This window comes from Pseudoalteromonas sp. GB56, assembly GCF_054923835.1.
Genome location: NZ_JBPCHK010000001.1, coordinates 1276735 through 1392077 on the forward strand (window position 1 = coordinate 1276735; position 115343 = coordinate 1392077).

At 45.6% G+C, this 115343-nt stretch carries 111 protein-coding genes and 5 pseudogenes (2 of these 116 only partly in view); 85 read left to right on the plus strand and 31 right to left on the minus strand.

Translation table 11 applies throughout. The features are described 5' to 3' along the window. The 21 genes from ACH19P_RS05980 to ACH19P_RS06080 form a co-directional block, all read left to right on the plus strand. Positions 1-268, plus strand: the end of a protein-coding gene (locus ACH19P_RS05980) for a CheR family methyltransferase (protein WP_462157609.1). 566 nt of this gene lie to the left of the window's left edge; the window shows 268 of its 834 coding nt (coding positions 567-834); the start codon falls outside the window, past its left edge; it ends in the stop codon at positions 266-268. Positions 269-341: 73 nt separating this feature from the next. Beyond that, positions 342-752 carry a flagellar basal body rod protein FlgB gene (gene flgB / locus ACH19P_RS05985; RefSeq protein ID WP_462157610.1) on the plus strand — a complete coding sequence of 137 codons (411 nt, stop codon included), beginning with the start codon at positions 342-344 and terminating at the stop codon, positions 750-752. 2 nt (positions 753-754) lie between these two features. Continuing rightward, on the plus strand, positions 755-1177 hold the full coding sequence (gene flgC, locus ACH19P_RS05990; RefSeq protein WP_462157611.1) for a flagellar basal body rod protein FlgC: 423 nt from the start codon (positions 755-757) through the stop codon (positions 1175-1177). 15 nt (positions 1178-1192) lie between these two features. Then, positions 1193-1870 (plus strand): flagellar hook assembly protein FlgD, encoded by a 678-nt coding sequence (locus ACH19P_RS05995; RefSeq protein WP_462157613.1) that lies wholly within the window; start codon positions 1193-1195, stop codon positions 1868-1870. A 37-nt stretch (positions 1871-1907) separates the two neighbouring features. Beyond that, positions 1908-3269: a flagellar hook protein FlgE gene (flgE, locus tag ACH19P_RS06000; protein ID WP_462157615.1), complete on the plus strand. Its 1362-nt coding sequence runs from the start codon at positions 1908-1910 to the stop codon at positions 3267-3269. Positions 3270-3505: 236 nt separating this feature from the next. Beyond that, positions 3506-4249: a flagellar basal body rod protein FlgF gene (locus tag ACH19P_RS06005; RefSeq protein WP_462157617.1), complete on the plus strand. Its 744-nt coding sequence runs from the start codon at positions 3506-3508 to the stop codon at positions 4247-4249. Positions 4250-4271: 22 nt separating this feature from the next. Next, positions 4272-5060: a flagellar basal-body rod protein FlgG gene (gene flgG / locus ACH19P_RS06010; RefSeq protein WP_462157619.1), complete on the plus strand. Its 789-nt coding sequence runs from the start codon at positions 4272-4274 to the stop codon at positions 5058-5060. A gap of 12 nt (positions 5061-5072) precedes the next feature. Next, positions 5073-5804 carry a flagellar basal body L-ring protein FlgH gene (flgH, locus tag ACH19P_RS06015; protein ID WP_462157620.1) on the plus strand — a complete coding sequence of 244 codons (732 nt, stop codon included), beginning with the start codon at positions 5073-5075 and terminating at the stop codon, positions 5802-5804. A gap of 11 nt (positions 5805-5815) precedes the next feature. Further along, positions 5816-6910 carry a flagellar basal body P-ring protein FlgI gene (locus ACH19P_RS06020; RefSeq protein ID WP_462157621.1) on the plus strand — a complete coding sequence of 365 codons (1095 nt, stop codon included), beginning with the start codon at positions 5816-5818 and terminating at the stop codon, positions 6908-6910. Positions 6911-7011: 101 nt separating this feature from the next. Beyond that, complete coding sequence (flgJ, locus tag ACH19P_RS06025; RefSeq protein WP_462159317.1) at positions 7012-7962, plus strand: flagellar assembly peptidoglycan hydrolase FlgJ; 951 nt, start codon at positions 7012-7014, stop codon at positions 7960-7962. Between the two features lie 3 nt (positions 7963-7965). After that, positions 7966-9975, plus strand: coding sequence for a flagellar hook-associated protein FlgK (gene flgK, locus ACH19P_RS06030; protein WP_462157623.1), 2010 nt, complete (start codon positions 7966-7968; stop codon positions 9973-9975). Positions 9976-9980: 5 nt separating this feature from the next. After that, positions 9981-11228, plus strand: a complete 1248-nt coding sequence (gene flgL / locus ACH19P_RS06035; protein ID WP_462157624.1) for a flagellar hook-associated protein FlgL — start codon at positions 9981-9983, stop codon at positions 11226-11228. Positions 11229-11465: 237 nt separating this feature from the next. Then, positions 11466-12428, plus strand: a complete 963-nt coding sequence (locus tag ACH19P_RS06040) for a flagellin N-terminal helical domain-containing protein (RefSeq protein ID WP_462157625.1) — start codon at positions 11466-11468, stop codon at positions 12426-12428. Between the two features lie 414 nt (positions 12429-12842). Next, complete coding sequence (locus ACH19P_RS06045; RefSeq protein ID WP_462157626.1) at positions 12843-13808, plus strand: flagellin N-terminal helical domain-containing protein; 966 nt, start codon at positions 12843-12845, stop codon at positions 13806-13808. Positions 13809-13975: 167 nt separating this feature from the next. Further along, on the plus strand, positions 13976-14938 hold the full coding sequence (locus tag ACH19P_RS06050) for a flagellin N-terminal helical domain-containing protein (RefSeq protein ID WP_462157627.1): 963 nt from the start codon (positions 13976-13978) through the stop codon (positions 14936-14938). 90 nt (positions 14939-15028) lie between these two features. After that, positions 15029-15493 (plus strand): flagellar protein FlaG, encoded by a 465-nt coding sequence (locus ACH19P_RS06055; protein ID WP_462157629.1) that lies wholly within the window; start codon positions 15029-15031, stop codon positions 15491-15493. Between the two features lie 28 nt (positions 15494-15521). After that, the gene (fliD, locus tag ACH19P_RS06060) at positions 15522-16922 is read left to right on the plus strand and encodes a flagellar filament capping protein FliD (protein WP_462157630.1); all 1401 of its coding nucleotides are present in this window, start codon (positions 15522-15524) and stop codon (positions 16920-16922) included. Between the two features lie 12 nt (positions 16923-16934). After that, on the plus strand, positions 16935-17360 hold the full coding sequence (gene fliS, locus ACH19P_RS06065) for a flagellar export chaperone FliS (protein WP_462157631.1): 426 nt from the start codon (positions 16935-16937) through the stop codon (positions 17358-17360). Beyond that, positions 17350-17637 (plus strand): hypothetical protein, encoded by a 288-nt coding sequence (locus tag ACH19P_RS06070; RefSeq protein WP_462157632.1) that lies wholly within the window; start codon positions 17350-17352, stop codon positions 17635-17637. The genes fliS and ACH19P_RS06070 overlap by 11 nt, the downstream gene beginning before the upstream one ends. Positions 17638-17737: 100 nt before the next feature. Continuing rightward, the gene (locus ACH19P_RS06075) at positions 17738-18463 is read left to right on the plus strand and encodes a hypothetical protein (protein ID WP_462157633.1); all 726 of its coding nucleotides are present in this window, start codon (positions 17738-17740) and stop codon (positions 18461-18463) included. Continuing rightward, positions 18391-19833, plus strand: a complete 1443-nt coding sequence (locus tag ACH19P_RS06080; protein ID WP_462157635.1) for a motility associated factor glycosyltransferase family protein — start codon at positions 18391-18393, stop codon at positions 19831-19833. The genes ACH19P_RS06075 and ACH19P_RS06080 overlap by 73 nt, the downstream gene beginning before the upstream one ends. 72 nt (positions 19834-19905) lie before the next feature. On the opposite strand, the gene ACH19P_RS06085 is transcribed toward ACH19P_RS06080, so the two are convergent. The 6 genes from ACH19P_RS06085 to ACH19P_RS06110 are packed head-to-tail and all read right to left on the minus strand — an operon-like array spanning position 19906 to position 25541. Further along, positions 19906-21186, minus strand: coding sequence for a DUF4910 domain-containing protein (locus ACH19P_RS06085; RefSeq protein WP_462157636.1), 1281 nt, complete (start codon positions 21184-21186; stop codon positions 19906-19908). Further along, a complete protein-coding gene (pseI, locus tag ACH19P_RS06090; RefSeq protein WP_462157638.1) occupies positions 21183-22235 on the minus strand; it encodes a pseudaminic acid synthase in 1053 nt (350 codons plus the stop codon). Before pseI ends, ACH19P_RS06085 begins: the two co-directional genes overlap by 4 nt. A 3-nt stretch (positions 22236-22238) precedes the next feature. Beyond that, positions 22239-23138, minus strand: a complete 900-nt coding sequence (locus tag ACH19P_RS06095) for a DapH/DapD/GlmU-related protein (RefSeq protein WP_462157639.1) — start codon at positions 23136-23138, stop codon at positions 22239-22241. Beyond that, complete coding sequence (locus ACH19P_RS06100; RefSeq protein WP_462157640.1) at positions 23129-24097, minus strand: hypothetical protein; 969 nt, start codon at positions 24095-24097, stop codon at positions 23129-23131. Before ACH19P_RS06100 ends, ACH19P_RS06095 begins: the two co-directional genes overlap by 10 nt. Then, complete coding sequence (gene pseF / locus ACH19P_RS06105) at positions 24081-24788, minus strand: pseudaminic acid cytidylyltransferase (protein WP_462157642.1); 708 nt, start codon at positions 24786-24788, stop codon at positions 24081-24083. The genes ACH19P_RS06100 and pseF overlap by 17 nt, the downstream gene beginning before the upstream one ends. 3 nt (positions 24789-24791) lie before the next feature. Then, a complete protein-coding gene (locus tag ACH19P_RS06110; protein WP_462157643.1) occupies positions 24792-25541 on the minus strand; it encodes a phosphosulfolactate synthase in 750 nt (249 codons plus the stop codon). Between the two features lie 180 nt (positions 25542-25721). Here ACH19P_RS06110 and ACH19P_RS06115 point away from each other — a divergent pair, with 180 nt between their 5' ends. The 6 genes from ACH19P_RS06115 to ACH19P_RS06140 are packed head-to-tail and all read left to right on the plus strand — an operon-like array spanning position 25722 to position 30857. After that, complete coding sequence (locus tag ACH19P_RS06115) at positions 25722-27356, plus strand: L-aspartate oxidase (RefSeq protein ID WP_462157644.1); 1635 nt, start codon at positions 25722-25724, stop codon at positions 27354-27356. Continuing rightward, entirely contained in the window at positions 27353-27724 is a 372-nt protein-coding gene (locus ACH19P_RS06120; RefSeq protein ID WP_462157645.1) for a 2Fe-2S iron-sulfur cluster-binding protein, read from the plus strand. Before ACH19P_RS06115 ends, ACH19P_RS06120 begins: the two co-directional genes overlap by 4 nt. Beyond that, positions 27717-29225: a lyase family protein gene (locus tag ACH19P_RS06125; protein WP_462157646.1), complete on the plus strand. Its 1509-nt coding sequence runs from the start codon at positions 27717-27719 to the stop codon at positions 29223-29225. Before ACH19P_RS06120 ends, ACH19P_RS06125 begins: the two co-directional genes overlap by 8 nt. Continuing rightward, positions 29215-29874, plus strand: coding sequence for an AMP-binding protein (locus tag ACH19P_RS06130; protein WP_462157647.1), 660 nt, complete (start codon positions 29215-29217; stop codon positions 29872-29874). The genes ACH19P_RS06125 and ACH19P_RS06130 overlap by 11 nt, the downstream gene beginning before the upstream one ends. Beyond that, positions 29787-30617: a class I adenylate-forming enzyme family protein gene (locus ACH19P_RS06135; RefSeq protein WP_462157648.1), complete on the plus strand. Its 831-nt coding sequence runs from the start codon at positions 29787-29789 to the stop codon at positions 30615-30617. Before ACH19P_RS06130 ends, ACH19P_RS06135 begins: the two co-directional genes overlap by 88 nt. A 9-nt stretch (positions 30618-30626) precedes the next feature. Next, positions 30627-30857, plus strand: a complete 231-nt coding sequence (locus ACH19P_RS06140; protein WP_462157649.1) for an acyl carrier protein — start codon at positions 30627-30629, stop codon at positions 30855-30857. Here the strand turns inward: ACH19P_RS06140 and ACH19P_RS06145 are convergent. From ACH19P_RS06145 to pseB, 3 genes are read right to left on the minus strand one after another with little or no spacing between them, the layout of a single operon-like run. Beyond that, complete coding sequence (locus ACH19P_RS06145; protein WP_462157650.1) at positions 30854-31654, minus strand: AAC(3) family N-acetyltransferase; 801 nt, start codon at positions 31652-31654, stop codon at positions 30854-30856. The two genes, ACH19P_RS06140 and ACH19P_RS06145, sit on opposite strands and share 4 nt — an antisense overlap. A 2-nt stretch (positions 31655-31656) precedes the next feature. Next, positions 31657-32793 (minus strand): UDP-4-amino-4,6-dideoxy-N-acetyl-beta-L-altrosamine transaminase, encoded by a 1137-nt coding sequence (gene pseC, locus ACH19P_RS06150; RefSeq protein ID WP_462157652.1) that lies wholly within the window; start codon positions 32791-32793, stop codon positions 31657-31659. Next, a complete protein-coding gene (gene pseB, locus ACH19P_RS06155; protein ID WP_462157653.1) occupies positions 32790-33791 on the minus strand; it encodes a UDP-N-acetylglucosamine 4,6-dehydratase (inverting) in 1002 nt (333 codons plus the stop codon). The genes pseC and pseB overlap by 4 nt, the downstream gene beginning before the upstream one ends. Before the next feature lie 306 nt (positions 33792-34097). Between pseB and ACH19P_RS06160 the strand changes: the two genes are divergently transcribed. Both ACH19P_RS06160 and ACH19P_RS06165 read left to right on the plus strand, forming a co-directional pair. Continuing rightward, the gene (locus ACH19P_RS06160; protein WP_462157654.1) at positions 34098-34889 is read left to right on the plus strand and encodes a flagellin N-terminal helical domain-containing protein; all 792 of its coding nucleotides are present in this window, start codon (positions 34098-34100) and stop codon (positions 34887-34889) included. A gap of 143 nt (positions 34890-35032) precedes the next feature. Further along, positions 35033-36466 (plus strand): sigma-54 dependent transcriptional regulator, encoded by a 1434-nt coding sequence (locus ACH19P_RS06165; protein WP_462157655.1) that lies wholly within the window; start codon positions 35033-35035, stop codon positions 36464-36466. A gap of 60 nt (positions 36467-36526) precedes the next feature. Here the strand turns inward: ACH19P_RS06165 and ACH19P_RS06170 are convergent, their stop codons facing one another. From ACH19P_RS06170 to ACH19P_RS06180, 3 genes are all read right to left on the minus strand, one after another. Then, positions 36527-36772 carry a Rho-binding antiterminator gene (locus ACH19P_RS06170; protein WP_462157656.1) on the minus strand — a complete coding sequence of 82 codons (246 nt, stop codon included), beginning with the start codon at positions 36770-36772 and terminating at the stop codon, positions 36527-36529. Between the two features lie 91 nt (positions 36773-36863). Beyond that, a complete protein-coding gene (locus tag ACH19P_RS06175; RefSeq protein WP_462157657.1) occupies positions 36864-37832 on the minus strand; it encodes a serine hydrolase domain-containing protein in 969 nt (322 codons plus the stop codon). Positions 37833-38146: 314 nt separating this feature from the next. Then, positions 38147-38725: a DNA-3-methyladenine glycosylase I gene (locus ACH19P_RS06180; RefSeq protein WP_462157658.1), complete on the minus strand. Its 579-nt coding sequence runs from the start codon at positions 38723-38725 to the stop codon at positions 38147-38149. A 186-nt stretch (positions 38726-38911) separates the two neighbouring features. Between ACH19P_RS06180 and ACH19P_RS06185 the strand changes: the two genes are divergently transcribed. From ACH19P_RS06185 to ACH19P_RS06335, 31 genes and pseudogenes are all read left to right on the plus strand, one after another. Then, a complete protein-coding gene (locus tag ACH19P_RS06185) occupies positions 38912-40027 on the plus strand; it encodes a sensor histidine kinase (protein ID WP_462157659.1) in 1116 nt (371 codons plus the stop codon). Next, positions 40020-41420 carry a sigma-54-dependent transcriptional regulator gene (locus ACH19P_RS06190; protein WP_462157660.1) on the plus strand — a complete coding sequence of 467 codons (1401 nt, stop codon included), beginning with the start codon at positions 40020-40022 and terminating at the stop codon, positions 41418-41420. Before ACH19P_RS06185 ends, ACH19P_RS06190 begins: the two co-directional genes overlap by 8 nt. Positions 41421-41601: 181 nt before the next feature. Continuing rightward, on the plus strand, positions 41602-41928 hold the full coding sequence (gene fliE, locus ACH19P_RS06195; RefSeq protein WP_347391085.1) for a flagellar hook-basal body complex protein FliE: 327 nt from the start codon (positions 41602-41604) through the stop codon (positions 41926-41928). A 19-nt stretch (positions 41929-41947) separates the two neighbouring features. Further along, complete coding sequence (gene fliF / locus ACH19P_RS06200) at positions 41948-43663, plus strand: flagellar basal-body MS-ring/collar protein FliF (protein WP_462157661.1); 1716 nt, start codon at positions 41948-41950, stop codon at positions 43661-43663. Continuing rightward, the gene (fliG, locus tag ACH19P_RS06205; RefSeq protein WP_462157662.1) at positions 43656-44693 is read left to right on the plus strand and encodes a flagellar motor switch protein FliG; all 1038 of its coding nucleotides are present in this window, start codon (positions 43656-43658) and stop codon (positions 44691-44693) included. Before fliF ends, fliG begins: the two co-directional genes overlap by 8 nt. Before the next feature lie 3 nt (positions 44694-44696). Continuing rightward, positions 44697-45554, plus strand: coding sequence for a flagellar assembly protein FliH (gene fliH, locus ACH19P_RS06210; protein ID WP_462157663.1), 858 nt, complete (start codon positions 44697-44699; stop codon positions 45552-45554). 3 nt (positions 45555-45557) lie between these two features. Further along, positions 45558-46895: a flagellar protein export ATPase FliI gene (gene fliI, locus ACH19P_RS06215; protein ID WP_462157664.1), complete on the plus strand. Its 1338-nt coding sequence runs from the start codon at positions 45558-45560 to the stop codon at positions 46893-46895. Continuing rightward, positions 46888-47340 carry a flagellar export protein FliJ gene (gene fliJ, locus ACH19P_RS06220; protein ID WP_462157665.1) on the plus strand — a complete coding sequence of 151 codons (453 nt, stop codon included), beginning with the start codon at positions 46888-46890 and terminating at the stop codon, positions 47338-47340. Before fliI ends, fliJ begins: the two co-directional genes overlap by 8 nt. Before the next feature lie 74 nt (positions 47341-47414). Then, positions 47415-49613: a flagellar hook-length control protein FliK gene (locus tag ACH19P_RS06225; RefSeq protein ID WP_462157666.1), complete on the plus strand. Its 2199-nt coding sequence runs from the start codon at positions 47415-47417 to the stop codon at positions 49611-49613. A 111-nt stretch (positions 49614-49724) separates the two neighbouring features. Further along, a complete protein-coding gene (fliL, locus tag ACH19P_RS06230) occupies positions 49725-50255 on the plus strand; it encodes a flagellar basal body-associated protein FliL (protein WP_462157667.1) in 531 nt (176 codons plus the stop codon). Positions 50256-50266: 11 nt separating this feature from the next. Next, on the plus strand, positions 50267-51361 hold the full coding sequence (gene fliM / locus ACH19P_RS06235) for a flagellar motor switch protein FliM (RefSeq protein WP_462157669.1): 1095 nt from the start codon (positions 50267-50269) through the stop codon (positions 51359-51361). A 42-nt stretch (positions 51362-51403) separates the two neighbouring features. After that, on the plus strand, positions 51404-51811 hold the full coding sequence (gene fliN, locus ACH19P_RS06240; protein WP_462157671.1) for a flagellar motor switch protein FliN: 408 nt from the start codon (positions 51404-51406) through the stop codon (positions 51809-51811). A gap of 8 nt (positions 51812-51819) precedes the next feature. After that, positions 51820-52209, plus strand: a complete 390-nt coding sequence (fliO, locus tag ACH19P_RS06245; protein ID WP_462159318.1) for a flagellar biosynthetic protein FliO — start codon at positions 51820-51822, stop codon at positions 52207-52209. A gap of 4 nt (positions 52210-52213) precedes the next feature. Further along, positions 52214-52957 (plus strand): flagellar type III secretion system pore protein FliP, encoded by a 744-nt coding sequence (fliP, locus tag ACH19P_RS06250; protein ID WP_462157672.1) that lies wholly within the window; start codon positions 52214-52216, stop codon positions 52955-52957. A 2-nt stretch (positions 52958-52959) separates the two neighbouring features. Further along, a complete protein-coding gene (gene fliQ, locus ACH19P_RS06255; protein WP_462157673.1) occupies positions 52960-53229 on the plus strand; it encodes a flagellar biosynthesis protein FliQ in 270 nt (89 codons plus the stop codon). Positions 53230-53231: 2 nt separating this feature from the next. After that, the gene (gene fliR, locus ACH19P_RS06260) at positions 53232-54011 is read left to right on the plus strand and encodes a flagellar biosynthetic protein FliR (RefSeq protein ID WP_462157674.1); all 780 of its coding nucleotides are present in this window, start codon (positions 53232-53234) and stop codon (positions 54009-54011) included. Positions 54012-54020: 9 nt separating this feature from the next. Then, a pseudogene (gene flhB / locus ACH19P_RS06265) lies at positions 54021-55150 on the plus strand (flagellar biosynthesis protein FlhB). Positions 55151-55242: 92 nt separating this feature from the next. Continuing rightward, positions 55243-57347, plus strand: a pseudogene (gene flhA / locus ACH19P_RS06270) (flagellar biosynthesis protein FlhA). A gap of 86 nt (positions 57348-57433) precedes the next feature. Beyond that, positions 57434-59000, plus strand: a pseudogene (flhF, locus tag ACH19P_RS06275) (flagellar biosynthesis protein FlhF). Further along, a pseudogene (locus ACH19P_RS06280) lies at positions 58993-59854 on the plus strand (MinD/ParA family protein). Before flhF ends, ACH19P_RS06280 begins: the two co-directional pseudogenes overlap by 8 nt. Before the next feature lie 14 nt (positions 59855-59868). Further along, complete coding sequence (locus tag ACH19P_RS06285; RefSeq protein WP_462157676.1) at positions 59869-60591, plus strand: RNA polymerase sigma factor FliA; 723 nt, start codon at positions 59869-59871, stop codon at positions 60589-60591. Between the two features lie 40 nt (positions 60592-60631). After that, entirely contained in the window at positions 60632-61015 is a 384-nt protein-coding gene (cheY, locus tag ACH19P_RS06290; protein ID WP_347391066.1) for a chemotaxis response regulator CheY, read from the plus strand. Positions 61016-61033: 18 nt separating this feature from the next. After that, entirely contained in the window at positions 61034-61789 is a 756-nt protein-coding gene (locus tag ACH19P_RS06295) for a protein phosphatase CheZ (protein ID WP_462157678.1), read from the plus strand. A 15-nt stretch (positions 61790-61804) separates the two neighbouring features. Beyond that, positions 61805-64021, plus strand: coding sequence for a chemotaxis protein CheA (locus ACH19P_RS06300; RefSeq protein ID WP_462157679.1), 2217 nt, complete (start codon positions 61805-61807; stop codon positions 64019-64021). Between the two features lie 12 nt (positions 64022-64033). After that, positions 64034-65161 (plus strand): protein-glutamate methylesterase/protein-glutamine glutaminase, encoded by a 1128-nt coding sequence (locus ACH19P_RS06305; RefSeq protein ID WP_462157680.1) that lies wholly within the window; start codon positions 64034-64036, stop codon positions 65159-65161. Continuing rightward, a complete protein-coding gene (locus ACH19P_RS06310; RefSeq protein WP_462157681.1) occupies positions 65154-65918 on the plus strand; it encodes a flagellar motor protein in 765 nt (254 codons plus the stop codon). Before ACH19P_RS06305 ends, ACH19P_RS06310 begins: the two co-directional genes overlap by 8 nt. 4 nt (positions 65919-65922) lie before the next feature. Further along, positions 65923-66894 carry an OmpA family protein gene (locus ACH19P_RS06315; RefSeq protein WP_462157682.1) on the plus strand — a complete coding sequence of 324 codons (972 nt, stop codon included), beginning with the start codon at positions 65923-65925 and terminating at the stop codon, positions 66892-66894. Next, positions 66894-67679 carry a ParA family protein gene (locus ACH19P_RS06320; protein ID WP_462157683.1) on the plus strand — a complete coding sequence of 262 codons (786 nt, stop codon included), beginning with the start codon at positions 66894-66896 and terminating at the stop codon, positions 67677-67679. The genes ACH19P_RS06315 and ACH19P_RS06320 overlap by 1 nt, the downstream gene beginning before the upstream one ends. Further along, positions 67676-68474, plus strand: a pseudogene (locus tag ACH19P_RS06325) (chemotaxis protein CheW). The gene ACH19P_RS06320 and the pseudogene ACH19P_RS06325 overlap by 4 nt, the downstream one beginning before the upstream one ends. Before the next feature lie 58 nt (positions 68475-68532). Further along, positions 68533-69027 (plus strand): chemotaxis protein CheW, encoded by a 495-nt coding sequence (locus ACH19P_RS06330; RefSeq protein ID WP_347391058.1) that lies wholly within the window; start codon positions 68533-68535, stop codon positions 69025-69027. Between the two features lie 3 nt (positions 69028-69030). Continuing rightward, a complete protein-coding gene (locus ACH19P_RS06335; protein ID WP_462157684.1) occupies positions 69031-69453 on the plus strand; it encodes a DUF2802 domain-containing protein in 423 nt (140 codons plus the stop codon). Positions 69454-69469: 16 nt separating this feature from the next. On the opposite strand, the gene ACH19P_RS06340 is transcribed toward ACH19P_RS06335, so the two are convergent. Together ACH19P_RS06340 and fliK are read right to left on the minus strand one after the other, a co-directional pair. Further along, positions 69470-69775 carry an EscU/YscU/HrcU family type III secretion system export apparatus switch protein gene (locus ACH19P_RS06340; RefSeq protein ID WP_462157685.1) on the minus strand — a complete coding sequence of 102 codons (306 nt, stop codon included), beginning with the start codon at positions 69773-69775 and terminating at the stop codon, positions 69470-69472. A 5-nt stretch (positions 69776-69780) separates the two neighbouring features. Further along, positions 69781-72378, minus strand: coding sequence for a flagellar hook-length control protein FliK (gene fliK, locus ACH19P_RS06345; protein ID WP_462157686.1), 2598 nt, complete (start codon positions 72376-72378; stop codon positions 69781-69783). 101 nt (positions 72379-72479) lie between these two features. Between fliK and ccmA the strand changes: the two genes are divergently transcribed. The 10 genes from ccmA to ACH19P_RS06395 are packed head-to-tail and all read left to right on the plus strand — an operon-like array spanning position 72480 to position 80165. Further along, the gene (gene ccmA, locus ACH19P_RS06350) at positions 72480-73100 is read left to right on the plus strand and encodes a cytochrome c biogenesis heme-transporting ATPase CcmA (RefSeq protein WP_462157687.1); all 621 of its coding nucleotides are present in this window, start codon (positions 72480-72482) and stop codon (positions 73098-73100) included. Then, positions 73100-73786: a heme exporter protein CcmB gene (gene ccmB, locus ACH19P_RS06355; protein ID WP_462159320.1), complete on the plus strand. Its 687-nt coding sequence runs from the start codon at positions 73100-73102 to the stop codon at positions 73784-73786. Before ccmA ends, ccmB begins: the two co-directional genes overlap by 1 nt. Beyond that, positions 73786-74523, plus strand: a complete 738-nt coding sequence (locus ACH19P_RS06360) for a heme ABC transporter permease (RefSeq protein WP_462157688.1) — start codon at positions 73786-73788, stop codon at positions 74521-74523. The genes ccmB and ACH19P_RS06360 overlap by 1 nt, the downstream gene beginning before the upstream one ends. A 1-nt stretch (position 74524) precedes the next feature. Then, the gene (ccmD, locus tag ACH19P_RS06365) at positions 74525-74737 is read left to right on the plus strand and encodes a heme exporter protein CcmD (protein ID WP_462157690.1); all 213 of its coding nucleotides are present in this window, start codon (positions 74525-74527) and stop codon (positions 74735-74737) included. Next, positions 74737-75216: a cytochrome c maturation protein CcmE gene (gene ccmE / locus ACH19P_RS06370; RefSeq protein WP_462157692.1), complete on the plus strand. Its 480-nt coding sequence runs from the start codon at positions 74737-74739 to the stop codon at positions 75214-75216. The genes ccmD and ccmE overlap by 1 nt, the downstream gene beginning before the upstream one ends. Positions 75217-75218: 2 nt before the next feature. After that, a complete protein-coding gene (locus tag ACH19P_RS06375; protein WP_462157693.1) occupies positions 75219-77159 on the plus strand; it encodes a heme lyase CcmF/NrfE family subunit in 1941 nt (646 codons plus the stop codon). Continuing rightward, positions 77156-77719, plus strand: coding sequence for a redoxin family protein (locus ACH19P_RS06380; protein ID WP_462157694.1), 564 nt, complete (start codon positions 77156-77158; stop codon positions 77717-77719). The genes ACH19P_RS06375 and ACH19P_RS06380 overlap by 4 nt, the downstream gene beginning before the upstream one ends. Next, positions 77720-78181, plus strand: a complete 462-nt coding sequence (locus tag ACH19P_RS06385; protein WP_462157695.1) for a cytochrome c-type biogenesis protein — start codon at positions 77720-77722, stop codon at positions 78179-78181. After that, positions 78181-79419 (plus strand): c-type cytochrome biogenesis protein CcmI, encoded by a 1239-nt coding sequence (gene ccmI, locus ACH19P_RS06390; RefSeq protein WP_462159321.1) that lies wholly within the window; start codon positions 78181-78183, stop codon positions 79417-79419. Before ACH19P_RS06385 ends, ccmI begins: the two co-directional genes overlap by 1 nt. 8 nt (positions 79420-79427) lie before the next feature. After that, positions 79428-80165, plus strand: coding sequence for an MlaA family lipoprotein (locus ACH19P_RS06395; RefSeq protein ID WP_462157696.1), 738 nt, complete (start codon positions 79428-79430; stop codon positions 80163-80165). Between the two features lie 57 nt (positions 80166-80222). Here the strand turns inward: ACH19P_RS06395 and ACH19P_RS06400 are convergent, their stop codons facing one another. Beyond that, the gene (locus ACH19P_RS06400) at positions 80223-81443 is read right to left on the minus strand and encodes an EAL and HDOD domain-containing protein (RefSeq protein WP_462157698.1); all 1221 of its coding nucleotides are present in this window, start codon (positions 81441-81443) and stop codon (positions 80223-80225) included. Positions 81444-81795: 352 nt separating this feature from the next. Between ACH19P_RS06400 and putP the strand changes: the two genes are divergently transcribed. Continuing rightward, positions 81796-83280, plus strand: coding sequence for a sodium/proline symporter PutP (gene putP / locus ACH19P_RS06405; RefSeq protein ID WP_462157699.1), 1485 nt, complete (start codon positions 81796-81798; stop codon positions 83278-83280). Positions 83281-83329: 49 nt separating this feature from the next. Here putP and ACH19P_RS06410 read toward each other — a convergent pair whose 3' ends face one another. From ACH19P_RS06410 to ACH19P_RS06445, 8 genes are all read right to left on the minus strand, one after another. Next, the gene (locus ACH19P_RS06410) at positions 83330-84049 is read right to left on the minus strand and encodes a DUF3379 family protein (protein WP_462157700.1); all 720 of its coding nucleotides are present in this window, start codon (positions 84047-84049) and stop codon (positions 83330-83332) included. Then, a complete protein-coding gene (locus ACH19P_RS06415; RefSeq protein WP_462157701.1) occupies positions 84042-84566 on the minus strand; it encodes a sigma-70 family RNA polymerase sigma factor in 525 nt (174 codons plus the stop codon). The genes ACH19P_RS06410 and ACH19P_RS06415 overlap by 8 nt, the downstream gene beginning before the upstream one ends. A gap of 87 nt (positions 84567-84653) precedes the next feature. Beyond that, entirely contained in the window at positions 84654-86270 is a 1617-nt protein-coding gene (locus ACH19P_RS06420; RefSeq protein WP_462157702.1) for a BatD family protein, read from the minus strand. Further along, positions 86264-88213, minus strand: a complete 1950-nt coding sequence (locus ACH19P_RS06425) for a vWA domain-containing protein (protein ID WP_462157703.1) — start codon at positions 88211-88213, stop codon at positions 86264-86266. Before ACH19P_RS06425 ends, ACH19P_RS06420 begins: the two co-directional genes overlap by 7 nt. Further along, positions 88210-89208, minus strand: coding sequence for a vWA domain-containing protein (locus tag ACH19P_RS06430; protein ID WP_462157705.1), 999 nt, complete (start codon positions 89206-89208; stop codon positions 88210-88212). The genes ACH19P_RS06425 and ACH19P_RS06430 overlap by 4 nt, the downstream gene beginning before the upstream one ends. Beyond that, on the minus strand, positions 89201-89635 hold the full coding sequence (locus ACH19P_RS06435; protein ID WP_462157706.1) for a DUF4381 domain-containing protein: 435 nt from the start codon (positions 89633-89635) through the stop codon (positions 89201-89203). Before ACH19P_RS06435 ends, ACH19P_RS06430 begins: the two co-directional genes overlap by 8 nt. Beyond that, the gene (locus tag ACH19P_RS06440; RefSeq protein ID WP_462157707.1) at positions 89636-90604 is read right to left on the minus strand and encodes a DUF58 domain-containing protein; all 969 of its coding nucleotides are present in this window, start codon (positions 90602-90604) and stop codon (positions 89636-89638) included. It abuts the gene before it with no gap. A gap of 8 nt (positions 90605-90612) precedes the next feature. Then, a complete protein-coding gene (locus ACH19P_RS06445; RefSeq protein ID WP_462157708.1) occupies positions 90613-91569 on the minus strand; it encodes an AAA family ATPase in 957 nt (318 codons plus the stop codon). Positions 91570-91933: 364 nt separating this feature from the next. On the opposite strand from ACH19P_RS06445, the gene fadI reads away from it, so the two are divergent. Together fadI and fadJ are read left to right on the plus strand one after the other, a co-directional pair. After that, entirely contained in the window at positions 91934-93244 is a 1311-nt protein-coding gene (gene fadI / locus ACH19P_RS06450; protein WP_462157709.1) for an acetyl-CoA C-acyltransferase FadI, read from the plus strand. Further along, positions 93244-95397 (plus strand): fatty acid oxidation complex subunit alpha FadJ, encoded by a 2154-nt coding sequence (gene fadJ / locus ACH19P_RS06455; protein WP_462157710.1) that lies wholly within the window; start codon positions 93244-93246, stop codon positions 95395-95397. Before fadI ends, fadJ begins: the two co-directional genes overlap by 1 nt. A gap of 435 nt (positions 95398-95832) precedes the next feature. On the opposite strand, the gene ACH19P_RS06460 is transcribed toward fadJ, so the two are convergent. Both ACH19P_RS06460 and ACH19P_RS06465 read right to left on the minus strand, forming a co-directional pair. After that, entirely contained in the window at positions 95833-97932 is a 2100-nt protein-coding gene (locus ACH19P_RS06460; protein ID WP_462159322.1) for a putative bifunctional diguanylate cyclase/phosphodiesterase, read from the minus strand. A gap of 176 nt (positions 97933-98108) precedes the next feature. Next, positions 98109-100838, minus strand: a complete 2730-nt coding sequence (locus ACH19P_RS06465) for an insulinase family protein (RefSeq protein WP_462157711.1) — start codon at positions 100836-100838, stop codon at positions 98109-98111. A gap of 164 nt (positions 100839-101002) precedes the next feature. On the opposite strand from ACH19P_RS06465, the gene sixA reads away from it, so the two are divergent. After that, entirely contained in the window at positions 101003-101479 is a 477-nt protein-coding gene (gene sixA, locus ACH19P_RS06470) for a phosphohistidine phosphatase SixA (RefSeq protein ID WP_462157712.1), read from the plus strand. On the opposite strand, the gene ACH19P_RS06475 is transcribed toward sixA, so the two are convergent. Next, positions 101476-101805 carry an SUI1 family translation initiation factor gene (locus ACH19P_RS06475; RefSeq protein ID WP_462157713.1) on the minus strand — a complete coding sequence of 110 codons (330 nt, stop codon included), beginning with the start codon at positions 101803-101805 and terminating at the stop codon, positions 101476-101478. The genes sixA and ACH19P_RS06475 overlap by 4 nt on opposite strands. A 121-nt stretch (positions 101806-101926) precedes the next feature. Between ACH19P_RS06475 and ACH19P_RS06480 the strand changes: the two genes are divergently transcribed. The 4 genes from ACH19P_RS06480 to ACH19P_RS06495 all read left to right on the plus strand — a co-directional run bounded on the left by ACH19P_RS06480 (position 101927) and on the right by ACH19P_RS06495 (position 105906). Beyond that, positions 101927-102232: an STAS domain-containing protein gene (locus tag ACH19P_RS06480; RefSeq protein WP_462157714.1), complete on the plus strand. Its 306-nt coding sequence runs from the start codon at positions 101927-101929 to the stop codon at positions 102230-102232. Then, positions 102225-103922, plus strand: coding sequence for an ATP-binding SpoIIE family protein phosphatase (locus tag ACH19P_RS06485; RefSeq protein WP_462157715.1), 1698 nt, complete (start codon positions 102225-102227; stop codon positions 103920-103922). Before ACH19P_RS06480 ends, ACH19P_RS06485 begins: the two co-directional genes overlap by 8 nt. Before the next feature lie 87 nt (positions 103923-104009). Continuing rightward, complete coding sequence (locus ACH19P_RS06490; protein WP_462157716.1) at positions 104010-104663, plus strand: GAF domain-containing protein; 654 nt, start codon at positions 104010-104012, stop codon at positions 104661-104663. 49 nt (positions 104664-104712) lie between these two features. Next, on the plus strand, positions 104713-105906 hold the full coding sequence (locus ACH19P_RS06495) for an amino acid aminotransferase (RefSeq protein ID WP_462157717.1): 1194 nt from the start codon (positions 104713-104715) through the stop codon (positions 105904-105906). A gap of 66 nt (positions 105907-105972) precedes the next feature. Here the strand turns inward: ACH19P_RS06495 and ACH19P_RS06500 are convergent, their stop codons facing one another. Further along, a complete protein-coding gene (locus tag ACH19P_RS06500; protein WP_462157719.1) occupies positions 105973-106284 on the minus strand; it encodes a YebG family protein in 312 nt (103 codons plus the stop codon). 173 nt (positions 106285-106457) lie between these two features. Between ACH19P_RS06500 and ACH19P_RS06505 the strand changes: the two genes are divergently transcribed. Then, entirely contained in the window at positions 106458-106751 is a 294-nt protein-coding gene (locus ACH19P_RS06505; protein ID WP_462157720.1) for a ComEA family DNA-binding protein, read from the plus strand. Between the two features lie 332 nt (positions 106752-107083). Here the strand turns inward: ACH19P_RS06505 and dsbB are convergent, their stop codons facing one another. Then, a complete protein-coding gene (dsbB, locus tag ACH19P_RS06510) occupies positions 107084-107605 on the minus strand; it encodes a disulfide bond formation protein DsbB (RefSeq protein WP_462157722.1) in 522 nt (173 codons plus the stop codon). Between the two features lie 327 nt (positions 107606-107932). On the opposite strand from dsbB, the gene ACH19P_RS06515 reads away from it, so the two are divergent. Together ACH19P_RS06515 and ACH19P_RS06520 are read left to right on the plus strand one after the other, a co-directional pair. After that, a complete protein-coding gene (locus ACH19P_RS06515; RefSeq protein ID WP_462157723.1) occupies positions 107933-108856 on the plus strand; it encodes a hypothetical protein in 924 nt (307 codons plus the stop codon). A gap of 231 nt (positions 108857-109087) precedes the next feature. Next, positions 109088-109306, plus strand: coding sequence for a DUF7661 family protein (locus tag ACH19P_RS06520; RefSeq protein WP_462157724.1), 219 nt, complete (start codon positions 109088-109090; stop codon positions 109304-109306). A 231-nt stretch (positions 109307-109537) separates the two neighbouring features. Here ACH19P_RS06520 and ACH19P_RS06525 read toward each other — a convergent pair whose 3' ends face one another. After that, positions 109538-110530 carry an AraC family transcriptional regulator gene (locus tag ACH19P_RS06525; RefSeq protein WP_462157726.1) on the minus strand — a complete coding sequence of 331 codons (993 nt, stop codon included), beginning with the start codon at positions 110528-110530 and terminating at the stop codon, positions 109538-109540. Between the two features lie 59 nt (positions 110531-110589). Continuing rightward, positions 110590-111372, minus strand: a complete 783-nt coding sequence (locus ACH19P_RS06530) for an SDR family NAD(P)-dependent oxidoreductase (RefSeq protein WP_462157727.1) — start codon at positions 111370-111372, stop codon at positions 110590-110592. A gap of 603 nt (positions 111373-111975) precedes the next feature. On the opposite strand from ACH19P_RS06530, the gene ACH19P_RS06535 reads away from it, so the two are divergent. The 4 genes from ACH19P_RS06535 to ACH19P_RS06550 all read left to right on the plus strand — a co-directional run bounded on the left by ACH19P_RS06535 (position 111976) and on the right by ACH19P_RS06550 (position 115080). Next, positions 111976-112566 (plus strand): hypothetical protein, encoded by a 591-nt coding sequence (locus ACH19P_RS06535; RefSeq protein WP_462157728.1) that lies wholly within the window; start codon positions 111976-111978, stop codon positions 112564-112566. A 457-nt stretch (positions 112567-113023) separates the two neighbouring features. Then, positions 113024-113737 carry a fatty acid metabolism transcriptional regulator FadR gene (gene fadR, locus ACH19P_RS06540; RefSeq protein WP_462157729.1) on the plus strand — a complete coding sequence of 238 codons (714 nt, stop codon included), beginning with the start codon at positions 113024-113026 and terminating at the stop codon, positions 113735-113737. Between the two features lie 271 nt (positions 113738-114008). Then, the gene (locus ACH19P_RS06545) at positions 114009-114614 is read left to right on the plus strand and encodes a peroxiredoxin (protein WP_105200693.1); all 606 of its coding nucleotides are present in this window, start codon (positions 114009-114011) and stop codon (positions 114612-114614) included. Positions 114615-114732: 118 nt separating this feature from the next. Continuing rightward, positions 114733-115080 carry a 2OG-Fe(II) oxygenase gene (locus ACH19P_RS06550; RefSeq protein WP_462157730.1) on the plus strand — a complete coding sequence of 116 codons (348 nt, stop codon included), beginning with the start codon at positions 114733-114735 and terminating at the stop codon, positions 115078-115080. Positions 115081-115113: 33 nt separating this feature from the next. On the opposite strand, the gene ACH19P_RS06555 is transcribed toward ACH19P_RS06550, so the two are convergent. After that, positions 115114-115343, minus strand: the end of a protein-coding gene (locus ACH19P_RS06555) for a DEAD/DEAH box helicase (protein WP_462157731.1). Its footprint extends 1597 nt past the window's final position; the window shows 230 of its 1827 coding nt (coding positions 1598-1827); its start codon lies off the right edge, out of view; it ends in the stop codon at positions 115114-115116.

The following is a 115343-nucleotide window of genomic DNA, read 5'->3' on the forward strand; positions in this document are numbered from 1 at the left end:
TGACAACGTCAAGCGTATGGTGAGTTTCCGTCATCTCAATCTGCTCGATTCATACGCCCTGTTAGGCAAGTTCGATATTATCTTTTGTCGCAACGTTTTGATTTATTTTTCACCTGAGTTAAAAGCAAAAATTATCAATCAATTTGCACAAGCACTAAATCCTCGCGGCTACCTCTTTCTTGGAGCCAGTGAATCTATGACAGGGTTGAGCGATCAATTTGAAATGATCCGTTGTAACCCTGGAATTATCTACCAAAAAAAATCATAAAATCATAGTGTTAACACCTATGGTATAAGAATTGCTGTAGCCCTCTTCACAGAGTCAAAAAATTGGAGAGGCTATGGCTATCAGTTTCGATAAAGCATTTGGTGTGCATCCGCACGCTATGCTCATACGTTCTCAGCGTGCCGAATTATTAGCATCAAATATCGCTAATGCAGATACTCCTGGGTATAAAGCAAAAGACATCGATTTTGCCTCCGCTTTAAAAGCGGCAAAAAGTGGGCAGATGCATGGCAACAGCATGGTCCGTACACACCCAGAACACCTCAGCGCAAGCACTCAGGTTTCATCCGGAGAAACAAAATTTCGCGTTCCAAATCAACCAGATACAGGCGATGGTAATTCGGTAGATATACAAGTGGAACGGAATTTGTATACACAGAATGCAATAGAGTATCAGGCCAGCCTAAGCTTTATGACCTCGAAGATTATGGGTCTTAAGAAAGCGCTAGGCGGTCAAGGAGCATAACCATGAGTTTATTTAACGTATTTGATGTATCAGGGTCTGCGATGAGTGCACAAAATGTGCGTCTCAACACGACAGCAAGTAACCTTGCAAATGCCAACTCGGTTAGCTCTTCGGTGGAGCAAACATACCGCTCTCGCCAACCTGTTTTTGCCGCTGAACTTCAGCAAGCAGTGGGTAAGCAGCACGGTGAGTCAGTTGGTGTGAAAGTGTTGGGTGTAGTGGAAAGTAACAAGCCACTGCAAATTGAATACAACCCTGGTCACCCAATGGCAGACGAAAATGGTTACATCTATAAACCAAACGTCAATGTTGTTGAGGAAATGGCAAACATGATTTCTGCTTCACGCTCTTATCAGACCAACGTGCAAATAGCTGATTCAGCCAAGCAAATGTTGACAAAGACATTACAGCTTGGTCGTGGATAAAGTGAGGGATAGAGCATGACTACCAATGTGCAATCTACCGCCGGTGTAGGCTCGTTGTATTGGGACAATACAACGCCTAAAACCGAGGAAAAAAACGATGAGTTAACACAAGAGGATTTCTTTAGCTTGTTAACTCAGCAATTGTCTTATCAAGACCCCAGTAAACCGGCGGACAATGACCAGATGATTGCGCAAATGACCAACTTCACTATGGCTGAAGGTATATCAAAGTTAAATGAAAACTTTGCTTCTTTAGCTGCTTCAATGACGTCTAATTCTGCATTGCAAGCCTCTACTTTAGTAGGAAAAAAAGCATTGCTTGAGTCCGATACTATTGAGCTAAACAGTGGTGAAGTGAGCAAAGGTACTGTGCTTGCTCCTGAGGCAGTCGATAACTTGACTCTCACTATCAAAGATAAATCAGGACAAATTGTCGATACGATTGATCTGGGTACTCAGGCAGCAGGAGCGATTCGATTTGAGTGGAACGGGGTAGACAAAGACGGTCAGCCATTCCCTCCAGGTGAGTACCAAATTGTTGCAGAGGGCAGTGTTAACGGCGAGTTTAACTCATTGCCTCTGGCTACGTTTAAGAATATCGAAAGCGTTAATATCAATGGCGCGAATGGGATTATCGTCAACACCAAAGAGGGCGCGGTAAGGCTGTCTGAGGTTGCTGAGATTTCTGTATAAAGACTTTGCCGATAGGCACTAATCGAAGAGGTGAAACATGAGTTTCAATATAGCATTAACAGGGCTTGCGGCAGCCCAAAAAGACCTTGACGTTACTGCGAACAACATCGCCAACGTTAATACCACCGGTTTTAAAGAGTCTCGCGCCGAATTCGCAGATGTATACGCAGCTTCGGTATTCAGTGCAGGCAGAACAAAAAGTGGTGACGGTGTACAAACAACCATGGTGGCGCAGCAATTCCACCAAGGTTCATTGAAGTTCACCAACAACGCATTAGATTTGGCAATCACTGGTGATGGTTATTTCGCGATGACTGAGAGCATTGCATCTGCTGATTTAACGTATACGCGAGCGGGTGCGTTCAAACTGAATGACAACAACTTTATGGTTGATGCTAAGGGGAACTTCTTACAAAGCTTCCCAGTAGACCCATCGACAGGTGACACTTCTTCTGTCAGTTTGAGTACAGCAAATCCAATTCAGATCCCAGACTCATCAGGTTCACCTCGTGCAACACAAAACTTGTACTTGTCATTCAACCTAGACGCAACAGCTGACTCTCCTGGCTTGCAGTTTGATCCAAACGAGAGTGCGACGTATAACTCATCGACTTCAACGACTGTGTATGATTCGTTGGGTGAACCGCATATCTTGCAGTATTTCTTTGTAAAAATGGACCCCGCTACAAACCCAAACGAATGGGAAGTATACGGCACCCTTGATGGTAAAGTAATTGATCCTACTACTGGTACAGAGCAGGCGGCAGCGCCTTTTACGCCATTAATTGAAATGGGCTTTGATGCCAGTGGTTTGCCAGCAACATCAAACGGTGCACCAAATATTAACGCTACAACGTTTGATGAAGTGCTGTTACCCGCAGGTCCAGCGACAGGTTTATCAACCTTGTTAGATAATGGCGCAACGTTCCCAGCAACAGGTGTTGAGTTGAACTGGCGCGACGAAGGTAATACAGCGAATAAAGTACCTACTCAGTATGCAAGCCGCTTTGAAGTGAAAGCGCTAGACCAAGATGGTTCAACGGTAGGTCGTTTGGCAGGTATTGATATCGGTAGTGATGGTAAGGTGGTGGCATCATACAGTAATGGTGATTCGACATTCCTAGGCCAAATCGCGATGGTTCGTTTCCCGAATTCACAAGGCTTGAATCAAGTGGGTAACACCAGTTGGAAAGAGAGTATCGAGTCAGGCGAGCCAATCGCCGGTGAGCCAGGTACGGGTACGTTAGGTACAATTAATTCATCCGCACTTGAGCAATCGAATACCAACCTCACAAATGAGCTGGTTGATTTGATCACCGCACAGAGGAACTTCCAGGCCAACTCGCGTGCGTTGGAAGTGAACTCAACACTGCAACAGAATATTCTGCAGATACGATAATTTGCAACCTATCAGAAGGGCCACTTATACAGTGGCCTTTTTTATGTGTCAGTTATTTGTTGTACTGCCCACATCAAAATTTGAAATACATTTAAAAAGAAACTTAGAAAGTTTATTTATTTCAATTACCTAAGCAAATTAAGAGGCATCGTTAGTGTGTGCGTGCTCCGTTATTAACTAGCATTGGTATCAATCTTGCTTTTACATACTCAGTAAAGAATGATTGGAGCAATCTAATGGACAAAATGCTGTACATAGCAACCTCCGGAGCGAAGCAAAGCTTGATTGGTATGGGGGTTAAAAGTAACAACCTCGCCAATGCCAACACGACGGGTTTTAAAGCGGATATTGCCCAAGCGCGTTCTATGCAAGCATTTGGTGAAGGGCTGCCTACGCGGGTGTTTGCGCTGCAAGAGCGTGCGGGTACCAATACCACAGCCGGTGGCATATCTGAAACGGGGCGCGATCTCGATATAGCGATGAGCGAGTACGCCTGGCTTGCCGTCATGGACGCCAACGGACAAGAGGCTTACACCAAAGCTGGCTCATTAGTCATGACTCAAGAAGGGATACTGCAAGACAGAGATGGCCGCCAAGTGATTGGCGAAGGTGGCCCTGTCATTCTCCCAGTACCCATTGAAAAAATCAGTTTTAGTGCGGACGGCACGATTCAAGTTCGCCCTCAAGGTGCGCCAGCTAACTTCCTTGAAGAAGTTGATAGATTACGCGTTGTTGAAGCAACTGGCCACCAAGTTGAGAAAGGCAACGATGGCCTGTTTCGCCCTATAGAAGGTCAAAACATTGACGTTTCTGAAAATGTTTCCATTGTGCCCGGTGCACTTGAAATGTCTAACGTCAATCCAGTTCACGAGATGGTCGACATGATTAACCATCAGCGTCAGTTTGAATTACAAGTCAAGCTAATGAAGACCGCAGAAGAAAATGATCAGCGCGCTGAATCATTACTGCGCATCATTTAATCATTAGCGAGGAGTCACTACTATGAACCCAGCATTATGGATCAGTAAAACAGGGCTCGATGCCCAACAGACCGACATATCGGTTATCTCTAACAACCTCGCTAACGCGAGTACGGTAGGCTACAAAAAGAGCCGCGCTATTTTTGAAGACTTACTTTATCAAAATATTAATCAACCGGGTGGACGCACGTCTGCAGATACTGAAAGCCCATCGGGATTGATGTTGGGTGCCGGCGCTAAAGTGGTTGCTAACCAAAAGAATTTCTCGCAGGGCAACATGCTCAGTACAGAGAATTCATTGGACTGGATGATTCAGGGTCAAGGCTTCTTTGAAGTGTTACTTCCTGATGGCAACATCGCGTACAGCCGCAACGGGCAATTCACCACAGATGAGGACGGCCGCATTGTGACCAGTGGTGCTGGTTTTCCTGTTCAGCCAGAGATGAATGTGCCAGATGATGCACAGTCTATTACCGTGTCTCAAGATGGTGAAGTGTCGGTGCGCATTGCAGGTCAGCCAGACAATGTGGTGATTGGTCAGCTAGTGATCAGTGACTTTATTAACCCAACAGGTTTAGAGCCTATGGGTCAAAACTTGTACACGGAAACAGCCGTGAGCGGGGCGCCTGTTCAAGGGAACCCTGGCCTTGATGGTCTTGGCATTATTGTCCAAGGTGCGTTGGAAACTTCTAACGTAAACGTGACGGAAGAATTGGTAAACCTGATAGAAACACAACGAATTTACGAAATGAATTCGAAAGTGATTTCTTCAGTTGATCAGATGTTGAATTACATCAATCAGCAACTATAGGGGCAGTTTATTATGACTAGGTCTGTGACAAAACGAGTGACAAAGTCGTTGACGAAATCCGTAACCGGGTCAATCGCGGTGTTTGCGACCTTAGTGCTGACGAGCGGGTGTGTATCAACGCAGAATGAGAGTGTTGTTGAAAATGACCCTTACTATGCACCTTTGTATCCGCAAGAAGCACCTCATAATATGACTAGCTCAGGTGGCTTGTTCAATCCAATGCTTACCAATGATCTGTATGCGGATCAAAAAGCATTGCGCACTGGTGATATTATCACCGTGGTGCTGCGTGAATCGACGCAAGCGTCTAAAACAGCAAAAACCGAGACCGATAGGCAAACAGACGTAGGTCTTGACCCTGTAATCGGTTTAGGTGGCAACCCCGTGAACATTGGTGGTGACAGTATTGAATTTGGAGTGGGTTCTAATAACTCCTTCACCGGAGATGCAAAATCAAATCAATCCAATAGTTTGTCGGGCAACATTTCTGTCAATGTGATGCGCGTGTTACCAAACGGCAATTTGATGATCCGTGGTGAAAAGTGGCTGACGTTGAATACCGGACAAGAGTTTATCCGATTAGAGGGTATCGTTCGTCCAGCAGATGTGACTGCTGATAACACCGTAGAAAGTAGCCGAATCGCCAATGCTCGAATTCAGTATTCAGGCAAAGGCGATATTCAAGAAAGCCAAAGTGCTGGGTGGTTATCTCGATTCTTCATGAGTACCTTGTTCCCGTTTTAAGGAGTGTCGTTATGCGATGGCTAAAAATATTGTGTCTTTTAACGCTTAGCGTTGCTTCTTCTGCAAGCTTGGCTGAGCGAGTGAAAGACGTTGCCATGGTCGAAGGCGTCCGTAGCAACCAATTAGTGGGTTATGGTCTTGTCGTTGGCCTACCTGGAACCGGTGAAAAAAGTCGTTATACACAGCAAAGCTTTAAAGCCATGTTGAGTAATTTCGGCATTACTTTGCCAGCCAATTTGCAACCCAAAATAAAGAATGTGGCAGCGGTTGCCGTGCATGCAGATATGCCTGCGTTTATTAAACCTGGGCAAACAATGGATGTGACTGTCTCATCCATTGGTAGTGCGCAGAGTTTACGTGGCGGTACCTTATTGCAAACTTTCCTCAAAGGTGTTGACGGTAATGTCTATGCAATGGCTCAGGGAAGTTTAGTGGTTGGCGGCTTGGGTGCTCAGGGTCTTGATGGTAGCCAAGTTGTTGTAAATACACCGACAGTGGGTCGAATTGCCAATGGTGCGACCGTGGAGCGAGCGATTCCGAGCCCATTCACTCAGGGTGATTTTATTACCTTTAACTTGAACCGTCCTGATTTTACAACGGCCAAACGCTTATCTGACACGATCAACTCTTTAGTTGGCCCGGAAACAGCGATGGCGATGGATGCGGCGTCGGTGCGTGTAATGGCTCCTCGCGATGTATCACAACGTGTAGCGTATTTATCAACGTTGGAAAATTTAGAGTTTAAGCCAGCAGATAACTCAGCGAAGATCATCGTAAACTCGCGTACGGGAACTATCGTGATAGGCAAGAACGTCAAGTTACAGCCAGCGGCAATTACACATGGCGGCTTGACTGTGACCATCGCTGAGAACCAAGAAGTGTCGCAACCCAATGCCCTAGCCGGTGGTGATACCGTGGTAACGAATCAAAGTATTATCGATGTTCGTCAAGATGATTCGCGTGCCTTTGTATTTGACCCAGGAGTGAGTTTGGATGACCTTGTTCGAGCAATTAACGAAGTGGGTGCGGCACCCGGTGACTTGATGGCGATTTTAGAAGCGCTAAAAGAAGCGGGTGCTATCAATGGGCAGTTGGTTGTAATCTAACCCAGAGTTCCTATTTAATTACACTAAGCCCACTAGTTAGCGGGCTTTTTGGTATATAACTTGCAGAAGTTAATTCATGTCGTCACAAGATTGTCAGCATGATGGATGCAAATCAACTACAACAGCAAAGTGTTTTTGACCTAACGAGCTTAGATAAGTTGCGTCAAGATGCCTTAAAACAGCAAAAAGGCAGTGATGGCGAGCGCGCGGCATTAAGACAAGCAGCAGAGCAATTCGAGTCTATTTTCACGCAGATGCTTCTTAAGAGTATGCGCAAAGCAAACGAAGCGTTTGAAGATGAAAATAACCCGTTCAATGCCAGCAGTGTCAAATACTTTCAAGATATGCATGACCAGCAATTATCGAGTGAACTGTCAAAAAATGGTTCCCTAGGCTTAGCTGATCTTATTGTGCAACAGCTCTCGCCCGCACAAAACAACTACATGCCTGCGAATGTACTAAGAAGTGATTTCAAACCGGGTTCAATCAATAAAACAAAGGCAGACATTCAGCCACAAGACGTTGTCTCTGCGCAAAAAAATCAGCCGCAACCTAGGTTTGAAAGCACTAAAGACTTCATTTATGGTGTGTGGGAGTTTGCCAAACAAGCAGCCGATAAAATTGGCGTTCACCCGGGTGTTATGGTGGCGCAAGCGGCACTTGAAACAGGCTGGGGTAAGCACATCATTAAAACCAGTCAGGGTGAAAGCTCTAACAATCTCTTTAATATTAAAGCACATCGCGATTGGCAAGGTGATAGCACGTCCAAAACGACCTTGGAGTACGAGCAAGGTATCGCGGTGAAAAGAAATGAACCTTTCCGTGTGTATGAATCGTTGCAACAAAGTTTTGACGACTTTGTGTCATTTCTTAAGTCAAACCCACGCTATCAGCAGGCCTTAGAGGTTGCGCATAAACCTGCTGAATTTATCGATGCAATTAGCGAAGCAGGGTATGCCACGGATCCGAATTATGCGAACAAAGTAAAAAATGTTCTCGCACAACCTGAATTAAAAGCACTGGTAGGTGACCTACTGGGTCTTGGAGACTAAATCATGTCATTTAGCTTACTGAATATTGCAAGCTCGGGCATACGCGCCAACAGCGAATTACTGAACACGACCAGTAAAAATATCGCCAATGTGAACACGGTTGGCTATGTTCGCGAACGCACAGAGCACAGCACTATATTTGATAACCAAGTTGGTCGTGGTGAAACGTATCGACTGTTGAATGAATTTGCACAGCAGCAACTAAACCGTGATGTGTCGAACCGCTCATTCTTCGAGCGCTTTATGGAAGAAGCGCAGCGTGTTGACAGTCAATTTTCAGAAGAATCAAACAGCTTATCGACGCAACTAAATGGCATGTTCAACAACCTGCAAGAAGCGCTGAATCAACCTTCAAGCAGTGTGACACGCTCGTTATTTTTCACCAACGCACAAAATTACGTGGATCAATTAAATCGCTTAGGTGGCATGGTCTCGGAACAACAAAATGTCGTTAATGATCAACTGTCTATCCTTGCAGGTGAGGCGAATCAACTGATCGAAAAAATCAGTGAGTTGAACACGCAAATAGCGGGTATTCATGGCACCGACAACCAAGACCAAGCCAATACGGTGTATAACGAGCGCGATAAAGCGATTAAAGATCTTGCTGAGTTAATGAACATCGAAACCCTTGACGGTCAAAATGGTGAAAAGCAAGTATTCATGGGGACAGGTGAAGCCCTAGTCATGGAAAACGGCACCTTTAATTTGTTTTCTTTACGAGGCGACCCTGATCCCAATCTCAAAGAGTTACGCCTGGATGTTACCCGAGGTGATGCAATCAGTCTCGAGGTGGATGCAAGCCTATTAAAAGGTGAAATCGGTGGCTTATTGGCATATCGTGATGAAGTGTTAGTTCCTGCACAAAACCAATTAGGGCAAATGGCTTTGTCGTTGGCGGATGCGTTTAATCAGCAAAATCGACTGGGTATGGATGGCAACGGTGAGATAGGCGAAGATCTTTTTGAATTGCCAGCAGTGAACGGTTTAAGGCATAGCACAAACACTGGTACATCAAATCTTGTTGCTACGCTTGAACCGGGTATGGGGGCTAACATACCTGCGACCGACTTTCGGATCACTTATATTTCACCTGTCATTGTTGAAATTGTGCCCTTAGATAACTTAGGAGAGCCCATTGGAAACCCATCTACAGCACAAGTACTTGGGGGGGTTATTAATTCAACAACGGTACTAAGCGGAGAGTCCTTCGGGTTAGATATCAGAGCAACCAACGGTGGTGCTGCGGGAGATCAGTTTGACATTAAACTCAATGCTGCCGCAGCAACGCAAATGGAATTGGCAACCATGCGCCCAGAAAAGCTGGCATTGGCGTCACCAATTCGTACTGAAACGTCTCTTAATAACATCAGTGAAGCATCTATTTCTGTTGGCTCAGTGACCGATATTGAAAACTCCACTGGGATTACAGTAGGACCACCACCGAGTTTAACGAATGGCCCAATCACGCTCGTGAAAACAGCCAACCCAGATGAATACACCATCACTGATGGCAGCGGTACAACCACATTTACCATTACTCCCCCGGCTGAAAATATGCTAGCCCAAGCGGGTGCGCCTTACGATACGTATGGATTCGACTTTAATATAGAAGGCTCACCTCAAGCGGGCGATGAATTTACGTTAGAGTTCAATACTGGTGGGTTTGATGATAACCGAAATGGCCAACTGTTAGCTGGGCTGCAGTCTAAAGAGTTGGTTAGAGAAAATGTGCAAACATCTGCTACCGCGGACAATCTGAAAACATTTAACCAAGCCTTTGCGGGAATCGTTACGGATATAGGTATTGTGACCAATCAAGCGCAAACGAGTTTTGCTGCTTTTTCGGCACTAGAACAGCAGTCCAATGCTTGGTATGAGTCTATGGCTGGCGTAAACCTTGATGAAGAGGCTGCTAATTTACTGCGCTTTCAACAAAGTTATGCCGCTTCGGCTAGAGTACTTTCAACAGCACAAGCTGTGTTTGATACTCTGTTAAGTTCAGCGAGGTAAGAGCGATGCGTCTGTCGAATAATCAAATTTTTCAAAATGGGCTCAGCAGTATTTTAGAGAATCAGGTCAAGGTTTCTCGTGCACAAGAACAAATTAATACGCAAAAGAAAGTCCTCACAGCTTCAGATGATCCGTCTGCAATCACTCGTGCAATTTTGTACGGGGATGCCATTGAGATTAATGAACAATTGACAAAAAATCTGAATTTGCTGACCAGCCGATTAGAAACTGAAGAAAGTGTGTTGTCGAACATAAAAGATTCAATTCAGCGAGCGCATACGCTGACTATTCAAGCGGGTGACGGAGCGTACTCAGAACGAGACAGAGAAGGTCTGGCAGAAGAGTTGTCTGCGTTGCAAGAAAATCTGCTCGATTTAATGAACGCCAAGTCAGAAGATGGAAAGTTTATCTTTTCCGGCTATCAAGACAATAAACAAAGCTACCAATTCGATAGCTCTACCGGAACTTATGTCTATGGTGGTGACCAAGGTCAACATAAGGTCACGGTTGCCGAGGGAGTCAGTATTCGCTCATCAGATAATGGTTTTGATGTTTTCGAGAAAGTTCCTGCGCGTCTGAATGTCACGAATAATACCGCGACAACCGCAGGGGCCGTTACTGCTGCGACTGTGTATGTTAAAGAACAAAATGCGTTTAACCAATTCCATCAAAATCTTTATAACTCTGATCCAACAGCACCAGCTACTGCGAACACGATAACTGTAGATATTGCTGCAGGTGCACCTGCGACCTATCAAGTGCTGCAAGATGGTGTCGCGTTAACTCCGCCTGTCACAGGCACCTACAACCCAGGTCAGCCTATTAAATTTGGTGGTATCGAAGTGGATATTAATGGGGCTGCGCCCGGTCAGGTTGACTTTGATTTGGCGAGACCTGAGCGCAAAAACATCCTCAATACCCTAGAAGATTTGATCAACGGTATTACCACACCAGATATAAGCGTCGATGATTACGAACAAATTTTGGCTGATGGCTTAGTTCAGCTGAGCAATGGGTTAAACCAAGTGTCGTTAACGCAAGCTGGTTTAGGTGGGCGTTTAAATACTGTTCAGCGTATTGAGTTGTCCAATGCAGACGTAGATATTAACAACAAATCAGCGCGCGCTAACTTGGTTGAAGTTGACATGGCTGAAGCTGTGACAGAGTTGACTCGCCATGAAACTGCGCTACAAGCGTCACAAGCGACGTTTAATAGATTATCTAATTTGTCGTTATTCGACTACTTGCGTTAAATTTGTTTAAACGTACCAAATTACGCAGTTTTGTAAAAAAGAGGACTTCACGATGAGGTCCTTTTTTCATTGAAATATGTTTAAAATTCAATTGATTAAAAAAAATTTAAAATTTTAACTAAAGGATTTTCTTCCCAGCCCGATAACTTAATTAACCAAGCAATGAAGCACCACACGCTTCTGCTTAATTTGAGTAAGTTTGATAGTAAATGAAAAATTTACTGTGGGAGAAAGATCATGGCACTTTATGTAAATACTAACGTTAGCTCAATCAACGCTCAACGTCAGCTAATGAACTCTGGTAACGCTTTAGATACTTCATTTAAGCGTTTATCTTCAGGCTTCCGTATCAACAGCGCGGCTGATGATGCAGCAGGTCTACAAATTTCAAACCGTTTGACTTCGCAAATCAACGGTCTAAACCAAGGTAACCGTAACGCGAACGACGGTATCTCTCTAGCGCAAACTGCTGAAGGTGCGATGGATGAAGTTACAAGCATGTTCCAACGTATGCGTACCCTTGCTTCTCAAGCAGCTAACGGCTCAAACACTGACGAAGACCGTTTAGCGCTTCAAGAAGAAATTCGCTCACTTGCTGCAGAAGTAAACCGCGTAGCTGGCGACACTACATTTGGTGGTCAAAACCTACTAGACGGTTCGTATGAAGCTAGCTTCCAAGTAGGCGCTGATGCTGTACAGACTATCGGTTTCTCAATGAAGAACGTGGGTGGTACTGCGAACTCTTTGACAGCGAACGGTGGTTTCACCATGTCAGGTATTGCGAGCATTGCAACTGGTGTAACTGGTAAGGGCATGTCTGTTTACGCTGAAGGTATCAGTACGGTAGGTACAGGTCTAACCGCAGCAACTGCAGGCTTTTCAAACTTCGGTGCGACAACAATCAGTGTATCTTCTCAAGTAAATGCACAGCAAGTACTTGCAGGTATGGACGCAATGATTGCGGTAGTTGATAAAAAACGTGCAGAGTTAGGTGCGGTTCAAAACCGATTCCAGTCAACTATTCGTAACCAAGCGAACATTGCTGAAAACTTAAGTGCTGCGAAATCTCGAATCAAAGATGCTGACTTCGCTGCAGAAACAGCAACGCTGACTAAGAACCAAATCTTACAGCAAGCTAGCCAAACAATCTTGAGTCAAGCTAACCAGCGTCCTCAAGCGGCTCTAAGTCTTCTAGGCTAAGGTCGATAGAAATAAAAAAGCGTCCTTATCGATGGGGTATTGATAAGGACGCCGTATAGGATTTAAAGCGGAAGCTAATTGCTAAAATCCAGTGTTCAGTGTTTTACAACCGAACTAGTACATTAAAGCACAACACGTGCCAAAGTTAATCCAGAAATTTGGCACTTGCTAATCAAACTCTCAAATTCACTAAAAAGGGGCCTGCCAGGGCCCCTTTTTTTCGTCTACGCATAATTGGTCTGGTAATTGCTACCTAATAAATAGTCTACGCGGCAAGTCAATCTAAGGGCACTTAATTGCCTGTATTTGGCTGGAAGCGGCGTAACTTTACCGCTTTTCAAAACGAAAGCGGCGACGTGACGCCGCACCAAGCGGCATACCGTACAGTGTGAGAGTGAATTAAGAGAGGCAATTATGGCTTTATATGTAAATACCAACGTCAGTGCATTGAATGCACAACGCAACCTAGAGCGTTCAGGTAATGATCTGGATACATCATTTAAACGCTTGTCATCAGGTTTACGTATCAACAGTGCCGCAGATGATGCTGCGGGTCTACAAATCACCGACCGTTTGCAATCGCAAATCATGGGTTTGAACCAAGGCAATCGTAACGCCAATGATGGTATCTCGCTTGCGCAAACAGCTGAAGGTGCAATGGACGAAATTACCAACATGTTCTTGCGAATCCGTGTGCTAGCGGCACAGGCAGCCAACGGTTCAAACACCGATGAAGACCGCCTTGCACTGCAACAGGAAATTCGTCAGCTGTCAGCTGAAGTAAACCGTGTCGCAAGCGATACAACGTTTGGTGGTCAGAACCTACTTGATGGTTCATACGAAGCAAGTTTCCAAGTGGGCGCCGATGCGATTCAAACAATTGGCTTCAGTATGAAAAATGTGGGTGGCACGGTTAACTCCATGACTGCCAATGGTGGTTTTACTATTTCAGGTATTGCCAGTGTTGCCTCGGGTGTGTCGGGTAAAGCTATGTCAATTTTAGCAGAAGGTATCAGCACAGTGGGCACCGGTCTGACTGCGGCCACTGCGAGTTTTACCAACTTTGGCGCTACAACGATCAGTGTGTCTAGCCAGGTAAATGCGCAGCAGGTGCTTGCAGGTATGGATGCGATGATTGCAGTTGTTGATAAGAAGCGTGCGGAATTAGGTGCTGTTCAAAACCGATTCCAATCGACAATTCGTAACCAAGCGAATATCTCAGAAAACTTGAGTGCAGCTAAATCGCGAATCAAAGACGCAGATTTCGCACTAGAAACGGCAAAACTGACCCGTAATCAGATTTTACAACAGGCGAGTCAGACAATTCTTGGTCAGGCGAACCAAAGACCTCAAGCGGCTTTGAGCCTACTTCAGGGTTAATAAAAAATTAATTTAAAATTTTTTTAAAAAAGAAGCTAAAGCTTTCGCTTTATTTGTCGATAAGGACTTAGAGAACTGTAAATCTAGGGCTCTAAACCTATAAGAATAGGCAACTGGGTAGGGGTATCCCGTTGTTTATCCTTTTCGTTAATAAAGCGGAGGCTAATATGGCTTTATATGTAAACACCAATGTAATGTCGTTGAATGCTCAACGACAACTGATGACTTCCGGGAGTCAACTTGATAGCGCCTATAAAAGGTTGTCTTCAGGTTTCCGTATCAACAGTGCTGCAGATGATGCGGCAGGTCTACAAATCTCAAACCGTCTAACTGGTCAAGTTAATGGTTTGAACCAAGGTAACCGTAACGCGAACGATGGTATCTCTTTGGCACAAACAGCTGAAGGTGCGATGGACGAAGTAACAAACATGTTCCAACGTATGCGTACCCTTGCTTCACAAGCAGCTAACGGTTCAAACACTGACGAAGACCGTTTGGCTCTTCAAGAAGAAATCCGTTCACTCGCATCTGAAGTAAACCGTGTAGCAAAAGACACGACCTTTGGTGGTCAGAACCTGTTAGATGGTACATACAAAGCTAGCTTCCAAGTGGGTGCTGATGCAGTACAAACAATTGGCTTCTCAATGAAGAACGTGGGTGGTACTGCAAACTCATTGACGGCTAACGGCGGCTTCACCATGTCAGGTATCGCGAGCATCGCAACTGGTGTTACTGGAAAGGGCATGTCTGTTTACGCTGAAGGTATCAGTACGGTAGGTACAGGTCTAACCGCTGCAACAGCTGGTTTCTCAAACTTTGGCGCAACCACTATCAGTGTGTCTTCACAAGTAAATGCCCAGCAAGTACTTGCAGGTATGGATGCGATGATTGCTGTGGTTGACAAGAAGCGTGCGGAACTAGGTGCGGTTCAAAACCGTTTCCAATCTGCTATTCGTAACCAAGCGAACATTTCTGAAAACCTAAGTTCAGCGCGTTCACGTATCAAAGATACAGATTTCGCGTCTGAAACGGCTCGTCTTACTAAGTTCCAAATCTTGCAACAAGCAAGTACGTCGATCTTAAGTCAGGCTAACCAACGTCCTCAGGTAGCCCTATCTCTATTGGGTTAAGCTGATACGTAGCTTGTTGGGAGGCGGCAAGTATATGCCGCTTCTCTGATGAGCTATAGTAAGGGTAGATACTGATTATGTGAGGTAACTATGGCTGATCTGAATAATGTTTTGGAGCTCAACCTCCGAACGAAGCCCAGTGAGGCGGTATCGAATGCGCAGCAAGCCGTGAGTGATCAAGAAGTAACTGGCTTGAATATTGCAAATGATAAACTTGGCGCATTGGCCGATGAAGCAAAAGCAAAAGCGCAAGGTAACAATGCCGAAAAAGACGTTCTGTCTGAAGGCGATGAGCAATCGAGAGAGCAATTCTTTGAAGAAATTCGTGAGAATTTAAAAAAACTCAACGAATATATTCCGCTTAAAGCGACCAATCTGATCTTTGAATTTGATGAAATAGGCGATCCGCCTGTGGTCAAAGTCATTGATAGAGAAAGCGAAGAAACCATTCGAGAGATTCCACCAAGGGAATTTCGTGATGTTGCTAAAGCTTTGGAAGAATTTGCCGATAAATTAACATCGAAGACGGGCGTTTTATTTAATAAGACGATTTAAGTAGTAATTTGCATTTGGGAGTTTTTTTATGCCACTAATCACCTCAGCCGGTATTGGTTCTGGCCTTGACTTGGAAAGTATTATCCAAGCATCGGTCGAAGCTGAAACCTACCCTAAATTGCAATTATTCGCCGAGAAAGAGAAAAAGCTGCAAGTCGAACTCTCTGGTATTGGTGCCGTCAAATCGGCGCTGTCTCAGCTGCAAGAAACAATCAAAAAGCTCGCGGATATGAGCACGTTCCAAAAACGCGAAGCTTCAATCACACAACCCGCTTCTGGTGAAGCTATTTCAGTGACGACCACCAGTGATTCAACGCCAGGTAATTTTGATATTGAAGTGAATCAACTGGCTCAGGGCAGTCGTGCTGTGTCAAATTCAAGCTTGTTTAGCGCAGGCTCTGATGTGGTTACTGCATCAGGTGGGACACTGACTTTCACTGCTGGCAGCAAAACATTTGACGTAACCTTAGACGCGGGAGCGACGTTAGACGATCTGCGCGCGGCAATTAATGACTCCGATTCAAACTTCGGTGTGTCGGCGAATATCGTCAACACTGGCTCTGAAGCGAAGTTAGTGCTGACGTCGAGTGTGACAGGTAGCGGCAATGACTTAGTTGTAACCAACGATACCGCTGAATTAGACAATGTATCAACCGTAGCCAACGCCGGTGGTGCTGGTGGAATGGCTATTGCGACGGCTGATCAAGCGACTGACGCAATGATCACCGTGGACGGTTTAACAATCACGAATGACACCAATACGTTCAAAGATGCAGTGCAAGATTTAACTATCAAGGCATTACAAGAAACGGAAACCGGTGAGAGTGCGCGTTTGCGTGTTAATGTTGATACTGAAGCTGCGACAACACTGATTGACAAGTTTATTGCCGACTATAATAACCTTATTGGCACCATTGGTTATCAAACTCGCCCAACAAGCGGTTTAGCGGGTGATGCAACCATGCGCTCATTGGAGTCGCAAATTTTTAATACCTTATCAACGACTATGTCTGGTGTAGAACCATTCGGTACGCTTTTTGATATCGGTCTGACAGTTGATAAAGACGGTTATTTAGAAAAATCGTCGACGGTACGAAGCCTAAGTGAGTCATTAAGCGATTATTTTCCACAAGTTGGAGAGCTTTTTGCAGGAGTTGGCGGTATTGGTGAAAAGTTCGAAGAGACACTGGGCAACTATCTTGATTCAGGTGGTTTGATCAAAGTCCGAGAGCAAAGTCTGAATTCGGAGCTCGACGATTTAGATGATGATGTTGCAAACCATACTTATCGTATGGAACAGCTCGAAGCCAGATTAAGAAAGAAATACTCGGGATTGGATGTGCTGTTGGCGCAAATGCAATCTTCTCAGCAGTATTTAACTGCTCAGTTAGCTAGCCTGCCAGGCTTTACTTCGAACAAGAAATCTTAAAGGGTAGATGTTATGTATAACGCGAAAGTTAGAAATTACCAAAAAGAAGCACTTAAGACGCAAGTAGCAGGTGCAGATCGCTATGAAGTAATCCAAATGTTGATGGCCGGTGCAGTAGAAAAAATGGTGCATGCCAAAGTTGCTATCGAAAAGCGCAGCTTCGAAGCCAAAGCTGAACATATTTCACGTGCTTCTGCTATTTTAGAGGCGCTACGTTCTTGTCTTGATTTTGAAGTAGGCGGTGAAGTGTCAGAGAATTTATATGCGCTTTATAGTTACATGATTGATAGGCTGCTCGACGCTAATCTTCAAAATGATACCAGTATCGTTGATGAAGTGGTTGTGCTACTCAAAGAAATTAAATCGGCGTGGGATGCTATTCCAGCTGATGTGCGCGTGAAAACACTCAGTGGTGCCGAGGCTGCCCGTGCCGGATAATATCCTGCAAAAAATTGAAGACACGTTTTCACAATTTTCCTTGGCTTTAGAGAGTAACGATGAAGCCAAGGCGAATGAGCTTGCCGCTGATTTCGATGCGTTAATCAAAGCATTGTCAGCGGAGCAAATTCAGCAATGGCAAGAGCGTTTAAGTGAACTAAATGAAACGCTTATCGGCCAAATCTCTCAAATCCAGTCACAGCAAGACGAAGTTAAGAAAGACCTTGCGCAATTCTCTAAAAATAGAAAGAACCTTCAAGCGTATAATCAACCATAATACATTCAATAAGCCTGTGACCTTAGTAGGCAAAACCTTGGTTTTCTGAGGTTTTCTTTGCTAGCTTAATAACATCTAAAAAGAAAAGGGTAGGTAAAGCATGAGCAATTCTGACAACTTGAACGATGAGTTGAGTCAATTGCTGGAGTCAGCACAATCATCTTTAAGTGACATAGAGCAACAGCAAAAGCGAGAAGATGAATTTGCACCATTAGCCAATGAACGTTTTCAAAATAACCTGCTAGCTTTTCAAAAATACTATCCCGATATATACAACGCGATTGAGAATTTCGTTCCTCGTGAAGATTTTTGCCTACATGTTACTAAAGAGATGTCTGCTAATTTCGTTAAACAAGGGGAAACTATCCCCATGTATAGCGATTCGCCATTAGAGCAGTGTAAAGAGCAAGTAGAGAAGAACCTTGCTAGCCCTGCGATTAGTGCCGTTAAATATGATTATCGAAATCGCGGTGACAAAAAGGATGACCGTATTCATACCAAGCATATGAATATTGTAAGTGAATTATTGGCGCAAACGCGAGAGAGCAAGCCCAAAGCGCTAAAAGCTATTCCAGAACGCTTTCCTTCGGCCATGGTGTTTGGTGTGGGTTTAGGGTATCACTTACCAATACTTTTTGAACACACCACGTTTGATTACATCTTTATTGTTGAACCCGACTTTGAACTCTTTTACGCCAGCTTGTTCTGTATCGAGTGGGATAAGTTGATTGAAAAAGTTGATAAAGAACTAGGATGTATGTTCATTCACTTGGGATCACGTATGAAGAATTCTTTGATGATTTATTTAAAGTTGTCAAAGATATAGGTGCTTTTTCAATTACTCGTACTTTCTGTTACCAGCATTACCCAAACACAGATTTAAACAAACTAATTCAAGATTTCTTTGCTCAGTACTTTAAATTGCAAAACGGTTTTGGATTTTACAATGATGCCATCACCAGCATCTCACACACTATCGCTCATATGGAAAGTGGTGCAAACTTTTGGGAAAGTGACAAACACGTCCCAGAGGCAATGCAAGATGTGCCGGTGTTCGTTATCGGTAATGGCCCGTCATTGGATGACGCTGAAGAACTACTTAAGCATTATCAAAACGATGCGATTATCCTCGCTGCAGGAACGGCTTTGGGTTCATTGTTGAAGATGGGGATTCAACCTGACTTTCATGTGTTAATAGAACGTCCACGCCGTAATTACGATATTCTCGTAGATACGTTGCCCAAAGAAGAGTATGCAAAGCTTAACCTACTCTCCACCAACGTAATTTATGAGGATACGCCGAAACTGTACAAATGGTCCGGTTTGGCTTTGAAAGGGGCGGAAGCTGGTTCTGACTACTACGCTTTGCTGCGTATAGGTAACTTTAAATCACGCCAAGATATTATCCCGTACTCTAACCCTCTAGTAGCTAACACCGCGATGTCATTTGCGAGTTCATTCGGCTTCAAGAATATCTATTTATTTGGCGTCGACAATGGCACACCAGAGAGCGGCGAACACCATTCTAAATATTCAATTTATAACGACAAAAGCCTAAAAGGTAAATACAAAGCGAAAGGCGGGTACAAGCACAAAGTTAAAGGCAACTTGGGCGGCACTGTATTGGCCAATTCGATGTACATGATTTCTCGTTTCCAAATGGAACAGCTGGTAGCGTATCGTCCTGAGGCTAATTTCTACAACGTTGGCCAAGGTGCGTACATCAAGGGAGCCTATCCTCTCAAAGAGGAAGATGTCGTGTTGGAGTCACTTGGCAGAGAAAAACAGCAATTGGTTGAGGAAATTAAGGCAACCCAGTTTAGTCCCAACACGGTGATAGATGAGGACTATAAGGTGCTTGATCTAGATGCGTTTGAAGAAATAGGTAATAACATCTTGAGTATTACCGAAGAAGAGTTCAGCACCCGTGAAGAGTGTGCGGATATTCTGAGACGCCAAGCCCGATATGTCTATTCACTTCGAGGCGGTCGCTATACACATTATTATCATTTGTTTAAGGGGTCACTGCTTTATTATCACTGTCCGCTTATCACCTTGCTATATAGCTATGAAGATGACGATTTCACCATTGCGAAGACCAAAGAAGCAATGAAGATGTGGAATGATTACATTAAGGATATTTTGCAAGACTTCCCGAAAAACTACAAAACTAAGTGTGATTGGGGGTTAGAATAAACGCTTAAGTTTGTTCTGAATGCATAATAAGCACTGACGACCGGGTTATGACAAATCATGACCCGGTTTTTTTTATGCTATTTTTATCAAGCCATTAGCAAGTGCCGTGTCTACTAACTCCATGACGTCATGAGTATTCAAATCGATGATTTTGGCAATATCAATAAGATCGTTAGTGCCATCACAATATGCGAGAAAATTGAGTAGATTTCTCGCCACGCCGGATGATCCTTTTTGGCTCAGTGTTGGGTAGAGGTTATATTTACTTAGCTTAGGTTCACCGAGCTTGGTCGCTGTATATTTATGATTCTTCTCTAAAAGATTTATACAGCGTTTCACCAAGGTTAAACCGCCATCAAGGCCTGCAGCTGAAATAAAATCTAAATTATCCAAAGAAGTATGATATTCAGGGTATTGGCCATACTTGGTGCGCATCAAAGACGAGATGGGTAAATCAACTCCCGGTGCACAATATTGGCGCTCGTCACTGCCTCTGGTGAGGAATGAGTAGACTTTATGGTTGTCTGGATAATGCTCAGACAAGACTTGCAGAGCGATACGGTCGCTCAGGTTATCTGCGTAGCGTGATTGTACTGTTGAATAATCGCCTTCATCACCGATGCAGGTTAATACAAATCCAGCGACTACCTTTTCTTTGAGCTCAGTTAACGAGCGGCTAAGAAATGTAATAGTGCCAATGGTTTCTGTGGTAAAAACAAAACGGTAACTGTAGTGATTCTTCTGCTTACTCAACCAATCAATTAAGCCCAGCGCGACCAACGGCCCGGATAGTTCATTGTTCGCCATTGATGGGTGGCAAACATAAGTGGAAATTAACACTTCCTGTTCAACGTCACCGGGCAGGAGTAATTCAGCGTAGGTAAGCGAGCCATCTTTTAGTTCACTGTCGATAAATACTTCGTATTGACCCTCTTTAAGTGAGTCTCTTTGCTCTTGGCTTAAACAAAACCCCCAACGCGGTTGGTAGTAAGAAGTGACGTAAGGAATCGCATCAGGCTGCTTAGGCAAAGAGTATAAGTGCGATTGTAACTCTTCTAGCGAAAGCGTCTTATGGATAGGTAATGAATACCCAAGCACATGCAAATTTGAGTTTTTAAAATCAATGATTATTTTGCCATCTGGGTCTTTGACCCAGGCATCTTTGATATTCCATTCACTGGGTACTTGCCAATCAAAAACATCTGTTTTGCTAGGCACTTCATGAATACACAGGTCGTGCAATTCAATTTGACTATTAATTTTATCAAGGGTCTTCCTGACACCATCACCGGTGATGCTGCGGCAAATGGGGAATAATTCAGTTGCTAATTGATAAAGGCGTTCACCATTCATTTCTCTACCATCTCCCATGTAAGCGCACTACCGCGACTGATGTCTTGAGTTGCAACGGTGTTCAATATGTCATTTAGGTGTTTTGGTTCAATACCATGGCCAGGTCGAATACTGCGCACGTTTTGAGGGGTAAATTTTTCTCCTTGGGCAACGTCTTTGACTACATATAAGGAGCGATAGTTTTTGCGTGGTGATGAGCAGCTGTAATCGACATTCCCAATGGCTTGATGAGCATGTCGGATATCGCATACAAATTGTGCCATTTCTTCTATAGGGAGTGAAAAAGGGGAATCAATGGCACCATCATCACGGGCAATTGTGATGTGCTTTTCCACCATACAACTGCCTTTTGCTGTAGCAACAACAGCGGCGAGGCTATCGAGACTGTGATCAGATAAGCCAATAGGCACATTAAAAGAGCGCATCATGTCTTCGATGGTCGATAGGTTAAAGCTACTCGGAGGCGCAGGATAATTGCTGATGCAATGCATTATGCCAACACTCTGGTTGCCATGTTTGTAGCACGCATCCAGCGCCTCAGTAATTTGTTGTTTATTGATAATACCGGTGGAGATAATCAATGGCTTGTTTGTTTTTGCCACTGCCTCAATCAGAGGAATATCCATGGCTTCAAATGAAGCAATCTTGTAAGCAGGACAACCAATGGACTCCAATATATCGAGCCCTCGTTTGGAGAACACGGAAGAAAATAACGCAATACCGCATTGTTTGGCGTAGTCGAATAGCGGGGCGAGCCACTCTTTTGGTGTAGCCCCTTCTTGGTATAGGTCGAACAAAGTGCGCCCTTGCCATAATCCGCTTTGAACTACAAAGTCCGGCAATTGTAACTCTAATGTCATGTCATCAGGAGTGAAATATTGAATCTTCACCGCATCAAACCCTGCCAACTGCGCTTCTTTGATAAGGCGTTTTGCGCGCTCTATGTCATTTTTATGATTCCCCGATACCTCAGCAATCACATATGGATTGCCGCCATTGGTAATGGTTGTCCCATCAAGGATTAGGGTGTTATTTGCTTTACTATTCATAACTTATTTCAATTTAGCACTTAAGTAATGGCGAAGATTTTGCTGATGCGACAAGGCAAAATTACCTGACACATCGTCATTCGGTGCAACGCTCTCAACAACCGTACTACCGAGACGAATTTTAGCGTTGTCGCCAATATGAAGATGATTTGAGATTGTACTATTCGCACCTACCCAGACATTTTCTCCGAGTGTCGTGCGCCCTGCGATATTTGTATGACCACTAATTTCAGTTCGCGCACCAATGACCACGTCATGAGCTATGTTGACGCCAATGCCAACATGGCACTGCGCACCAATACGCGTAACACTGCCATGATGAAGTGCGCGAGACACGTTGGTATTGGCATGTATGTAGCAGTCTTCGTTAATTTCTACACCACCAAAGTGTTTTATATGTACTTTGCGACCTTTGATCATTTTTGGCAGCATGCCCTCGGTGCCAATAGTGCAATTAGGGCCTATATATACCCCTTGGTGCAGGTAAGTATTTGGGCCAATATAAGCCCCAGCTTCAACGGTTACACCTTTGTCTATATGGACCGGCTCACAAATTGTCGCACTAGGTGCAATGTTGACTTGCGCAGAAATAAAGTGACCTAAAGGTTGTTCTTTGTATGAAAACTCGTTGTGGAATTGATGGAAAATCTCATTTGCATCGGCACTGATAATAACGGGCTTGTCGGTGTCACAAAATAAATCCGTGGACAAAATACAAGCAACATTTGGATTTTTATTAGCTTGTAGAAAATACTTTCTTGCCGTTGCAAGCACCACAGACTGTGGTAACAAACCCCAACTGAAGTCAGTGCCGCGCACTTCTATAGGGGTGTCGAAATTGTGAAAAGTGCACAGCTCGAATGGCGCGAACAATGGCAAACCTTTTTCAATTTTCATAGACATAATATCGCCTCTGCAATTCTATTTGCGCCATTCGCGTCGAGGCGCTCTCCTTGCTTTGATGGTGTTGCGCTGTTCATAAAGTGTAGTAGTTTCTCTAAATTCACTTCAGTAAGAGGGTTTTCAAGTGGCCCAAGATTCAGACCTATATCAAGTTGTTGCCAAGCCTGAGCAATATTCACCTGATTATCTGCAATAGTGCCGTAGGCAAAAGGCAGTCCCAAATAACACATTTCATAGCTTAATGTACCTGCCGTGATGAGTGCTACATCACAAAAGCGGAGCATGGCAAGTAAATCTTGCTGATTCAGATGTAATTGAATGTTCTTCGGTTGTTCTTGGGTATAGAGCGTCGCGCTTCGTGATGTATCACTGCATGCAAGATGAATGGGATACACATACTGTTCACTGAGCTGTTTGGCTATGTGATAGCTCGCGCCACCATCATCTCCGCCACCGAAGCAAATAAACAATCCCCGTTGCGATGGCGTATAACTGTGCTCGGCTACACTGGGATTTAAGACAGCGAATTGAATACCCAGTAATAATGTCGGTGATGTTGTAAATGAGCAATGTTGATACCATTGTTTACATGCTGCAGGATTGATATTGATTAATAGTTCACTCTCATAATGTCCATCACAACGATTGTCATATTGGGCAAGTTTCAGCCCTTCACTTTTTAGTACTCGTTGATAAACACTATCGCAGTGATAGTGATCAACCAAAATAGTCTTAATGCCTAGCTGGTTGCACAAACGAGCAGTTTGTAATGCGTCATCCGCAGGTGAAACTGTATATACGTCATTAAAGTGATGTACTGTAGCAAGGGTGCTATCGAGCGAAATAATCGCGACGCATTGAGCCCCCTGACGTGTTAACGCTTTTGCTATCTCATTGCAGCGCGCAAAGTGGCCTTTGCCTACTTTGGCAGACACATTGAACCTAAGCGCTATCTTCATGATGCGTTTTCATTGCTTTAAAAAATAGCTCAGCCCTTATCCAGTCATCTGGCGTATCAATATCGTGCACAAGGTAATTTGGCAGAGCATGAATCATCGCGTTGGAGGAGTTGATAACAGGGTTAATCGTTTTATCTACCTCGGTTTTGTACCAGTAAAATTGGCCTGCATCATGATAAACGGGCTTTAAATCTTGCGAGCGGCTCTTCTGATGTTCAGGAAAGACTAATTCAGGTCCATTATTCTCGTACAAGAATCCACGGAATGGGCTGTAATGAAATTCAGTCGCAGAAAAGCACGCATTTTTAGTCTCTGTAGCGCTTAAATTATTAAACGATTCTTTTAGAATGTCCGCACTTAAAAATGGGCTAGTAGGGTAAATACAACATACATAGTCTACTTGTACCCCCTGATTTTCATAAAAGTCTAGCCCATGCTGAATCACTGCTCGGGTAGGGGTATGATCGCCAGAAAGGTCATCTGGGCGAAAGAATGGTACTTCAGCTCCGCATGTTCTGGCTTGCTCAGCTATTGCTGGGTCATCGGTTGAAACGATGACCTTATCAAATAAGCCGCTGTGCAGCGCTGTTTTAATGGCGTAGCAAATAATCGGTGTACCACAAAACGGCTTGATGTTTTTGTGCAAAATACGTTTACTGCCGCCACGCGCAGGAATTATTGCTAATTTCATGTGTTAACCGTGAAAGTGCATCAGGGTATCAGCACGTAAGCCCAAGCGCAGAGTTTCCAATGAAACAACCTCTTCATAGGCAATGTTGCCCATGTTCACATCCGCACCATATTGCTTGAGCATCCACACTTGTTGAGCCTTTTTGGGAGTCTCGAATATTAAGTCATTGAATTCAATTCCTGAGTGAATAACCTCATCAACAAGCCCCATACGTATTTCACCGTCAGCGCGATATAAACCCGCGGTGCCACTTTCACGACCCTCAAGGATTACTTTTTGTGCGCCAGCAGCTAGCTCATTTTTGATTTGCTCTACCCACTTAGAAGGAGAAACAATGACTTTGTCATCCTTCGAACCGACCTCTGAATACACAGTAAAATCTTTGGCAAAACGACTGATGATGTCGTTCTTTTCCTTTTGCGCCAGCGTGATGCTGCCATCAGAGATTTCGACGAGATCGAGCTCTAACTCCTTAAGCATGGCGATATAGTCTTCAACTTTTCCAGTGATGTACGCATATTCAAACAACGTACCGCCCAGACAAGGCTCGATATCAAATGACTTTATTAAATCTATTTTGTCTTTTAGGTTAGGGGTTACTAATGCCGTGCCCCATCCCAGTTTAATGACATCGATGAAGTCACCGCAGGTTTGTAAGGTGTCTTTAAGTTGCATCAGTCCCATGCCCTTATCCAGGACATTTGTACGACCTGCCATTCTCGGCTTAGCTGGGCGTTGTTGAATTAAAGTCATTGTCGATTCCTAATCACGTCAATAATTTATTGCACAAATAGATGCAGAAACTATGCCTAAGTTTACACAAATTTGTTACGCTTTCTCATTCTAGGGTAGAAGATTTGATTAATACACTAGGTAGATCGTCTTCCTATAGATTAAGTTAGATAGTGTTTGTTTTAAATCAAGGATTTATCAATGACGCAGCGTGACACTGAGATTGTAATTGTCGGCGCGGGACTGGCTGGTTGTACTGCGGCGCTAGAAGCGGCTAATGCGGGTCGCAGCGTCATTTTACTGTCAAAGATTCAGCCAATCCATTCTCACTCAGTCAGTGCTCGAGGTGGTATTAACGTCTCTGTAAATGAGCAATCAGCTCAAGAGCATATCGCCGATACGCTCAAGGCTGGCGCTGGCGCACAAAATTCAGATGCGGTTGAATACATGTGTAACCAAGCCGTTGATACGTTGCACTGGTTTGAATCATTGGGTGTGCACTTTGATAAAAGTGAAGATGGTCGCTATCAAACAAAAAAGTTTGGTGGTTGCCAGACGCCCAGAGCTTGTTTTGTCAAAGGTCGAACTGGCTTAGCGTTAATGAATACCTTACTCAAGCACATCCGCAAACACCCCAACATCCAAGTGCTCGATCAAGTACACGTGAGTGAGCTTATCAAAGTTGATGGCCGTATTATCGGTGTCACAGGTTGGCATAAGCGGGACGGTAGAGCATTGAGGGTGCGAGCAAACGCGGTGGTCATTGCCACGGGCGGCGGCTTGAATGTGTATCAAGAAACCACTAATGCGGTTGCAACAACAGGCGATGGTTTGGCTATGGCCTTGAGAGCCGGTGCTGCGCTAACAGATATGGAGTTTGTGCAATTTCACCCGCTTGGTTTGGGACACACGGGCATTCAAGTGCCTGAACCTGTGTTAGGTGCCGGAGGACATCTAATTAATAGTCAGGGTGAGCGGTTTATGAGCCGTTATGAGCCTCAGAAAATGGAGTTGGCAGGACGCGATAAAGTGTCTATAGCGATTGAGCGAGAATTACAAAGCCAAGGAGAAGACTTGGTTTATCTTGATTTGCGTCATATAGACCAACAACACCAGTTTGCTTTGCATGAAGCGGCTTCGTTAACTCAGACTTTCCTTGGTCTCGATATCCAAACAGATGTCATTCCCGTTAGACCATCAGCCCACTACTTAATGGGCGGGGTCGCGTGCGATCTTGATGGCCGAGTAGAGGATGCGCAGGGAGCGCAAATTGTAGGGTTATTTGCCGTTGGTGAAGCTGCTTGCAGTGGGGTACATGGTGCAAACCGTATCGGTGGCAACTCGTTGTTGGAGGTCGTAGTATTTGGTCGCCGAGTTGGTCAAATTGTGGCGCAGGAACCAGAACATCACTTGGCCTTGCCTGCCATTAAACCGGGCCTTAAAAACGATAAAACTCTGCAAGCGGATGCCAAATCACCCGCCGATATTTTGAATCTGCTAAGACGCAGCATGAGCGAGAATGCAGGTGTGCTGCGAGCAGCAACTAATTTAAAGGCTCACATAGGCACGTTGAAAGCACTCCAAGAGCAGGCAACTAATCTGAAAATTTCAGACCAATCAACAATCTATAACCAAGAGTTAGTGTTGCGCCAAGAACTTATGAATATGCTGGATGTTGCGATGGCTATTTCGTTGGCGGCATTATCGCGAGGGCAATCATTGGGTGCGCATTATCGTCAAGATGAAGAGCCAAATGTTCACGTTCATCCTTTCAATACCCGAGTGTTTTTAGATGATCATCAACTTCAAGTAATGCAGCGGGTTGCCGATATATGAATACAGTCACTTTATCAATTTATCGTTATGACATCGCTGATTCGAAGAGCGCCTATCATCAGGACTTTCACGTAAGCTACGAAGCCCATGATGTGCTGCTGAATTTGTTGTTTAAGATACAACAACAGCAAGATAGCAGTGTGTGTTTTGATAAAAACTGTCGCATTGGTCTGTGCGCTAGCTGCCGAGTAAATGTTAATGGTGACCAAGTGTTGGCATGCAGCGAGAATGTGGCGAAGTTGGTGGCAAAACATGGCGATACATTAATTATTAAACCTTATAACAGCAATAAAGCGGTGCGGGATCTTATTGTTGATCCGTATTACGACCGCAATGAGTTAACTAATTCGGAAGAGAATAATGAATAACGGATTTCTAGGCGCAGAAACACGCTTTAAGAAACCACCAAGTGACACCTTGGTAAACAGTGCATTCGCTTATGAGCTGGAGTGTAGTCGCTACGTAATGACAGGGCTGAGCATAGCGGATTTAGCACATGTGATGAATTTATCTATGGATGGGGTCGTTAAACCCGATGTAGCGTCGGCGCTTTTACAAGGACTGCGAGACGTTCACTTAGAGGGTGAAGAGCAAATCACGCTGGATCCAGCCGTGGGGGATAGCTACAACAATCGCGATAAATACCTGCAAAGTAAACTCCCTTCCCTTAGTGGCTACATACATATTGGTCGGGCGCGAAGAGAGGCCAGTACACTGGCGTGGCAACTTGCGTGTCGAGAAAAAATGCTCGAGGTATACCAAGCCCTCACGAAACTTGTGGCTACGTTTAACGACGTTATTGCCGAGCATCATGCAACCTACATGGCTGACTTTACGTATTTGCAGCATGCTCAACCAACGACCTTGGCACATTATTTACAAGGCTTCCAAATGCCACTCAGTCGAGACTTAGACCGAGTGGAAAATGCCATAAATATGGTCAATCAAAGCCCGGCATGCTCGGGCAGTGTGAATGGTTCACAGATCCCAATGGATCGTTATCGTATAGCGGAACTCTTGGAGTTCCCAAAGGTCATTGAGCACACCCGAGATGCGATGTGGGCACCTGATATGTGCTTAGACTTAATGCTACCTTTGAATTCAATTATGACCACGCTCGATAGAATCAGTGAAGAATTTATCGTGTGGAACAGTGCTGAGTTTTCATATTTACAGCTTGATGATGCGCACACGCGCACCAGTGTTATTATGCCGCAAAAGAAAAACCCCTATGGGTTGGCTTACATCCGCGGTCAAGCTCGTGCCCTCAATGGCAGTATGATGTCTTTACTGTCATGTAATCAAACTATCAGCGGTCAGCCTGATAATCGCTTGTATGCGTATGGTGAGTTACCGAGAGCAATGGACTATGTGGTGCAATGCTTGGCATTGTTTGAAGAGACGCTCAGCGCAGCAACTTTCAATAAAGACCAGTTAGCAAAAGCCGCAGCTGATAATTTTATTATCTCAACGGATTTGTGTGACATGCTTGTTAAGCACGCAGAATTAGATAATCGCAGTGCCCATAAAATCATCGGTCGCGCAGTTCGAAATGCGATTGATGAAAACACAGCCGTACTCACATTAGACGGCGTATCAAAGGCAGCAAGTGAGCTAAGTATTACCCTACCGAACATCAGTCAAAGTGCATTCGACGAAGTCAGTAATATTGCGTCATTAATAATGCTACGAAAAGGCGTTGGCAGTGCTCATCCTGAATCGGTGTCTGCGCTTGCGAGCAAAATCACTGAGCGCCTAAATGCGGCTAACACCTATGCCATGAGTCTCGATTTTTCGGGATTCGAACAACGTTTTATGGCACGCGTTTCTGATTATATTAATGTTCTTGAGGGTGAATGTGAGCGCTAATTTATATCGAGATATCCAAGGCCATCGAAGCGATAAAGTATGTGTTTTCCAAGGTGAGCGTGCACTGACCTATGGGCAATTCTACAAGGCTATAAATGACTTTGCCGCGGCAATTCAAGCCTGCGGTGTTGAGCAAGGGCAGCGCGTTGCAGTGGAGCGCTTCAGCGGAATCGATTTGCTGGTGGCGTACTATGGTTGTGCACTCATCGGTGTCTCTGTGGTGCCTTTACCATTTGTTGACCAAGAGCGTATTGAAGGTGCAATGCAAGCGAGTCAGGCAGTGTTGAAGCTAACGCAAATGCCGAGCACGAAAGAGACGCCAAGCTTACCTGTGACGCAGGGCGACAATGAGGAAGCCATGGTCATCTTTACCTCCGGCACGACTTCGTCAAAGCTCAAAGGAGTGAGGCTATCCAATCAAGGCATTAGTGATATTTGCCATTTTATGAATACGCAAATGCACATGGATGCGCAGTGCACCGAGCTGGTCTTTGCATCCTTGGATCATGCTTTTGGCTTTGGCCGTTGCCACAGCATCCTGCAAATGGGGGAACGTTGGTATTGCCGCAAAGTCTCAACAATCCATTTAGTGTTTTTAATCTTGTCGAACAGCACCAATGCAATGCGCTATCTTCTGCGCCTTCAATGATCGCAGCCTTGTTGCGCTTGGGCAGTGATCAATTGAGTGGCTTAGTTGAGCGTGTTAAATGGATTCAAACCGGTGCGATGCGCTTTGATCCGTTATTTAGAGAGCAATTGTGTGAAGCACTGCCGCATACACGCATTTTTTTGCACTATGGCCTGAGCGAAGCCATGCGCGTGACCTTCTTTGAATTAAATACCCATTTACACAAGGCGAACACTGAAGGACCTGCATCCGCTTGTTCGAAAATTCGTATTATTGACGACCAAGGTCGAGAAGTTGCGCAAGGTCACTCTGGTCGCATTGCTATCCAAGGAAGTAATTTGTGTCTTGGTTATCTGGACAACGAATATTGGCAGAGCCAACTTATAGGTGGGTGGTTTGCTACCTCTGATCTAGGCTATTTAGATGAAGATGGATACCTTGTTTTTCTAGGCCGATATGATGATGTGATCAATTATAATGGCGTGCTCGTGCACCCTGATGAAATTGAATCAAAACTGTTATCCTTGTTCCCTAAAAATGCTTTTTGTGTTGTTGGTATGCCAGATCCAGGTAAAGTGAAAGATGCAATTGTTACCTTGTGCATTGAAGGGGATAGCGATATTACTATGCGTGATGTGGCAAATCACATGCAAGGTAAAGATGCTAACTTGATGCCAAATAAATTGGTCAAGGTGGCAACACTACCAAAAACTCGCTCTGGTAAAGTCAGTCGAGCAGAATTAATAAAACAATTAGTGAGTTGATTTAATACAATGAATTATAAAGAAAAAATATGCGAGATTGTGGCTGGGCAACACAGCGATATCGAACTGAATGATGACTCTTTGGCTGCTGGTTTTGCTGAAATAGGCCTAGATTCTATTGATGTGATGACGCTTATTCTCCTCATTAAAAAAGAGCTAGGCGTAGAAATTGATGACGATGCATTGTTAGACATCGCCTCAATAGACGACTTGATCGGTTACGTACAAAGCCAAAATTAATTTTGATAGGGCCTGCGTTTAGGTGGGCCATTTACCCATGCATATATGTCATCACGCATTAGCTCTGTGGTGGCATCATAAAATTCCCGCATCGAAAAGCTCCAAATATCACCACCGCCGACGCAGATTTTCTGCAGTGCATGTTGCTGCTCGAAATGGGCAAATATTTTCTGATTTTTATCCCTATTGATATCGCAATCGCGATAGGTGACACCATGATAATATGGCTCAACTCGAACGCCATCAGGATATTCGATTGGGTGTAAAAACTCTTTGGTGTAGCGATATGGGACATTCATATCTGCTTCGCATTGATGTACCAAACTCACAATTTGAGCTGGATGAATACCGATGGAAACGAAGCGAGCATCAAGCTCTAGCATGCGAGCAAAAGGGGTATGCTGCCCATAACTATGACGAGACGTGTTATCACATATATAGCGAGCCTTCGAACCAATCGCGGCGCGAGAAGAGAAAGGGTGAAGCTGCCTAATCGCTTCAGGTTTCTGCCTTACAAACTCACAAAAAGGCCCTGTTTCAGCGGGCGTCTTGGTGATAGAAAACGGTGTGTCGGTATTACACAGCGAAAAGCTATGGGTAGGAACAACTAGGGTTCCTGATTCGCTCAATAGCTCTTGTATGACTTGAAAATGCAAGTCAAATAACTGTGCTTTTGATAACTCCAAAGAGATCCCCAGCTTGCCGACATGGCCTGTAACGTAAACTACGCTACCTGGTCGCACACCTGATTGTGCATAGGCTTGAATTAATTCCTGCGTGGAAAATGGCAGTGACACAATTACACCTCACTAAGCGCACTGGTAATCAGTCGTACAACGGTATCTTGCTCTTCGTTCGACAAAGTAGGATACAGCGGTAAAGAGATGCAACGTGCATAGTAGTGCTCGGTGTTCGCTAAAGTTTGGCATCCCAACGCTTGATAATAAGGCTGCTTATACACAGGAATGTAATGCACTTGCACACCAACACCTTGCTCTCGCAGCCGATTAAATACCGCTAATCGTTTTTGTGCATCCACTTGTACAACATATAAGTGATAGCTACTTACACCGTCGATGACGTGCTTAAGAGGCTCAACTTCTGTGTGTGCAAAAGCTTTATCGTAATATTGCGCAAGTGCATTTCGTTTAATTACCCACGTTGATAAATTCTTTAGCTGACTCACACCTAATGCGGCATTCAAATCCGGCATGCGGTAGTTATAACCCAGAAGGTGTTGTTCATAATACCAAGGCGGAGAGTCGTCGCTGTTGTTTGCTTTAGTGATACCGTGCGAGCTATACAATCGCATGGTATCAGCGAGTTCCGCATTATTCGTCAGTGCCATACCGCCTTCAGCTGTGGTAATCATTTTTACCGGATGGAAGCTAAACACACTAATATCGGAGTACTCACAACAACCTACAGGTTTGCCTTGGTATTCACCGCCTAGCGCATGGGATGCATCTTCTATAATTTTTATATCATAAGGGGCAACCAGTTTTGCGATAGCCTGCATGTCACAGGATTGTCCCGCAAAATGAACCGGTATCAGCACTTTAGGTAAGCGATTGTTTGCTTGCGCTTGCGAAAGTTTTTGTTCTAGGGCATCAAGAGATAAGTTACCAGTGCTGGAGTCGATATCAACGAATTCGACCTCAGCACCACACATGCGAGCGCAATTGGCAGACGCCACAAACGTATTGGCAGAAGTCCATACGGTATCTCCTGGGCCGACGTCGAGAGCAAGGCAGGCAATGTGCAACGCGGATGTGGCACTGTTTACGGCAACCGCATGAGCGACAGAGCAAAATTCAGCGACGCTGTTTTCCAATTCCGTGACCTTGGGTCCTTGAGTCAAGAAGTCTGAGCGCAAGCACTCAATTATCGCGCGCTCATCTTCAGCGTTGATAGTTTGACGACCATAAGACTTCATAGCATCGCCTTGGCGTTAAACGCCACGATCTCTTCTTGGCTTAAATAGTGCTCATTATTCAATGAATTATACTCGTATCCTGGTTCAACAGGGTGGCCACGTTCCCCAAGTGCATTGACCGTAAAATCATTGTTGCGACTGTGGAATTTAATACCGGGTGCGATAACGAAGTGGTCGTCGTACTCGTAGGTGTCGAAGCTCAATTCGGCAGGGCACATAACTTCATGCACTTTTTCACCAGGGCGAATACCGATAATTTTTTGTTCTAACTGCGGTGCCATAGCTGACGCAAGATCAGTGATTTTGATCGAGGGGATCTTCGGCACAAAAATTTCACCGCCTTGCATACGCGCAAAATTCTTAAGTACAAAATCTACACCTTCTTGGAGACTGATCCAAAAGCGGGTCATATCGGGGTGAGTAATAGGAATGTGGTCGCGACCTTCATCAATAAATTTTTGAAATACTGGGACGACAGATCCACGTGAGCACACAACATTTCCGTAACGGACAACAGAAAACGTGGTTTTGTGTCCGCCAGAGATATTATTCGCAGCGACAAAGAGTTTGTCAGATGCCAATTTTGTGGCGCCGTAGAGGTTGATTGGGCTGGCCGCTTTATCGGTTGATAGCGCGATGACCTTTTCAACGTCGTTATCCAGAGCAGCATCAATCACGTTCTCAGCGCCATTGATGTTAGTCTTTATGCATTCCATTGGGTTGTATTCTGCAGCAGGAACTTGTTTTAGGGCAGCGGCATGAATGACGTAGTCAACGCCTCGCATTGCTTTGCGTAAGCGCTCTTTGTCACGAACATCACCAATGAAGTAACGCATACACGGTTCGTTATAGTCTTGCTGCATTTCGAACTGCTTAAGTTCGTCACGAGAATAGATGATGATTTTCTTTGGTTTGTAGCGTGCTAAAAGCGTGCCTACATACTTTTTACCAAAGGAGCCAGTGCCCCCAGTGATCAAAATTGACTTGTTGTCGAACATAACCAAAACCTGCTTTGGATTAGATACTCACCAAGGACTTAAACATTTCTTAATGACACCAAACCCAATAAGAAATTTAAAGCGCTTAATAAATAACGTTTATTTGGCGATTTTTATATTACTTTAGCGTACTAAGCACTATCTATGCCAATAAAGTTGCGGTAAATAACCTACTGACATACCGAAATTTTTACTTCAACCTTCACCGCATCAATAGACACGCTATTTTATAGGTTATTTTTGCGTGTTTTTTGAACTATACTTTACTATTCGCTTTGCTCACAGCAGGTATTATTGGAGAGTGGTATGAAAGTAGGTCAACCTTCGAGTGCGTTGAACACCCAAGCAATCAATAACCTCAACAAATTAGATCAACAGCTTGCCTCAGGTAAGCGTGTAAATTCTGCGGCCGATGATGCTGCAGCATTGCAAATTATTGACCGCCTAACTTCTCAGCAAAACGGGTATTCTCAAGCCAGTCGCAATGCTTATGACGGTATATCTTACGCTCAGGTGAGCGAATCTGCGTTGAGTAACGTTAACGATGCCGTGTCTCGCATACGTGAATTATCAATTCAATCTGGAAACGGGGCATTAAATGACAGTGACCGTCAGGCTTTGCAAGAGGAAGTTGCGCAGTTACAAGAAGAAATTGGCAGCACATTAGAACAAGCGAACTTCGCAGGGAAACCTTTGTTTGATGGGCAAAGCGTGTCATTCCAAATTGGTGCTGACGCCAACCAAACGAATACGCTCAACGCGCCGAATAGCGACTTTCTAAACGCGATAAATTCAATTGATATTTCTACACAGGCGGGAGTTGAGTCGGCATTGCAGATATCCGATGATGCATCACAACTTGTGAATGAACAGCGCTCACAGTTAGGTGCGTTTGAGAACGCGCTTTCGAGTAGCATCCGCAGTTTGTCACAACAGAACGAGAATATCGCAGCGAGCCAAAGTCGAATTCAAGATGCTGACTACGCTCGGATAGTCAGTGAGCGCACTGCGAACGACATCCTAAGCCAAGCATCCATCGCTTTGCGAGGCCAAGCAAACCAAAATGCAGCGTCAATATTGGGCCTGATATCCAATTAGAGTTTAATTTAAATCAATAAAGCATAGGAAAAGTGACTGATTTTTGGCATATACGTCAAAAAAGTGCCACTTTTCCTTGAATCCTCCCCTCACTGCAATACAATCTATTGTTATTACAATCGCTTAGTTTTTGTGGCGCCGGGATGATCCTGATTCTTGATGATAATAATAATAGAGCTTTAGGCTTAAGTTACGCGTTAACGTTTGTTGGCGAAGCGAATAAAATCATATCTTCTACAGACTTAGCGCAAGCAGCTAAATCCACTGAAGAAGCTATTGTGGTGTTAGGGGCGCTCAGTCATGCCCAACATCAACAGTTCATCAAATCACACCCTGAGTTGCCTTTTTTGCTCATCGGTGAAACCCTGAAACCATTATTGGAAATTGCTAACGTAATAGGCCTAATCAGCGAGCCGTTCAATCAAGATATCACCACACAGTTATTGCATGATTGTCAGCAATATCTGCGCATGAAACCGAGTTCAGGTAGTACAAAAAAACCTAAAGCATTTAATGGGTTAGTGGGTGACACTGACGCGGTTAACCATGTACGCTTTCTCATATCACAGGTTGCCAAAACGGATGCTAATGTACTTATTCTTGGCGAATCGGGTACGGGTAAAGAAGTGGTTGCCCGTAATGTGCATTTATTATCTGGGCGACACAAAGGGCCGTTTGTCCCGGTGAACTGTGGTGCGATACCCGGTGAATTGCTAGAAAGCGAACTATTTGGTCATGAGAAGGGGGCGTTTACTGGCGCTATTTCTGCGCGAAAGGGGCGCTTCGAACTCGCTCAAGGCGGTACACTGTTCCTAGATGAAATTGGCGATATGCCTTTGCAGATGCAGGTGAAATTACTGCGCGTCCTGCAAGAGCGCAGTTATGAACGTGTGGGTGGCACCAAACCTATTCAAGCAGATGTGCGTGTTATCGCGGCAACACACCGTGACTTAGAGGAAATGATTGAAGCGGGTGATTTCCGCGAAGATTTGTATTATCGCCTCAATGTTTTCCCTATCGAAAATCCGGCGCTGCGTGAACGCGCTAATGATATTGGCTTATTACTCAAAGAACTGACGAAGCGCGTACAACAGCAAAGTGGTCAGGGCGTTAAATTCACTGACCGAGCAATCGAGAGCTTGCAAGCCCATACTTGGCCCGGCAACATCCGCGAACTGGGTAACCTCGTTGAACGTATGGTGATTATGTTCCCTGATCAAGTGGTCGATGTGCCTGACTTGCCAAGTAAGTATCAGCACGTTGATGTTGAGGCATTTGTACCAGAATACCCAGAAGAGCTGCTCGAGCGCCAAGCGTTGAACGATATATTCGGGGCTGGTTTCGTTGAAGAAGATGATGACCAAGATACCCCTGAGCATGGCCAAAGTGCTGATATGGGCATGTTGCCTGATGAAGGCATCGTTCTTAAAGATTACTTGGGTGAACTAGAAATCAGCCTTATTACTCAAGCGCTTGAACGCTATGACTATGTGGTGGCTCGTGCTGCGGAAATTCTTGGCGTGCGTCGCACCACCTTGGTGGAAAAAATGAAGAAGTATGACCTTAATCGGGATTAAATTTTTTACCCTCGATAAGGCCGCATATTGCGGCCTTTTTTGTGCTTGCTCAGCTAGGTTTTAGTCGAAAGACACATGACAAAAGTGCGGGTTCTCAACAAGGACTTTGAGTTGTGCGATGTTATCCAGCACCACACGTTGTTCGCTTTTCCCAACCAACACTTTGATGCATTCTTCGTGCTGAGTATTCGTTGCAGTATCGAGTGCCGTGCCTTCGACGATACCGCCCGATTTCAATGTAAGTTCAATCGGGTAGTTAAACATGCACACTATTTCTATGTAGTCATACTGACTGCAACTAATCATACGTGAACCATTACTAAAGAATTTACTGTGTGGCTTGCTTGCGGAAGCAGCCTCGTTTTGGCAAATCCGTTGCCAAGTAAACATAACACCGCTAACTCTGCTTTCTGCCCTTTAATTCCTTTCGCACAGCATCGCGAATGTGTGTATGTAATTCAAGCACTCGTTCTATGTCATCAAGACTCAGGGCGAGGTTTTCTAGCATCACAACACTCACGTTAAACTCAGGGTAGTGCAAAGACATTGACATGTAACCTTCTACATAGCCCGTGTGGCTTAACTCAGTGAGGCCATCGTCGAGGTTAATGCGAAGACCATAGCCATAATGCATATTGGGCCAGAAAAACTGCATTTGCGTGTGTGCACGTGTCATGAGTGTATAACTCTTTGGCGCTAATAATGCACCCGAGTGCAGTAGCTGTTGAAATCTAGCGAAAGTTCGTGCTGACGCTATCAGCCCGCCAGCAGGAAGCAAAGCGCGGTCAATTACAAGATTAGAAGGCGAAGGCGGTTGTGCTTCGTTCCAGCCAGTAGCAAGGGAAGGCAGATTTTGCCCAATTGTATTGATTGAACCGGTTTTTGCGTAGAGTGCATCTAGGGCATTGTCTTTAGCAAATTGGGTTATTTGTTCACTAAAGGGCTGCTTATTCACCTTTTCTAACACTTGACCGAGTAATGTATACCCTAAATTTGAATACTGAAACTGGCTTCCTGGCGCAAAGCGCACTGGTGTTCCTAGGGCGACTACTCCTGAGGTATGGCTTAATAAATGATGCAGCGTGATACGCTCATCATAGCGTTGAGCGTTATCTGCGTGAGAAGCATCAGAAAATAGATAGCTGTTTAAAGAATGCGATAAGTCGAGTTTCCCTGCATCCAGTGCTTGCAAAATTAAGGTCGCGGTCACTTGCTTTGACAGCGATGCCACCACAAAGCTCGAATCTACATTGAGATTATCGCCAACGCTTAGTTCCAATACAGTTTTACCATCTTCTAGCATGATCAAGTTGCCGCTAAATGGCAAAGAGGATGTGTCCATTACTTCTTGGACTACAGAGCGCATTTTGTGCGTGTGCGTATCAGAATTTGTCTGCTGCGTAGGTAACTCCTGCGCGGTGTAAGCTGAAATAGGGGGGAGAAGCCCACAGCAAGCTAGCAGTATAGAAATAACGTGAGTACGCATAGGTCGTCCTTTACTCGGTTGCAGCAGCGAATCGTGAAGCTTTCTTATTGAAATGTAAAGAAATAGGTCTTTATTTTTTTGGTTGGTATAGCCATTGACGCAAAGAACAGTTCAAAGTCCACAAGTAAGGTTTACTTTGAACTGTTCTTCACATTACGACAAATAATATTGCGGTGTGTGATAGTACGAGTACCTTATTTATACATGGATAAGACTTCTTCTTTGCGATAGCAGTCGTCATGATGGTCGTTGACCATGCCGCAGGCTTGCATGTGTGCATACACGGTTGTTGAGCCAAGAAATTTAAAACCACGTTTTTTTAGGTCTTTAGCAAACGCATCGGATTGTTCACTGGTGGCAACATAATCCGCTTTAGAGCGAATGGAATTTACACGTGGCTTATGGTCCACAAACTGCCATTGATAATCGCTGAAACTGCCAAATTCGTGCTTAATTTCTAAAAAGCGTTGGGCGTTGTTGATGGTGGCGAGGATTTTGAGCTTATTGCGGACAATGCCTTCATCCGCAAGTAGTCGCTCTATGTCTTTATCATCAAAGGCAGCAACTTTGCGGGCGTCAAAGTTGGAAAACGCTTTGCGGTAGTTGTCGCGCTTTTTCAAAATGGTGTACCAGCTCAAGCCTGCTTGTGCTGATTCCAAGGTTAAAAATTCAAACAAGGTGTCGTCATCATAGATAGGTACGCCCCATTCCTCGTCGTGATAGGCGACGTAATCTGCTTTTGTTAAATCAACCCAATGGCATCGTTCGCACATATTCGCTTCCTTGAAATTACACTTAATATTGCAGTTCCTACACCATAGCAGTTAACTGTTTTTATATACAGTGTCATTTTTTTGTTTTTTCACAATCATCTTCTAACGTATTGTAAATTATGAAAATAAAAGTTGGTACGCTTTGTGCTTTTGTTAAGGGAACCCTGTGTTTAAGAGTAAATAACAATGGCTTTAGCGAGTGTAATAACCCCGCAAATCTTTCAACATGGACAGTTTGTCTCGCCACTGGCGCATGAAGCGTACGTGGGTGAGCTCAGTGATCTTCGACTCCAGGCGAGTTGGTTGAGTCACCTTGTCGATACCATGCCCGCGGGTGTGGTGGTGCTTGATGGGCAGGGGATGATTGCTAAAGCGAATCAAATTGCTATCGACATGTTGGGTGAGCCACTCGAAGGTGAGAAGTGGTTTAGTATTATTCAGCGCTCATTTCGCCCACAACAGGACGATGGCCATGAGGTCTCGTTACGAGATGGTCGCCGTATAAAGCTCGAGATACGCGCATTGGCGCCAGAGCCTGGGCAACTCATTCTCATGACAGATTTAACTGAAACCCGTCAGCTACAAGCTCGTCTGGCACACATGCAACGTTTGAGTGCGCTGGGAAAAATGGTGGCAACACTTGCGCACCAAGTGCGCACTCCTCTGTCTGCAGCTATGTTATATGGTGCAAATCTTGGTTCTCAGCGCCTTAACAGTGAGTCTCGTACACACTTCCACGGCAAGTTGATGTCGCGTTTAAAAGACTTAGAAAGCCAAGTAAACGACATGCTGCTGTTTGCCAAAAGCGGCGAACAACAGGTAGTTGAACCTATGTCTCTTGGTCAGCTATTAAGCGAAGTAAAGCACGGTGCGGATGCCATGCTCTGTGAAAATGGTGCTCAACTACATGTGCAATTACCTGAACCTGATGTACAAGTGATGGGCAATCGCACAGCCCTTGCCAGTGCGATTAACAATTTGATTCACAACAGCCTACAGGTCATTGAACAAGACGCACACATTCATTTGAGCGCGGCGCGTTGCCCTGAGGATGACAGCAAGGTTGATATTATCCTGCGCGACAATGGTCCGGGGATCGGTGATGAATTAAAGCACAAAATCTTTGAGCCCTTCTTCACCACCAAACGACAAGGTACGGGTTTAGGGCTTGCCGTGGTTGCATCAGTAATGAGTTCCCACAAAGGGCAGGTGAGAGTAGTCGATGCGCCACAAGGGGGAGCGCAGTTCATTCTTAGCTTGCCAGTTTTCGACGCCCATCCACAGGAGGACAATCATGAGTAATTATGTCTTAGTGGTCGAGGACGATCCCGGTTTACGTGAGGCGTTAACCGACACATTGTCATTAGCCGGAGTGCAATGCATCGCCGCAAAAAGCGGTGAAGATGCGATTATGATGCTCAAAGAGCATGACGTTTCTTTGGTTGTTAGTGATGTACAAATGCCAGGGATCAATGGCATAGAATTATTAAAGAGTATCAAACTCAATTACCCTGAGTTGCCTGTGTTGATGATGACCGCCTATGCCACCATTGACGATGCAGTTGAGGCGATGCGTCTTGGGGCGATTGATTATATGGCAAAGCCATTTGCGCCAGAGGTGTTACTCAATCTTGTGAGCCGCTATTTACCTGCTGAAACACCTGCGCACAAAGGCCCGATTGTGGCGGACGCCAAAAGTTTGGCGCTTATCGAGTTGGCCAATAAAGTGGCTGACAGCGAAGCCAGCGTTATGGTGATGGGGCCAAGTGGTAGTGGTAAAGAAGTGCTCGCGCGCTACATTCACGACCAGTCTGGACGGGCCAAAGAACCTTTTATCGCCATTAATTGCGCAGCTATTCCCGAGAATATGTTGGAGTCTACATTATTCGGTTATGAAAAAGGCGCATTTACCGGTGCTATCAATGCCTGTCCTGGTAAGTTTGAACAAGCGCAAAACGGCACTATTTTGCTCGATGAAATCACTGAAATGGACTTGAGTTTGCAAGCCAAATTGCTGCGGGTACTACAAGAGCGCGAAGTCGAACGTTTAGGCAGTCGTAAAACTATTGCACTTAACGTGCGCGTGTTGGCCACTTCAAACCGTGATTTAAAAGAGGCGGTGAAAGAGGGCGTGTTCCGTGAGGACTTGTTCTACCGACTGAATGTATTCCCGCTAAAGTGGTTACCACTTTGCCAGCGCCCAGGCGACATTGTGCCATTAGCTGAGCACTTGCTTGAACGTCATTGTCAAACCGCGAAAATGCCGTTAGCAAGTTTAAGTGATGCAGCTAAGCAACGGCTTCTTGCCCATGCATGGCCGGGGAATGTGCGCGAATTGGAGAATGTGATTCAACGGGCATTAATCCTCAAATCGGGCAATGTGGTGGATGAGTCTGCAATTTACATTGAAGAACTTGTTAATGCGCCTAGCTCAATCACACATGCATCTGAACCAGACATTCACGCTGTGGTGCCCACAGTCGAGCATCGCTGCGAACCGGATGAATTCGCGGTGGATGAACAATATACCTTTAAAGACGAGTTAAAGAGCAAAGAGCATAAAATTATTTTAGATACGCTCGCGCGCTTTAACGGCAAACGTAAAGACGTTGCCGACGCGTTAGGTATCAGCCCACGTACTTTGCGCTATAAGATTGCACAAATGCGTGAGCAGGGTATTCAACTGCCTGCTTAATCTCACCTTGAAAGCCCAAATCTGCTTTGGGCTTTTTTATTCTTCGTCAATTTAATGCCAGCTTAAAAAGTCATCACCGTCAAAAAATAAAACAGATAACCTATTGTTTTTATTGGGTAAATTTATTGGCACGCTTAATGCTTTGTTAATCCTAAGATTTATTTATCCAGTGATGTGCAAAATGAAAGTTGAAGCCAACTCATTGTTCCAAGAAATGCAAATGATTGCGCAAGAAGCGCAAGCGCGAAACCCACTTAAACCTGTGATGCCACAGACAACGTCATCCGCGCAATTTGGTGAACTACTAACCAACGCAATTGATACTGTTAACGGCCTACAGCAAGATGCTAAGTCAAAAGTGACGGCAGTTGAAATGGGTGACCGCCGTGTGTCGTTAGCAGAAGCGATGATCGCATCACAAAAATCGTCCGTGGCGTTTGAGGCAACCGTGCAAGTACGTAACAAGCTGGTTGAAGCCTACAAAGACATCATGAACATGCCTGTTTAACGGATAGCGGAGAAGAGTCGTGGCGCAAGCAAACCAATCTACAGATCTCGCCCTAGCCAGTGGTGGTGTCGATTTGGGCACCGGTGGTGATGATCATCATCAAGAACAAAAATCTGGAGTTCTCGGCGCATTGAGCGGTGTCGATATGCTGCGTCAAGTCACGCTTATTGTTGCTCTGGCTATCTGTTTAGCGATTGCGATTTTCATCATTATCTGGGCACGCCAGCCGGACATGCGTCCACTGGGTAAAATGCCGACAGAAGAATTGATTCAGACGCTTGATTTTCTCGACGCGCAAAAAATTGATTACCAGCTTGATGGCAACGTCATCATGGTGCCAGAAGATGCCTATCAAGACATCAAACTTAACATGACTCGCGAAGGTTTAACCCAAGGCCCAGACTCAGGTACCGACATCCTGATGCAAGACATGGGTTTTGGGGTTTCTCAACGCTTAGAGCGTGAGCGTCTCAAACATTCTCGCGAGCAACAACTAGCACGCACTATTGAAGAGTTAAACAAGGTAACCCGTGCCAAAGTGTTGCTGGCTATTCCAAAAGAAAACGTATTTGCGCGGATTGAAAAACAGCCTTCTGCAACGGTCGTGTTAACGGTTAAACGTGGTCGTAATCTTAACAGTGAAGAAATTGACTCTGTGGTTGATATTGTGGCTTCTGCAGTGCAGGGCCTATCGCCAGAGCGTGTGACCGTAACTGACCAAAATGGCCGTTTACTCAACTCTGGCTCGCAAAACTCATTATCTGCACGTTCACGTAAAGAATATGAAATTGAGCGTCAGCGCGAGCAAGAGTATATTGAAAAAATCGACAGCATAATGATCCCTGTGGTCGGCTTGGGCAACTACACAGCGCAAGTAGACTTAATCATGGACTTCAGCGCAGTTGAAGAAACGCAAAAACGTTTCAACCCAGATTTACCGGCAGTGCGCAGTGAAACCACGCTTGAAGAAAACAACATTGGTGGTCTAGCTGTGGGGATTCCAGGTGCGTTGACGAATCAACCACCCGTAAATTCAAATATTCCCGAGAACGCGATGAATGAGCAAAACGCACAATCAACGTCACCTTCTCGTAACCATAAAGAAGCAACCCGTAACTATGAATTGGACACAACCATTTCGCATAAACGTCAACAAACGGGTGTGATTCGTCGAATCAGTGTATCCGTGGCGGTAGATTATCTGCCAGGCGCAGGTGCCGATGGTCAGCCAGCACCGCGTACTGAACAACAACTCAATAATATCCGCCGCTTACTGCAAGGTGGAGTGGGCTTTGACCTACAACGTGGCGATGCGTTAGAAGTGGTCAGCGTGCCTTTCGTACGTGAAGACGCGAGCGTTATTGAAGAGTTACCTTTGTGGGAGCAAAATTGGTTCATTAAATTGGTGCGCTTGGGCTTAGGTGCCTTGGTCATTATCGTACTGATTGTCGCGGTGGTTCGCCCGATGTTGAAACGCCTAATTTACCCGGATGATACACTTGAAGCGTATGATGAGGAATCACTCACTTCAGGCGTGGATATCGGTGATAATACGTTGGATATGCTCAACACTGAATTTGATTCAGCATCAGTTGGCTTCTCACCCGATGGCACACTGCAGTTACCAGATTTACACGGCGACGAAGACCTACTTAAAGCAGTTCGCGCTCTGGTCGCAAATGAGCCAGAATTATCATCACAAGTAGTTAAAGCATGGTTGAACGAAGATGACTGAACAACAAGAAATAGTTAAAGCCAAATTCGATGTCGATAAGCTCGAAGGGGTTGAAAAAGCAGCCATCCTACTTTTGAGCTTGTCCGAAGAAGATGCAGCGCAAATATTAAAGCATTTAGAACCTAAACAAGTTCAGCGCGTGGGCATGACCATGGCGTCACTGGATGATCTAAGTCAAGACAAAATTAGTGCCGTACACAATCTATTTATTGAGCAAATACAACAGTTTAGTACTATTGGTTTCCAATCTGAAGATTTCATTAAGAAAGCGCTCACTGCAGCGCTAGGCGAAGATAAAGCAGCCAGTTTGATTGACCAAATTGTGATGGGTTCAGGTGCTAAAGGTCTAGATTCATTGAAGTGGATGGACTCCAAGCAAGTGGCGAACATTATTCGCAACGAGCACCCGCAGATTCAAACCATTGTGCTGTCTTACTTAGAACCAGAGCAAAGTGCTGAAATCTTGGCGCAGTTTCCTGAGAAAGTGCGACTTGATCTCACCATGCGTATCGCCAATTTAGAAGAAGTTCAGCCAGCGGCATTGCAAGAATTGAACGAAATCATGGAGAAACAGTTTGCTGGTCAAGCGGGTGCCCAAGCCGCGAAGATGGGCGGCTTAAAAGCTGCGGCAGATATCATGAACTATCTCGATACCAATATCGAAGGCCAGTTGATGGATTCAATCCGCGAGCACGACGAAGAAATGTCGCAACAAATCCAAGACTTAATGTTCGTATTCGAGAACTTAATGGATGTGGATGACCGAGGTATTCAAGCTATCTTGCGTGAAGTACAGCAAGACGTGCTGATGAAAGCAATTAAAGGCGCGGACGATGGTCTTAAAGATAAGATCCTTAACAACATGTCCAAACGCGCTGCTGACATGTTGCGAGATGACCTTGAAGCGATGGGACCTGTGCGTGTTAGTGAAGTTGAAGCCGCGCAAAAAGAAATTCTATCGACTGCGCGTCGTCTTGCTGATTCCGGTGAGATCATGCTTGGCAGTGGTGGTGGCGAGGAGTTCCTATAAGCCATGAGCGACACTAAATTGCACCGTGGAAGACCACTTGATGCCAGTGAAGCAGCCGATGAACTGTTGCAAAATTGGCCCATTCCTAATGTCTCAGCGAAACCTGAGTCATTGCAAGGTCGCTCCACGGCATTTGGTACTCCATTAGAAGAGCTTTACCGTACCCATGTGGAAAATGAGGTTGTTGAAGAAGGCGATGACTCCCATGTGCACGCCCCTCAAGAACAGGACTTCCCAAAACTCACGATGGAAGAGTTGGAGCAAATTCGTCAGGATGCGTATGAAGAGGGATTAAAGCAAGGCCATGAACAAGGTTATATAGACGGGTTTGAAAAAGGTGTTAGCGAAGGTAAAGAAGCGGGCTTCAAAGAAGGTGTAAAACAAGGCAATGAACAAGGCCTTGAAGATGCCAAACCACTGATTGATGAGCAATTGACTGTGCTTAAAGCGATGCTTGAGTCACTCGATGAGCCAGTTAAGCACCTTGACCAACAAGTGGAAAATGAAGTGCTATTTTTAGCCAGTGAACTGGCCAAAGCTATTACCTTGCATGAGATAAAAACGCACCCTGAGGTGATTCTCAATGCCCTTAAAGCGGCAACGGATGCTCTGCCGAGCAATGAAGCACAATGTCAGATTTACCTGCACCCTGAAGATTTAGAAATCGTCAGTGTGCATTTTGATGAGCAAGCCCTTGCAAATCGCCACTGGCAATTACTCGCAGAGCCAACGCTAGAGCGTGGCGGCTGCCATATTAAGCAGCAACGGTCCTCAATCGATATGGGGTTGTCCCAGCGAATGACTCAAGTTATTGAGAGTTTCTTACAAGATGCGGGTGTGCATGTTGAAGGGAAGGATTAAATAATGTCCTTACCCCTACTTGAGCGTTTGCAAGAAAAGCGTAAATACATCCACCAACCTTCAGTGTCTGTTGCTGGCAGTTTGACTCGCGTTGTTGGTCTTACCCTTGAGGCAAAAGGGCTACATGCGCCTGTGGGTAGCCAATGTTTAGTGGAAACTAATCAAGGCATGGTTGAAGCAGAAGTGGTGGGCTTTAACGACGATATTTTATACCTCATGCCCAACGACCGTATTTCGGGTGTGCTACCAGGGGCTCGCGTTATTCCTCAAGCGAAACAACCAGGTTTACCAGTGGGGATGAGCTTATTGGGACGCGTGGTTGATGGATTGGGACGCCCTCTAGATGGACTCGGTCCTGTGCGCGCTGAAAATCATGTGCGTTTTGCACAGCACAATATCAACCCTCTTGCGAGACGACCCATTAGCCAGCCGATGGATGTGGGTGTAAGGGCAATCAATTCCGTCATCACAGTCGGCCAAGGTCAGCGTATGGGCTTGTTTGCTGGTAGTGGTGTCGGTAAGTCTGTGCTGTTGGGAATGATGACTCGAGGAAGCGCAGCCGATGTTATCGTTGTAGGTCTTGTTGGCGAGCGTGGCCGCGAAGTAAAAGAGTTTATCGAAGAGATCTTAGGCGACGAAGGGCGTGCACGATCAGTGGTTGTAGCAGCTCCCGCTGATGCCTCGCCATTAATGCGCCTCAAAGGGTGCGAAAGCGCCGTGACCATCGCTGAGTATTTTCGAGATCAAGGCCTCAATGTATTGCTGTTGCTCGATTCGGTCACGCGTTATGCGATGGCGCAGCGTGAAATTGCACTAGCAGTTGGTGAGCCACCTGCTACTAAAGGTTACCCACCTTCGGTATTTGCAAAATTGCCCGCACTGATTGAACGCGCTGGTAATGGTGGTGAGGGGCAAGGTGCAATTACCGCCTTTTTCACTGTGTTATCAGAAGGTGATGACTTACAAGACCCAATAGCAGATGCCGCTCGGGCAATCTTAGACGGTCACATTGTTCTATCCCGAGAGCTTGCAGACAGTGGTCATTACCCAGCAATTGATGTAGAAAAGTCGATAAGTCGTGTAATGCCACAAGTGGTATCCGATATGCATATGCAGCAAGCACGATTGATGAAACAAGTAATGGCTTTGTATTCTGAAAACAAAGACATGATTACGCTAGGTGCATACCAAAAAGGCACCGATCAGATACTCGACCAAGCGATCGATATGATGCCAATGATCAATAACTTCTTGCGACAAGGCATGAAGGAAGTGGTGCCATACGATGAATGTTTGAACTCTCTGGCAAGGCTATTTGGTCAAGGAGGTAAACGTGGCTAAGTTAACCGTCTTACTGAAATTAGAAAGCGACAAAGAAGAAAAGCTCAGAGGTGACTTTTTGACTGCTCAACAGCATCAAAGATTGCACCAGCAAAAACTGGATGGTCTCAGCCAATTCAGAGGTGAGTATATGGCTCAACTCATGACTAAGGCGCAGGGCGGACTTTCCAGTGCTGGTTTTAGCCATTATCAAAATTTTATCAGCAAGATAGACCAAGCAATTGTTCAGCAAACCCAGGTTGTGGATACGGCCCGCAAAGTGGCTGAACAACGCCAGGCTCTTTGGCAAACACAGCGTATTCGCAAAGAAGCCGTGGCTAAATTGATTGATAAGCAAGAACAAAAGAAACAAGCGATGTTGGCAAAAGCAGAGCAGAAGATGCTCGATGAGTTTGCTACGAATCAATTCTTTGCGCGCCGCGCGCTTCAAAACACTGGTACATAAATTGCAGCCAAGGTAACAGATAGTTATTTCGGTGGTGAAGCGGCAGGGCTTTGCCACGTATAAGGGGTCTTTTGATGTCATACATTGAACCAGTGATTATGCTTAGTGGCCGTTCTGTTGAGGCAGATACTCGTGCACCACGTCATCAAGAATCTGAATCGAGTTTTGCCGATGCATTTGTGCAAGCTAAGTCTGACTCTAATGCCAGCACTCAGGAACACTCAGAGGTCAGTCAGCATGATGTTGGTCGTGAGTTAGAAGGCGCTTCTGCCAAGGTCAAAACGAATGAGCAAGGCGAGCAACACGGCAATTCAGATACAGCAAATGAACACCCAATTTCGCCACTGGTCTCACCAAAAGATGAACAAACGTCCTTGACCAATGATTATGATGATCAGGGCGCGAAAGATGCAGTTCTGACCGATGAGTTTGATGCTGAGTCAACAATGCACAATACGGTGAGTGACACACAAGCCCCCAGTGCTGTTTTACGTGAAGAACCTAATCTAGAAGACTTCAGCGATTCTGACTTTTTTTCCCAATTGTTTAATCAAGTAAATTTCCATACTGAATTGAAGCCTGTAGCGAAAGAAGTCAGCCAACTTTTAATGACGAACGATGAGTCTGATTTGAGGGTGTCGACAAACATGCGTGCTGCTTTAGCTGAATTGACACCAGCGCAACTTAAGCAGCTTAATGCACTCGTACAACAGTTAGGGAAAGAGCAGGGAATTGCGCCAAATGTATTGCAACAGCTAGACACCGAACTCACAGAGCTTGCACAGCAAGTGATTGGGTCAACCCAAGATGGTGATGTGTTTATAGCCACTCGGGACAAAACAGCTCCGCAATGGCTTGCGCAAGCTGGTCAGGTTAAATCAAACTCCGCAGCATTGGGAACAATTCAAGACACACCCGATGACCTGATGGCCGACCAAAAAGCTGAGTTAGCCAATAGTAAGCAACATACCAAACTTGGTGACTGGGTCAGTGCGCAAGCGCAAGATAAAAATGCGCTAAAAGCACCACAGATAGCGCGCTCAAATAACTTGGCAGCCATAACTGATAGCGGCAGAGTAACAGAAAGTGGCAGAGTAACCGAAGGTGGTAGAGTAACCGAAGGTGGCAGAGTAACAGAAAGCGGCAGAGTAACAGAAGGTGTGGCGCCAAATGACAGCAGAGCTCCTACACAAAGTAACAGTCAGAAGTTACCTCCTCTAGACATCGAGTTAGTGATTCAACAAGGGCAAAAGGACAGTAGCAAAGTAGTGCATACTTCAGCTTCAAGTGTTGCTGCGGACAATGTCATTTCACAAAGCAAAGAGCAAACCATTGCTGGTGATAAAGTCCTCGAGCGAGTCAGTCGCACCCAGCCCGCCAGTGAAGTGAAGGAAATGACTGTGGCAGGGGAGTTACCTAAAGCAAGTGCAGCTTTAACAGGTGCTGTTGATATGCTGTCATCTGCAGCTCAGGGCACAGCATCTTCAGCTCCTCAGGCAGCGAAAACACACTCTCCTGTGAATACTGGAGGTGCGGTCACAAACGCCGAAGTTGCGATGACCGACTTGCTTGAACCGTCTGCACAAGTGGATGAGAACATCACAGAGAAGGCATTAAACACAGAGAGCGTGCGAGCTGAGTCAAATCAGACTGTGGGCGCAAGAATACAACAACTCGCTCAGGCTTTACTAAGCCAAACACACGTGGGCGCAAATACTGATTTAAGCAACGCAATAGAAGCTGACTTAGCTCATTGGCAACACACTCAAAGTATCACTCAGGTGGCTGCTCACAATACTTTGAATGCACAGAAGCAATCACTGCCATTGGACCCCGCACTGATGCAGGCAATTAATATCACTAAGAGTGATGCAGCCCTGCAATTGCATCAGCGTGTAAATATGCTGCTCAATTTAAGCAATCAGGAAGCTGAAATTCGTCTCGACCCTCCCGAACTAGGCAGCATGCAGGTACGAGTGCGTAGCGAAGGCGAGCAGGCACATGTGAATTTCGTTGTGCAAAACCAGCAAGCTAAAGAAGCACTTGAACAAGCGATGCCAAGATTAAGGGAGTTGCTTGCTCAGCAAGGTTTGGCATTGGGTGATACCAATGTTGAACAGCAGGGACAACAACAAGAATTTGACCAAAATGAATCACAATTTGCAGGGCAGCAGCACAATGCTAACGAAGATGAGACAGATCACGACGAACAGCTGATTGCTGCACAACAGAAAAACGCGCAGTCTAAGCAAGGAATTGATTTCTATGCTTAATAACAATTGCTATCATAATCCGAACCTAGGCTAATTTAGTGCTACATAAAGCAACTTGTTACCCTAAGATTAGGTTATTATAAATTTAAATACGTTTACTTGAGGCAACCGATGGCCGATGACAACCAAGCCGACCTGCAGATAGAAGAAGGCGGCTCCAAGAAAAAACTAATCATAATTATCGCCGTTGTTGTGTTACTTGCTGCGGGTGGTGGCGGTTATTTCATGTTTGCCGGTGGCGATGAGCCTGCGCCCGCTACGCTCGATCAAGAAGCTGGCGCAACGGGTGAAGCCCAGCCCGCAGGACCAAGCGCTCAACTAGGCAGCGCGTTGTACGTGGCGATGCCGCGACCATTTGTATTTAATGTCCCTGGTGCAGCACGAGACCGTATCGTCCAAATCAAAGTGCAGTTACTCGTGCGTGGCGAAGGTAACGAAGAAGCAGCAAAAAAACACATTCCTCTGATTGAAGGAACCTTATTGAGTGTTTTTGCCGGTACCAATGCTGATGAGCTCAGCACGGCCGCTGGCAAAGAATCGCTTCGAGATGAAGCGTTAGTAAAAGTTCAAGAAGCATTGCAAGGCGTAGAAAGCTCAAAAGTGGTTGAGCGAGTTCTTTTTACCGGCTTTGTAATGCAGTAACGAGGTGAAGCGTGAGTGATTTATTATCTCAAGACGAAATTGACGCGCTCTTACACGGCGTTGATGAAGTCGAGGAAGAAGATGTAGCTGACGGTGCCGGCGGTGGCAGCGACACTGCGCTTCAATACGACTTCTCATCGCAAGACCGTATTGTGCGTGGTCGTATGCCGACCCTTGAGATCGTTAATGAACGTTTTGCTCGTCATATGCGCATCAGTCTATTTAACATGATGCGTCGCACCGCTGAGGTGTCTATCAACGGTGTACAAATGATTAAATTTGGTGAATATATTCACACCTTATTTGTACCAACCAGTTTGAACATGGTGCGTTTTCGTCCGCTCAAAGGCACCGGTCTGATCACCATGGAAGCACGCTTGGTTTTTATTCTCGTCGATAACTTCTTTGGCGGTGACGGTCGTTACCATGCCAAAATTGAAGGCCGAGAGTTCACACCGACAGAACGCCGTATTGTGCAAATGCTACTTAAAATCATTTTTGAAGATTACAAAGAAGCATGGGCACCGGTTATGGATGTGTCGTTCGAATACCTCGACTCTGAAGTAAATCCGGCAATGGCGAACATTGTCAGCCCAACCGAAGTGGTAGTGATAAGTTCTTTCCACATTGAACTAGACGGTGGCGGCGGCGACTTCCATATTGCTTTGCCTTACTCCATGCTCGAACCTATTCGTGAGCTTCTGGACGCGGGTGTGCAATCTGACACCGAAGACACTGACTTACGTTGGTCAAAAGCGCTTCGTGATGAAATCATGGATGTCCAAGTTGAATTATCGACACGTTTGTTAGAAGTGGACTTATCACTTGAACAAGTGATGGAACTCAAAGCCGGTGACATCATCCCTGTGGAGATGCCTGAACACATCACTGTGTTTGTTGAAGACTTACCGACTTACCGAGCAAAAATGGGCCGTTCTCGCGACATGGTGGCGTTGCAAATTAGTGAGAAAATCAAACGCCCTGAATCGGTAAAATCTGAATTGCACGTTTTCACCAAAGGCGGCAAGAAGCTGGACTCAGATGCGGAATTAGCAGAATTAGAAGAAGACCTTCACCTAAGTGAAGGGGTAGACTTAGATTGGTAAAAAGCGCACAGTGAAAGTGCGTAGCAACAGAGGTTGTATGTAATGAGTGATGATCAAGATACCATGGACGAATGGGCAGCAGCCCTCGCCGAAGCTGAAGAAAGCGATACTGGCGGTGACCAAGGCGATGAAGCACATGTCGCTGAACTTGACGAGTTGTCAGCTAGTTCAGAGGTAACACCGGAAGACAAGCGCAAGCTTGATACGATCTTGGATATTCCTGTGACCATCTCTATGGAAGTTGGGCGCTCGAAGATTAATATTCGTAACCTATTGCAGTTGAACCAGGGCTCTGTCGTTGAGTTGGACCGCGTCGCAGGTGAACCACTTGATGTGTTGGTGAACGGTACCTTGATTGCGCACGGCGAAGTGGTCGTGGTCAATGACAAGTTCGGTATTCGTTTGACCGATGTCATCAGCCAAGTTGAGCGTATCAAGAAGTTACGATGATCCGATTTATTTCTCTAACATTGGCAATCTGCTTCCCTATTTGGGCGCAAGCTAATGTGAGTGCGGGGGCCACAGGTGACGCGCTGAACCTGAATGTGGTCTCCATGTTGCTTTCTTTGGTGTTGGTTGTGGTGACCATCATTGCCTTAGCATTTTTGGTTAAACGCTTTAATCCACACTTAGCCACCAGTGAAGATTTCAAAGTTGTTCGCTCGCTGACATTAGGCACAAAAGAACGGCTGCTGGTCGTGGAAATCGACAACAAGCAGCACCTTCTGGGGGTGACTCCCAATGCCATTAATTACTTATACGAATTACAAAAGCCGTTGCCAGAGCGTGAAATGACGCCCTTGGCGAAACAATTCAGCCAATTACTCAATACTAAAAATAAGACATAACACTATGAAATACTGGCTAATACTTCTTATTGCCGTGCTTGTGAGTCCAACAGCTTTTGCTGAGCAAGGATTGCCCGCAATTACCGTGACCACCAATGCCGATGGCACACAAGATTACTCCGTAACCTTACAAGTATTAGCCATTATGACAGCGCTGAGTTTTATCCCAGCAGCGGTGATCATGATGACTTCTTTTACCCGTATCATCGTCGTGTTGGCGATTTTGCGACAAGCAATTGGTTTGCAACAAACACCATCGAATCAGGTGTTGTTAGGGATGTCATTGTTCTTGAGTATCTTCATCATGGCGCCGATATACAATCAGGTGCACGACCAAGCAATCGCGCCTTACCTTGATGAAAAAATGACGTCAATGCAAGCGCTGGAAGCGGCAAAAGAGCCGATGAAAGCGTTTATGCTCTCGCAAACACGAATCAAGGATTTGGAAACGTTTGCGCAAATCGCAGGTTATGAGAAGCTGGATTCACCTGCGGATACGCCAATGATAGTCATTATTCCCGCATTCGTAACTAGCGAACTGCAAACTGCGTTTATCATTGGCTTTATGTTCTTTATTCCCTTTCTCATAGTAGACTTGGTGGTTGCCAGTGTCTTGATGGCGATGGGTATGATGATGCTCTCGCCGATGATCGTATCCTTACCGTTCAAAATCATGTTGTTTGTCTTGGTAGATGGCTGGTCATTGGTGATGGGCACGCTGGCGCGTAGCTTTGGATTGGGGACTTAATTATGGAACCGGGTGTTTTTGTCGATATTCTTAGTGATGCATTGTTCCTTGTGATCAAGCTTGTTTCGGCAATCATCGTTCCGAGTCTTCTGGTGGGCTTAGTCGTCGCCGTGTTCCAAGCCGCAACGTCAATTAACGAGCAGACACTGAGTTTTCTACCCCGTTTATTAGTGACTTTAACAGCGTTAATCATTGGTGGACACTGGTTTACTCAGCAGTTGATCGACTTCTTTACGCGTTTAGTGATGTCGATTCCAGAAATAGCGGGCTAGCAATGGAGTTCCCCTTTGCCGTTATTATTCAATGGCTCAGTGACTACTTACTTCCTCTGATCCGTGTACTCGCCATGTTGATGGTAATGGCGGGGATCGGCGCGAGAAATGTACCGTCGCGTATCAAACTCGGGTTGGCCTTAGTCATCGTAATCGTCGCCGTCCCAGTGTTACCACCGGTGCAGTTTACTAACCTCTTTTCCTTCGAAATGGTCCTTGTCGTGTTGCAACAGGTGCTGATTGGCGTTGCCATGGGATTTGCCTCGCAATTGCTGCTCAACACCTTCATTCTTGCAGGCCAAATTCTGGCGATGCAAACAGGTTTAGGCTTCGCGTCTGTAGTCGACCCGAGTAATGGTTTAAACGTGCCTGCGGTAGGCCAGTTTTACTTAATCCTGACGACGCTTTTGTTCTTTGTGCTTAATGGTCATTTGATGATGATACAAATGATAGTGCACAGTTTTATCGCCTTACCGATAGATGGAACGTGGTGGGCGGTTGACCACTACTGGGATATCGTCACCTGGGGCGGCTGGATGTTCACTAGCGCATTAGTGCTGGCACTGGCGCCGCTCACAGCCATGTTGGTGATTAATTTGTCTTTTGGGGTCATGACGAGAGCATCACCACAGCTTAATATTTTCTCGATAGGCTTCCCATTTACTTTGGTGGCCGGTCTTACAATCATTTGGGCAACCTTGAGTAACTTTATGGCGCAGTTTGAAGCGCAGTGGTTACGCATGGTGGAGCTGCTATGCTCCATGGCCGGTTGTGCCCCTTAGGAGTAGTTGATGGCTGAAGATTCAGGTCAAGAACGCACCGAGGAGCCCACGCCCAAGAAAATTCAAGAGGCGAGAAAAAGGGCCAGATAGCACGTTCAAAAGAACTTGGGACCACTTTCGTACTTATCATGTCGGCAGTGTCACTGCTGATCTTTGGTCCAGGGATCGGTTACGGCTTACATACTGTTATGGAGCGTATGCTCAGTCTTAGCCGCAATGAAACCTACGATACGACAAAAATGTTTGCGGCGTGGGGCGCAGTGGCAGAATCACTGGCCTATCCTTTGGCCATGTTTGTACTGGTTATCATTATCGCTGCCTTTATCGGGAACACCTTGCTGGGTGGTTTTAACTTTTCTTGGCAGGCAATGGCACCCAAAGCCAGTAAAATGTCACCGCTAAAAGGGATAAAACGCATGCTTGGGCCGCAAGCTGCGGTGGAACTTATCAAAGCAGTACTAAAGTTCTCTTTGGTCGCAGCGTGTGCATTTATGCTGATCAAAATGTACTTTTTCGAAATTCTCCATCTGAGTTTAGAGACTATACCGGGTAACATTGCACACGCACTCGAAATTTTGTCTTGGATGTTTCTTGCGCTTAGTTGCACCATGATTATTGTGTCGTTGATTGACGTACCTTACCAAAGTTATAACCACCACAAGCAGCTAAAAATGACGTTGCAAGAAGTCAAAGACGAGTACAAAAACTCTGAAGGTGACCCGCAAATAAAGGCGCGTATTCGTCGTACTCAGCGAGAAATGTCGCAACGTCGCATGATGCAAGCTGTGCCTGATGCTGATGTGGTAGTCACCAACCCGACACACTATTCTGTGGCATTGAAGTACGACACTGAACGCGCAGGTGCACCCATCATGGTCGCAAAAGGCGGGGATGAATTAGCGCTGCAAATTCGGAAAATCGCGATTGGCAATGATGTACCTATCGTCGAATCACCCGTACTTACCCGTGCGCTTTACCACACCACAGAGGTGGGTGAGCAAATCCCAGAGCAATTGTTTACAGCAGTGGCGCAAGTACTCGCCTATGTGTACCAGCTCAAACGGTTCCAAAAAGGCCGAGGCCGCAGACCGACTAAACTTGGGAACTCGTTGCCTATTCCTGACGACTATCAGTACTAACTAGCTAAATTATAAGTAAAATAACACTCATCAAAGCTGGCCTGGTCTTTGCACTAACCCCTGCAGTGTCAATTTTTTGCTGACTGCATTGTATGGATTTTAAGGCCGTTTAACCCAGCTAAATCGAGATAAAAAAGAGTATGCCAAAGGTGCAGGTACACCGCTTTTAGTACTTGCTGCTTTGGCGATGGTAGTACTCCCCATGCCGCCGTTTCTACTCGATATCTTATTCTCTTTTAACATCGCGCTCTCACTCGTGGTGCTATTGGTGACTGTTTACACCATGAAACCCCTTGAGTTTGGTATGTTCCCAGCCGTGTTATTGGTCGCCACCATCATGCGTTTAGCTCTGAACGTTGCCAGTACTCGTGTGGTGTTACTTGAGGGCCATCAGGGCGGCGATGCAGCGGGTAAGGTAATTGAAGCATTCGGCTCGGTTGTAATTGGCGGTAATTACGCTGTTGGTTTAGTGGTGTTCTTAATTCTCATCATTATCAACTTTGTTGTAATCACCAAAGGTGCAGGGCGAATTTCTGAAGTATCCGCACGTTTTACGCTTGATGCGATGCCGGGTAAGCAAATGGCGATTGATGCCGACTTAAACGCCGGTTTTATCAGTGCAGAACAGGCTCGAGAACGTCGTGAAGAAGTCACGCGCGAGGCGGACTTCTATGGTTCGATGGACGGTGCCAGTAAATTCGTTAAGGGCGATGCGATTGCTGGTATTGTGATTCTCGTTATCAACATAGTTGGTGGCTTGTTCGTTGGTATGATTCAACACGACTTAAGCTTTGGCAACGCGATGGAAGTGTATACCTTGTTGACCATAGGTGATGGTTTGGTGGCGCAGTTGCCGTCGTTACTTCTTTCTATCGGTACTGCGATTGTCGTTACACGTCAAAACGAATCACACAACATGGGTGAGCAAGTCAAAGCCCAGCTCGGCAATGAAAAAGCGTTATGGATCGCTTGTGGTATCTTGATCACCATGGGTCTTGTTCCAGGAATGCCTCATATCGCTTTCCTCGGTTTAGGCAGTCTTATTGGCTTCGTAGCCTACTATTCACAAAAGCAGGCGCGTATTGCTCAGCAAGAAGAACAAGAAAAAAATACCAGCGGTGGAAACACCAATGTTGCGACTCGTGACGAGCCCAAAGAGTTGGGTTGGGATGACGTACAACAAGTTGACGTGATTGGTCTAGAAGTAGGCTATCGACTGATCCCACTTGTGGATCAGGCGCAAGGCGGTGAGCTATTAAGCCGTATTAAAGGCGTGCGTAAGAAATTATCGCAAGAGTTTGGCTTCTTAGTACCGCCGGTACACATTCGCGATAACCTTGAGTTAGACCCGAATGCTTACCGCATCACATTAATGGGGGTGGGCAGCGGTGACGGTGAACTTAGCCATGGTGACGAACTGGCAATCAACCCAGGACAAGTATTTGGCCCTGTGAATGGTGTTGCCACTAAAGACCCCGCATTTGGCTTGGACGCTGTGTGGATTAAACCCGATCAAAAAGACGAGGCGCAGTCGCTCGGTTACACCGTGGTAGATGCTGCAACAGTGGTTGCCACCCATATTAGCCAGCTATTAACTAACAATGCATCGCTACTTCTTGGCCACGAAGAAGTACAGAGCTTGCTGGATATGTTAGCCAAAAGCCATCCACGCCTTGTTGAAGGTTTAGTGCCGGATGTTCTACCACTCACAACCGTGGTTAAAGTGTTACAAAACCTACTCAATGAAGGCGTCGCTATTCGTGATATGCGCACGATAGTGCAGACCTTAGTTGAGTATGGTCCACGTAGCCAAGATCCAGATGTATTAACGGCTGCGGTACGAATTTCATTGCGCCGACTCATCGTCCAAGATGCGGTCGGTGCCAGCCCAGAAATCCCTGTCATAACATTGGCGCCTGAGTTGGAACAGATGTTGCATAAGTCACTTCAGAATGCGGGAGATGAAGGTGCAGGCATTGAGCCTGGACTCGCGGAGCGACTACAAATGTCACTGAGCGAAGCCCACCAAAGCCAAGAAATGGCGGGTGAACCTTCCATCTTATTGACCTCAGGAATGCTGCGAACTGTGTTGTCACGATTTGTGAAATACACCATTCCGGGACTCAAGGTGATGTCTTACCAAGAGGTTCCTGATGAGCGTCAAATTAAGATTGTAAGCTCCGTAGGACAGCAATAAACAAACGGCGATGCCAATGGCTTAGCCAACAGAAATAGCCGTTACGCTAAGCCATTTGGTGGCACCGATTGTGAGAGGGTGAACTTATGAAAATCAAACGTTTTTTTGCAAAAGACATGCGCACTGCGCTTAAAGAAGTAAAAGATGAGCTCGGTGCCGATGCAGTTATTATGTCGAATAAGAAACTTGCAGATGGTGTTGAAATCGTCGCGGCGATTGACCATGAGCGTCCAGCCCCAGCGAGCACTTCAGCGCCGCAAATGAAGGCCGCGTCAAATCAGCAGAGTTCTCAGCAAATCACGCAATCGCAGTCAGGTGTTCAACCGAGTCGTCAATCGAACCGTATTGTTCAGCCGCAAACTCGCTTTAATCGTCCGCAACCGCAAGAATCAAATAACGGCGTTGCAGATTCATTGCAAGCGCTGTTAGAGCGCCAAAACCCGCAACCAAAGAATGCCGTTTTGGCTGACATGTTCTCGCAATCTGGGATTGACTTAAGTGCCCGTGGTCACTCACGTGTACAGCAAACAACGCCCGCATACGAAGAAACAAGAGTCCCGTGCATTTACACAATCAGACACGCCTCGCAATCAGCAGATGGCTGCGCCTGCACACCTTGATGATGATTTAGATGGGGATGATTTTGCTGACTTTGCAGCGTCATCGCCTGCGCGTGACAGTCGTTCACAAGCCTCGGCTGTGAATAATGATGAAGTCACTGCGATGCGTGATGAAATGAACGCGATACGTCAATTGTTGGAACATCAAGTCTCTGGCTTGTTATATCAAGACCGAGCTCGTCGCGATCCAACGAGAGCGTGCTTTATTGAACGTCTTCAGGGCATGGGCATTGAAACCCAAGTGGCAGAACAACTTGTGCGTTATGTGCCTGATGACTTGTCGCGTAAAGAGGCATGGCAGGTTGTGCTCGAAATGATGCATAAACAAATGCACACCACGGGCAACGAAATTTTGCGTCATGGTGGCGTGTATGCGTTAGTGGGGCCAACTGGGGTCGGTAAAACAACGACAGTCGCTAAGCTTGCAGCATTGGGTGCGCAGAAATATGGCGCTGACAATGTTGCATTGATTACCACTGATACCTACCGTATTGGTGCGTTCGAACAGCTTGCGACCTATGGGCGCATCATTGGTTGTTCTGTGAAACAAGTAAAAGATGCCAATGAACTGGCCGATGTGCTTTATCAACTTCGCAATAAGCGTCTAGTATTAATTGACACAGCGGGTATGAGCCAGCGCGATTTACGTTTAAGTGAACAATTAAATACGCTTATGCGTAATGCGTCAGTGGATATCCGAAGCTATTTAGTTTTAAGTGCAACGGCACAGCGAGAAGTGTTGCAAGAGTCAATCAAACACTTCCAAAAAATTGACTTAAGTGGCTGTATTTTCACCAAACTTGATGAAAGTCTAAGTTTAGGCGAGATTATGAGTGTAGCGATTCAAAATCGCCTCCCAATAGGGTATCTTACTAACGGTCAGCGTGTTCCAGAAGATATTCGAGTAGCAAACTCAGAAAAAATGGTTAGAAAGGCTGAACAATTGTTTATTAAACGTCAAAAAGCAAAACAAACAGCAGCTCCAGGGGGGCGTCAGGCAGTGGCGTCTCAAGCAGTAGGAATGTATGATTAACACAGTGCACGATCAAGCAAGCGGCCTTCGTAGAATGAATCAGAATAATAATCAAGGCGTTAAAGTCATCGCCGTTACAGGCGGCAAAGGTGGCGTAGGTAAAACTAATGTATCGCTTAACCTGGCTATCGCTTTGGGACAGCAGGGCAAACGTGTCCTCGTCCTCGATGCCGATTTAGGGTTAGCCAACTGTGACGTTATGCTTGGTCTGCGTGTTGAAAAAAACCTTTCTCATGTACTCAGTGGCGAGTGTGATTTACGCGATATTCTTGTCACGGGTCCGGCGGGCATTCGTATTGCCCCAGCAACCTCGGGTTCTCAGTCTATGGTTGAATTAAGTCCAGCGGAGCACGCCGGGCTTATTCGTGCGTTTAGTGAACTCGATAATGAATTTGACGTTCTCATTGTTGATACCGCTGCGGGTATCTCTGATATGGTGTTGAGCTTTTCGCGCGCGTCACAAGATGTCGTTGTTGTCGTCTGTGATGAGCCCACATCCATTACTGATGCCTACGCACTCATTAAAATATTAAGTCGTGAGCACGGCGTATATAAATTCAAAATTGTTGCCAACATGGTGCGTAGTTTACGTGAAGGCCAAGACCTCTTTGCTAAGCTTTCTAAAGTGACAGATCGATTCTTAGATGTGGCTTTGGAATTGGTGGCAACCATCCCTTACGATGAAAACATGCGTAAATCGACACGTCGTCAAAAAGCCGTCGTTGATTCTGTTTCCTAATTCACCTGCGTCTGTGTCACTTAAAAGTTTGGCCAGCAAGGCAGTGAAATGGCCTGTTCCGAATCAGCCTTCAGGCCACCTAGAGTTTTTTATTGAGAAGTTAGTCAATAACTAGCGGTTAGAGCAACTATGAATAGAGTCGCCGGGTATCAGCATCAACAGCAACTAAACTCTCTCGTAGAGCGACATGCAGCACTGGTAAAACGTGTCGCGTGCCACCTATTGGCACGTTTACCCGCTAGCGTTCAACTCGATGATTTAATTCAGTCCGGCATGATAGGTCTTATTGAAGCCTCTAAAACCTTCGATGCATCGAAAGGCGCGAGCTTTGAAACTTTCGCCGGTATTCGCATTCGTGGCGCGATGCTTGATGAGATACGCCGTGGTGATTGGGCGCCTCGTTCTGTGCACAGAAACAGTCGCTCGGTTGCGCAAGCGATAAATGAGCTAGAAGGCTTGTTAGGTCGCGAGCCGAAGGATGTTGAAGTAGCTGAAAAACTTGATATTTCCCTTGATGAATACCATCATATTTTAAATGATGTAAATTGTTCTAAGGTGCTAGGCATTGAGGACTTGGGTGTGGATGAAGATGTCATCGTCACTCACAGTGATCAATCAGACACGGGCAAACCCTATGCGAGTGTCCAAAGCGAACGCTTTAACAGCGCATTAGTGGAGGCGATTAAGTCGCTACCTGAACGCGATGCGTTGGTGCTATCGTTGTACTACAACGATGAAATGAATTTAAAAGAAATAGGGCAAATACTAGACGTTAGCGAGTCTCGTGTGAGCCAAATCCATGGTCAGGCAATGATTAAGCTTAAAGCGAAAGTCAGTGACTGGGTCAATTAGTAGTAAGTAGAAACAGGTTCATACCTCACTGGAGGATACTTTGGATAAGAACATGAAAATTCTTGTGGTTGATGACTTTTCAACGATGAGAAGAATCATTAAAAACCTTTTGCGTGATTTAGGCTTTACCAACGTGCAAGAAGCGGATGACGGTAGCACAGCATTACCAATGTTACAGAATCAAGAGTTTGATTTTGTGGTAACAGATTGGAATATGCCAGGTATGCAGGGCATCGACCTTCTTCGTGCTATTCGCGCAGACGATAACCTAAAACACATTCCAGTATTGATGGTGACTGCGGAAGCCAAGAAAGAGCAAATTATTGCAGCAGCACAAGCAGGCGTGAATGGCTATATTGTTAAACCATTTACTGCAGCGACGCTGAAAACAAAATTGGATAAAGTGTTCGAGCGTTTAGGTTAACAGATTAAGGAGAGGCATATGTCAGCTCCCGCTGCACCTCATATTACCCTAGAACAGGCTAAGCAGCTTGTTTCCTTTCTTGAACAAGGTGAGCAGGAAAAAGCTGACCAGCTGATCCTCGATGCTGCTTCCAAAGAGCAATCTGAACTATTTGCCGAAGTGGGTAAACTCACTCGGCAGCTTCATGAGTCACTAAAGAATTTTCAATTAGATACCCGCCTGACAAATCTGACTCATGAAGCCATACCTGACGCCAAGCAACGGCTAAACTATGTCATGGAAATGACTGAACAGGCCGCAAATAAAACCATGGATGCGGTCGAAGCTAGCCTTCCAATTGCTGAGCGATTGTCGACGGATTTACACCAAATCAAACCCTCTTGGGATAAATTGATGCGCCGAGATTTAGAAATCGGTGAATTCAAGCAATTATGCCACCAACTCGATGGGTTTATGGGACGCTCTCAAGAAAGCACGTTGGAGCTGCATGATTTACTCAACAATGTGTTGATGGCACAAGACTATCAAGACCTCACGGGTCAGGTCATTCGTCGCGTTATTGAGTTAGTACGTGAAGTTGAAGACAGTTTGATTAATTTACTGACGGTCTTTGCCGGTGAAGAAGTGGATGCAAATGCTCTCGAGCGTGAAAAAGCAACCTCTTCGGTCGGTGGTGAAGGTGCAGAAGGCCCTATCATAGATTCAGAGTCGAGAGACGACGTAGTATCAGGCCAAGATGAAGTAGATGACTTGTTGTCGAGTCTAGGGTTCTAAGAGGAGAGCGGTTGCATGAGCTTTGAAGTAGATGAAGATATTTTACAAGACTTCTTGGTGGAAGCGGGTGAAATCTTAGAACTGCTCTCTGAGCAATTGGTTGAGCTTGAAAACAATCCTGATGATAAGGATTTACTCAACGCTATTTTTCGCGGTTTCCACACCGTGAAAGGGGGTGCCGGATTTCTGGGTATGAACGAGCTTGTGGATGCGTGTCACGGTGCGGAGAATGTGTTTGATATTCTTCGTCAAGGTAAGCGCAGCGTTACAGCTGAGCTAATGGACGTGATTTTGCAAGCGCTGGATACCATCAACGAGATGTTTGCGCATATTCAAGCACGAGAAGAGCCTGAACCTGCAGATCCTCACCTACTTGAAATACTACACCAACTCAGTGAACCTGAAGTGGCGGGTGAGCAAATAGCAACGGTTGCACCTGTCGAGGTTGCAGCTCCTGCGCCCGTTGAACCAGAGCCTGAAGCGGATATTGATATGGGCTTTGGTGATGACATCCTGTTCGATATGGATGGCGGTGATGTGACCGACGAAAGTATCGATGAGATTACTGAAGAAGAGTTTGAACATTTACTCGACGAGTTACACGGTGCTGGAAAAGGCCCCTCAGCAGAGACTCAGGGCGATGACACACCGAGTCATGGAGGTGATGATGATATCACTGATGACGAGTTCGACTCGCTACTAGACGAACTCCATGGCGCGGGCAGCTTTGGTGTTATTAGTGATAATTCAGCGCCGGCCGCGCCGAGTACACCGACGCCAGAACCTGTGAGTGAAGACGTGTCAGCCGCTGGCGACGACGAAGAAATTACCGAAGACGAATTTGACGCTTTACTCGATGAATTGCATGGAAAAGGGAACGCACCTTCTGCTGCAGATAAACAAGCTGCAGCCGAGCCTGTTAAGACGCCCGCAGCGAAAGCTGTAACATCTGCGCCTGCGGCCACCCCTCCTGCAGCAGCTAAACCTGCCGCAAGTTCCGTCGCTGCCGCAGAAGCGAAAAAGCCTGCAGCGAAAGCGCCACCCCCAGCACAAGCAGAAACGACTGTGCGTGTTGATACCAAACGCTTAGATCAGATCATGAATATGGTGGGTGAGCTCGTGTTGGTGCGTAACCGCCTAGTCACCTTGGCGAACAACACCAACAGTGAAGACATGGGCAAGGCAATCTCTAATCTTGATGTCGTTACCGCTGATCTACAAGGGGCAGTGATGGCAACACGGATGCAACCAATCAAAAAGGTGTTTGGTCGCTTCCCTCGCGTGGTGCGAGACTTAGCCCGTAGCTTACAAAAAGATATCTCTCTGGTGCTCGAGGGCGAAGAAACGGACTTGGATAAAAACTTGGTTGAAGCGCTGGCAGATCCGTTGGTGCATTTAGTACGAAACTCGGTCGACCATGGTATCGAAATGCCAGATGTGCGTGAACAAGCAGGTAAGTCGCGCACTGGCCTTGTGACTTTGTCAGCATCGCAGCAAGGTGATCATATTCTCCTCAGCATCCAAGATGATGGCGCGGGTATGGACCCTGAAAAACTTAAAAAAATTGCAATTGGTAAAGGTGTCATTGATCACGACCAAGCAGCAAGACTGAGTGATACTGAGGCCTATAATCTTATTTTTGCGCCTGGGTTCTCGACCAAAGAAGAAATTTCCGACATCTCTGGACGCGGTGTGGGTATGGACGTGGTTAAGACTAAGATTAGTCAGCTCAACGGTACTATAAACATTGAGTCGCAACTCGGTATTGGCACACGTCTAGATATTAAAGTGCCGCTAACACTCGCTATTTTGCCGACGCTAATGGTCATTGTTGGTTCTCAGACTTTCGCGCTACCTTTGGCTGCAGTGAGCGAAATATTCCACTTAGACTTAACCAAAACAAATGTGGTTGACGGTCAATTGACTATTATTGTGCGCGAAAAAGCAGTACCACTATTTTACCTTGAGCATTGGCTCGTCAAAGGCGCAGATCGCTCCTTACGCAAAGCTCAGGGTCATGTTGTAATCGTACAATTAGGCACACAGCAAATTGGTTTTGTGGTTGATTCACTGATCGGCCAAGAAGAAGTTGTAATTAAGCCGCTTGATGCCTTGTTGCAAGGTACTCCCGGTATGGCGGGCGCAACCATCACCTCTGACGGTGGTATCGCGCTTATTCTGGATGTGCCTAGCATGCTTAAACACTATGCTGGTCGCTCAAGTGTTAACTAATTAGAGTACCCCATGGCTGTAAAAGTATTAATTGTTGATGACTCCAGCTTCTTTCGCCGTCGTGTCACTGAGATTCTTGAAGGTGATAGCCAAATTGAAGTCATTGATACTGCGGTGAACGGTGCTGATGCCGTAGAGAAAGCCGCTGCTTTGCGCCCTGACGTTATTACCATGGACGTCGAAATGCCAGTTTTAGATGGTATTTCTGCAGTTAAACAAATCATGGCTAAGACGCCAACGCCAATTTTAATGTTTTCCTCTTTGACTCGCGAGGGTGCCAGTGCGACCCTGGATGCACTTGACGCTGGCGCATTGGATTTTCTGCCGAAGAAATTCGAAGACATAGCGCGAAATAATCAAGATGCGGTGGAAATACTGCGCCAAAAAGTCAAAGAGCTTGGCCGAAGACGTTTAGCTCGTTTCAGCCGACCTGTTTCTACGGCGTACACGCCTGCAAAACCATTGGCGGGTTCAAGAACAACGACCCAGCCAGATAAAACTTTCCAACGCACGGCACCTGAGGCGGTAACACCGGCCAGTCAATACCGTGCGTCGGGTAAAAAGTATCGCTTGGTCGTGATTGGGACTTCCACTGGAGGACCTGTAGCGCTGCAAAAAATTCTTACTCAGTTGCCTGCTGATTTTCCTTTGCCTATTTTATTGGTGCAGCATATGCCTGCAGCGTTTACGCCTGCTTTTGCACAGCGTCTCAATAACTTATGCAAAATTGAAGTCAAAGAAGCGCAACAGGGTGACAGATTAAAACCAGGTGCTGCCTATTTGGCACCGGGTGGTCAGCAAATGATGTTTGATGGGCGCTCGTCTCAGGCGTCGTTGAAAGTATTCGTTGATGATAACCCAAGAACAACCTATAAACCGAGCGTAGACATCACCTTTGCTAGTAGTGCAAAGCAATTTGGTGGTGATGTGCTGGCCATTGTTTTAACTGGCATGGGTGCTGATGGTCGAGAAGGCGCGCGTATGCTCAAACAAAGTGGTTCTAAAGTATGGGCACAGGATGAGCAGTCGTGCGTTGTCTATGGTATGCCTCAGGCGATCGCAAATGCAGGTTTGCATGATCATCAAGCCGCATTAGACGACATTGCCAACCACCTAATAAAGGAAGTGGGCCGTGGATAAACTCTCGGTAATTGGGTTAGTTGTTGCGCTGGGCGCAATCCTCCTCGGCTTCGGGATGGAAGGTGGGGTTATTTCAGGGCTGTTTCATGGACCCGCTTTTATCATCGTTTTCGGTGGTACTGTCGGTGCTGTCATGTTGCAATCGCAATTGCCGACCTTTAAGAAGTCATTAGAAATCTTTAAATGGGTGTTCACCCCTCCACATTACGACGCCCCAGCGGGTATAGAACAAATTAAAAACTGGACCAGTACGGCTCGTCAGAAAGGGTATTTGGCGCTTGAAGAAGAGGCGTTAACGAGTGAAGACCCCTACGCAGCTAAGGGGTTGAGTCTATTGATTGATGGTTCACAAGAAGAGCGTCTGCGCGACACCTTGGACATAGAGCTGACGCTCGAGCGCGAACGGTTATTGGACGCAGCACGCGTGTATGAAGCCATGGGCGGCTATGCGCCAACGATTGGTATCTTAGGCGCGGTGTTAGGGTTAATTCAAGCAATGGCGTATATCACAGAGCCAGAGAAGTTAGGTGTAGGCGTTGCTACCGCATTTTTGGCGACGATTTATGGTGTTGGTTTAGCCAACCTCGTGTTCTTACCTGTGGCCAATAAACTTAAGCAAGTTATTGAAGACAAAATGCTTTATCACGAGCTCATTGCAGAAGGGATCATCGCCATGCAAGTCGGAGAGAGTCCGGCAAATATTGAGCTGAAACTTGAGGCCTACATTGCTGAGCGCCATGTAAGTTCAGGGTATTAGTTCTATGCGCTTTCGCCATCGTCGTGGTCATGCTAAAGAGTCACAACATACACATCGTTGGTTGGTTTCTTATGCTGATTACATGACCATTATGTTTGCTTTTTTTGTGGTGATGTACGCCATCGCTATCAATAACAAAGATGAGCAGTTCGCCGTGTTTTCACAAACCCTTGAGCAAATTTTTGATAAAGCGACGAATATTACCGCCGCCGATGGTAACAATGTGTCCACGAACGGTTTATTGACAGAGCCCTTGCCACCCACAGATGACGTACTCCATGGCGAAAGTGTGCAACCTGAATCCCCCGCTAGCAGTAAAATATTACCCGAGCACACAGATGTTAGTTTAGTGGCGCAGCAGGAAATGGGCGAGCCGCTGGAAAGCCTTCTTGATAAATTCACCGGCGCGTTATTAAACGAAATCCGCCATGGTGATGCGCAGATTGAACTGAATGATGACTGGCTGACTATAGAAATGAGCTCAGGCATGCTGTTTCCAAGTGCGAGCGCTACAGTGACAAACCAAGCCAAAGAAGTGATTGCGCGAGTATCGGACATAATTCGTCCTATGCGTAATTACCTGCGTATTCGTGGGTATACTGATGATTTACCTATTCGCAATGAGTTGTTTAACTCGAATTGGCAATTAAGTGCAGCCCGCGCTGCGGAAGTCGTTAAACAACTCCAGGAGCAAAATATCAATCCATCACGAATGGCATTGGAAGGGTACGGTCAATACACGCCTTTTGGTGACAATGATACCCTCGAAGGGCGGGCGCAAAACCGTAAGGTAGTTATCGCAATCTCTAAATATGCGCTCCCTGAAGAGGCCGTCACTGACCAGCCTGTCGATGTGACTGAACCAATGGTGCAACCGCAAGAAGTTGAAATACCAAGCGAAGACAATACGATAAAAATAATACAGTTACCACACGGTGGTATCCGAATTACGACGCGCAATGAGGATAATAGGTAATGAAGGTTTGGACTGTTGCCAACCAAAAAGGCGGTGTGGGTAAGACGACGACGACGGTAACATTAGGTGGATTACTTGCCGCTCAGGGTAAACGTGTTCTGCTTATTGATACCGACCCACATGCTTCACTCACCTATTACTTTGGCATTGATTCTGAGCAAGTTGAAATCAGCGCATACGACGTTTTTGCTCGCGGTAAAAGTATGCAAGCAGAAGAAATATTACAGGCGTTGTGTCCAAGTGGTGTAGAAAATATCGATATTCTCCCGGCTACCATGTCTATCGCTACACTTGATAGAAGTATGGGAAACAAAAATGGCATGGGGTTGATTTTAAAGAAGGTGCTAGCGAAAATCAGTGATTTTTATGATTACGCCTTACTAGACTGCCCACCTGTTTTGGGGGTGCTGATGGTCAATGCCTTAGCGGCAAGTGAGCGCGTGCTTATTCCAGTGCAAACTGAGTTTCTAGCACTTAAAGGGTTAGACCGAATGATGCGTACAATGGAGCTGATGCAACAAAGTACAAAAGGAAGTGCATACCAATATACGGTTGTAGCGACAATGTACGATAAGCGTACGAAAGCATCTTTAGAGGCTTATAAGAAATTACGAGCGACCTACAACGACAGTGTGTGGCCTGGCGTGATCCCCGTTGATACCAAGTTCCGCGATGCCAGTTTAGCGCAACAGGTTCCCAGTGAACATTGCGCCAAAGCACGGGGTGTACAGGCGTATCGTGCGTTACTCGACTACCTCCAAAATAAACACTTGGGTGGCTCATGAGTGGTATTAACGACAGAGTAATGCGTCAGTACCTCGATGCACTTCTCAACGAAGACGCACCGAGCCCTCACGTTGCTCGAAAGAAGACTGCGCAGGCTAAACCAGTTGCCCTTAAAGAGCAGACGCCAGCAATTAATGTGCAGCCCATAGAACAATTGCTCGCGCAAGTTCCAGACGAAGATGTAACACACACATCAGATGTGAATCATCAGGCCAATGAAGTGCCGCAAGATTTGATTGCACAGCAAACCGCAAAATTGATGGCTGATGAGCAAACACAGCAACAAACAACGACAAAGCAAAGTGTGCCATTGCGAGCGCCCCAAGCTGCGCGTGAACAGTACATGGAGGGGGAATTCCAAGCGCTGTTCTTTGATGTTGCAGGGTTAACCTTGGCGGTGCCGTTAAAATCACTCGGTGGCATACATCAGAATCAGCGAGGTTAACCAATTATTTGGTAAGCCTGCTTGGTTTAAGGGCGTGATGCTCAATCGAGAAGAAAAAATTAACTTAGTCGACACTGCTCGCTGGGTAATGCCAGAAAAATATGACAAAAATTTAGAACAGGCATTAAACTATAAGTATGTGATTATGCTCGGAGAATCCCAATGGGGGTTGAGTGCCGAGAACTTAATAAACAATGTCACCTTAAAAGCAGAGGATGTGAAGTGGCGTCAAAGTCACGGGAAGCGTCCTTGGTTAGCGGGTGTCATCAAAGACAAAATGTGTGCCTTGATAGATGTTGAAAACCTGCAATTGTTGTTAGAACAAGGGTTTGACAGTCAAGCACAGTAAGATATTAATAATATTGCAACCCAAACCGCAGTAGTACAGCGGTAATACGGAGCTAAGTATGAGCGAAGAGAGAAAAGTGTCAGCACATGATGTCGATAGCAGCGATGAAGTTTTGCAATGGGTCACATTTCGCCTAGAGCAAGAAACCTATGGTATCAATGTAATGCAGGTACAAGAGGTACTTCGTTATACTGAAATCGCTCCGGTTCCAGGCGCACCAAGTTATGTGCTAGGTATTATTAATTTGCGCGGTAATGTCGTAACTGTGATTGATACCCGTGCGCGTTTCGGTTTGATCGATGCAGAGGTGACCGATAATTCGCGTATCGTCATTATCGAAGCTGAAAAACAAGTCATTGGTATCTTGGTTGATTCAGTCGCGGAGGTGGTTTACTTACGTAGCTCTGAAATCGATAGCGCACCAAATATCGGCACGGAAGAGAGCGCTAAGTTTATCCAAGGTGTCTCAAACCGTGACGGCGAATTACTTATCTTGGTTGACCTTAACAAGCTGCTCAACGACGACGAGTGGGATGAGTTGAGTAACCTGTAAGTAATGAAAAATCCGAACACATTATTATTGATTGCCGCGAGCGTAGTACTATTGCTCGCGGTTTTCGTCATTATTGCCTTGGCTCGTTTAAGTCGACTTAGTGACGCTCACCATGAGTTACAAAAGCAAATTTCAGACGCAGAGCATACTCAAAATCAAAGCCAAATACTTCGAGCAGAAGTAGCTGAGGTAAGAAATGCACTAGAAAATATGGCGAGCCATGTTCAGCAGTTGCGAGAACGCACTCAAGAGCTAGCTCAATTGCAGGACAACATCAAAGAAGCAGACCCTCAAGCGCGGTTATATTCACGCGCGGTGAAGATGATTGAGCTCGGTGCGCCGATGGATGAAGTGATGCAAGAGTGCGAGTTGCCTCGCGCCGAAGCTGAGTTATTGTTCTCTTTGCACGGTAAATCGACCAGCTAACAACTCGCTCAAATCCTCACGCTTTAATATTGAGCTTATTGCTAAAATTCTGCCAGCCAGGAGGAAATTTCCCTCTCAATACGTAAGAAAACGCAATAAGCTCAGCAATCACATAATAGAGCTCTTTCGGGATTTCTTGCCCTTGTTCTAGCATTTCTAACGTTTTTGCTAAATCAGCATCTTGGTGTATCAGAATGCCTTGTTCTTGTGCTGCTTCAATGATGTGCTCAGCCAAGTCACCAAAGCCTTTAGCACTCACTGTCGGCGCACTGCCTGGTTCATAGAGAAGGCCGATAGCGCTGCGTTGTTTAGTTTCTGACATCTCGATTACACCTTCAAATTTACGATACTGTGGCGCTTATAAAACTTTTGCCATTGCTGCGCTTGTTGCTCTGACACCTTTTCAACTTTGATTTGCGCCACGCCCAAACCGTGTTGCTGCAAATTACGACGTAAATCATCGCTGTGTTGTTTGGCAAGGTTTGCTAACTGTGAGGTGTTGGCACGTAATTCACAGTTAAGCGTTTGCTTACATAAATGAGCTTGAACACTGAGCTCCCCGAGCTTGGCGTAGTCAAATTGCATGCGCACAAACCATACGTCCTGATACTCACCTTTTTGATTTTTTTGCTTGTAGCGTCCTAGGGATAAGTGTGTTTGGCCGACATCGGGCGGCAAGCGCATAGGTAAAAACAGTTGCACCAGTGGGTTTGAATCCTGACTAGCTGCGGGTTGTGGTGCGCTGGATTGTGGGCTCATACTTTGTTGCAAGAAATTTAAATCTGCGAGCAGGGCTTGCGCCGAAGGGCTTTGTAGTTGCTGCATCACGGTGTCTGCGACGCCGCTGCTGGGCGCTTGCCCCATTAGTAAGTTGATAAGAGGCATCAATACGGTGTTGGCCGTTCCTGTGGCGGCCTGCGGTTGCGCCGCGAATATTGCGCTACTCGCCAGGGTAGTCACGAGCGCATCTATTTGTCCTGCGAAACTCGTGTGATATTGCGCTGCACTTAAACTTGTTGGTTGTAAATGCGCCATTACCTGCGCGGACATTAAGGGGGCGGGCATTGTCACATTCATCATCCGCGAGAATGCCTGATTAACCATGGCTTTAAGTTCTGTCGGTGCGTTGCTTAGCGCCTTATCCAATTGCGCCATGTGCTGTGTCAACTGTTGCGCGGGAGCAAACTGCTTTAGCAGCGGCGCCATTATGCGTGCTGTTAGTGGCAGTGGAGTCAATACTTTATTTAGCAAGATCTCATTACTCGTAGGAGGCGGCAGCAAAGGCGATAACAGTGAGCTAGGGGCATGGGGAAAGCCTGACGCTGGCCTTAACACTAAAGGGGTCGCACTGGAATGTAGATTGAATTGCGTTGTATTACTCGGTGCGACGCTCGCTTTGAGGACATTTTGCATTTGCACGATTAATGTCAGCAATGGTGATTTGTGTCTTATGATTGAGGGGATAGCATCAATAAATGATGTCGCTGCCGTTGGTGCGACGACTGCGTTAGTCGATAACGCAGAACTGGGTGTGCTGTTCGCGTTTGGCGGTTGTTGTTTGGGGTTGTTACTTGAAAGCAACGTTGTAGACAGCATTGCTTGCTTTATTTCATTTGCTGTACGAGCCCCTTCGCTAGCGTGTAGCTCGCTGAAACCTCGAACGTCTTTGAGCGCGAGTAACTGCGACAACTGTGCGGTTGTTAAGGCACTATCTACGACATTGCTTGGAGTAGGCCGCGCTAAAGAAACACTCAGAAGTGGTGATAGCAGTGCCTTTGCAGGGCTTTGCAATAGTTGATGCACCGGCATTAAACCACTGCGCTGATTTACTGAACCAGATTCCTTATTTGCGAAGGAGGCTTGCCACAACTGCAGATGTTGCTGTGCTCGCTGCCAAAGGCTATTTGTTTGCAAAGCGGCATTTTGCCCACTCGCTTGTTGTTGTATTAGGCGCTTTGGAACCGCGGTTTCCATCGAGGGGTTGATGCCCATGGGTCGTTGTGACGACGTATTAGTAATGTGGCTCGGGTCAAGTTTAGCGCTAGTCAATAACGTTAACGGTCCAGTTAATGTAGTATCCAAAGTCGTTTTAAGGTTAATCGGTGCAGGCGGCACTTGTAGCTGCAATTGTCCTTTGCTGTTTAGTTGCAAATGGGTTGGAGTGGGTGTGCCGGCCAATAACGACGTTTGCGTGCGTGTTAACGTGACACTCATAATTTTGATAAGTGCAGCGATTGCGCCGTGCTCTTTTTTCAGAGACACATGCGCTTGCAACTGCGATGGTGGAACTTCGATTTGCAGTGCCGGAGCGGCTTTTATCAATGCCTGCGAGAGCTTATCGAGAGGCAAAGGAGCGGGTATTCGCGCGCCATCTCGCAGGACCAATTTAGAAATCAACTTTCCTTGTTGTACGCTCAATTCCAAGGCCACCAATTGGGCGCCATTTTTGAGTAATTGAGCCGTGTTCTTGTCAATGTGAAAAGACGCATTGAGTTGCGCTAAGGTAATCGTTTGGCCACCTTGAAATTGAGCGTTTAGTTGCACTTGATTTATCGGTGCTTTGCTCGTGCTTTGCTGGCCTGAAAGTGTAGCCAGCAGTGCCATGAATTGCTGGGCCTTGTCTAAGGGTAAGTGAATTGGAGTGGGCTGAATCAGCACACTTCCGTCGGCTTTAATTTGCAGGTTTGCGGCATCGATTTTTACACCAATTAAGGCACTTTGCGATGATTCAAGAGGCAATGAGATGCTCTGCCAACGCCCTTGAACCTTGACTTCCATAGACATTTGTTGCGCTTGGAACTGGATATTCCGCGCAGCAAGAGGGCGCTCTAGAGGCAATTCGATGCTTTGTTGATTTTGCCCGGATGAGCCAGCAACTTGAAGCTGTATCGATAAGTTATTTAAAGGGGCAAACGGACCCGACATATTCCCCCTGAACGAGATCAAAGTTTTGCCTGCATTTTTTCGCATTAGCTTAGCATTATGGTAGACTATCGCCCAATTTTAAGCATTGAGAATGCCAGTTCGTGTTACACGTTGACGCAGTCACTTGCATAAAGCAAGAGCGATGTTTGTTCGAAGACCTGAGTTTTGAACTAAATTCCGGTGAGATCATGCAGTTAGAAGGCCCTAATGGGGCTGGGAAAACCTCGCTATTACGTATTTTAGCGGGCTTCGCTGAGCCTATGCAGGGGCAAGTAAGCTATAAACAAAAATGTATTCGTCGTTACCATGATGAGTACGCACAAGATGTTTTGTTTATTGGTCACAAAACCGGTGTGAACACGCAACTTAATGCCTTAGAAAATTGCCAGTTCTGGTTACAAACGCATGGCCTCGACGCACAAGTCGATTTGTACGACGTGCTTGCTGATTTGGGTTTGGTCGGCCTCGAGGATGTACCTGTACGCCAGCTTTCTGCGGGCCAGCAACGCCGAGTGGCACTCGCTCGCCTTTGGTTAAACCGTGCCCCATTGTGGTTACTTGACGAACCATTTACGGCGGTTGATAAAAAGGGCGTAAATTTTCTCCAAGCCCGTTTCGCAGAGCACCTAGCAAGCGGCGGCGCGATTTTATTAACCAGCCATCAGGATTTGACGACACAGTTCGACAACCTCAGTAAGTTGCAGCTGGAGTACCGTATTTGATAGCGCAAAATCAATCTTACTGGCGTGTTTGGGCCAGTGTGTATAAAAAAGATGTTCGTCTGGCATTTCGCCAGCGTAGTGACATTATCAATCCACTGTTGTTTTTCTTGATAGTGATCACCTTATTCCCTTTGGGTATTGGTCCTGAACCTAACTTATTGGCGCGCATGGCACCGGGCATCATCTGGGTAGCAGCCTTGCTTGCGACCATGCTGGGGCTGGATAAAATGTTTCGCGATGACTACCTCGATGGCACACTGGAACAACTGATGTTGTCGCCATTCCCTCTGTCGCTCACTGTGTCTGCGAAAGTTGCTGCGCATTGGACCATTACAGGTCTACCCATGGTGTTGTTGGCGCCATTGTTCGCGTTACTCATGAATCTACAGACACAAAGTTTAACGGCGATGATGTTAACTTTGCTTGTCGGTACCCCGTTGTTGAGTCTCATTGGCGCAATTGGCGCTGGACTTACTGTTGGGTTACAAAAGGGTGGCGTGCTATTAAGCCTTCTGGTGTTGCCGCTCTATATCCCTGTCCTTATTTTTGCAACCTCCGCTATCGATACGGCCAGCATGTCACTGGCGTATGGCGGACAGCTTGCGATCCTAGGTGCATTTCTAGCCGTAGCTAGTGTATTGGCGCCTATTGCCGTTTCATCAGCATTGAAAGTGAGTATTAACTAATGTGGAAGTGGTTACATCCCTACGCTAAGGCCGAAAGGGCCTACAAGTTGTGTAACACCCTGCTACCTTATTTTGCGGTAGTGGCCGTTGTCGGTATTGTGGTTGGATGGGTATGGGGCTTAGCCTTTGCGCCTGCCGACTATCAGCAAAAAGACAGTTATCGCATCATCTTTATCCATGTTCCTTCTGCAATTTGGTCCATGGGAGCGTATTCGTCCATGGCGATCGCTGCGCTTATTGCGCTGGTGTGGCAAATTCGTAATGCCCAACTGGCAGTGATTGCAATTGCGCCTGTGGGTGCAGCGATGACTGTTATTGCACTATTAACCGGAGCGGCTTGGGGCAAGCCGATGTGGGGTGCTTGGTGGGTGTGGGATGCGCGCCTGACTTCTGAACTTATTCTGTTGTTTTTGTACCTAGGTGTACTGTCTCTTTATCACGCCTTCGAAGACAAACGCGCAGGCGGCAAAGCAGCGTCAATTTTGGCACTTGTGGGTGTGGTGAACTTACCGATTATCCATTTCTCGGTAGAGTGGTGGAATACCCTGCACCAGGGAGCAACTATCACAAAATTCGATAGCTCAGCAATCGACCCTAGCATGTTCTGGCCGTTGATGGTGAACATTGCTGGTTTCTTAGGATTTTTAGGTGCAGTCACGTTGATCCGTTTGAAAACTGAAATATTAAAAAGCGAACAGCACCGCCCTTGGGTAAAAGAGTTGGCAGGGAGTAAGTAATATGCAGTTTGACAGTCTTTCTGATTTTTTTGCAATGGGTGGTTATGCGTTTTACGTATGGTTGTCGTTTGGCAGTTGCGCTTTGATTCTCATCGGTTTGTTATTCAGTTCCCTACGCGAAAAGCGCGTGCTATTAACTCAAGTCGCGGCTCAAAGTGCACGCGAACAACGTATTGAAAAGGCCAAAAAGGCCCAGCAGCAGGAGATGTTGTAATGAATCCAAGACGTAAAAAGCGTTTATTAACCATTATCGCCTTATTGTTTGGTCTATCGAGTGCAGTAGGATTGACCCTGTACGCACTGCAAGAGAACATTAATCTATTTTATACACCCAGCGAGCTCATCAATGGTAAAGGACCAAACCTTGAAAAACCAAGTGTTGGCCAAAAACTTCGCATCGGTGGCATGGTTGTGCCTGGGTCAGTAAAACGTGACGAAAACTCGCTGTTTGTTGAATTTAAATTGATTGATACAGGCCCGCTGGTGACTATTCGTTACAAAGGTATTTTGCCAGACTTGTTCCGTGAAGGTCAGGGAATTGTTGCCCAAGGTACGTTAGTGCAAGCCGACGTCATTGAGGCCTTCGAAGTGTTAGCAAAACACGATGAAGAATACATGCCTGAAGAAGTGGCGGAAGCGGTGAAGGGTATCAAACACCAAAAACCAACTTACAACTACAATAACGGCAACTAAGTATGATCCCAGAGCTCGGTTACTTTTCTTTAACCATAGCAATGGTACTGTGTGTACTGTTGTTTATTTTCCCCATTTGGGGAGCGCATACAGGTAATCTTCGCCTGATGCGGGCAGCGCCGTCGTTAGCGGTCGGTCAGTTTATCTTTGTGTTGTTGTCATTTGCAGCACTGATTTATGCCAGTTTGACTGACGATTTTACCGTTGCATATGTTGCACATCATTCGAGTAGCACTTTGCCTTGGTATTACAAAATCACCTCTACGTGGGGAGGGCACGAAGGCGCCATTCTATTGTGGTTGGTGATGCAAGCAGGCTGGACAGCTGCGGTGGCATTGCTTTCTAAGTCATTACCTTGGCCTCTGCGAGCACGCGTATTGGCGGTGCTTGGCTTCCTGGCGGTTGGTTTTATGCTTTACACCTTGTTGATGTCGAGTCCGTTTGACCGTTTGTTGCCTTATTACCCAGTGGAGGGGCGCGACTTAAACCCATTACTTCAAGACCCTGGGATGATTATTCACCCACCGCTTCTGTACATGGGCTATGTGGGTCTATCTGTGTCATTTGCCTTTGCAATTGCGGCGCTGCTGACTGGTCAGCTTGATAACCTCTGGGCAAAATGGTCTCGTCCATGGACGATGGCGGCATGGGGCTTTTTAACATTAGGTATTACCATAGGTAGTTGGTGGGCTTACGCTGAGCTCGGCTGGGGCGGCTGGTGGTTCTGGGATCCTGTAGAAAACGCATCCCTGATGCCTTGGTTGGTGGCCACGGCTCTGCTGCATTCGCTTGCAGTTACTGAAAAGCGCGGCATCTTTAAATCATGGACTGTATTGCTGGCAATTGCGGCATTCTCGCTGAGCTTGCTAGGTACCTTTATTGTGCGCTCGGGCATTATCGTGTCTGTGCACGCGTTTGCGTCCGATCCAGACCGTGGCATGTTTATCCTCGCCTTCCTCGCAATTGTTGTCGGTGGCGGCTTAACCTTATACGCTCTTCGAGCTGGACAAGTCAGCAGTGAAGGGCGTTACAGCTTATTCTCACGTGAAGTGGCGTTGTGGTTAAACAATATTCTATTGGTAGTGGCTACCTTGATTGTCTTACTCGGTACTTTGCTACCTATGGTGCACAAAGAGTTAGGGCTAGGCTCTATCTCTATTGGTGAGCCGTTCTTTAATCAAATGTTTACGTATCTCATCGTGCCATTTGCCTTGTTACTCGGTGCTGCGCCATTGCTACGCTGGAAGCAAAACAAAGTCAAACAACTGGTTGGCAAATATGGCTTAGGCATCGTCATCGCCTTAGTGGCGACGGCTGCGTGGTTATATGGCAGCTATGAAGTTGTCAAACCGGTTACTTATTTGGCCACGGCTTTGGCGGTGTGGATCATCGTGATGAGCGCGCAAGATTTGCTCTTGAAAACCTCGCAAGCTGGTTCAATGAAGCGTCTTGGCTTGAGTTATTGGGCGATGTTGTTAGGCCACGTTGGTTTAGCATTAGTCATTATGTCTGTGGCTCTCACCTCGGCTTATTCAACTGAGCGAGATGTCCGTGTTCTGCCTGCTGAGCAAGTGTCATTAGGTGGTTACGACTTCCGTTTTGATGGGGTAAAAGTGATTCGTGGCCCGAACTACACAGGTCATGCTGGGGTTGTTACGGTGTTTAAAGAAGGCGAATTGGAAACGGTGCTCCACGCTGAAAAACGTCGTTATGATATTGGCATGCAGTTCATGACAGAAGCAGCAGTTGATGGCGAACTATCACGAGACTTATATCTGGCACTTGGCGAGCAGCTAAGTGGTGGTGCATGGTCGCTGCGTATTTATCACAAGCCATTCGTACGTGTTATGTGGCTCGGTGGTATCCTTATCGCATTTGCTGGGTTTATTGTTCTGTTTGACCGCCGTTACCGCCGTCGTAGTGTCAAGGAGGCGCAAGCATGAATAAAAAATGGTTAGTGTTAACACCGCTCGCAGTGTTTTTGCTGCTGTGTGTGTTTCTTTTTAAGGGCTTGTTCTCAGACCCTCGTGAATTACAAAGCGGTCGTGTTAATCAAGCACTACCGGCGTTTGATTTGCCCGATTTAATGGAGCCGAAAAAGCGTTGGACCAATGCGCAAATGCAAGGTCAGAAATACCTGATTAACGTGTGGGGTACTTGGTGTCCAACGTGTATTGCCGAACTCGGTTATTTGACTGAGCTGCGCGAGCGCGGCGTGACCATTGTTGGTTTGTACTATGAGCAAGGCTATGACCCCGATTTCGGCGACACCTTTGAGCTCGACAAATTGCAACAAGAAGTGCGTGACATGTTGAGCCGAGCGGGCGACCCTTATGTGTTCAATATGCTTGATTTAGACCGTCAATTCATCCTTGATTTGGGCGTATCCGGTGCACCAGAAACCTTCTTGGTGGATGAACAGGGCACAGTGTTAGTTCACCACACAGGTGATGTAAACCCGCGCGTGTGGCGCGCCAAATTTGCGCCACTAATGGGGGAATAAATGCGTATATTAGTTATTGCACTTTTTATCTTTTTTACTGGTAACGTGTTGGCGGTAGAAGAAAAATATGATTTCGAATCGGCTCAGCAAGCCGCTCTGTTCACGGAGTTGACCAAGGAGCTTCGCTGCCCTAAATGTCAAAACCAAAATATTGCAGACTCTGATGCTGTGGTCGCTAAAGATTTACGCGACAAAGTGGAAGATCTCGTTAAAGCTGGTCAAAGTAAAGATGAAGTCATTGATTACATGATTGACCGATACGGGTATTTTGTTCACTACCAACCGCCAGTGACGCCAGCAACGATTTTCTTGTGGATCTTGCCGGGCTTTATTGTGGTTGCCGGATTCGCGTTTATTATTTTGCGCCAGAAAAAGGCAGCGCAAAAAGCAACCTGGTCTGACGCTGATGAACAACAGCTGCAAGCCTTGATTAAGCAGTACAAGCGTAAGGAGTCAGCATGATGTTGTCATTATGGGGAGCCTTTGCTGGCTTAACATTATTGGCCTTGTTATTTGTTTGTTGGCCGTTTTTTAGAAATTTCAAAGCAGTGGCAAATCCAAGCGTGAATGCTGAACGTATTGATATTTTCGAGCAACGCCAGCAAGAGCTAGCCGACGATTTAGCATTAGAGCGTATTTCAGAGCAAAGCTACAGTGAGTCGTTACTAGAGCTAAAACGTAGACTATTGAATGACTTGTCTCCAGAGCAGCAGCTGCAAAGCCGCGGTAATAATCGCATTTTGGCGTTAACAGGTGCCAGCTTTGTTGTTTTGCTGAGCGCCGTGTTTTATTACTTTACGGGTAATCAGGCACAGCTGTCAGGCTGGGAAAAGGCCATGAAAGAACTGCCTACACTCGGTGAGCGTGCGGTCATGGGGAAGGGCGAGCCACTTGATGCGAACGAGCGTCAAGCGTTAGTGCTAGGTTTACGTACGCGTTTAGCGCAAGACGGCGATGATGCGGTAGCGTGGTTGATGTTGGGGCGTGTCGCAATGACCCTAAACGACTACGAGATGGCGATGCAGGCATTCGATAAAGTGTTGTGGATGGACCCAGAAAATATCTCTGCCAAAGTCAGTTATGCGCAGTCTTTACTTGTCCAAGGTGATGAGTCTGGTATGACTCAGGCGGCAAAATTGTTGTCGCAAGTGTTACAAGTACAGCCACAGAACTTAGACGCCATTTCAATGCTGGCGCTTATAGCTTATGAGCGCAAAGACTGGCTTGAAGCAAAAAGTGCATTTGAGTTGATACTCTCAACGATGACTGAATCAGACCCACGTTACACGATGGTTGCGCAGCGCATTGCAGAGATAGAGGCGCGTATCGCACAGACTCAAGAGGTCGCGCCTGCACATCAAATTTCGGTGTCTGTGAGCATTGCCCAGCAGGTGGCAGATCGCATTCCATTGAACAGTGTGTTGTTTGTGTTTGCCAAGGCTGCGTCGGGTCCGCCAATGCCGTTGGCTGTGAAACGATTTGAGGAATTTTCTCTGCCGTTAACGGTGACTTTAAGCGAGGCAGATGCGATGATGGCTCAACTTAGTTTGACGCAATTCGACCAAATTCAAGTATTTGCTCGTATCTCAAAAGACGGCGATGTTGCCGTTGATTTAGGTGAGTTGGAAGGCAAATCAGCAGTGTTTAATCATCAAGAACAACAACAGGTAGATGTTGTGATTAATACTTTGATTCAGTAGGAAGAAGAATGCTTAAAAAGACGTTTATTACGTTCGCAGCGGTGCTCCTGAGTGCATGTGCGCAAGTGCCCCCTGAAAAAGAAGACCCACGTGACCCATTGCAAAGCATTAACCGTCCGTTGTACGACTTCAATATGGATGTGCTGGATGCGTATATTTTGCGCCCTGTGGCTGTGGGCTATGTCGAAGTAACGCCAGCGCCAGTGCGTCGTTCGGTTGTGAATTTTACCAACAACATAGTGGCGCCGACTGATGCGGTGAACGCGGCATTACAAGGTAAAGCGGATAAAACTGGTATCGCTGTGGCGCGCTTTTTAGTGAACACTACAGTCGGAATTGGCGGCTTGTTTGATGTGGCGACGAGCTTAGGTCTTGACTACGTCGATGAAGACTTTGGCCAAACCTTGGGCGTGTGGGGCGTAGGTGATGGTGCCTATGTCATGCTACCAGGTATGGGACCGAGCACAGTGCGCAATTTCACGGGTGACATGGTGGATAACTTCGTATTGCCAGAGATTGCATTGACCACACCGCAAACCATTTTGGTCTTTGCACTTCGAGTGGTAGAAACCCGTGCGTCTCTCATCCCGCAAGAGAGCTTACTCAATGAGTCGCTCGACCCATACACTTTCGTGAAGGATGTGTATTATCAGCGCCAGCTCTACGAAGTATACGATGGTAATCCACCGATGCAGGAAGAACCAGAAGCTGAAGATTATGATGATGACTTCTTAGAGAATCTCTAAGTAGTCAGCAATAAAAAAGCCGGTACAGTTACCGGCTTTTTTAATGTTTAAACGCGCTTACATAATCGCTTGGATTTGCTCTTGTGCCCAATGGATTGCTTCATGATACGCATCAGGAACGGTTGTCGCATCGAGCTTCATTTCTTCCATAGTTTTATTCGCATCTTGCCATTTTGCTTGCTCGTATTGCTCTACCAGCGTGATGTATTTCGCCAAATCGCCTTCGCGGTCACGTAAGGCTACTTTGATGTCATTTGCCAATGGTAAACGCTCCACCACTTCAGCCATGTCTTGGTCGAGGATTGCATCCAGTAACGACATCATCGACGTTAAAAAGGCGCGGCCTGAATCCACAGAGCCAGGGTTTTTTTCTGCGAGGACTTCAGCGAAGCGTGCGCGTGTAAGTGACAACAGCATCAATTCTGCTGGTTTATCAGACGACAATTGCGCGGTGAACAGCAAGGATAGAAACTTCTTAATTTCTGCCGCACCCAACACAACCAGCGCTTGCTTGATAGTTGAGATTTCAGCACGACGTTTGAACATGGCAGAGTTTGAGTAGCGTAGTAACTTATAAGATAAGTTAACGTCGCGCTCGAACACTTTGGTGATCTTCTCTAAATCCATGTCTGTGGTAGACGTTTCGTATAGCAATTCGGCAAGGGTTAACTCAGAAGGTGGCAAGGCTTTGCTTTGTACCATTTCTGGTTTTGAGAAGAAGAACCCTTGGAAGTAGCTAAATCCTAAGTCCATCGCTTGTTGATACTGTTCATACGTTTCAACTTTTTCAGCGAGAAGTTTGATATTAGGGTAAGGCTTCACCGCCGCGATGATTTCTTGGATCTCCTCAAGTGTAGAGTCCAAATAATCAACTTTAATAATATCGATATGTGGGAAAAAGTGGCGCCAAACGTTTTGATGTTTGTAATCATCAAGCGCGATTGTATAGCCCTGCTCTTTAAGTTGCTGAGTCAGTGCGAGTAGGCGTTTTCCTGGTTGAACTGTTTCAAGGATTTCCACAACGATTTCATTCGAACCCATCATGGAAGCATACCCTTTTACGAGGGTATCCAAAGTGAAATTTATAAAGGCGGGCTTATTGCCCGTTAGCTCTTCTAAGCCAAAGGTAAATTGACTGCCTTCGATAAGACGAGAGGTGGCTTCGTCGCCATTAATTTTTGGAAATACGTTATCCAGGCCGTCACGAAATAGGAGCTCGTAGCCCACCAGTGACTTATCCCTATCTAATATGGGTTGCCGAGCAGCGTAGAAATTCATTATTCACATCCAAACACGTTGCTTATTACTTAACAATATATGAGAAAATCGTTGCTCTTTCATCAAGTATCTAAAAAATTTGTTGTAGTTTAAGCGTTATTTTTACTTTAAAACAATACCATAGCGCATTTTATCAGCACTAAAGCACATTAACGCACCAATTGGAGTTGGCGACTATGAGCATGCTATAGTGATGTGACTAAAACTGCACTAAGTGTAGTTGAAACTAGAACTTGTTGAACTTCCCACGTTAAATTTATTCGTGAGCTGATTCAACAGCAGCACATAATAACAACATATACGCCGGTAACTATGCAGTACCGTGCCTTTTAGCGCTAATTTGGAGGCTAGTTTGGAATTAGGAACAGTTATATCCCTCGCCATTTATTTTATTGTCATGCTGGGTATCGGGCTATACGCCTATAAACAGTCTACCGATGATGTTTCCGGCTATATGTTAGGCGGGCGTAATCTTCCTCCTAGTGTAGCGGCTCTCTCTGCGGGTGCGTCGGACATGAGTGGCTGGATTTTAATGGGTTTACCAGGCGCTATGTTTGTTAGCGGTTTCAGCGCTACTTGGATTGCCATTGGATTAGTTATCGGTGCTTGGGCAAACTACTTCCTTGTGGCTCCTCGATTGCGCGTTTATACAGAGCGTGCGAATGACGCGATTACTATCCCTGACTATTTTGCTAACCGTTTTGATGATTCAAAAAATGCGCTGCGAGTCGTCTCTGCTGTTGTAATCATTCTATTCTTCACTCTTTATACTTCATCAGGCGTGGTTGCTGGAGGCAAACTGTTTGAAGAGTCTTTTGGTCTTTCATATGAAATGGGATTATACGTCACGACCGGTGTGGTTGTGCTTTACACCTTGTTTGGCGGCTTCCTCGCGGTAAGCCTTACAGACTTTGTTCAAGGTTGTATCATGTTCCTCGCGCTCATTATTGTGCCAGTGGTGACTTTTAGTTTATTGGATGAGCCGATGCCTGCGACGCTAGAACAAATTAACCCAAACATGCTTGATTGGGTCGGTACAGGGTCAATAATTGGCATCATCTCAGCGATGGCTTGGGGTCTTGGCTATTTTGGCCAACCGCATATTATCGTGCGCTTTATGTCGGTACGAACAGTGAAAGACATTCCGACCATGCGCCGTATTGGTATGTCGTGGATGATAGTCGCTGCGCTAGGTGCCGTTGCTACGGGCTTGTGTGGTGCTGCTTATAGCTATGAAAAAGGCATTGAAGTTGCTGATCCTGAAACTATTTTCTTAATCTTGTCGCAGTTGCTGTTCCACCCACTGGTTGCGGGATTCCTATTGGCAGCCATTCTTGCGGCTATAATGAGTACAATTTCTTCTCAGCTACTTGTGAGCTCTAGCTCTCTAACCGAAGATTTCTACAAAATTTATGTAAAGCGTGATGCAACGGATAAAGAGTTAGTACTGGTTGGCCGTATTAGTGTGTTAATTGTGGCGCTGTGTGCCATTTACTTGGCGTACGACAGAGATAGCTCAATCTTAAGCCTAGTCAGTAATGCGTGGGCAGGATTTGGCGCTGCATTTGGTCCATTGATTCTGTTTAGTCTTTATTGGCGTCGAATGAACCTATCAGGCGCATTAGCAGGGATGATTGTGGGTGCAGCGACTGTGCTGTTTTGGATTTACGCGCCGATTGAAATTGACGGGCAATCGCTCAGTGGTTGGATGTACGAAATCGTTCCTGGCTTCATTCTTTCAAGTATCGCTATTGTTATCGTGACCTTGATGACTAAAGAACCACAACAGCAATTAACCGAAACCTTTGATAAGGTGGAAGCTGAGTTAAACAACTAAGCACATAAAAAAGCCACCGTAAGGTGGCTTTTTTATTCTTAGCGTGAAATTACAGCCATTGTATCGACTCGTTGATACGGCTTTGATATTCATCCAGTGGTGCTTTGGTTGATGCGACTAAAATTGTGTCTCCTTGAGGGAAGTGAGATACACGACCAGCAAAATGTTCATCCGAAAAGTAATTATCACCCAAATATTTATTCTCAGAGGGAACCACAAACACAGTCATTGGGCCAAAATCTGATTCAAACACAAGATGCAGCCCTTTTTGTCCTTTGAAGTTACAAAAGCGCGCGTACTTCACCTCTCCTGGTAGCGTTTTAAATTGACCACCTAGCTGCGCAAGGCGGTTATTCACTTCAGCGATGTCGAAGCGTTGGGTTGATTCTAATGACCCCATTTCATGATAAACATGTGCCAGCGCGTGCTCACCGATAGACAGTGGGGGAACCACAAGCTGATAGGTGAAAACGCCAAATACAACGGCTACCGATGCGGCCGCAGCCAAATACCAAGACTTGCGTTTACGGGTCGCAGATAAGGCTTTAATCTTGTCTGGATTTTCAGACATGGTTTGCTTCAAGATAATTTTATCTGCAAGATTCTCAGGCACATCAATATCTATTGCTTGGTGCAACTCTTTATCAAAGGCTCTTAGCTCTTTGAGTAGTGCCATTCGCTCAGGACTTTGCTTAGCAAATTCTAATAGCTCATCGTCCTTGTCTGTTGGCTGAGCAAAAAGGCGCCGACGAAATTCTAATTCATCCATTTGGGGCCTCTTTAAGTTGGTTATCGTTACTGGTTAATGCGTCTTTAAGCTGATTTCTCGCTCGGAATAAACGTGTCATTACCGTGTTCTTGTTAAGGTTAAGGATGCTGGCAATTTCGTCGCCGCTGCACCCACCAATAATTTGTAGCATCAGAGGTTCTTTGTATTCATGCGGCAGCGCCATTATGTGCCGCTGTAATACCGTCAGCTCCATTTCATCATCCAGTGAGGTGCTTCGGGTGTCGACTAGGGTGTCTTGTTCGACATCACTATAGTCGAATTGTTTACGTTCAAACCGACGTGCATTTTCTCTACGCAAGATAGTGAGCAACCAGGATTTAGCGGCACCATGATCTTGCAAGGAGTCTAATGAACGCCATGCTCTTAAGAATGTTTCTTGGACCAGATCTTCAGCCACTGCTGCATCTTTACTTAGCCAGTAGGCAAAGCGATAAAGCTCTTTGTGATAGACCTGCACCAACGCTTCGTAGCGCTTTTGTTTATCTGCCATGCTCACTAAGACCGCAGTGCTTTAAAATAAATTTCTAAAGAAGTGTAATATTTTTGCGACTAGCACCAAATTAACGTGCTAGCCGCAATGACATTAATATAAAGAGTCTAGCTTAGATTTGCTTTGTGTGTCTGACGTGCTTTTTTTTGCTGCGGCTTGGGCTATCAGTGAAAAGTCGACCATTGTGCTGTTGGCACTGTACAAAGATTGCCTGAGGTTTGCGAATGCTTGCTGCGCGTTCTCAGGCCAAGTTACTATCCAATTCTCAATTGAACCGTGGTGCACTTTAGCGAAGCTATCAACGGCATGGTAAAGCGCTTTGGCATCTTGTGCTTTCGCTGCACGAGATATATCGTTTACGTTTGTGCTTGGCTGTGCTCGCTTCACTGTGGTGTGCGCCTCAGTTTGTTTAGTTTTGCGGCTCAACCACCACAGCAGCATAGTGACAAGCCATAAGAGGTAACCTGGGATGATTAGCCACCAAGTCAGGCTGTTATTCTGAGTGACCACACCAAGTTGTTGTACCTGTTGAGGCGCAGCAGTTGATAAGGCATCTGTAGATGAAGGAGCTGGAGTGGCCGTTGCCGGTATATTGCCGTTACCCACTACGGTAATCGTTTGCTCAGGCACACTGGCGACTTCTGCACGACCTGTTACCGTGTTGAACCAATTTACTTCAATGGCGGGTAAAGTAAAGGTGCCTGGGCGCTGCGGTACATATGCAATAGACGTTTTAGTTTGTGCGATTAATCTCCCATTTCTAACTAAGTGGGTACGGTCAGACTGATCAGGGTAACTGCGAACATCAGCAACTTCGACATTGGCAATATCTGGCAGTTGCTCCTTGGTGACGTTTAATGCTGTGAGGGTCAACGTGCGCGTAATCGGCGTGCCTACCTGTACTTCGTCTTCCAAGCCTTGCCATTGCTCACTTAAATCGACTAACTCGCTGGGTAGCCACGCACCTGCAAATTGCGCCGGCGTGGGTTTGACCTCGACCAACTGATCGGGCGCTTTGGCTGTGATACTTACGGCACGGTAATTTTTTCGGGCTTTACCGTTAAGCATCGGCGCTTTGAGTTCAAAGGTGCCACTCTTTTGCGGTTGAATCAGGTAGTCGCGTTGAATCACTTGATAGCGACGCCCATTCACCACTTCTTGCGACTCTGAGTTTTTACCCATTTGTGAGATGTTGGCATTCTCTAGCTCTGGTGCAGAAAGAGCGCCATCAATTAAATCAACGCCGAGATAGAGCTTCACTGTATAGATGCCTGCCTGTTGCACATATAAAGTCGAGGGCGTTAACTCGGTTTTAATAAAGGCGTTGTCGGCATCGATTTGTGCATTGGTGTTGGCCACCACTTTCATGGTGAAAGGGGCTGAACTGATGTTTTTAAGACGAAAAGCGGGTACTTCGTACTCGCCTGGATTACGCGCCATTAGCTCGATACGCCAGGTAGTTTGGCGTGACACTGAGCCATTAATAATCTGTGTTTGGTTGCTGCGCGATGTCGGGCCAACGACGAAGTGTTTGAGCAAAGCCGATGTATCAGGTTGCTCAGCATTTATGGTGTCGTCCGCACTGAGTGTCAGATAGAAAAATTCACCTGCAAGCACCGGATTTTTATCTACACTGGCGTCCAATTTTGTTAGTGCTAACGCGGGGAGGGAAAAACACACTAAACAAAAAATAACTAAACTTCTTACCATGACTTCTCTACTCCTTGCGGTAAGCGACGACTTGAATGTTGGCGTTGTTGTGCTTCTAATTGCATCTTGTTGCGCAGTAAAATTTCCGGGTTATCCGGAATTTTGCGCAGTAATTGGTTCAGTTGTTGGGCGCGCTCTTTTTCTTCAGCGGTTAGCTCTTCAACTTGTTGGGCTTGTGCAACGGTTTGTTGCTGGCCCTTGTCACCTTGCTCATCGGATTTTTCATTAGACGGCTGTGCAGATTCTTCATCCGCTTGCTCCTGAGACTCTTTGCCTTCTTGAGATTGCTTCTCGCCATCGTGCTCGGATTGCTTCTGGGCTTGTTCGCTTTGCTTATCTCTTGCAGGGTCTGCCTGTTGTTCTGCGGATTGCTCTGCGGCGTCTTGCTGTTGCGGATCAGCACTATTTTGTGGGTTGTTTTGCTGTGAATCATTGCGCAGATTGTCACCCTCAGAGCCACTGTTTTGCTGCTGAGAGTCTTGTTGTTGACCGTCTTGCTGTTGGTTGTTGCCTTGTTGCTTATCGCCTTTTTGATGCTCAGAATCAGAACCATCTTGCTCTTGGTTTTGGTCGCCATTTTGTTGCTGGTTCTGTTGCTGATTTTTGAGTTGCTCTAAAATCGATTTGTTGGCCGCCGCCGCACTTAAATTAGGGTCTTTATCCAGCGCTTGTTGGTAGCGCTCGAGTGCTTCATCGACCTTGCCCAATTGCGCCAGTGCATTACCTTGGTTATATAAACCAGTTGCAGAGGAATCTTTATTAAACTCCTCGAGAGCACCTTGATAATCTTGTTGCTGGTATTTGGCCGAGCCACTCAGTAGCGCATTGTCTGATGTTGCTGCTTGGGAATATTCTTGTTGCTGGTAAGCATCAAGCGCATTTTGTTGATCGTTTTTGAACCAAGATTGCCAGGTTGCTGCATGTGCGCTTTGCCAAGGAATTAAAACCACAGCGGCACAGAGCATAATTGCATTGCGATTAATTTGTATCAGCAGCAAAAGTGCGGCAAAAATGGCTAAGTAAATGCCAGCGTCAATGCGCCACAATGTTTGCTGACTTTTTGATTCAACCTGCGTTGCTGCCACTTTAACTTGGGTGAATGCGCTAAGATTGTCGCTGCTTGGTTGATAGCGAACGAGTTGGCCGCCACCGAGTTTTGCGAGTCGATTGAGGCTGTCAAAACTGGTTTTCGGAATGACAATTTGCCCATGACTGTCTTTTAAGAAGCCTCCGTCAGGCAAGCTTATTGGCGCACCTTGTGTTGAACCTATCGCGTAAATAGACAAGTTATAGGGCGACTTTGATAGCCAATTACGTACATCTGTTTCGTCTTCGCTGTCGATACCATCGGTAATGAGGATAATGTCACCTTCGTAATAACCTGCTTGCTCTAACAACTCCTGTGCCTGTACTAAGCCTGCTAACACGTTGCTGCCTTGCGATGGCATGATATCCGGACTCAAGCTTGGAATAAGGTTGGTGAGCGTGTTGCTATCCGAAGTCAGTGGCGAAATGGTAAAGGCATCGCCAGAGTAGGCAACCAGTGCCGTTTCACCTTCTTTGAACAACTCCACCATGTCTAAGGCTTTAAAGCGCGCCTGCTGCAGGCGATTAGGGCTGATGTCTGTTGCAAACATAGAACGTGACATATCCATCACCATAACGCGGGCTAATTTAGCCTCAAAAACAGGCACTTCTTGTTTACTAAAACTGGGCCCTGCCAGTGCAAAGACGATAACCGTCATTAACACTGTATTGGTTAACCCGAGACTCTGACGCTTGTTCGCTTGCGCGCCTTCTATCACCTGAGTTGCTAAGTGCGGAGCGATAATCTGGCTTTGCTGTACCACAGTGGACTTGGCAAAGAGTCGCCAAATAAAATAGACCGCTACTGGGATCAGCAAGTACAACGCTGGCGCACGTAGAAAAACAAAATCGCTCATGCTTGCCTCCTTTTAGCTACATAGGTTAATGCTCTGAGTTTGCGTCTTAAGATGGCCAACGCAATCATAGCCAGAGCGATACTCAGAGGAATATAAAACAACGCTTTTTTAGGACGTACGGTCTGCTCTTCCTCGGCTAAGGGCTCAAGTGCATCGAGCTCTTGATAAATATTGGCTAGGCTTTGAGTATCTGTGGCGCGGAAATATTTACCGCCCGTTTGCTCAGCTATCTGTTTCAATAGCGTTTCATCAAGCATGCTACTGCCTGACATGGAAAACAGCCCCATGCTCATTGAGGCATTCGCACCCACACCCACAGTGTAGACTTTTACTTTGGCATCTTTGGCAAGGATTAATGCCTCTTCTGGTGTCAAATTGCCTGCGGTGTTTTGCCCATCAGTGAGTAGGATCACCACCTTGTTTGACTGGCTTTTATCATTAAAGCGTTTGACCGATAACCCCAGCGCATCGCCAATGGCAGTAGCTCGCCCAACGAGACCAATCTGCGCCTCTTTGAGCATTTGAGCGACAGTATCAAGATCGCGAGTGAGTGGTGTTTGCAAAAACGCGGTATCAGCAAAGAGAATCAAACCCAGTTGATCGCCTTGGCGTTCGGTGATGAAATTAGCCAACACGCTTTTTACCACACTTAGGCGGTCAACATAGCGTCCTTGATAGGCCATATCTTGTTCGCGCATCGAGCCGGATAAATCCACGGCAAGCATGATGTCACGGCCTTCATTTTCTAAGGTAATGGGTTCCCCTTGATGCACTGGGTTTGCGACAGCGATAACCGTGCATATCCACGCCACTGACATCAGCCAATGTGGCCAGCGGCCACCGCTTAACGCTCGTTCTTGGTGCATATCTACGTGACTTAAAGACGGAATATGCAGCTTTAACGTCGCATTGTGTTTTCGCTTAGGAGTCACTAAAACCCATAACCATGGCAGAGGTAATAGGATTAATAGCCAAGGCCATTGGAACTCATACATCGAGTATCTCCTTGGTTTTAAATTGTTGTATGGCCGAACTCAATTTCAGCGAAAGGTCGCTGTGATCCGCTTTATCGCGATAAATGGCCAACAGCTCATCTTCTGAAAAGCGCATTGCGCTTAATTGCGACAATACCTGAGCCCACTTTTTGCCAGTGAGCGCGCTAACTTGGTCACCGTAATAGTGTTTGCACAAGCGTTTTAGTAGCTGATGTAAGGCGAGAGCGTCCATCGTTTCAGCTGCATGAGATATCGCTTCGCGCTTCGCTGCTAGGTGTTGTTTACGCTGACGCCAAATGATAATTAAGGTGATTAAGATACCCAGCAACAACACGGCAACGAGCCACCATGCTGGACCGGGTGGCCACGCACTCACCTCGGTCGGGGCAATGACATCTTCTAACTGTGGAATTGGCACTGACTGCATTTATGCGCTCCGTTGATAAAACTGCTGCTCCAGTGCTTTAGCTGCACTGATTTCCACGATTGAATGGCAGTAACGCGCCAGTATCTCAAGACGTTGTGAACCCAAAGCGTGTGCACGTTTGTTAAAGCGGCTTCGAAAGCTCGCGTCATCGAGTGCTAAACTGATTTCAGTGCGCCCGGTGCTGACATTAATCGCCTCAGAGTAACTGGGAAGTTTTTTCTCAAAAGGGTCACTGACGATACAGGCAACGACTTCACAGTGTCTTGCTAGGTGCTGTAATTCGCGCTCAATGGTGGCTCTGTCTTGCTCGTTTAGGGTCACAAAATCACTGATCAGATACACCGTACTGCCTGGCTTTGCCAGCTGATTCAGGCGCTTGAGTTGTGTTACTAAACTCACTTGGGAGGTTGATTGTGACGCCATAGATTGTTGTTCGCTGTGACAATCCAACATGCCATGAAACACCCGCAACACAGCTTTGTCACGACTTTGAGGGCGAAATTCATGATGGTGATGGTCGTTAAAAATGAGCGCCCCGAGTTTGTCACCACGTTCACAGGCCGACCAAGCAATCAATGCACCAAGGTGTGCAGCTTGCACAGACTTGAAGACAAACTGAGATCCGAACTGCATACTGGCGCTGAAATCAGCCATGATTAGGACCGGTCGTTCTTTTTCTTCTTGGAACAACTTAGTATGCGCTTCGCCTGTACGAGCGGTTACTCGCCAGTCGATACTACGTACATCGTCGCCATTCTGATAATGACGAACTTCCGCAAACTCCATGCCTCTGCCTTTATGTGGCGCAAGATACTGGCCACTGAGTGGGCTGCGAATACGTTTGCGCACTGCTAAGTCGAGCAGTCGGGTTTTGCTTTTGTAATAGGTGAGCTCTTTAAGCGCCAATGCATGACCGCTACAGTGGAGTTGTTTTAGCCAGTCATTGACACTCGAAGGTGATGATGACATTCGACTCATTAAGGTACTGCCACTCGTTCAAGAATACGGGTTAAGACATAATCTTTAGTGATGCCTTCAGCTTGCGCTTCATAGCTTAAAATAATGCGGTGACGTAGGACATTATGGAATACCGCTTGGATGTCTTCTGGGCTCACGAAGTCGCGGCCATTCAGCCATGCATGCGCTCGCGCTGCTTTATCAAGTGCGATGGTTGCACGTGGGCTGGCACCGTACTCAATCCAATTCGCTAAATCATCATCGTAACGCGTGCCGTCGCGTGTTGCGATAATCAATTGCACTAAGTATTTCTCAAGTGGCTCTGCTAGATGCAAAGCAAGCACCTCTTTGCGCGCGCTAAATAGGTCAGCTTGTGAAATAGGTGCAATAGACGCTTGCTCACCGTCAAGAGCTTCGCCACGCGTTAAGCGCAGAATAGCCAACTCTGAATCAGCGTCAGGGTAGTCGATATTCAAGTGTAATAAGAAGCGGTCAAGCTGTGCTTCGGGGAGAGGGTAAGTACCTTCTTGTTCTAATGGGTTTTGAGTGGCCATTACCATGAACAGCTGCTCCAGTGGATAGGTGTTTTTGCCCACTGTAATTTGTCTTTCAGCCATGGCCTCTAATAATGCTGATTGCACTTTAGCGGGTGCACGGTTGATTTCATCTGCAAGCACTAGATTGTGAAATAACGGCCCTTGTTCAAACACGAACTCACTGGTTTGCTGGCGATAGATGTCGGTGCCTGTGACGTCAGACGGTAATAAGTCAGGGGTAAACTGAATGCGTTGGAAACTGCCTTCTAAGCCTTTGGCTAATGCATTTACGGCACGCGTTTTTGCCAGTCCGGGGGGGCCTTCAACAAGTAAGTGACCGTCGGCTAACACCGCGATGAGCAAAGATTGAGTGAGGTGAGGTTGACCAATAATTTGCGTATCGAGATACGTTTTTAACTGTGCAAACTTAGAAACTGCCATAAGTGTACGTGTCCTTGCCGGCATTTAATTTAGAAAATTCGTAAAATACAGAGGTCAATTCAGAGCGAATGACCCAACTAACAAGCCTGTTAGGCACTGTTAGAGTGATTTAGTTCAGATTGATTTTACTTACAATTGTTCAGTTTTAAAGTCTTGTTTTTATTTTAAATGCCATCAGTTATTAACTATTGTTGTAAGGGCTGATGATTTTTGCTGTGGTGGATCATCAAACACCAAAATAAGCCACGCAAGGTGGGCCATCGGCTAAGCCTTTATTTTGACTTCACTATTGGCAATGTGCGTGGGGTTGTTTAGAATCGAGGAAATATTAACAGGTCAGACCTGTCAGCAGGAGAAGCATTTTATGTCTGAGCAATTAAAACTAACAACTCGAAACGGGGAGCGCATCGCGATAGTTAGCGGCTTGCGTACACCTTTTGCCAAGCAAGCAACCGCTTTTCACCATGTTCCAGCGTTAGATTTAGGTAAGCTGGTGGTTAATGAGATGCTTGAGCGTCTTGATTTTGATCGCAGCGAAATCGACCAACTGGTGTTTGGTCAGGTGGTACAAATGCCAGAAGCACCCAACATCGCTCGTGAAATTGTTCTCGGAACGGGCATGCCAGTGAACATTGATGCTTATTCAGTATCACGTGCATGTGCAACTAGTTTCCAAGCCATTGCCAATGTCGCAGAGTCGATAATGGCCGGGCACACGCAAGTGGGTATTGCCGGTGGCGCTGACTCGTCATCTGTATTGCCAATCGGTGTGAGCAAGAAATTAGCGGGCAGCTTAGTTGATTTAAACAAAGCCCGTACGCTTGGCCAACGACTTAAGATTTTCTCAAAATTACGTCCGAAAGATTTACTTCCCGTTCCACCCGCCGTTGCTGAATATTCAACGGGCTTGTCAATGGGGCAAACCGCGGAGCAAATGGCAAAAACGCACAGTATCAGCCGTGCTGACCAAGATGCGTTGGCTCATCGTTCGCACTCGCTTGCAGGTCAAGCTTGGGCCGAAGGTAAATTAGCGCAAGAAGTAATGACTGCGCACGTACCGCCATACAAGTCATTTATTGAACAAGATAACAACATTCGTGCTAACTCTGACTTAGCGAGTTACGCCAAATTAAAGCCTGTATTTGACCGCAAATACGGCAGTGTTACCGCAGCGAACGCAACACCTCTGACTGATGGTGCAGCAGCGGTGTTATTAATGAATGAAAGCAAGGCAAAAGCACTGGGTTATGAGATTTTAGGTTACATCCGTAGTTACGCATTCACCGCTATTGGTGTACACGAAGATATGTTGATGGGCCCTGCGCACTCAACGCCAGTCGCACTGGACAGAGCGGGGATTACGCTGGGCGATCTCGACTTGATTGAAATGCACGAAGCCTTTGCGGCGCAAACCCTGGCAAACATGAAGATGTTCGCATCAGACAAATTCGCGAAAGAAAAGTTGGGTCGAGACAAAGCTATTGGTGAAATTAACATGGACAAGTTCAATGTTAATGGTGGCTCACTCGCCTACGGTCACCCATTTGCGGCAACCGGCGCACGTTTGATCACACAAAGTATTCATGAACTAAATCGCCGCGGTGGTGGCTTGGCATTAACGACAGCCTGTGCGGCAGGTGGCCTAGGTGCTGCCTTTGTATTGGAGAGCGCATAATGACGGAATCTGTATTTAAATTTGAGCTCAACGATGAGCAGGTTGGTATTGTTACTATCGATGTGCCCGGTGAGAAGATGAACACTTTGCGCGCCAGTTTTGCGGCGCAGCTTGATGAGGTGATCAAAACCGCGAACGACAATAACGTAAAAGGCTTGGTTTTCATCAGTGCAAAACCAGACAACTTTATTGCCGGTGCCGATATCAACATGCTCGATGATGCTAATTCTCATGAAGAAGCATTGGCACTTTCAACCACCTGTCACGACGCATTTTTTGAGCTCGCAAAGTTACCGTACCCAACGGTTGCGGCAATTCACGGTGCGGCACTCGGTGGTGGCCTTGAATTTGCTTTAGCGTGTGATTACCGTGTTTGTAGCGACAGCGATATCACCAAAATGGGTCTGCCTGAAGTGCAGCTTGGGTTATTACCCGGCGGCGGCGGTACTCAACGTCTACCAAAATTAGTGGGCATTCAAAAGGCCCTTGAGTGGATGCTAACAGGCAAGCAAGTTCGTGCTAAACAGGCGAAAAAAGCAGGGTTAGTGAATGAATGCGTGCCACACTCAATTTTACAAGAAATTGCGGTTAAATTTGCACTCAAAGGCAAAGCTAAAGCGACAAAACCTCAGTTAGATAAGATGTCTGCGTTACTGGAATCAAATCCTTTTGGCCGCAATTTGATTTTCAAAAAGGCGGCAGAAAACGTGGCCAAGAAAACCGGCGGTCATTACCCAGCACCTGAACTCATTATTAAAGCGGTGCGTGCGAGTGTTGAGCTTGATACCCTCAAAGCATACAAGACTGAAGCGGAAGGTTTTGCCAGCTTGGTGATGAGTGGTGTATCTAAGCAGCTGCGCGGTATTTTCTTTGCAACGACGCAAATGAAAAAAGAATGGCGAGCGGATGATGCGCCAAGCACCAACAAAGTCGCGGTGCTCGGCGGTGGTTTAATGGGCGCAGGTATTACCCATGTGAGCGCTATCAAAGCGGGTGTCCCTACGCGCGTTAAAGACGTTGCTCAGCAAGGTATTGCTGGGGCGATGAACTACAGCTACAAGATTCTTGATAAGAAATTGAAACGTCGCATCGTGTCAAAAGCGCAGTTGCAAGAGCAAATGAACCGTATCACAGGCACCACTGACTACAGTGGTTTTAAACACGTTGATATGGTGATTGAAGCGGTATTTGAAGACTTAAAACTAAAGCAAGCCATGGTTGCGGATGTTGAAGCAAATGCGCAGCAACACACAATTTTTGCGAGTAATACTTCTTCGTTGCCGATTTCACAAATCGCTGAACAGGCACAGCGCCCTGAAAACGTTATTGGTTTACATTACTTCTCGCCAGTAGAGAAAATGCCCCTAGTGGAAATTATTCCTCACGAGAAAACCAGTGAACAAACCATTGCTCGCACAGTAAGCTTCGCTCGTAAACAAGGAAAAACGCCAATCGTTGTTAAAGATAAAGCGGGTTTCTTTGTAAACCGTATTCTAGCGCCTTATGTGAATGAGGCTGCAAATCTACTTCTTGCTGGTGAGCCTATTGAGAAAATCGACAAAGCATTGGTGGAGTTTGGCTTCCCAGTCGGTCCACTCACATTGCTTGACGAAGTAGGGATTGATATTGGCTCGAAGATAGCGCCTATTTTGGAAGCTGAATTAGGCGAGCGCTTTAAGGCTCCTGATGCTTTTAACCGTCTGATCGATAGTAAACGCTTAGGCCGTAAAGCAGGTCGTGGTTTTTACGATTACTCTAAAAAAGACAAGAAGGTTGATGAGTCTGTGTATGAGTTACTGGGCGTCACTGTGGCACCTAAGCTCAACAAAGAAGAAATCGCTGAGCGCTGTGTAATGCAAATGCTCAATGAAGCAGCGCGCTGTTTAGATGAAGGTATTGTAAGCAATGCGCGCGATGGTGACATCGGCGCCATCTTTGGTATCGGATTCCCGCCGTTCTTGGGTGGTCCATTTAGCTATATGGACAAACTCGGTGCGAGTGAGGTGTCTTCGAAGTTGGCAACTTTCTCCCAGTACAACAGTGCGTTCGAGCCAGCGCCACGTCTTGTGCAAATGGCTGAAACTGGCGCCAAGTTCTACGACGAAGCGCAAGCTCAAGAGTCCAGTGCAGATGAGGCTGCTGAAGCAGAGTAATTCCTACTGATAATGCAATCTAAAAAGCGCAAGCCACAACTTGCGCTTTTTTCATACAAAAAATAGACACCTCACTTACTTCACAAAGGTGGGTATAACTTCTTTATTTTAAAATAATTTATCTTTAATGTGCCTGAGCTTCGGGGTCGTGAGCAATGGAGTTGATACTTTTTTATGGTTAATAATTGAGCGTGCTTGTGTTAAAGTCGCGGCGCATTCAGTAGGGGGCCGTATGATTTTGGTTTTGAGTCTTATTTTCGCAACACTCTTATTTTTTATTGCATCAGCTAAAGGTATGCCCGCGAAACGCTGGGCATTTCTCGGCGGCCTGTTTGGCCCATTCGCCTTAGCATTGTTCAACGTACATTATCGCCGCGCGCTCATGCGAACAATTGCCCAATGTGGGATCATCTGGCGGCCCTAGCATAGGGCAGGTTATTGCACCAAGCTAAGGTGGTGGCCTTCAGATTTATGTTTATTATGTTTGGTAAGAAATGCTTCGAACTGCTCGCTCGACAGAGGTTTGGAGTAGTAATAACCTTGCATTGTTTCACAGCCTAACTGCTGTAATTGCTGTAACTGCTCCACTTCTTCAACACCTTCAGCAACGACGTGTAACCCTAAGTTTTGCGCCATGGTGATAATCGAGTCCACCATGTTTTTACCACGCTCATTTTCCATGTCTACGATGAAGGCTCGGTCTATCTTGAGGGTATGCAGCGGGAAACGTTTTAAATAAGACAGCGACGAATAGCCGGTGCCAAAATCATCCATGGCTAGGTGAATACCTTTGTCGACAAGCGCATGCATTATCGCGATGGCGTGCTCTGGGTTATCCATTACTGTGCCCTCAGTAATTTCCAATTCCAGTGCACTCGCCGGTAACTGAGTTTGCGTTAGGATGGTGTCGATGCGTTGCGATAAATCGGCTAAAGCGAATTGTTTCGCGGATAAATTTACGGCCACTCGCTGGTTGAACAGCCCCTTGTCTCGCCATCTTTTCACATCAGCGCAGGCTTTTCGTAGCACCACTTCACCAATCTCGATAATTTGTCCAGTCTCCTCGGCGATGGGAATGAAGACGCCTGGGCTAATCAAGCCTTTCTTGGGCGTGATAAATCGTACCAGTGCTTCCATTCCAGCAATTTCACCCGTTCTGATATCCATTTTTGGTTGATAGAACACTTCAAAATGGTCTTTTTTCAATCCAAAGCGCATTAAGTTTTCAATTTGCAGGCGCTTAACCGCAGCATGGTTCATCGCATCATTGAAAAAGAGGTAACGGTTGCCTTGTTGTTTAGCGTGATACATCGCAGTATCGGCATTTTTCAATAGTACTTGTGGTGTCATGCCATCTTCTGGACTGAGCACGATGCCGATAGATGCAGTAATTGCAAGCTCATGCCCCAGCATGCGAAATGGTGTCGCGATGGTTTTAAGAAATTCTTTGCCGGTTGCGGTAATGGTATGAATATCATTGGTGCCACGCATGACCAGCGCAAACTCATCACCGCCCAAACGATAAAATGAATCCTGAGGGCGTTTTCGCTCAACTAATCGCTGGGCAAGTTTGACCAGCAATTTGTCACCTAGCTGGTGGCCTAAAGAATCATTAATTTTCTTGAAATTATCCAAGTCCATCACCAGCACAGCATGGTGATTGTCTTTTTCCATCAGGACATCGAGATCCGCAAAAAATTGATTCCTGTTTGCTAAGCGGGTCAAAGAGTCTTGGTTAGATAGATCATTAAGGGCTTGCTCTGCATTCTTGCGTTCACTGAGATCTGAGAACACCATGATGTAGTATTCTACGTTGCCCTCTTGATCGAGTACTTTATCAATACTGAGTTCCATGCATACCGTCTGACCGGTAATCACTGGCATGTTGAGCTCATGTTGAGCATGGTGGGCGTTCGCTATAGAGCGCTTGATGGCGTCACTGCGCTGCACAGTGTGGCCCGCTAAGGAGAAAGGATGGCCTTGATGGTGCGCACGCGAAAGTCCAAAAAGCTGTGTAAAAGCTGGGTTAGTATCAATGAGATTAAAGGCATTGTCATAAATGACCATCGCATCGGTTAAGTTCTCTACGCAAGTCGCGAACAAATTAAGTCTTTGCTCAGTGGTTTTAATATCGTGAATATCTTTAACCGTGCCAGTCATGCGCACAGGCTGTAGCTGAGCATTTTTCTCCACTACTTTGCCGCGGTCGAGTACCCATCGCCATTGACCTTGCTCATCCAGCATGCGGTAGCTGGCTTCAAAAAAAACCGTCTTTTGAGCGAGGTGAGCGCGTATCAGTGACTCAACTAGGGGTAAGTCTTGAGGGTGGATACGAGCGCGATTTGGAGGGAAAGTGTGTGCTTCAACACGTGTAGGCTGGGAGTGACGCTCGTCGTTAATACGGACAACTTCCCCCGTGCTGATGTTCCAATCCCAAAGTATGTCACCGCTTCCTTCTAGCGTTGACTTCAGGAGCTGCTGTGAATGCCTGAGGTGTTGACGCGAGCGCCTCAGCGAAATAATGGCCCAACCCATAATAACAAGTACGCCAACGAAAATAAGGACAGTCGCAATATAGGATGGACTTTCAATCAGAGATTGATGAAGTTCATCTGCCGAAGCGTCAAAGCAAATGATAATTGCGAACGCATAAAGCGCTGAAAGAATCTTGTTGAACACGTTTTGGTACTTTAATCTGGGTTTTATCAAGGTTAATTCATGGTGCTTGCAGAGTAAAGCTCCGCTTCAGCTGAAGCATCATCGCCTTGCGGTGCACTCAGCCACTCCATACGCACTCTCGCAGGAGCAAATAGCTCTTTTAAGTAAGTGTTTACCTCATTAAATTCAATAGTCTCTAACGTACTCAATAAGTTAGCTTGCAAAGTGAAATCGACGTCAGGATTGCTAATAGCCAACCAAAACCGCTGTGAGCGTAATCTCAGATTTTTGTCTTTCTCCGCTATCTGGCGATAAAGACTTTGCTTTGCTTGTTGCCATACATCGTTAGGCATACTTGCAAATTCATTCAGATACGTTGTCACAAATGCATTATGATGCTTTAGCAGGTCCTCCCCAGCCACAGAAGGAGATTGCACATAAAAGGCGAGGCCAGCGCGAGAGTTGAAAGGGGCATAACCCGCACCCACTAGGTAGCCAAGCTGTTGCTCTGTGCGCAAGGCATTAAAATAGGGCTGGTTGATTAGGTGATTGACCACCATCATCAGTACTTTTTCACGAATATCACTGGTGATAGCTTGATAATAAATAACCATCGCGTGGTCATTACTTGCAAGGGACACTTCTTTTTTCTCAACAATCCCTATTTCGACAAGCGGCCGCGATATTGCTTCAATATTCGCGCGATGTTGCAAGTGCCCTTGAACTAGACGCAAAAAGTCATAGGCATCTGCAGGACGCCAATTACCATGCAAAAATGCTTCGATATGAATGGCGTCAAAAAACGCCTTTCTGAATTTTTTGAACTGAATGTAACTGGTGCTTTTTAAAGCCTGAGCGAGCGCACTTGGGGTCGGATTCCAAGGCATAATTTGCGCACCAATGCGGCTAAAAATCTCACTGACAGGTTTATTCTGATTACTGGACTCCCAGTGACGCACTAGTTGTTTTTTATATTCTGCAAATCGCTTCGAGCAGATATCTGCATTGAACAAGGCATCAAGTAAACCTTGTGCTAACTCTAGCTGGCTCGAAGATAAACCTGCGGTATGTAGCGTGAGCCCGCCTTGGTGCGAAGAGATATGGTAATTCAATCCGGCCAATTCAGCTGGGTAGAAACGCTCAGCAACGCAATCAATAAATAAGTCTGCGAACAAGCGGGTGAGGGCCATGTGCTGAACATCTTTCACCGCTAGTTTGGAGTCAAGGGCGAGATAAAAGTGGCCTTTGGCAACACGGTATGTTGCATCTTGTTTGAACCAAAAGTTAAAACCTGGGTGAGAAGCGAGCTTTTCGGGCGTACTACTCGGTGCTACCAACTCGTGTAATACACAAGGGCGCTGCAAGTAGGGATTTACGTCAGGTAAAGACATGGTACTCAGCGGCGTATCGATAGTGGCCAGTGCCGTTAGCCATGCCTCGTCTAATTGTTGTGTGTAATAAGGGGTGTTGTACCACTTAGTCGTCTTGCTAGAGCTAACACCAGGGTGAATCAAGACCAAACGCATGTTTTTAGGGGTCAACCAACTTAGCACACGAGAAAACTGCGCACTGTCGTATCCCGCCATCAAGTAATCACCATAGAGGTAATGATCACTGGGGTAATGATGCATATTCACACTAACGCCACTGACCCAATCGAGTAGTCGTGCTTTTTCTTGATTATCAAACGCGATTTGCAGCAGGGTTTGTTTGTCGCGATACAAAGCGTGCAGCGAGTTGATGTTTTGTTTGATCAGTGTGATATAGGCAAAAACAGTTTCGACTATGTCTTGGTAGTACTCAATGCCTTCGTCGGTCAGTGCCAAGCTGATATTAAAATCTTTGAAATTACTGCCGTTAATGCCACCGCCTGCAGACAAGGCGTTGATCCATCCTTGGTTTTTTAGAATTGAGTGTAAAGACCCTTCACCTTCATAACCCAAAAGATGTGCGAGGAAACTAACGGTTTTGTGTTTGTAGAATTCGTCGATACTAGGCATCGCAAAACTGATAATCAGTTTTTGTAAGTGCTTGTGAGGTTCGATGTGTAATTCCAGCGCAAGGTCTTCAGGGCGGTATAATGGCTCAGAAATCGCTGGCTTCTTTGTTCCTGTCGCGGCAATCCCAGAGAACAGGTCTTGCGCCCATTTCTTTAATTCTGTGAGCGGCTGAGGACCGCATAAAACTAAGGTCATCCATTGAGCTTGATAATGTTCGCTAAAAAACGTTTCTAGCTCCTCTTTCATGGGGCCTTTATCATCGCTTAGGGTATTCATATTACCCACAGAAAATTTCGCAAATGGATGCTGAGGGTTCACGGTCTCTTTGTGCGCTTGATATATACGGCGGCCATCGTCCTTAATTTTTAACTTAAATTCAGCATCAATGGCATTGCGCTCCTTTTCAATTTCATGCTCATTGAATAAGGGAGAAATGAACAGTTGGCTGAACCTTTCAAGCGCAGGGAAAAAGTATTGTTGGGTGATATCGAAATAATAACACGTGTGCTCAGTGCCGGTCCAAGCGTTGCTTGTACCACCGTGATGGCTAATGAAGTCGTGAAATTCTCCTGCACCAGGGTATTGCTTTGTACCCAAAAAAAGGAGATGCTCAACAAAGTGAGCAAGACCCTGGCGATGCCAAGGATCGTCAAAATGCCCCGTGTTGACTGTTAATGCAGCTGCGGCTTTTGGGCTTTCTTTGTCTTCAACAAGAAGCACTCTTAGACCATTGTGCAGTGTCAGAGGTTGATACAGTCTGTTATCATTGCGGCTGATATTCAATTATTGCTCCTGAAACTAAAAAGTAACAAGATGTTCAGGGCCAGCGGTTACGGCGAAGTGCCTACCTGAATATCGATTGTAAAGCTAAACTATAGCGAATATAGGGCCGTAATGGCTAGCTTTTGTGGCAAAACTTTTTTCTCTAATTAGTTGATTTCACACAAATGAAAACAATTTTAATCATGCGTCATGGCGACGCACAGCCACAGCAAGGGCCCGATCACTTGCGTGCGCTTACAGCCATCGGAAATCAACAAGCTGATGAGGTTGGCGAATGGTTATCGCAGCGTTTTAATCCGACAGGTTTGTTGGTGAGTCCTTACATTCGTGCGCAACAAACAGCTGATGGTGTGAAGAAGTATTGTCGTCAGTTGGCGTTTGAAGAGACGACGAGCGATATTATTCCCAGCGCCGATGCGCAACGAGCCATTGATTATCTTCGTGCCTTAATCGAAGTGCATCCTGATGTGGATACGTGGTTATTGGTAGCGCATATGCCGATTGTAAGTTACATGGTCGCCCAATTGTGCCCAGACAAGATGCCTATTTTTCCGACCTGTGGTGTCGCAGACATTAGCTATGATGAAGAATCAGGGAAGGCGCAATGGCGGGCACTTTACAGCCCGCAAGAACGTGTTTAGCCACCCGCGATTTTAACTTTGAACCCAGCTGCTTCAAGCAGTCCTTTGAGTTTGTCACGATCATCACCTTGAATTTCGATGACACCGTTTTTCACCGCACCACCTTGACCCATTTTTGATTTGAGTTGTTTGGCCAATTTCTTCAAGTCATGTTGTTCTGGGTCGATGCCTACAACCAGCATGACGCCTTTACCTTTACGGCCTTTGGTTTGGCGCTCAATTCTAATCGCCCCGTCTTTGAACAGCTTTACGTCTAGGGGCTGCGTTTCAGCAAGGGTTTTGATTCGACCCGTTTCTGTTGAGTACACGAGATTGTTGTCACTCATAGAGAAGTCTCCTAAAAAAATATGCGCCAAGTTTAACATATTTCACGTTTCGATATTGCTAAATAAAAATGGCATCCTATATTTTAAACAAGTACATAATTCAGCAGCTTAGGAAGAGGTAATGAGTTTAAATCAGCATTATGATCAAAGTAATAATACGCTGGTGATCGCAATCAAGGACAAGTTCGATTTCAATTTAGTACAAGACTTTAGGTCTGCATACGCAGAAATTAACCCGCAAACCAAAAATGTGGAAATCGATCTGAGAGAAACCAGTTACATGGACAGTTCAGCACTAGGAATGCTGCTGAACATGCACAAGGCATTAAAAGGGCAGGTTGAGGAAATTTCAATTCGTAACGCCAATGCCCAGTTAAAGAAAATTCTAGAAATTTCTCGATTTGATAAGAAGTTTACGATTGATTGAGAACCTACCCGATGAGTTAATCGAAGTTGAAGACAGCGTCCCACCATTGGTACTCGTGGTCGATGATGAGGCGCTCAACCGTCAGTTACTTCGCATCATGCTTGAACGCGAAAATTATCAGGTTATTGAGGCCGAAAACGGTGCTCAAGCGATAACCATGATGGCTGAGCACGATGTTGATATGGTGCTGTTAGACATCATGATGCCAGTCATGAATGGTTATTTGGCCGCACCTAAAATTAAAGAATATTCTCGTTCAGGGTATCTCCCTATTATTTTCATCACCGCATTAGAAGATGGTTCAGCGCTGGCAAAATGCCTGGATGTCGGTGGTGATGATTTTATGCCCAAGCCTTTTGAACCGCAAATCCTAAAAGCAAAATTGCGTGCACATTTGCGCATTAGACATCTCTTAGCTAAGTCGTTAAAGCAGACCCAAGCACTGACCTACTATCAAAACCAGACCGAGCGAGAGCATGAGTTAGTTGAGCACATATTTGCCAACGCGCTTAAGCAGTCTTCTAAAACACCTCAAGGTTTAGACTCGCACTTGTCCCCAGCCGCGATGTTTAATGGTGATGTGTTTTTAAGTGCTGTCGCGCCCAACGGTTCGCAATACTATATGCTCGGTGATTTCACCGGCCATGGTTTAGCCGCTGCAACGGGTGCCTTACCCGTATCACGTATTTTTTACACCATGGCGGAAAAGAATTTATCAGTGAGTGACATTGCCCGGGAAATGAATCGCTCTTTGGACCAATTGTTGCCGTCACACATGTTTTGCGCGGCAACAATTTTTGAGATTAATGCATCCGCTAATAGCGCAACGTTCTGGATGGGCGGTTTGCCTGACGGTTTCCTAATCAACGATCAAGGGGATGTGCTTTTACATCTCGAGTCCACGCATATGGCACTGGGTATCTTAGAAGATGATGAGTTTGAGCGCGATGTTGCCCATGTCTCTTTGCGTGATGGCGCCCGCGTAGTTCTATACACCGATGGCATTACTGAAGCCGAAAATAATCAAGGTGAACAGTTTGGTTATGAACGTTTGGCGCAAACACTCAAATCGCTAGAACATGTTTCCACAGCGCAAATTATTGAAAAGGTACGCAGTTTTACTCAGTGTGAAATGCAACAAGATGATTACAGTGTTGTCATTGTAGACCCACAGCCCCATGAGGTGGATTCCTCTCGAAATAAAACGATCAGTCCTCTACCTGTATCATTAGCACTGACGCTTGATGCGCAACAACTGAAGACGTTGGATCCAGTCGCCCAACTCATCGACCTTGTTGCTAACCTACCTGGGCTCAATGCCCACAAATCGTCGCTGTTTATTCTCCTATCTGAAGCATATAACAACGCGTTGGAGCATGGTATTTTGGGGTTAGATTCTCAGATGAAGCTATCTGATGATGGCTTTGTTGAATATTATTCGTTGCGTGAAGCACGACTGGGTGAGCTTGCTCATGGAGAGGTGAAGATTAAAATAGAATATAAGCCGCACAATCGTACCCTCGTTTTGAGTGTTTGTGACACTGGAGACGGATTTAACGTTACCTATAAAGAACAAGACCAAAGCTATCGCAGTTTTGGTAGAGGGATCACCTTAATGCATGAAATCGCAGAAGACGTTCGCTACAACCAAAGTGGCAATCACGTGTTCATTACCTATCGCATTCAATAGCATCTGCCTCTACTTGAACTAATGATTGCATGGGATCATTTTCGTATGTTAGCATCCATCTGAAGTTTTAGATGTTTGGACGGCTAAATGGCTTTTTCATATAACGACGTTGCGCAACTACAAAGCAATACGCAATATACGCAAGATTATCAAACGAAATTAAGCGACTACCTTATCGAAGCAGCGCCACAAGTGCAGTGGCAATACCTGATCCCGGAATTAGGAGAGGGTGGGGCTTGTAGCTTATTCGGCCACTTACAGGACGAACCATTTAGCTTAACTGAGTACCTTGATTCAAGCGTCCAGCCACAGCTTTCAAAGTTACAAGCGATTGTGGATTTTGTCGTTGAGCAAAGTGGTGTTGATTGGTTCGGTATTTATCAGTCTCGTGAGGTTGATGGTGAGCCACAATTACTCAAGTTAGCTTACCATGGCGCGCCAAGCCGCCCTCTGTTTCCTATCAACGAAGCCTTCGCTGCAACGAGCAACAATGTGCAAGTCGTAATGTCTGGAAAGGCACGCATTATCAATGATGTGGAAGACTATGTTGCCAAGGGTGGCGAATACTATACATGCGACCCTAAAGTGAAGTCAGAATCTTGCTTGCCGCTTTATTCGCAGCAGGGTAAAGTAGTGGGCATAGTCGATGCGGAAGCATTCAGCAAAGATTTTTTTACCCCCGAACGTATTGCTCTATTAGTTGCCGCTTGCAAAGAAATTGTTGAGCACTTACCAGCGTAATGTGTGCCGGGATCTACGCTAACCACAGAGATAAATAAAAGAGAGTTCCATGTTCTCACAATTAAAACCATTACCGACTGATCCTATCCTTGGTCTGATGGCTGCGTTTAAAGCTGATACCAATGCAAACAAAATTGACTTAGGTGTTGGTGTTTATAAAGATGAGCACGGTGATACACCCGTGCTTCGTGCCGTCAAAAAGGCGGAAGAATTTCGTTTAGCGAATGAAACAACCAAGACCTACATTGGTTTGGCAGGTAACTTGGAATATTGTCAGAAGATGGAGCAACTGCTGCTAGGTGATGCGCACCCAGCCTTGTTAGCTAACCGCGTTCGTACGGCTCAAGCTCCAGGTGGTACCGGCTCCTTGCGCGTGGCAGCAGAATTTATCAAGCGTTGTAATACTGATGCAACAGTGTGGGTGACAACGCCAACATGGGCTAACCACATCAGCTTGTTTGAAGCGGCGGGTTTAACAGTTAAAGAATACCCTTATTACGATTATGAAAATAAGGGATTGTTGTTTGATGAAATGGTCAACGCGTTGAGTGAAATCCCAGCAGGTGATGTGGTTCTTCTACACGCATGTTGTCACAATCCAAGCGGAATGGACCTTAATGCTGAGCAGTGGAAAACAGTTACTGAAATCGCTAAAACTCAAGGTTTCACTGTTCTTGTTGATATCGCATACCAAGGCTTTGGTACAAGCTTAGACGAAGATGCAGCTGGCCTTCGTCACCTTGCTTCTCAAGTAGAAGAACTGATCATTTGTTCTTCATGCTCAAAGAATTTCGGTTTGTATCGTGAGCGCATTGGCGCATGTTCAATCATCTCTAAAGATGCGGCGGCAGCTGATGTGTCTAACTCGGTAATGTTAAGTGTGGTGCGTAGTATCTATTCTATGCCACCAGCACACGGCGCAGATATCGTAAACACGATTCTTTCAAGTACTGAGTTAACGACTATGTGGCATGATGAGTTGGACGAAATGCGTTCACGCATTAATGGCTTACGCTCATTGCTAAAAGAAAAGCTAAACGCTAAGTGTGATGGCATGGATTTCTCATTCATTGAGAACCAACACGGTATGTTCTCGTTCCTTGGCATTAACAAAGACCAGATTGAGCGCTTACAAAAAGAGTATTCAATCTATATCGTAGGTTCTAGCCGTGTAAACGTTGCAGGTATTAGCGAAGCGAATATTGATTACTTTGCAAATGCAGTTGCAGATGTAACTAAATAACCTAATTAATTAGGAATAGAAAAAGCCAGCAATGATGCTGGCTTTTTTGTGCGAAAACAAAAGATGTTAGGCTTCTTTTGTTTTTAATTCGGTTACGTTTTCATCGCTTTTAAACGCTTTTGGTTTTTTTGCGGCTTTCTCTGATGACGGTACTGAGCCTTTAAGTACTTGCATAAAGTCTTCTTTTTGCTTTGCAATCTGCAGTGCTAGGCTTTCAACTTGTTGCTCACTTAATGGCACGTCTACTGCGCTAATTAAGCTTTCTAAGTTTTCTGCAATATCGAGCATCTTGTCATAAGCATCGGCTTCTTTTTTGCTAGTAAAGGTCATGCGCTCGACTCCATCTCTTTCTACTACGTACTTAACTACAACAGCCATTGGATCTCCTAACTATACTGTTTTTTTATACAGTGAGATTAGAGGTTAGTACTGGAATCGTCAAGGGGTTTTTGATTTATAAAAATGGAGTACCCAATTTGACAACGGGTAATTTGTCATCTTTATTTAAAAAAGCAGTACACAGGAAGAGTCATTACTTTAAGGAGAGAAGTATGAAACTAGTCACATTAGCCGTCTTATCATTACTTATGAGCATTGCCACGCCAATTTATGCGAAACCAGTGGATACCCCCAATGTTGAGAGCAAAGTAATGGAAAAAGTGAATATCAACAAAGCAACAATCGAACAGTTGCAGTCGCTTCCAGGCATAGGCCCATCAAAGGCAGCGGCCATTGTTGATTATCGCAAACAAAACGGAAAGTTTACCGCATTAGAAGAATTGGAAAATGTGCCAGGGATTGGTAGTAAACTATTGGTTAAGGTTAAAGATAGAATCACGCTTTAATGCGAAGAGAGTGAGAGTAAGCCAAGGCAGCGTTAGCTGCCTTTTTTGTGCTCATTTATGGCTTCTTTAAGATGCAAACAGGCGAAATAGTGCCTTACGGGCAGCACTAATATTGGGTAGGCAATGCCTGCAAGTAGTAACCATGGAAGCATACTCCAGCCTTCGAATCTCACTAAGAGTAGAAATAATGGAGTGATCCAGCAACAGCTTCAGAATATTCATAAAGATTCTTTGCTGGGGCTGCAATAGATTCAAGGCATCAGCCACGATAGCAAGACGCTCTCGGTGGCTGAATGATTTAAGGGCTGGAATTTGACTGGCGAGAAAATAGATCATGATTGTTTGGGTTTAAATACCATGCTAGCAATTGTCACTATAATAGCAGCAGCGGCTAACGCAGCGAAGATTACTTGCATCCAGCCCGGCATCGATAAGCCTAAAAATTGCCAATCAATATTGCCACAATCGCCTGTTGCAGCAAAGAAACTAGGGATCCACTCGTGCAACGGCATGAAGCTTGGGAAATTAGGTTCAAATTCACATACGAATGCAAATGGGTCCGTTGTCGTTTGCATCATTATGTGTTCTCTGGCAATCAGTAGTCCCCAGATACTGGCAACTAACCATGTTGCAAAACCGAGCAAACGCGACCACATTTGTGCAGGATTGATAGCCCCTAATAGTCCTGCAGCCAATACACCCAATACCGCAGTACGTTGGTAGATACACATGATGCAAGGTGCTAAGTCCATTGCATATTGAAAATACAGAGCTGTAGCCTCGAATAAGAAGGCTATCAATGCCAATAACAACCAAGGCGCACGAGTACGCGAGATACCACTTAACCAGTTCATAGGATTCTCTTTTTAATTTTTATTCTGGGAATTATGCCCACGCTCTCTAGGCTATGCAAGTGGATGCGTTTTATGTAACTACCTCTAAGTATTGTTCCAGAATGAGTGCAGCGTAGGGTTTGGCGAATGAACACTTATCCTAAAATTGTAAAAATGACGTCTGAAAGAATGTTATGAGTCAATGAGCTAAACTAGAAAATATATGGGTAATCAATAGCTCCGTAGGAAAGTTAGTTGAACTAATGGAAATTTGACGAATAAGCGTCAATATAAGGTGGTGTTTAGCTACTTAAAATAAAAAAAGGGATTGAGCGTAAAGAGGGAATTATGAAACTATCTGTGATCTGTTTAGCGTGTTTACTTGTTTTGCCTGCTGAGTCATTGGCCACTGCTAAAGAGCAAGATATTAAGCCGACCAACAACTCCACTTTAGAAGAAACCGCAGATTACCTCAGAGGCAATCTTGACGTCTTTATGCAAGACACCGCAACATGGCTGGACAGCTTGTCGCAGTCCGAAGCTGACTCAGGGAAAGCACGGGCAAAAGGCTACTTGCAGTTATCATGGTTACCAAGACGGGCTGATTTAGCCGATTTTGACACTAAATTTAAGGTTAAATTCTACTTACCAAAATGGAAGAACAGAATTTCCCTTGTGTTAGACAATGACGATGAAGACGATTTGAAGCTCGATTACGAAGCCGAACCAATTGACAGAAGTGACTCCGACAGTCTCAACATTGCACTACAGTCACTCACCGAATTTGAAAACTTGTTGTCTTTACGCTACCGCCTAGGTCTATCTCGCGGCCAGCTGTATGCGCGAGCTGAGCTCAAGAAAAATTATGTCTTTGATGATTTTGACATCACAGTCAGTCCGCGAATTGATTACTTCTCATCTGATGGCTGGGCACCTGGAGTTAAATCCGTGTTGTCATATCCAATTGATGAAGACCTTTTATCCGTCTCTATTAGTTGGCAGAAACTCCAATTTGAACAACACGCGAGACAAAAAGCAGGGATGTATTGGGTAAGAAACATAGACCCCAAACAATTACTCGTCGCCGGTGTGCAATATAACAAATATGGCGATGGCCTAGATTCGTATTTAACCTCAGTACGCTACCGTGAAAACGTCTATAAAGACTGGGCATTTATTGAAATTGAGCCATTTGTGGAATTCCGTAAGTTACTTGATTACCGAAGAGAAGTCGGAATTGGCTTAAGGTTTATTACATCTTACGGTAATTGATTGTCTTAACCAATGCGCTGATTAACGCGCCGCTCGATTGCCAAGAATAGTTTATCGATGCAATGAAAGAAGCTTTGAAAGAAGTCGAATACTTCAGGCTATGTAAATGTGCAAAAGCAATGTTTACTTTAGAGCATGATTTACGATAATTTTTCTGAGGTTTGAGGCTGTAATAAACTTGGCCCAAAAGTATATAGATAGGCAGGCCTTTGCTTGTAGGGAGTACTCACTGTGATTATAAAGTTTAACGTTTTTGGTAAACAAATGTCAGTCATCAAAAAAGAAAGCGAATGGCAGCTTTTTAATGAGTCATACACAGGTATTCGTTCACGGGTCTTTGACGTAATGATTCCTTCAGAGATGGAAGAAAGTGAATTAGGAAAATATTTAGATGATATTTACCATGAATTTGCATCTGAAAAACACCCTAGAGTAAGAAGGTTAAATTAGCTAAATGGCTACTTGCAAAATTAAGTTATCGGGATAGTTTAGCTGGCATCGAGCGGTTCGTATTTTTGAGATGTGAGCAACTGAATTTTAACGTGTAAAAGTATCAAGCGAGTGACCCAGAGACGTTCACAGTCATCTAGTGCAACTTGCTCACCGAGGTTCGGCTAACGGATTTCTGCCCCAACGCGTGCCAGAGGTTTGTAATCAACAATTACATAATCTAATCGCAATCTAGGTACGAACTTGTCCTGGTGAAACTCCAGTCCATGAACTGTAAGCCCGAATAAACGAGTTTGGCTCTTGATAACCCAACAAGAAAGATACCTCAATGAGTGGTAGCTCGGTTTCATTCAAGTAATGTTCGGCTAATTGCAGCCGTACTTGCTTTAAGACGGTTTGATAACTAACCCCTTCACTCGTTAGTTTTCTTTGTAAAGTGCGTTTACTTATTGCCATGTGAGACGAAACAGATTCAATAGAGCTCTCACCTTGAGGAAGCAAATCAAACAAAATGTTTGATACCGAATCAGAAGTCGTACCATGATGGGCCACAGCCCCCAACCTCTGCTTTAACTCACCATCAAAAACAGACAGCATCATCTGATTATCAGTCAGAAAGGGCATTTCAGCGTCTACAGCACTAAACGTAATGCTTGTTTTGGAACCTTGACGAATGGAACAACCAAAGTAAGCTTGATAGGCATTCAGGTTATTCGGCAGTTCTGGCAGTATAATCTCCACTGGTTTTACGTATGACCGAGTAGCAAGCCGTGTCAATTGAGTGAAAAAGACTAGCTCCGTAAGGTTAAGCATGCTCGGCAGTTCACCGTCATAGCCGTAACAACCGATATCAATACGAGTATGTTGCTCAGTTTGTTCAATAGTGAGTAACATTGGCCCGATGAGAGGTTTATATTCCTGAAGCCGTTTTACTGCCGCATTTAGGTTCGCGCTGCATATTGCGGCGAATATTGGAGCATCAAATGACTCAAAGCTCATAACTTGCGCAAACTTTAGCGCGATATCAATCCCTTTCACCTTAGCGGCAGCTTCTATACCATGCCATAGTTGGAAGTATTGATACGGGGTTAGTTGCACCTTATTTTGCTCAAACAACCTTGATGGCAGTTCGGCAAAACCTAATATGTGTTGAAGCTCTATTCCCAAGTCTTTAAATAGCACTTTCCAGTTTGGAGGTATAACAAACTTACTCGCTCTTTTCATCGCAACACTTTAACCTATTGACACTACAGATTCCGACTATATCAGATTAGCCCGTTACTTTATTTAGTGCTCTTTTCCATTGTTTGGCGTGAAATTTTTAACACGAGCTTGCGCGGTAAAAACGGGATAATCCAGTTAAGCATAAACTTCAACGAAGACTCATTAAACGCCACTAGCTCACCTTTCTCCATAGCGTTATAGCCACACTCAGCAACGGAGCTTGGTGTTTTTGCATTTTTCCACGCATCAACGCCTTCTAAATTTCCCGCTTCTACAAACCCCGTTGCCACAGTACCAGGGCATAGTGCTGTCACGGTTACACCATTATCTTTAACTTCTTCTGCGACCGCCTGGCTGAAAGAGGTGACATATGATTTTGTTGCGTAATACACCGCCTGCAACGGACCTGGCATAAATGAAGCGGTTGATGACACATTAAGGATTTTTCCTTGTTTACGTTCAACCATGCCCTTTAGATAAAGGTGCGTCAGATTAGTCAATGTAACCATGTTCACTTGCATCATTGCTTGTTCATCGACCAGAGAACGTTCATGGAATTTGCCGTGACCACCAAAACCTGCGTTGTTAATTAGCATATCGACTTGTAGAGAACGCGCTTTGGTTTGTTCAAATAGCGCTTGAGCTGAGCTAGGTTGAGATAAATCTAAAGCAATGACTGTGACTTGAATACCATACTGATTTTCTAGTTCTGTTTTAAGGTTATTGAGTTTGGACTCGGAGCGAGCCACAAGTATCAAGTTACCACCTTTGCGTGCGTGAATTTTTGCCAGTTCAAGACCGATACCGCTTGATGCGCCAGTGATTAGTGCTGTGTTTGTCATGCTGAATGCCTCTATTAGTGTGCTTACTCTTTGCTAAGCGTCGTACTGATGGAGGCATTATAGACTCTCTAATTGCGCCACTAGACATCCAATGACGACAGCATTCAATCAGATCGTGCCAATTAATCGTTCAGTATTGAAACGAAGCGTTCATCTGTTGTTTCTCTATCTCATTTTCTATTGGGAAGGCAGAGGGGAAGTGAATTTGGCTACAATCATGTCTGCTGAGTATAGTGTGGTAATACCTAAGGTAATCCAAAGAATCAAAGTATGTTTTTGTTCGTGACTCACTTTTGCCCCAAAAAGAGTTAACATAATTGCTCTTGAGGTCTGCTTTAAGCGAACATTGATTATTGTCTTTTGATGCTTTTTTACATTTGACCTTTCCCCCAGAATTTACATCTTTTCCCCTATATTCAGGAAAATAAGCAATTTGCGCATATATATCGTCAGACCACTTTATCAATTTAAAAATATTTTGTTAGCTAGCAAAAGGTTAGCCAATTTGATAAAAACGTAGTAATCAGAAAGTGAGCAGTTGTGCGGTAGAAATATGCGCGATTTGCGCACTATTAAATTGTTACATTCAAAGGAAGGATCGGCGTGTTCAATAAATTTTTGAGTGGATTAGTGTTTGGTAGCGGTTTTGCAATAGCCTTTGTTTTTATTGCATATTTAGGTCTACAAGTGATCCTTCCGGCTGTAATAAATAGCTCTAACAAAACTCCTGAATTTAATGATTCAAATTCAGCAGAGATCATAGAACAGGAGTCATCATCTACTCCTAAAATGACAACCAATAACGATTTCAAATTATATAAAAACTCTAGCGCAAAGATGGAAGTGCCAGCAGGTGGCGGAATTTTATCAATAGCTTCAATAAATACTCCTGCTGGAAATAAATTTCCTAGTACCTATCAGCTTTGGATTACAGAATCAGAGTTTTGGCAGGTTAAAACGAATGAAGAAAATGTAGAAATTGAACAACTTAAATATCCGACCGTTTTGCCAATAGATGCCGTTGACGCCACGATGAGAAACCAAGTTGGATACGCTATGAGTACAATGACAGTTCATTCCGAAGCTATTACATCTTTAAAAATGGGTAAGGGTTCATGGCACGATAAGGACATGAACGGAAAAACTAAAATAACAAAAGAAGGTGTTGTATTTATTCAACCTAATGAATTTTGAATATAACAAGTCAATTATTTGTGGGACGTCTAAAGCTTGGCTGACGCTCATTCTTCGCTAATTTTAGCCAAGCTTTTTACGCCCCATATTGAGGCGTTACCGCGCTCCGCTATTGGCACTTACGCGAAATTCGGCTGTGAGCACAAAGCCACCTTCTAAGGCTTACATAAATTGCGCAGCATAGAAACCATCAAACAAACTTCTTCTGCACATTTTCATCGCTTTTTAGCCATGCTCATTTACCCATCAGCTCCTACAGCCAGTACTTCTAGTTCTAATATTTAAGGGCTACGCATTGGTGTTACTCTCTAATCAAAATCTCATCGTGCCGCAGATTCTCATTTTGAATGGCACTCGCCAAAATCATTAGATCGAAGTTTTCTTGTTAGTTGCTAATCATCTGGTACAATCAGTCTGATAACTAGAATGAATTAATCCGTAGTGAAGTGGACGTTGAATGAGAATTTTTAAAGCAAAAAGCCCAGCTGGATTCGCTGAGGAGTACATAGTTGAGTCCATCTGGAATGGTGAGTTTCCGCCAGGCTCGATTCTTCCTGCCGAACGTGAGCTATCAGAGCTGATAGGCGTCACTCGCACGACACTACGTGAAGTATTGCAGCGCCTAGCCCGCGATGGTTGGTTAACGATTCAACACGGTAAGCCTACACGCGTAAACAACTTTTGGGAAACATCAGGTCTTAACATCCTTGAGACGCTGGCACGCCTAGATGAAGATAAAATGCCTGAATTGACTGACCAGTTACTTTCAGCGCGCACTAACTTGAGTGCAATTTACATGCGTGCGGCGATCAAAATTAACCCAGAGCGTGTAAAAGAAATCGTTGCAGAGAGTGATACGGTAGAAGATACCGGCCAAGCGTTTGCGGACTATGATTATTGGGTTCACCACCAGTTAGCAAGTGCGGGCAATAATAAGATTTACGTATTGATCCTCAATGGCTTCAAAGGGTTCTACTCAAAAATTGGTGGCCATTACTTCTCAGACCCACGTACGCGTGAGTTGGCTCGTCAGTTTTATTTAGATTTGGCTGAGTTAGCAGACAAGCATGACCACGATGGTGCAATTACGTTAATGCGTCGCTACGGTCATCAGAGCGGCCTAATTTGGCAAGAAATTCGCTCTGACATGCCAGAGAATATTATGGATTAATGAATAGCCCGCTTAAGCGGGCTTTTTTGTGCCTAACAATCGACTCATTTCATCATCATTTTTATCGATTGCTGCTATCGTTAAATGCGATTGTTCTTTTGCACGCTAGCTCAGTAACATAGCGCCTAAGAATAAATGCATGTTTTTTTTGTTTGAGGGTTGTTTTTCAACGGCTCAGCACTATATCTATGTGCAGGAAAAAATACAGACGAGGCGATGTCGTCGCCTCTGTCGCAAAGTACGATAAACTCAAACTATTTTGGAGAATAAAATGGGTGTATTAGTAGGCCGCAAGGCACCAGACTTTACAGCTGCAGCAGTGCTAGGTAATGGCGAAATCGTAGACGGTTACAACCTTCACGAGACAATCAAAGGCAAGAAAGCAGTTATCTTTTTCTACCCACTTGATTTCACTTTCGTTTGTCCTTCAGAGCTAATCGCTTTCGACAAGCGTTATGAAGAGTTCCAAAAGCGTGGCGTTGAAGTAATCGGTGTTTCTATCGATTCACAATTCTCACACAACGCATGGCGTAACACTGCTGTTGCAGACGGTGGTATCGGCCAAGTTAAATACGCACTAGTTGCTGACGTTAAGCACGAAATCTGTCAAGCATACGACGTTGAGCACCCAGAAGCAGGCGTTGCTTTCCGTGGTTCTTTCCTAATCGACGAAGAAGGCACAGTACGTCACCAAGTAGTTAACGACCTACCACTAGGCCGTAACATCGACGAAATGCTTCGCATGGTTGACGCGCTAGCGTTCCACAGTGAGCACGGTGAAGTATGTCCAGCTGGTTGGACTGAAGGTAAAAAAGGTATGGACGCAAGCCCTGAAGGTGTTGCTAAGTTCCTATCTGAAAACGAAGGCGACCTATAAGGTTTCATCCTCGTTTGAAAAACCGCGCTTAGGCGCGGTTTTTTTGTGCCTAACTATTTGCCAAAATCTGAGTTAAACAGCAAGATAGTTTGAATATTAAAGACCAAGGAACCACGTTATGCGTTGGTTAAGGTGGCAAGTAGGCCGCCAATTGTCAGGATACGATAAGATGTTTTTGGCGGGGGCACTGTGGCCTATCAAGTTTGATTGTTATCTGCTGCGCTTTAAACAAGGCAGCTTTATTAAGCGCCATACAGACACAGTTGCAACAGGCCGCCACTATCGCCTCAACATAGTCATAAAAGCGGCCAAGAAGGGCGGTGAGTTCGAATGCGAGCAACCTATTTATACCAGTAGGCGTATCAAGCTATTTCGGCCAGATATTAACGCGCATGCCGTTACCTTGGTGGAAGATGGTACGCGCTATGTATTCAGCGTTGGTTGGATACGCGGCGATAAGGCATAAAAAAACCGCCCTTAGGCGGTTTTCTAATTTTGCTTATTGAAAGCTTACAGCGCGACGCTCTTTGCGTGGACCACGGCTTTTAGCATTTGGGTCACGGAAACTGCGTTTCTTGCCTTCGTTGCGATCGTTACGCTCGCGTGGAGGACGTGAATCACGTTGCTCGCGTGGCGCGTTCGCTTCACTTGGGCTAAGTGTTAGCTTCATTGGGCGCTTACAGATGAAAACTTTCTGGAAGTGCGCAACTTTCTCAGCTGGCATACCTT

Bases quoted from the DNA above. Each gene is read 5' to 3' on its own strand.
- ACH19P_RS06495 (WP_462157717.1), top strand. From the start codon at position 104,713: ATGTTCTCACAATTAAAACCATTACCGACTGATCCTATCCTTGGTCTG.
- fliG (WP_462157662.1), top strand. From the start codon at position 43,656: ATGACTGAACAACAAGAAATAGTTAAAGCCAAATTCGATGTCGATAAG.
- ACH19P_RS06445 (WP_462157708.1), bottom strand. From the start codon at position 91,569: ATGGCAGTTTCTAAGTTTGCACAGTTAAAAACGTATCTCGATACGCAA.
- ACH19P_RS06285 (WP_462157676.1), top strand. From the start codon at position 59,869: ATGAATAGAGTCGCCGGGTATCAGCATCAACAGCAACTAAACTCTCTC.
- ACH19P_RS06475 (WP_462157713.1), bottom strand. From the start codon at position 101,805: ATGAGTGACAACAATCTCGTGTACTCAACAGAAACGGGTCGAATCAAA.
- ACH19P_RS06385 (WP_462157695.1), top strand. From the start codon at position 77,720: ATGCGTATATTAGTTATTGCACTTTTTATCTTTTTTACTGGTAACGTG.
- ACH19P_RS06040 (WP_462157625.1), top strand. From the start codon at position 11,466: ATGGCACTTTATGTAAATACTAACGTTAGCTCAATCAACGCTCAACGT.
- ACH19P_RS06420 (WP_462157702.1), bottom strand. From the start codon at position 86,270: ATGGTAAGAAGTTTAGTTATTTTTTGTTTAGTGTGTTTTTCCCTCCCC.
- dsbB (WP_462157722.1), bottom strand. From the start codon at position 107,605: ATGAACTGGTTAAGTGGTATCTCGCGTACTCGTGCGCCTTGGTTGTTA.
- sixA (WP_462157712.1), top strand. From the start codon at position 101,003: ATGAAAACAATTTTAATCATGCGTCATGGCGACGCACAGCCACAGCAA.
- pseC (WP_462157652.1), bottom strand. From the start codon at position 32,793: ATGAAGTCTTATGGTCGTCAAACTATCAACGCTGAAGATGAGCGCGCG.
- fliS (WP_462157631.1), top strand. From the start codon at position 16,935: ATGTATAACGCGAAAGTTAGAAATTACCAAAAAGAAGCACTTAAGACG.
- ACH19P_RS06545 (WP_105200693.1), top strand. From the start codon at position 114,009: ATGGGTGTATTAGTAGGCCGCAAGGCACCAGACTTTACAGCTGCAGCA.
- ACH19P_RS06425 (WP_462157703.1), bottom strand. From the start codon at position 88,213: ATGAGCGATTTTGTTTTTCTACGTGCGCCAGCGTTGTACTTGCTGATC.
- ACH19P_RS06075 (WP_462157633.1), top strand. From the start codon at position 17,738: ATGAGCAATTCTGACAACTTGAACGATGAGTTGAGTCAATTGCTGGAG.
- fliH (WP_462157663.1), top strand. From the start codon at position 44,697: ATGAGCGACACTAAATTGCACCGTGGAAGACCACTTGATGCCAGTGAA.
- ACH19P_RS06380 (WP_462157694.1), top strand. From the start codon at position 77,156: ATGAATAAAAAATGGTTAGTGTTAACACCGCTCGCAGTGTTTTTGCTG.
- ACH19P_RS06505 (WP_462157720.1), top strand. From the start codon at position 106,458: ATGAAACTAGTCACATTAGCCGTCTTATCATTACTTATGAGCATTGCC.
- flgH (WP_462157620.1), top strand. From the start codon at position 5,073: ATGACTAGGTCTGTGACAAAACGAGTGACAAAGTCGTTGACGAAATCC.
- fadR (WP_462157729.1), top strand. From the start codon at position 113,024: ATGAGAATTTTTAAAGCAAAAAGCCCAGCTGGATTCGCTGAGGAGTAC.
- ACH19P_RS06175 (WP_462157657.1), bottom strand. From the start codon at position 37,832: ATGCGCTCTGTAGTCCAAGAAGTAATGGACACATCCTCTTTGCCATTT.
- ACH19P_RS06120 (WP_462157645.1), top strand. From the start codon at position 27,353: ATGAATACAGTCACTTTATCAATTTATCGTTATGACATCGCTGATTCG.
- ACH19P_RS06430 (WP_462157705.1), bottom strand. From the start codon at position 89,208: ATGTATGAGTTCCAATGGCCTTGGCTATTAATCCTATTACCTCTGCCA.
- fliI (WP_462157664.1), top strand. From the start codon at position 45,558: ATGTCCTTACCCCTACTTGAGCGTTTGCAAGAAAAGCGTAAATACATC.
- flgC (WP_462157611.1), top strand. From the start codon at position 755: ATGAGTTTATTTAACGTATTTGATGTATCAGGGTCTGCGATGAGTGCA.
- ACH19P_RS06375 (WP_462157693.1), top strand. From the start codon at position 75,219: ATGATCCCAGAGCTCGGTTACTTTTCTTTAACCATAGCAATGGTACTG.
- ACH19P_RS06185 (WP_462157659.1), top strand. From the start codon at position 38,912: ATGGCTTTAGCGAGTGTAATAACCCCGCAAATCTTTCAACATGGACAG.
- ccmI (WP_462159321.1), top strand. From the start codon at position 78,181: ATGTTGTCATTATGGGGAGCCTTTGCTGGCTTAACATTATTGGCCTTG.
- ACH19P_RS06525 (WP_462157726.1), bottom strand. From the start codon at position 110,530: ATGAAAAGAGCGAGTAAGTTTGTTATACCTCCAAACTGGAAAGTGCTA.
- ACH19P_RS06190 (WP_462157660.1), top strand. From the start codon at position 40,020: ATGAGTAATTATGTCTTAGTGGTCGAGGACGATCCCGGTTTACGTGAG.
- ACH19P_RS06335 (WP_462157684.1), top strand. From the start codon at position 69,031: ATGAAAAATCCGAACACATTATTATTGATTGCCGCGAGCGTAGTACTA.
- ACH19P_RS06300 (WP_462157679.1), top strand. From the start codon at position 61,805: ATGAGCTTTGAAGTAGATGAAGATATTTTACAAGACTTCTTGGTGGAA.
- ACH19P_RS06480 (WP_462157714.1), top strand. From the start codon at position 101,927: ATGAGTTTAAATCAGCATTATGATCAAAGTAATAATACGCTGGTGATC.
- ACH19P_RS06295 (WP_462157678.1), top strand. From the start codon at position 61,034: ATGTCAGCTCCCGCTGCACCTCATATTACCCTAGAACAGGCTAAGCAG.
- ACH19P_RS06055 (WP_462157629.1), top strand. From the start codon at position 15,029: ATGGCTGATCTGAATAATGTTTTGGAGCTCAACCTCCGAACGAAGCCC.
- flgL (WP_462157624.1), top strand. From the start codon at position 9,981: ATGCGTCTGTCGAATAATCAAATTTTTCAAAATGGGCTCAGCAGTATT.
- pseB (WP_462157653.1), bottom strand. From the start codon at position 33,791: ATGTTCGACAACAAGTCAATTTTGATCACTGGGGGCACTGGCTCCTTT.
- ACH19P_RS06125 (WP_462157646.1), top strand. From the start codon at position 27,717: ATGAATAACGGATTTCTAGGCGCAGAAACACGCTTTAAGAAACCACCA.
- ACH19P_RS06160 (WP_462157654.1), top strand. From the start codon at position 34,098: ATGAAAGTAGGTCAACCTTCGAGTGCGTTGAACACCCAAGCAATCAAT.
- fadI (WP_462157709.1), top strand. From the start codon at position 91,934: ATGTCTGAGCAATTAAAACTAACAACTCGAAACGGGGAGCGCATCGCG.
- ACH19P_RS06005 (WP_462157617.1), top strand. From the start codon at position 3,506: ATGGACAAAATGCTGTACATAGCAACCTCCGGAGCGAAGCAAAGCTTG.
- ACH19P_RS06340 (WP_462157685.1), bottom strand. From the start codon at position 69,775: ATGTCAGAAACTAAACAACGCAGCGCTATCGGCCTTCTCTATGAACCA.
- fadJ (WP_462157710.1), top strand. From the start codon at position 93,244: ATGACGGAATCTGTATTTAAATTTGAGCTCAACGATGAGCAGGTTGGT.
- ACH19P_RS06500 (WP_462157719.1), bottom strand. From the start codon at position 106,284: ATGGCTGTTGTAGTTAAGTACGTAGTAGAAAGAGATGGAGTCGAGCGC.
- fliN (WP_462157671.1), top strand. From the start codon at position 51,404: ATGAGTGATGATCAAGATACCATGGACGAATGGGCAGCAGCCCTCGCC.
- ACH19P_RS06550 (WP_462157730.1), top strand. From the start codon at position 114,733: ATGCGTTGGTTAAGGTGGCAAGTAGGCCGCCAATTGTCAGGATACGAT.
- ACH19P_RS06170 (WP_462157656.1), bottom strand. From the start codon at position 36,772: ATGATTAGTTGCAGTCAGTATGACTACATAGAAATAGTGTGCATGTTT.
- pseI (WP_462157638.1), bottom strand. From the start codon at position 22,235: ATGAATAGTAAAGCAAATAACACCCTAATCCTTGATGGGACAACCATT.
- ACH19P_RS06110 (WP_462157643.1), bottom strand. From the start codon at position 25,541: ATGACTTTAATTCAACAACGCCCAGCTAAGCCGAGAATGGCAGGTCGT.
- fliE (WP_347391085.1), top strand. From the start codon at position 41,602: ATGAAAGTTGAAGCCAACTCATTGTTCCAAGAAATGCAAATGATTGCG.
- ACH19P_RS06165 (WP_462157655.1), top strand. From the start codon at position 35,033: ATGATCCTGATTCTTGATGATAATAATAATAGAGCTTTAGGCTTAAGT.
- ACH19P_RS05995 (WP_462157613.1), top strand. From the start codon at position 1,193: ATGACTACCAATGTGCAATCTACCGCCGGTGTAGGCTCGTTGTATTGG.
- ACH19P_RS06490 (WP_462157716.1), top strand. From the start codon at position 104,010: ATGGCTTTTTCATATAACGACGTTGCGCAACTACAAAGCAATACGCAA.
- fliK (WP_462157686.1), bottom strand. From the start codon at position 72,378: ATGTCGGGTCCGTTTGCCCCTTTAAATAACTTATCGATACAGCTTCAA.
- flgB (WP_462157610.1), top strand. From the start codon at position 342: ATGGCTATCAGTTTCGATAAAGCATTTGGTGTGCATCCGCACGCTATG.
- ACH19P_RS06140 (WP_462157649.1), top strand. From the start codon at position 30,627: ATGAATTATAAAGAAAAAATATGCGAGATTGTGGCTGGGCAACACAGC.
- ACH19P_RS06095 (WP_462157639.1), bottom strand. From the start codon at position 23,138: ATGTCTATGAAAATTGAAAAAGGTTTGCCATTGTTCGCGCCATTCGAG.
- fliL (WP_462157667.1), top strand. From the start codon at position 49,725: ATGGCCGATGACAACCAAGCCGACCTGCAGATAGAAGAAGGCGGCTCC.
- ACH19P_RS06400 (WP_462157698.1), bottom strand. From the start codon at position 81,443: ATGAATTTCTACGCTGCTCGGCAACCCATATTAGATAGGGATAAGTCA.
- ACH19P_RS06115 (WP_462157644.1), top strand. From the start codon at position 25,722: ATGACGCAGCGTGACACTGAGATTGTAATTGTCGGCGCGGGACTGGCT.
- ccmE (WP_462157692.1), top strand. From the start codon at position 74,737: ATGAATCCAAGACGTAAAAAGCGTTTATTAACCATTATCGCCTTATTG.
- flgE (WP_462157615.1), top strand. From the start codon at position 1,908: ATGAGTTTCAATATAGCATTAACAGGGCTTGCGGCAGCCCAAAAAGAC.
- ACH19P_RS06515 (WP_462157723.1), top strand. From the start codon at position 107,933: ATGAAACTATCTGTGATCTGTTTAGCGTGTTTACTTGTTTTGCCTGCT.
- ACH19P_RS06330 (WP_347391058.1), top strand. From the start codon at position 68,533: ATGAGCGAAGAGAGAAAAGTGTCAGCACATGATGTCGATAGCAGCGAT.
- fliD (WP_462157630.1), top strand. From the start codon at position 15,522: ATGCCACTAATCACCTCAGCCGGTATTGGTTCTGGCCTTGACTTGGAA.
- ACH19P_RS06360 (WP_462157688.1), top strand. From the start codon at position 73,786: ATGTGGAAGTGGTTACATCCCTACGCTAAGGCCGAAAGGGCCTACAAG.
- fliR (WP_462157674.1), top strand. From the start codon at position 53,232: ATGGAGTTCCCCTTTGCCGTTATTATTCAATGGCTCAGTGACTACTTA.
- fliP (WP_462157672.1), top strand. From the start codon at position 52,214: ATGAAATACTGGCTAATACTTCTTATTGCCGTGCTTGTGAGTCCAACA.
- ACH19P_RS06050 (WP_462157627.1), top strand. From the start codon at position 13,976: ATGGCTTTATATGTAAACACCAATGTAATGTCGTTGAATGCTCAACGA.
- ACH19P_RS06440 (WP_462157707.1), bottom strand. From the start codon at position 90,604: ATGTCATCATCACCTTCGAGTGTCAATGACTGGCTAAAACAACTCCAC.
- ACH19P_RS06305 (WP_462157680.1), top strand. From the start codon at position 64,034: ATGGCTGTAAAAGTATTAATTGTTGATGACTCCAGCTTCTTTCGCCGT.
- ACH19P_RS06315 (WP_462157682.1), top strand. From the start codon at position 65,923: ATGCGCTTTCGCCATCGTCGTGGTCATGCTAAAGAGTCACAACATACA.
- flgJ (WP_462159317.1), top strand. From the start codon at position 7,012: ATGGATGCAAATCAACTACAACAGCAAAGTGTTTTTGACCTAACGAGC.
- ACH19P_RS06460 (WP_462159322.1), bottom strand. From the start codon at position 97,932: ATGGGTTGGGCCATTATTTCGCTGAGGCGCTCGCGTCAACACCTCAGG.
- fliQ (WP_462157673.1), top strand. From the start codon at position 52,960: ATGGAACCGGGTGTTTTTGTCGATATTCTTAGTGATGCATTGTTCCTT.
- ACH19P_RS06395 (WP_462157696.1), top strand. From the start codon at position 79,428: ATGCTTAAAAAGACGTTTATTACGTTCGCAGCGGTGCTCCTGAGTGCA.
- ACH19P_RS06085 (WP_462157636.1), bottom strand. From the start codon at position 21,186: ATGAATGGTGAACGCCTTTATCAATTAGCAACTGAATTATTCCCCATT.
- flgG (WP_462157619.1), top strand. From the start codon at position 4,272: ATGAACCCAGCATTATGGATCAGTAAAACAGGGCTCGATGCCCAACAG.
- ACH19P_RS06020 (WP_462157621.1), top strand. From the start codon at position 5,816: ATGCGATGGCTAAAAATATTGTGTCTTTTAACGCTTAGCGTTGCTTCT.
- ACH19P_RS06320 (WP_462157683.1), top strand. From the start codon at position 66,894: ATGAAGGTTTGGACTGTTGCCAACCAAAAAGGCGGTGTGGGTAAGACG.
- pseF (WP_462157642.1), bottom strand. From the start codon at position 24,788: ATGAAATTAGCAATAATTCCTGCGCGTGGCGGCAGTAAACGTATTTTG.
- ACH19P_RS06100 (WP_462157640.1), bottom strand. From the start codon at position 24,097: ATGAAGATAGCGCTTAGGTTCAATGTGTCTGCCAAAGTAGGCAAAGGC.
- ccmD (WP_462157690.1), top strand. From the start codon at position 74,525: ATGCAGTTTGACAGTCTTTCTGATTTTTTTGCAATGGGTGGTTATGCG.
- ACH19P_RS06180 (WP_462157658.1), bottom strand. From the start codon at position 38,725: ATGTGCGAACGATGCCATTGGGTTGATTTAACAAAAGCAGATTACGTC.
- ACH19P_RS06045 (WP_462157626.1), top strand. From the start codon at position 12,843: ATGGCTTTATATGTAAATACCAACGTCAGTGCATTGAATGCACAACGC.
- flgK (WP_462157623.1), top strand. From the start codon at position 7,966: ATGTCATTTAGCTTACTGAATATTGCAAGCTCGGGCATACGCGCCAAC.
- ACH19P_RS06410 (WP_462157700.1), bottom strand. From the start codon at position 84,049: ATGGATGAATTAGAATTTCGTCGGCGCCTTTTTGCTCAGCCAACAGAC.
- ACH19P_RS06225 (WP_462157666.1), top strand. From the start codon at position 47,415: ATGTCATACATTGAACCAGTGATTATGCTTAGTGGCCGTTCTGTTGAG.
- ACH19P_RS06435 (WP_462157706.1), bottom strand. From the start codon at position 89,635: ATGCAGTCAGTGCCAATTCCACAGTTAGAAGATGTCATTGCCCCGACC.
- ACH19P_RS06080 (WP_462157635.1), top strand. From the start codon at position 18,391: ATGTATGTTCATTCACTTGGGATCACGTATGAAGAATTCTTTGATGAT.
- ACH19P_RS06530 (WP_462157727.1), bottom strand. From the start codon at position 111,372: ATGACAAACACAGCACTAATCACTGGCGCATCAAGCGGTATCGGTCTT.